Source organism: Mucilaginibacter lappiensis (genome assembly GCF_900155965.1).
GTDB classification, from domain to species: Bacteria; Bacteroidota; Bacteroidia; order Sphingobacteriales; family Sphingobacteriaceae; genus Mucilaginibacter; species Mucilaginibacter lappiensis.
The window spans coordinates 237,423-320,897 of the sequence record NZ_FTMG01000008.1; the positions used below are offsets into that span (position 1 = coordinate 237,423).

Genomic DNA, 83,475 nt, shown 5'->3' on the forward strand with positions numbered 1-83,475 from the left:
CGGAATGTAAAAGTTGAGAAGTGTTTTATTTATAATAATCTTTCACATTAAGGGAATATTAACTTTTTTTTAATTGTCAGCATGTTATTTGCTCGTGAATTGGTGGGGCGGCCTGATACAATTAATTGAATCAGAAACAAGCTTGATAAGTTAAACTCTAGTAATATTCTATATAATATGAAAATGAACAAACAGACATTTGCGGGGCTATTCCTGGTTATTCATTTCTTTTTTCCATTAGCAGGTAGGGGACAAAACCCCATTATACGAAACATTTATACAGCCGATCCATCTGCACATGTTTGGAGCGATGGAAGATTGTATGTTTATCCATCTCATGATGTTGACCCTCCGCGGGGATGTGACCTGATGGATAAATACCATGTGTTTTCTACAGATGATATGGTACATTGGAAAGATCACGGCGAGATACTTAACGCAAATGATGTATCCTGGGGCCGGAAAGAAGGTGGTTTTATGTGGGCGCCAGATTGTGCCTATAAAAACGGCAAATATTATTTTTATTTTCCGCATCCTAGTGGAACAGATTGGAATAAAACCTGGAAGGTTGGTATTGCCGTTAGCACCCAACCTGCTAGTGGGTTCGTATCACAAGGATATCTTGATCTGGGTGATGACAGTCGCTCCATGATTGACCCTTGTGTGTTTGTAGATGACGATGGACAAGCTTACTTTTATTATGGGGGCGGGGGTAGATGTGTTGGCACAAAATTAAAAAGTAACATGACGGAAATAGCAGAACCACTTAAAACAATGGAAGGATTAAAGGACTTTCATGAGGCAACCTGGATATTTAAGAGAAACAATGTTTATTATCTGACTTATGCAGATAACAATACTGTAAATGGCAAAGGAGCGAATAGGTTAAATTATGCAACAAGCAAAAGTCCGCTGGGACCCTGGACTTATGGGGGCGTCTATCTGGACCCAACAAGTTGCGATACCAGCCACGGCTCCGTAGTTGAATATAAAGGTCAGTGGTATGCCTTTTATCACAACAGTGTACTTTCCGGCCGGGGGAATCTAAGGTCAGTTTGTGTCGATAAGTTATATTTCAATAAAGACGGATCTATACAAAAAGTAGTTCAAACAGGTATGCTAAGCCAATAGCGACATTATATATACCCATAGATTAGGCTTCTATGTTTTATCTGGTGTCCGGATCAGGTTATTCTGCATTTTCATAATGGTGCCCCTTTTACGTTTTGATAAAAGGGGCATTTTTTTACGAGCATACAAACAACGCCTGTATGTGATCCTCTCAATCCCAAGGGTTATATTCAACCCTGCAAATAATATGATTTATAGGTGTTTCTCCCAAATTTGAGTTAATAATCTCGCGCCTTTTTATAGCAGAGCCTGAATTTATTACTGATGTAAGCATTTGAATTTAAGTGTGTTGTATTTGGTGTTTTTCTGTTATCGCTATATTAATCTGTTATTAAGATTTTATTAATGCCCGAGAGGTTATTTACTCCCAGTTAAATAAACCAATTTTTTATAACCCAAATTTTCAATAGAGCATGAAAAGATTTTTATGTATGCTGTTGGTATGCTGTATTACTTGGAGCAGCTATGCCGCGGCCACACACCTAAAGGATAATAAAGATGCCCTGACCGCCGCGCCTATAAGCGGTATAGTCAAGGATAGCAAAGGCGTGCCGCTGCCCGGCGTATCGGTAAAAATACAGGGAAGCAGCACCGTGGCCTTAACAGATGTAAGTGGTGTATTTAAAATAGATGCACCTGCAGGAGCTACTTTATTGTTTACCTATGTGGGTTTTGAAGACCAAAAAGTTGTTTTGAACGGCCAGGCCACATTAGATATCACCCTAGCCGAAAAAACTATAGGCTTAAATGAGGTGGTTGCCGTAGGTTATGGTATTCAACAAAAAAGAGATGTAACCGGTGCTACCAGCACGGTTACCGCCAAAGAGATAGCCAAACGGCCTTTGATTAGAGTAGAACAGGCTTTACAAGGTACCACCGCCGGTGTAACCGTATCCAGTAACAGTGGCCAGCCTGGTGTTGGTTTAAGTGTAAAAATACGTGGAGCTAACTCCATCACCGGTTCCACAGAACCTTTATATGTTATAGATGGCTATATCGGAGGTAGTATTGAATCGATAAGTCCGAGTGATATTCAGTCACTAGAGATATTAAAAGATGCCTCTGCAACGGCTATCTATGGCTCACGCGGCGCCAATGGGGTGGTACTCATCACTACCAGAAGCGGTAAATCAGGCAAGCCTGTCATCAACATCAATACCTGGTTTAGCAAGGCAAGCGTCCCCAAAGAGCTTAGTCTGATGAATGCTTATGATTTTGCCCGCACCTTAAATGCACAGTATGCCACAACCGGCAATCCACCCGCGTTTTCGGATGCCGATTTGGCCAATTTTAAAAATAATCCAGGAACCGATTGGCAAAAAGCAGTACAGCAAAAACCCTGGATCAGGAGCTATCAGGGTGATATATCGGGCGGTAGTGATAACGTGAATTACCTGGTGTCATTCAATCATCTTGATCAGCCTGGTTTAATCCTCAACCAGTATTACAAAAGAACTACGCTGCGTGCCAACCTGGGCATTAAGCTGAATGACCGGATGGATTTGAAAGTGAACCTGACCGCTTTACTCCCGCAAAGTCGCAATACAGGCTATCAGGGGGATATCACCGATCCGTTTGCACAAGCCAGTCAATGGGACCCGACTTCACCCGTGCGTGATGCCAGCGGTAACTATGTATTAAGATCTCCGTACGCCTCAAATCAGATAAATCCGGTGGCGCAGGCCAATAATCAACAGGTTGATGTAAGCACTACTGATATAACCGGTACTGGTGTATTTACTTATCGTATTACCGATGATCTGACCCTTACATCTAATAACACCTATGAAAATCAGTCGCAATTAACCCAAACATTGTATGGTTTACAAACCAGTTTAGGTTTGGTGGGTGGCGACTACGCAGCTGCAGCTACCGGCAGATACCGTGCTTACCAAACGAGTGATTTCTTAACCTATAAGAAAAAATTGGGTAATCATTCGTTAACAGTCACAGCGTTATATGAGTTCCAAAACCATCAGAATACCAACATTAACGCACAATCAAAAAATCTGTCAACTTACGCTTTGGGCTACTATAACTTAGGCCTGGGTACAACTCAGCTCACTACATCAGGTTATTACCAGGATGCCTTGCAGTCATTCATGGGTAGGGTTAACTATACCTATAAAGATAAATACCTGTTAACAGTCAGTTTACGTTCTGATGGATCATCGCATCTCGTTCAAAAATACAGCACATTCCCTTCCGTGGCTTTAGGCTGGAATGCCGGCCGTGAAAGTTTTATTGAAAAATGGAACGTTTTCTCTGACTTCAAATTACGTGCAAGCTGGGGTAAAACCGGTAACCAGGCCGTAGCTCCTTACGCTACCATACCGCAGTACGTAACTGGCGGTCCGGCTTATTATTTTGATGGCACAACATCATCCATTAGTACCCCATTGGGTACACCTGTGTCAAACACATTGAAGTGGGAAACCACTACCACTACAGATGCCGGTTTAGATATGTCTTTTTTTAAAGGACGTTTAACATTTACGGTTGACGCTTATCATAAAAAGATCAGCAATTTATTATACGCCAGGCAAGTACCTTCCTATGATGGTGGTGGCACCTATCTGGCTAATATCGGTAGCCTGGACAATAAAGGTATTGAGTTTGCTTTGGGCGGAACGCCATTAGCCGGTAAACTACATTGGTCCACCAATTTTAACATATCCTTTAATAAAAACAGGATAACCAGTTTAGGTGGCGACGACAATATTGTCGTAAACAATATTGGCTCGGCACAAAACGGTGTATCTATATTAAAAGTAGGTATGCCATTGGGTGAGTTTTACGGTTATCAATTCTTAGGAACCTGGAAAACTAGCGAAGCCGCTCAGGCAGCACAATTTGGTATGAAACCCGGTGACGCTAAATACACCGATGTGAACGGCGACCATAAATATACCGGTGCTGACTTAATGCCTATTGGTAACGGTACACCTAAATACAGCTTCGGCTTTATTAATGATGTAAGCTATGGTAATTTTACTTTAAGCTTTATGTTCCAGGGAACACATGGCAACCAGATATACAGCGGTACCATCCCTTATACCTTAGGTGGTTTGGGTGACGCCCGCAATGCCACATCAACAACAGCGCTAAATATCTGGACACCGACAAATCAAACCAACAACCCAACATTCAGCAGCACAAGTCAGAACTTTATCAACAGCAGCCGTTTTGTTTATAATGCAAGCTATATTAAACTCAAAAACCTGTCCTTGGGTTATACCATACCTGGCCATGTTTTAAGCCGCGCAGGGTTTAAAAATGTTGAAGTTTATGTGAGCGGACAAAATATCTGGACGATCACTAAATACCCTGGTTATGATCCCGAGGTTTCTAACTCTACCAATGCTATTACGCAAGGTTTGGAAACGGGCGTTATACCTAACCCTAAAACCTACACTCTGGGCTTAAGAGCCACTTTGTAATACATTAATCAATTGCTTTCTATATAAATTATAAAAAGATGAAAACAAGATATTCAATAACGGTAGCATTATTCTTGGCAGCAACCGTATTCAGCTGCAAAAAACAGCTTGTCGAAAATCCAAAAGGTAACCTCACACCGGTTAATTACCTCAAAACCCAGGCCGATCTGGATGCCGCGGTAGCATCTATTTATGCTAAGTACGCTGTTGACGGTGCTTATGCATTTACCAATAAAAGCACTTCATACTTTGGTGCCGACGATTTAACCACTGATCCCGGGCTTAATAAAGGTGATATGCGGGCCTTCGATCAGCTAAACGGAAGTAGTACCAATACCAGTATGCTGGCTCAATGGAACGGCCCCTGGACTGCCATTTACCAGGCCAATAATGTTATTACCAATTACGCACAGGTAAATTCAACCGATGACTTAAAACGCAAGGCAGCAGGGCAGGCTTACTTTTTACGTGCCTGGGGGTATTACAACCTGGTGCGCACCTTTGGAGGCGTTCCGCTGGTTGATAAGTTGATCTCTGTGAACGACAGACCACCACGCGCCAGCGTAAACGATATCTATAATTTGATTGTCAGCGATCTGAAGATTGCTAAAAGCTGGCTGCCGGTTAACTACGGCGATACTAAACAGATAGGCAGGGCCAATCAAATGGCGGCAAGGGCTATGTTGGCCGATGTTTATTTAACCATGGCGGGCTGGCCACTTAAGCAAACGGCTAATTATGCCCTGGCCGCCTCAGAAGCTGATACCGTTATACGCAACGGAAGCTACAATCTAGTGAGCAGTTATGCATCCGTGTTTACAACTAACAATAATTCTGAATCTATATTCGGTTTGCAGTTTAATGTGGGTGGTGGATCACCAAACCGTACTTATGGAGCATCAAGTGTACCACTGGATGAAGTGGCTGCCGATGGGTCAAGCGGTTGGGATGATTATTATCCGGAAATAAACTTCTTCCTGAATGCGCCTAAATGCGACCGTACAGACGCTACTTTTTATACTACACTTAAATTAAGGCAAGGGTCTGGTAGTAACATTACTTTTAAACTGGTTCCCTGGAATTCGTCCGAAACACATGCTGGCCATCCGTATTATAAAAAATTCAGGGCTGCGTTGGGCGATGGAGTTGTTGAAACGGCAACTACGCTGCAATCCATCAACCCAAGTACCAATAAAACAACAGACATTATCAGATACCCTTTGGTATTGCTGGATTATGCAGAAGCGCAGGCTATGTCTTCCGGCGGTCCATCTGCTGCAGCTTACTCGGCCATTAACCAGGTAAGAACAAGAGCTGGTTTGCCCAATTTACAGCCAGGTTTATCTGCTACAGATTTTCAAAAAGCTGTAGTGAACGAACGTGCATATGAATTTGCAGGCGAGTTTGGCATACGCTGGTTTGATATAGTACGATTGCAGCTGCTGCCTGAGGTTATTGCGGCACGCGCCAGCAATGAAAATCCTATCAATTTTACAGGTGATATAACCCAGCGCTATTTAGCTCCAATACCGCAAAATGATATGTACATCAATTCAAGCTGGACCCAAAACCCGGGCTATTGATCAGCGCCTGAATTTTGTAATAACAAAAAAATGCCCGTCTGTGTGAGAAATCACGGATGGGCATTTTGAATACAAACAAATAACCTAAATAAAACCTCATACAATTATGAAAAAGAGACACTTCGCGGTGATATGTTTTTTAATGTTAAGTGTAGTTGCCTATGCACAAAACAAGCACTCGAAAATAACCCATTATCCCACTTACCACGGTTTGGTAATGGCTGGCTATCAGGGCTGGTTCAGGGCCGAGGGCGACGGTACTAGATCTGCCTTTAGTCATTATTTTGCCTCGGAGAGCCATTGTGGAATTGGTGCCTGGCCCGATGTAAGTGAATACACCAATAGCTATAGCACTCCATTTAAACTGGCGGATGGGAGCCACGCCAAGCTATTTAGTTCTCATGATAAAAGTACTATTGACCTTCATTTTAAATGGATGCAGCAGTACGGTGTTGATGGTGTTTTTATGCAGCGTTTTATGGACTATACCAAAAACGTAAGTGGACGCCACGAAACCGGTGTAGTGATTAAGAACGCGCTGGAAGCTGCTTCAAAATATAACAGGGCCATTGCCATCATGTATGATCTTTCGGGCCTTAATGCCACAGGTGAAGATTGTTCGGCTATTATAGCTGATTGGAAATATCTGGTTGATTCATTAAAGGTGACTAATCAGCCTGGCAATAAAACGTATCTTAATAACAACGGTAAACCAATAGTAGCCATTTGGGGCCTGGGCTTTCCGGATAGGCCTTATAACATCCGTAATATTGGTATCATGAAGCTGATAGACTTTTTAAAGAACGATCCTGTTTATGGCGGTTGTGCAGTGATGCTGGGTGTGCCCACTTTTTGGCGCGATCTGAATGCCGATTGTTTGAATGATCCGTTTTTACATGAAGTAATTAAGCAGGCTGATATTGTTTTGCCATGGACGGTACAACGATTTTCGCCTTTGCTGCATAATGATATGGATCGCTATCGCGACTTGATGATCGGTGATATGCAATGGTGTAAAACCAACCACGTAGAATATGTGCCCTGTGTTTATCCTGGTTTTAGCTGGCATAACCTGAGCACTTATGAATTCCCGGACGATGTAAAACCTGTAGCATCTATACCACGGCAGGGCGGAAGTTTTTACTGGCAGCAGATATCAACCGCTTTGCAAGCCGGGGCATCTATGCTTTATGTGGCTATGTTTGATGAGGTAAACGAAGGTACTGCTATTTTTAAAGTGACTGATAAACCACCAGTAAGTAACACCGCCAAATTTATTGATATGGACGGCAAACCCAGTGATCATTATTTGTGGCTAACCGGTGAAGCCGCCAAAATGCTTCGTAACGAAAAACCGCTAAGTTATACTATGCCCGTACGTAGTAATTAATCATTGCCACAAAAGATTTCCTATTGTATAGTAGGAAGATATTAAATAGAGTTATTGACGTAATAATAAATGAAAATCCTTTTTAAACTCTTCACCATATAGGGCTAAGTATTCCTTATTAAAAGCCTGGAAGGTGGATTTGGCCAGCGAGTGTTTGCCCAGGAATGATAAAGCCTTGCACTTCATGGTCATTGCTTCCTCATTCACAGGATCGAAGTTAAATATGCAATTAGCCAGTTTGATCAGCATTTCCGGGTCGTGTTCCTGGCTGATCTGGCTTGCATATTGCAAGAGGATATCGATGACTTCGTTAGATAAATCAGATTTGATCTGATCAAGCCAGGGATAGTCGGTACTCGGTAAAAAGTCGCCGCGCTGTGTAATTTCTATCAGTGCTGCTACCTTTTCTTCATCTATCCGTTTGTGGCTTACCATTAACTGCAAGTAGTTATGATAGTCTACGTAAACCTCGCTAAAGTCAATTTCTATTTTCCAATTGCCGGTTTCTTTTGACAGGTGCACATATTCCATTTGATTTAGCAAGCTACGAAGTTTAGACAAGTTAGCCGATCGGTTATTTTTGGCACTAGTTTCGGATTTATCAAACCAAAGTAGCTCGATTAGTTTTTCGGGGCTTATACCACGGCCGGATCTTAAGCTATAAATCAAAATAGCTAAAAAGAGTTCTTTTATCAGAGAAGTGAATTGGCCGGTAATATCATCACCTTTAAGTGTATAAAGTTTGAGGTCACCAAAAAGCAGGATTGTTCTTTGCCGGGTTGCTGCAGTATTTACAGTTGCGGTAATTTCCTGCTGCTGCTTCGTAGGTGATAAGTGTCCTTCTGAATTAACGCTTCCGGTTGTTATCGAAGCGTTTGGTTGTAATACAGATTTGCGTCGTTTGTAATAAACAAAACCAGTCACAGCTACAAGGATCAATGACAATACGGTTATATAATATTTGATGCCTGATTGATTTGTTGGCAGGGCTACGGCCAACGGTTGTGCATCGGGTGGGCTTGAAAGCGTGAAAACGCTTACGGTTGATACATTATCGGCCGAACGGCACAGTGTAACGGCTATAAATTGCTGCGTTAAGTTACTATAGTATAAATTGGCAAACGCGTGTGTATCAAAAAAGTTAAATGGTATTTTACTACCGATAGTATGGTACGAGGGATGATTTAATGAACCGATCATCAATTGAAGATAGGCGTTATATTTATGATTTGAAAAAGACAATGCGGTAAAGGTTTGCGCTTTCTCGTCTATGATCATAGAATTGGCCAGGGCAAAGTCCTCATCAGGAGTTTTAAGGCTGTATATCTTTTTAAAGGTTCTGTTTTTCACATCGTATTTAATCAGGTCATAAATATTCTTTGGATTCAACATTTGCTGACCGCTTAAACTGCCATAACCACCTAAAAAGTAAGCATAACGGCCGCTGTCTGTAGTGCCGCAGGCAGCCAGGTAACGTGGGCAAAAGCTGTCGCCTCGGGTAGTTATCTCGGTCCATTTTCCGGTAGGTATATGGTAGCGCTGTACATTATTTTTATAGGTAAGCTGCCCGTAACCAGCAACCACATATAAAGATGTATCGGCTGCACAGAAAAAATTATTGGAGTGCCAGTAATCAATGATGGGAAAATAGGGTTCATCTCTGCTCCAGGTGTGGGCATTAAAATTATAAGTTGCCACAGTAGCATTTTTGTGGTCGATATAGTAATTATATAGCTTATGGTCATATATATTAAATAGTGACTCATTACTGGGTTTAAGATTAAATTTGCCGTTGCTGTAAGCCGCGGCTGTGTGTTTACCATTTTTAGCAGATATGCTCCACAAGGAGTCGCTGCCTATTACGTATACCTCGGCAGTTAAGGGGTTAAACGCCATGCTGGCCATGCCCTGTGCCTTTACAGTTTTTATCTGAGCCCAGTTATGGTGTAATGACCTTACCCAAAGCGGGTGATTTACAGTACTCTGCTGATTGCTTAATATATCACGTGCTACAGATCCTTGCGCCTCATTTAAGGGCCAGTAAAACCGGGGTTGGTTGCCAACATCAATCTTGATATTTCTGAGTTTGAACGGAGGGGCATCGTTAGTTTTAAAATTAGGATAGTTATTAATACCAAAGCATAATTTATAAATGCCGTTTTTACTTAGACGTGCATAAGGTTCAACATATTTGCGCTCGTTAACATAAAGCAGTAGCTGATCATGGTCAATGTCAAACTCCAGTATTATTTTATTCCATTGACTTAACAATTGTTTTTGTAGTATATCAAATCCAATTTTGGTAAAACGGTCGTCAATTACTAATTTAAAGTGATCGTGGTCTGTATCAGGGGCATCAGTTACCATATCCCTTTTGTTGTAAATGAGATCAATGTTACGGCTGCCATTTTCAATGATACGGAAGATGTAGCCGAAATAATCAACTTTATCAGGCAAAAAAGAAACCTCAAATGATAACCGGAAGTTTTGTGCGGGTGAGAATCCCTGCCCCGGAAAAAGATCAAGACTGGTACGTTGATCAGCCACTACGTCATGACTATAAAAGCCTAAACCATAGGATTGTTGCCCCCAACCTTTTAAGTTGAAAAGTATAATTATTAAGAAACAAAACAGGGTAAACTTATAGCAATAAGAGGGCAATTTCATTAATAACTATATTAACAATTTTAATTGATTTATTAAATTTTTCCTTAAAGTCCTGGTCAAATAAAATGACCTTACACCTGGTTTAGATATTACAGGATTTATAATTATTCAAAATTAAAAGTATAAACGAACAATCACAACGTAAGGAATATATTTAGGATAAACGTATTGCAACAGATTCGGTACACTAACCGGACCTTGTTAATTGTAAATTATTGCGTTTTATTAAGCTTTGAAATTCTATTTTTTGTATATAATTAATTGATTGTCTTTGATTTGTGTTGATTAAATATTGTTTTGTTTTTTCTGCTGGTTAAGGAATGTTTAAGGTTTCATTAAGGTTTAAGGTTTATTTAGCGATACCAATTAGTCCAATTTTAAACCAATTAAATCTTAAGCATGAAGAAACTTTTATGTATTCTATGTTTAACATGGATGGCGTTATGCAGTTTTGCGCAAAGCCATGTTATTAAAGGAAAGGTGATCGATGAAGTGGGGGCGCCCCTGCCCGGGGTTACGGTCACCCTGAAACAAACCCAGCGCCGTACCGTGTCTGATAAAGACGGTATTTATTCCCTTGACCTGGGAGGCTTTAGCAGCAATGTACTGGTGTTTTCATTTGTTGGTTACCAGACCCAGGACGTGAATGTTACTGGTAAAACGATAATTGACATCAAGCTGTTGCCTGATTCTAAAGATCTCAGCGAGGTTGTGATCAGCGCGCTCAACATTCCCAGGGCTAAAAAATCATTAGGCGTAGCACAACAAAGCGTAAATGTGAACGAGATGACAGAGGCTCGCGCGGGTAATATTACCGACTTGCTTGACGGTAAGGTTTCCGGTTTACAGATATCAACCAGCGGCCAGCCAACCGGTTCAACCAGGGTACAGATTCGCGGCGCTAACTCTATTACGGGTAATAACCAGCCATTGTGGGTGGTTGATGGCGTACCTATAGACAATAACGACTCTAACGGGCAGGTAGGTAATCTTGACTACGGTAATAATGCTGCCGACCTTAACCCCGATGATATTGAAAGTATCGAAGTGCTGAAAGGTCCCAATGCAGCGGCCCTGTATGGTTCAAAAGCGGCCAACGGCGCCATTTTGGTCACTACAAAAAAAGGTAAAAAAAATGCCGGCATGGGCATTTCTGTCAATAGTAATTACATGGCCTCAAGAGTATTACAGTTTCCCGAGTTTCAAAATGTTTATGGCGAAGGTGGAAATGGTAGACTGTCTGGTACGCTGGTGGGGCCGTTGGGTTCCGGTGTAATACAAGCTGGTACAGGCGGAGGACGTAACTGGGGCGTGCCCATGCTAGGTCAGCCCTATTTAACTTTTGACGGTAAACAAACTACCTACTCGCCCAATCCCGAAACGGTTACCGGGCTGTATAAGGTAGGAGGGGCATCGTCACAAAACGTAGCTTTCAGCAATGCTACTGATAATTCGGCTATCCGTTTTTCTTATACCCGATATGACGCTAACGATGTGGTACAAAAGCAAAATCAGGTAGCTAAGAATAATTTTCAATTAAGTGCCAGCAAGGATTTTACTCCATTTATAAAGATCGAGACGCGTTTACAATATATACAGGAGAGGGTAACCAATCGAACTTACCGCAATGAAGATCCTGCAAATCCGCTTAACTATTTGATCAACGCGGTTACCAGTATACCGCTTAGCAGCTTAATACCCTGGAAAGATGCCAATGGAAATGCCTTTAACGGGGGAGGCAACGGTAGTATCGAAAATCCTTATTGGGATATTAATGAAAATGGCAATCAAGACGTTCACAATACTATAATTGGTGGAGTAACAGCTACTGTTAGGATTTTTAAAGATCTGCAGTTTCGGGCGCAGGAATCAGGTAACTTATTGTGGGGTAACCGGTATACTTTTATTCAAAAAGGCTCCCTGTCAAACATTAACGGTTCTTATAACGAGTTTCAACAAAACAATAAGGTGTGGAATACGGAGGGGCTGCTCATGTATAATAAGCGTATCTCTGATTTCTCCATTGTAGCCAATGTGGGCGGCAACTTGCGCAAAACTGATTACTATAATACCAGCGCAGGCACATCATCACTGGCAGTTCATGATGTTCGTAGTTTGGCTAATACCACCAGTATTATTACGGCTAACGAATCTTTTTTGAAATCGCAGGTAAACTCAGTATATGGTACCGCTAATTTTGGATATAAGGATTTCCTTTATCTTGACCTTACCGGTAGAAACGATTGGTCGTCAACACTACCATCTGCAAATGCATCCTTCTTTTATCCATCTGCAAGCGCCAGTTTTGTATTTACAGAACTTTGGAAAACCATATCACCCAATTTTCTGAATTTTGGTAAAATCAGGGCTTCCATAGCCCGTGTGGGGAATGACACAAGTCCGTATAACCTGTATAACGCTTTTGTAAACTCAGGCAATTTTAATGGTATTAACTATATGACGTTTGAGTCGCAGTTGAAAAACCAGAATCTGAAGCCCGAGCTCACTACCTCAACCGAATTGGGTCTGGAACTGCATTTTATGAATAACCGACTAAGTATTGATGCGGATGTTTATAAATCAAAAACGGTGAATCAATTGCTTACCGGCAATACCCCGCCGGAGTTTGGTTTTTCTACTCAAATATTAAATGCCGGCGAAATTCAGAACAAAGGTTTAGAAGTTACGCTCACCGGTACCCCAATTCGTACCAAAAACTTTAGCTGGGATGCTACCTATAACTTTTCGCTCAATCGCAATCTGGTTAAATCCTTAACGCCGGGTATACCATCCGTGTACCTGGGCGGAGCCGTTACTGCCGGTGTTTACGCCGAGGTGGGTAAACCTATAGGTGTTATCAGAGCGCAGGATCAGGCCTACTCGTCTGATGGTAAAGCTATTATCAATCCCACCACCGGAATACCTTATTTTACTACAGTGAACCCCATTGTTGGTTATGCAAGTCCGCGTGCATTGATGTCATTTGGGTCAAACTTTAGATATAAGAATTTTTCATTCAACTTCCTGGTATCGAGCCGTATTGGTGGTTCGCTGTTTTCTGGAACAGGCTATCGTTACTTTATATCGGGTGTAGCCACACAAACGTTGGGCGGCAGGGATGCCTGGTTATTCAGCGATGGTGTACTGGGCGAAAATGCTAATGAGCAAGCTGGCATAACGAGCATATACAACTTGCCCTATCCGGCGGCCGGACGGGTTAAAGGTTCAATTTATCAAGGTTACTATCCCGTACTCGGCAGTAACGGACAGCCTATTGTAGATGCCAACGGCAATTATGTGGCTAATTTATCTGCACCAAATACCAAATACATTTCGCCACAAACGTATTGGCAACAAACCAACCACATATCGCATCTGTACACCTATAATGCCTCTTATGTGAAACTATCCCAGATAATTGTGAGCTATTCGTTACCCCCAAGATTACTCCGGGGTACGCCGTTTAGGTTGGCTTCGCTATCATTAGTTGGGCGTAATCTGTGGACAATCTTCCAGAAAACGCCGCGTGGTATCGATCCTGAATCTGCCGCCTATTCGGGCAACGCCCAGGGCCTTGAAGTGGGTGGATCGCTTCCTTATGCAACCTATGGTGTCGACTTAAAATTTTCGCTATAAATCATGAAAAAGATCATCATATATTCAACGGTATTGCTTATTGCCCTTACTGTATCCTGTTCCAAGGACTTTACCAAGATCAATACAAATCCGGCCAGCTTTACATCGGCAGCGCCAGAAGCTGTTTTAACAGGAGCCTTTGTAAATACCATTAACAAGTTTGAATCCAATAATGTGGTTTACCTTTGGGAATACTCCCATTTGATTGATCCGGTTGGCCGCTATATTGGTGGGGACGACGGTGGTGGCGCCACGTGGACTTTGTTTTATGCCAACGTATTAGGTTCCACACGTCAGCTTAAAAAACTATATCAGGGAAATCCGGCCTATACCAACCGGATGGCTATCACCGATATATGGGAATGTTATGTATATACCTACCTGGTTGGTTGTTACGGCCCGATACCTTATGATAATGCGGGCAAAACAGATAACACTGACGTGGAGTATAACGACGAGAATAGTATTTATACCTCGTTGCTTACCCGTCTTAAGGCCGATGCCGCGGCTATAAACACCTCGGGCGATAAGTTTAGTCCTGATGTGATATACAATGGCGATATGACCAAATGGATAAAATTTGCTAACACGCTGAGGCTGCGGATAGCTTTAACTGTGCAGAATAACCTCCCTGATGTGGCTGCCACCAATATACGGGAGCTGATGGGTAACGAAAGTACCCTGATCAGTTCAGATGCAGACGATCCTAAACTAAGCTATGGTACCGCTACGGGTAGCCAGTCGCCATATAATGTGATGCTGGTACAAGGCACATCTTATCAGGGGACGGCCACGCCGGTTATGAGCGATTATGTGTTCACTTATTTTCGTTCCTATCATGATCCGCGTTTGGATACCTACTTTAACAAAGCGGCTACGCCCTTTAATATCCAGGATACGTTGACAAGTAAAAATGATAACCTGCATTATATAGTTATTTATCCTATCCCGCATCTGGGGCAACCCAAATCGCCTGCGCTTTTAAGCCAATGGGGGCTTCAAAATCCACCTTTTGCTGGATCTACGGTACCGGTCAACTTCAGTACACTACCAGCGGCGCTGACGGCTGCCACCCGGCCGTTTTATATGATGACCTACGCCGAAGTTTGCTTTATGAAGGCCGAAGCAGCCCAGCGAGGTTACGGAGGTTCACAAACAGCCGACCAATATTATTATGCGGGCATTAATGCCAATTTCGCCTTTTGGGGATTAACACCGGCACAGGCTGCTGCATATCAGGCACAGGACGGCATTAAATGGGGCACCACTGGAAAAGGTTTCAATTATGACCTGGGTTTTATCAATACCAGTATCCCGGCTGATAACCTGACCAAAATATGGATACAGGAATGGATAAACTTTTTTGATGATGAAGCCTTCGAAGCATGGGTGTTACAGCGTCGTACGCGCAATCTTGTGCTGCCGCCGCATACTAACCCGGGCAGCGTTAACGTGCTCACTACTTACTCTAACCTCAACGATCGCTGGGCATATCCTATCAAAAACGAGGTGCAGAATAATCCCATAGGTTATGCCAATGGTATAAAATTGCTGGGCGGTACCGGTGATTATGTATTTACTCCCTTAAAGATAGAACCACAATATACCCCAACTGACTGGACAAAGGCACATGCTTTTATAGACATAAGCTTTGTGCAAAAGTGGTATGGCAACAACATAGAAGACCTTACCGCAGCAGGTATCAAGTATACTGTACTATCTACTTACTAATCAATAACAGCAACATGAAAAAGAAACATATATATCGCTACAGCCTGTTGGTATTGTTAATGTCGGCAGGGCTTTTATCCTGTAAAAAAAATGACCCAACTGTAAAAGATAATTTTCTGAATTATCAGATACCCGATGTTCCTGTAACTTCCAATTATACCGTAGGCGCATTTTATTACACCTTTACAACGCTTAATGCCAATGTTACGCAAATACCAACGGTGGGTAAATACGGTTATACCAATGGTTTGCCGCCTGCCGGGATAATGCAGCAACACATTGCCGATGCTGGTATCGCTAAAATTGATTACTTCATATTTTCGGTACGTTCACCTACGCTGGATAACAAAAACTACCTGGTTGATTCAACCACGGTGAACGCGTTTTTGAATGCGCCAAACAGTGCAGGCATAAACTTCGCGCTTTCCTATAACCTCAATACGGGTTTGTTGGGCATCACCAACTCGGGTGGAACTACAGGCAATGGCGTAACTGTTGAAACGGATCCGGTAAAACTGGCGGCATTTTATAACGATTTTAAAAGACTGGCTTTTTTCCTGGGTAAAGCCAATTATCAGAAGGTTAACGGCAAATACCTGCTGATCATTAACAACGCGCAGGATCTGAACTCCAAAGATAATGTGGCTCTGTATAAACAGTTGCGGGCTAATTTGTCTGCGATGGGTTTTGACTTGTATATAGTGGGGATGCAAAACCGATGGTCGCCGCCAGAGCGTTATTATTATCGTTTCCAAAACTGTACCGATGCCATGTACGAAGCCAACATGGGCGATGTGGCTGGAGATAACGACCGTTACTGGAATTTTCCGCAATATACCGATCAGAACTGGGCCTACTGGAAAAAGACCATCGAAGCCTGGAATATGGAGTTTGTACCCTGCGTAATGGCCGGTTACAATTACCAGATCAATAACCCAACAACCAACCAGCTTAGTGTTCAACGCACTGCCGATGGCAGCTGGTATAAGACGTTTACCAATGTGGCCAAACGAAACGCCTCCAAAAGCAGGCTCATCTTTGTCGACTCTTTCAATAATTTCTCGGTCGATTCGCAAATTGAGCCTACGCAGGCCTATGGCAACACCTATCTGGATATTACGCGGCAGGCTTTTAAATTGAATTAAATAAAACAGGAGTAGCGGGGGCTGCTCCTGTTATTTACCGCACCCGAAGTGGTGCAATAACATTGATATCTCTACCTAATGAATGTACTTACAAAAGCTTTAAGCACACTAATGCTGTTTGGTTTTACCGGCAGCAGTTTATATGCACAGGATAATACCCTAACTGAAAGTTTTGAAAACCCTGATCATCAATATCAAAAAACAGGTCGTGGTGAGAGCCGTATTGCGGATGGGGTATTAACTACCAAAGATGCGTACCTGAGTTTTGGCGATGCTAGTTGGAAGAATTATGAGATCAGTTTCAGGGCCAGGGTGCCTGATACCGCCAAACAAGTTCAGATATGTGCCGGTTTCAGGGCTGGCAATCGCGATGACCGCTATATACTGATGCTTAAAGGTGGCATTCAGCAGGATATTTACCTGGCCCGGCTGGGTTTTATGGGCAGTGATGATTTCCTGGCCCTGCGTCGATTGGATTTTCATCCTGAACCGGGCAAATGGTATAACTTTAGGGTACAAGTAAGCGGCAGCCGCATCAGGGTGTTTTTAAATAATGAAAATTTGCCGCATATCGATATTACGGATACGCTTGCCTACCTGTCGCCACAAGGCCGGATAACCTTAGGTGGCAGCTGGATCACTAACCAATTTGATGATCTGGTTATCAAACCACTGCAAGAAGATCAATTGCAAAATATCCGTATACAGGAATATGCTGTAGCCGTAAAAGATAAACAAGCTTTGCGCAAACAACAGCGAAGCACTTATAAGCCGGTTTCTGTTGCGCCGTTGGCAACCGGTCGTATCCTTATTTCCCTGAATGGCCAATGGCTGTTTTCGCCGGGATATGAAATTACCGGGCAGGCTAAAGCCATAATGCCAGAGGAAAGCGACAAGGATTGGCATGTATTAACCGTGCCCAATTTCTGGAACCCCATACGTGTTTGGCTGCATGGCGAAAAATATAATAATGGCAGCAAGGGTGTAGCCGATAACTACTATCAGAAAGAAACAGCGCGCTGTGAAGCCTATACTTTTGATTATAAAAAAACAAGCGTGGGCTGGTATCGTCAATGGATCAATCTGCCAAACAATATCGGCGCCAAAAACCTGCAGCTTTCATTTGACGCTGTATCCAAAGTGGCCGAAGTATATATTAATGGTCATAAGGCGGGAAATCATATCGGCATGTTCGGCAATTTTGAGGTAGATGGTACAGGATTGTTTAAACCTGGCAAAAACCTGTTGGCGGTAAAAGTAGTGCGGGATTATATAAAAGATATTAAAGATGCCGATAAGGTGATGGATGTTGCCGTTACCGTTCCCGTTACCCAGAAAATGATGAAGGACTTGGCGCATGGCTTTTTTGACGATGACCCGGCAGGCATCTGGCAGCCGGTATCACTCATTATTACCGACCCCGTACGTATACAGGATGTGTTTATTAAACCCAATCTCACTGGTGCCGATGTGGATATTACGGTGAAAAATTATACCGATAAGGAGGTGGCGTTTTCAATCTCCGCGGATATAGATGGCGTACGACCAAAAGATGCATTATATAACCATACGATACTTGACAAACAGCAGCTTAAACCCGGCGAAGAACGAACGTTCACAGCGGCAATAACAGGCTTGCAGCCCAGGATCTGGTCGCCGGAACATCCTGATCTTTATGATTTTAATTTTAAATTGACGACGACTGACGGCGGTGCAACTGATTCCAAAACTATCCGTTCGGGTTTCCGGACGTTTAAGGCCGAGGGGGATTATTTATACCTTAATGGCAAGTGTTATTGGCTGCGCGGCGCTAATCAAACCCCATTGGGGCTGGCACCTAATGATTCCCTGCTTGCAGATACTTTTACCAAATTGATGAACAAGGGTAATATGATGGTTACCCGTACGCACACCGTACCCGGTACCGAAACCTGGATGGATGCTTTTGATAAAAACGGCATCGGTGTAAGTTATGAAGGCACCTGGTCGTGGTTGTTTCTGAGCAGCAGTATGCCTTCACAAAATCTCATCGATCTTTGGAAACAGGAATTTTATGACCTGTTAAAAAAGTATCGCAACCATCCTTCATTGCTCATCTGGACCGTAAATAATGAGATGAAGTTTTATGATAATGATCCCGATACGGAGCGCGCAAAGGTTAAAATGAAGATCATCTCTGATGTGGTTAAACATATGCGGCAGATTGACCCTACACGTCCTATTGTGTTCGACTCAAACTATCGCCGCAATACCAAACGTTTTGGTGACGATTTTTATAAAGATATTGATGATGGCGATATCGACGATCAGCATGCCTACCTCAATTGGTACGACTACTCTATGTTTGACTACTTTAAAGGAGAGTGGCAGCAAAAGTATAAAAATAACGGCCGCCCGCTCATCAGCCAAGAAATGTCAACCGGTTATACCGATGAAACAGGCCATGCCACCCGTTTTTATAATTACGTTCATCAAAATCCCGAGTCACTGGCTGGTAAATTCACTTATGAATATAGTGATCCTGCTTATTTTATGAAGCCGCAGGCCTTTATCACCAAAGAACTGGCCGAAGCCTTGCGCCGCAGCGACGACCGCTCTGCCGGAATATTGCATTTTGCACTGATCACCTGGTTTACCAATGTTTATCAGCATGATCATATCAAGCCCTTCCCGGTATATTACGATATGCAAAAAGCCCTGCAGCCTGTACTGGTATCAGCTGAACTTTGGGGGCGTCACTTTTACGCGGGTACTAAGCTAGCTGTACGTTTCTGCGTTATCAATGATCAGGAAAACGGTGATGCACTACCTGCATCAATGCTGAAATGGAAGCTCACAGGTGATAAAGATGTTGTGCTGGCAAGTGGATATATAGCTGTACCACAGGTTGACCATTACGCCCGTCATTGGATAGAGCCACAGATCAATATCCCTGAAAATATACCGCAGCAAAAGCAGAATGCCCGGTTGCAGCTGCAATTGATAGTCAATGGGAAAGCTGTTTCTGCAAACAGTTATGAAGTGTTACTGGTAGCAACGCCCAGCTTACAAGTAGCTAAGCTGGCAAGCAAAAAAATAGCAGTATTTGATGCCGGTAATCAAATAACCACCGCGTTGAACTACCTGGGCATCCAATACACAAAATCGCCCACACTCGCTGAACTGCTAAAACAAAAAGCAGATGTTTATGTGCTCTCCGGGCTTGATTCACTAAACACAACAACTTCTGATTTTGAACAAATCAGAAATTTGATTCACAGCGCAGGGAAAGTTTTACTATCCGGCTCTGGCGATGTAGCGCATATTTTATATCCCAAGTATATCCGCAGTGTGCTTAAAGAAAAGGGAGAGATCGCCAATATGGATATTCCCGAGTCTCCTGTATTTGATGGTATTGAGCCTTTGGAAATACGTTACTTCAACAATAATCTGCGCGAAAGTCCATCGGTAATATCGGGAGCTTATCGCATTAATCGCGACGTGCATGTGGAGGCGCTGGCATCGTTCATCAAAATACACGGCTACCTCTCTGGTGAGGTTAATGAACGGATGAATACGCTTGATAAGATCAAAGGTTTCCCTATTGTTAAAATTAGCGATGCTCTGGGAGCGATGTTGCTATCGGAAATCAGACTCGATAAAGCCATTACCGACCCCATTGCCGGCAAGTTATTGGTCAATATGCTGCTTGATTTGACCCGGTAGATGGATAGTAGCTGTTTGAAATAACTTATATTAATATTATAATATTTATCAAAAAAATATGATCTGTTAATCTTTTTTTAAGTATTGATTAATGTTTTAAAAGAAATTAGTGTTTATAACCAATTATTATCGTGCTGTTTATTTAATATATCAATAGCATGTGCTAATCTTTATTTAATTAATCGTGTTTGTTCTACTCCCCGTCGTGAGGATGGTGGTTTGCTATGTGCTTGATCGGTAGTGGTTCTGCTATTTAGGCTGTGCTGTGTTTTCATTGCCAATTGATATTCTTTTGCATTTACTAACCTATAAATACAAACCAAATGAGAAAAATGAACATTTTATGCCTCGCGGTCATGATGGGAGTGTCCGTTAGTTGTACCAAAAAAAACATGCCTGCCGATACACTCAATGCCGCTGGGAAAGGTAAATTGAATACCCAGGGTTCGCCTCCGGGCGATGTTGTAGGTAAACTGGTGGTAGGCTACCAAGGCTGGTTTTCGACCACGGGAGATGGATCGCCTAATAACCATTGGGTACACTGGGCAGGTAATGCCGGCGGAGCGGCACCCTCGCCCGGGCACCAAACCTTTGAGCTTTGGCCCGATATGCGGGAGTATACCAACTCCTACCAAACCGGATATGCCAGTTTAGGCAACGGGCAACCGGCTAAGTTGTTTTCGCCCTGGGATGTGCAAACGGTAAATACACACTTTTCATGGATGCAGCAATATGGTATTGATTGTGCCGCCCTGCAGCGCTTTGGAAAGGGCAACGCACAATTGGATGGTATTGCCAGCCGGGTCATGAATGCCGCTCAAACTTACGGGCGCAAATTTTATGTGATGTATGATATTTCTGGCTGGACTAATTTTCAATCTGAAATAAAAACAGACTGGACTAATGACATTGTGGGGTCGCTGCATCTCACCTCATCATCGGCCTATGCCATGCAAAATGGTAAGCCCGTTATTTGTATATGGGGTTTTGGCGTATCCGGTCGCCCGGGCGATGTGAATTCTTATACCGACGTGATCAACTACTTTAAAAACCTGGGCTGTTATGTTATTATCGGCGGTCCGCGCAACTGGCGGTCACAAACTGCCAATCTACCCGCCTTTAACCTGGCCAATATGATCATGCCCTGGGTTACCGGCTCTTTTGGCGATGTTGCCGGAGCCGATTCCTATGTACCTACGCTTAGTGCAGATTTTGCCTATTGCAACTCGAACGGTATAGATTATCAAGCAGAAGTATTCCCGGGCTTTTCGTGGTCGAATTGGAACGGCGGTGCACAAAATCAGATCCCCCGCCAGCATGGCGATCTGATGTGGGAGCAGTTTGCCAATATTCGCAACCAGGGCATAGGCAATGTGTATGTAGGTATGTTTGATGAGTATGATGAGGCCACAGCTATAGCCAAAGCTGCCGAGGATGCCTCGATGATACCTACCAATCAATATTTTTTAACGCTTGATGCAGATGGTGTGCATGTATCATCAGACTATTATTTGCGGCTTACCAATGATGGCGGCAAGATGATCAAAGGGCAGATACCGCTTACTTTTACACATCCTACACCATTTGTAGTCGGCAGTACACCTGTCACCGTATTTCTTGATCATTGTGATACCACTACCGGTTGGACATCCAGTAACACGCTTTCGGTAAACACAACAGACAAACAGGAGGGAACCGGAGCTTTACAGTCAGTTGGCAGTGGCACAGATGAGTTTAAGAAGAATTTCACCGCAGTTAATACGGGAGCAACCGCGGCTAATGGTTCTATTCAATTCTGGTACTATGTGTCTGATGCCAGCCAGTTTGGTACCAATAACCAGATAGAGCTGGGCAGCGGTGGTGCGGCAGATGTAAATGAGTACAACTGGAACATCGGTACGCTGGTAAACGGCTGGAATTTGATCACCAAATCGTTCAATACAGCAACTGTAACAGGGGGGACACCTAATTTGAGCGCTATCAACTGGTTTCGTATTTATCATACCAAAACAGCCAGCATTACTACCCGGGTTGATGCCTTAACAGTTATACATTAATGGTTCAGCAATAAAATATAATTCAGGAAGAGCTGGGAACGGTTCTTCCTGCTTATGAAACCTATTCAAAAATGAAAAAAATAATACTTACCCTTCTTGTGGCAATAGGCTACTTGTGCATGAGCTGCGCAAAAAAAGACCTGGCTTTATCACAAGGTGTATCGGCAACAAAAGATTTATCTTTTAATGCAGTGCCCGCTAATGGCTCATTAGGTGATACTAATATTAAATATTTTGGTCGTTGGGATTTTAGCAATACCACGCAATATATAAGCTATTGGGGAGGCGCTTATATTAAAGTGAATTTTACAGGTACTACCGTGAAGGTTAAAGTAGGTAATACTACTAACTATTATGCACGGATTGACAATGGCCCCTGGGTTAGCTATATAGGCGCCAGTGGAACCATTAACTTAACGCCAACGCCATTGGCAACAGGTACACACACGCTAAGCATAGCGCAGGGTAAAGATTACAGCTATGTATTTAACTTTGAGGGGCTGATACTGGATGCCGGGGAGGTAACCAGTGCGCCATCAACCGGTACCGATTTAATAGAATATATCGGTGATTCTATTACTGCGGGTTATACCGATCCTCAGGCAAATGTATCTGATTACGCCTGGGTTTGTGCCGAAGCTTTGGGTGCAGAACATACACAAATAGCCTATCCTGGTATTGCGCTGGTGAATGGTTTTGGTCTCAATACAGATAAAACGGGCATGGACCTACAGTATTTTAAGGCACGTTCACTGGCCAATGCAAATTCACCCGCATGGGATTTTAGCGTGTACACGCCGAAGATAATTGTAATTAACCTCGGACAGAATGATAACAGTACCAGTGTGCCAGACGATACCTTTCAAACCGATTACATATCCTTTTTAGCTAATGTGCGCGCAAAGTTCCCCAACGCCGAAATATTTGTGATGCGTACCCTGATGGGAGTTAAGGCAGCACCAACGCTGGCTGCTGTAAACGCGCGGATAGTGGCGGGCGATGCCAAGCTGCATTATATTGATACTAATGGCTGGTTAACTCCCAATACTGCCGACTATACCGGAAACTCAGGTGTACATCCCAGTGTAGACGGCCATATTAAAGTGGCTAATTTGTTGAAGCCTCTTATAGCGCCATATTTAACCGGTGGCACACCACCCGCTCCCGTATATCTTGACCATTGCGATGCCATCAGTGGCTGGGTATCAGGCAATACTTTGAGTTTAAATATCTCGGATAAAAAAGAAGGCAGCGGTTCATTACAGGCAGCTGGGAATAGCACACTTGATTTTCAAAAAGTATTTACCCCGGTAAATACTGGTGCTACAGCAGTTAATGGTTCTATCAGGTTTTGGTATTATGCATCTGACGTAAGCCAGTTAGGTGCTAACAACCAGGTTGAGCTGGGCAGCGGAGGAACCAATGACGTTAACGAGTATAACTGGGATATCGGCCCACTCAATAACGGCTGGAATCTGATCACCAAAACATTCGCCAGTGCAGGTACAACGGGTGGAATGCCAGATTTGAATGCCATCAACTGGTTCCGTATTTATCACACCAAAACTGGTAGTATTACCACTAAGATAGGTGCGTTACAAATACTGCGCTAATTAATATTTGTATATTTTGTTTTTAAGTGTAAAAAAAGGAAACGCGTATCAATTGCGTGTTTCCTTAAGGTGAGTGTTCAACCGCAGTTTTGAACTTTTTTATGGAGGATTTGAAGAAATTAACTACTATAGATCGTCAATTATAAAAGATCTGATGCTGTCCTCCTGACTTATTATTAGTCATTAAAATATAACATTGTACTAGGACTTATTTCATAATGGGCCTTACCTTGTTCAAATATTCGGGAATCAAACAGGTCTTCTGTTGTTATAACATCGCCTTTTACCCTGATCCAGCTGCCTTCACGCAGACTCACCACAGCTCTAAATAATCAAATTTAACATAAAGTATCTGAATGTAATTGATCTGTTTTTTGTCTAAGAATCGTAGTTGTGATAGGGGAAAATTATAAGTTTTTTCACATATTTTTTTCGCTCATATTAAGATTGTTCGAAAGCAACGTTTAGCATTCCTTAAGTAACAAGAGCGGAAAAGTATTTGAACATATTTATGGCTTCCCGATGGTTGTAGAGCGGATTTTGGGGGAATATGTTGAGGGGGATTTGGGTGATAAAAGTAAATAATAAGTGTGTTTTTTCTTTTGAAAAGTGTTCAAATAAATTGACACGGCGGATTTTTTGAACACGTTATCATTGATGTTTTGAACAACATCAGGATACAGAGTGAGCGTTATATTTGTTTTTAGCTTAAATCTGCTCTTTACATTTTACCCGGCTTGTGCAGTTCGTTGTTCAAACGATAAATATGGTGTGTTTATACTTATTGGTAAAAAAGAATATTTCAAAGTGACCTAACCACCTTTAACTGTTTAATTTTGATGTACTCTCTCAAAATGATGGACTTTTAGAAATTCTATCTCTTCATCGGGTTCGTGATGTTTTATTGTAAATATCTGCATATTAACTATTTAAGATAGATAGTTGTTGCCCGCTTGTTTTTGGCTCTTGTTTTGGCTTTCTGGCACGAATCAGAAAATATCAAACATGCAAAAACAAATATACCACCCTGAGAAACAAACCACCGAAGGCCCTGCAGAAAAAGTCAAATTCAACTTTAAAGATATCGTGATCATCGTTTTCGCCTGGCTGGTGACCCTCTCCCTGGTCTATATCTGCTACCTGAAATTCAAATTTTTCCTGCACCACTAAATAAATAATAAAATAATGATACCCGTAATCTATGTGCTGCTTGGCCTGGCATTTTTCTGGCTGTTTTTCAAATCTATTAATTACTTCGAAAAAATCTAATCTCTATGACTGCATTATTCATCGTCGCCATAGCCGTGTTTGTCTACATGATCTATGTGCTACTTAAACCCGAAAAATTCTAATTACTAAAAACTATGAACACTGAACTTACAGGAGTAATATTTACTTACCTGCTTACTCTTGCCATAGCCATTCCGCTTGGAGTTTACATAGCCCGGATGTTCCGTGGCGATAAAACCTGGCTGGATTTCATGGCTCCCCTTGAACGTTTCATTTTTCGTTTCAGCGGTATTGATACTAAAAAAGAAATGAACTGGAAGCAGCATATGTTTGCTTTACTAACCATTAACAGCGTATGGCTATTCTATGCTTTTTTCTGCCTTTTGTTCCAGGCACATTTACCTTTAAACCCTGATGGAAATCCCAATCAAACGCCAGATCTAGCGTTTAATACCGCGATCAGCTTTTTAGTAAACTGTAACCTACAGGATTATTCGGGCGAAAGTGGGGCTACTTATTTTACGCAGCACTTTGTGATCATGTTCCTGCAATTCGTTTCTGCTGCTACAGGCATTGCTGCGCTGTTTGTTTTATTCAAGGCATTCCGGGATAAGGTAACCGACAAACTAGGTAATTTCTGGGACTTTTTTGTTAAATCTATCACCCGCATATTACTACCATTATCGGTTGTAACGGCCATCATACTGGCTTTTAACGGTACACCTACCAGTTACAAGGGTAAAGATTCCTTTATAACGCTTCAGGGTGATACTGCGCATGTATCAAGAGGTCCGGCAGCAGCCATGATCGCTATTAAACATATTGGCACCAATGGTGGTGGATGGTTCGGGGCAAACTCAGCTCATCCACTCGAAAACCCTAATTACCTAACCAACACAACTGAACTGGTTGCACAGGTTATTATTCCAATAGCCCTGGTATTTGCTTTAGGTTTCTATCTGAACAAGAAGAAATTCGCCTATGTAATGTTTGGGGTGATGACACTGGGTATGCTCATGTTGCTTATTCCTACAATGAATGCGGAGATTAGCGGCAGCCCGGCTATAGCTAAGATGGGGATAAGCCAGCCGACCGGGGCTATGGAAGGTAAGGAAGTGCGGTTCGGCCCTGCTAATACGGCCTACTGGAACATCGTAACCACGATTATATCTACCGGGTCAGTTAACTCGATGCATGATAGCGCCATGCCGGTATCCGGGTTTATGATGATGATGGCGATGATGACCAATTGTTTCTATGGAGGCTGCGGTGTGGGCATACTGAACTTTTACATCTTTATAGTTATTGCGGTATTCATATCCGGGTTGATGGTTGGGCGAACCCCTGAGTTTTTTGGGCGAAAGATTGAAGCCCGTGAAATGAAGATCGCATCTATCATCGCCTTGCTGCATCCTTTTATTATCCTGGTTGGTACAGCGGTATCATCCTATGTACTGGTGCACATGCCCAATGCCGATTGGGCGGTTAAACCATCTTCCTGGCTAAATAATCCTGGTTATCATGGCTTTTCAGAAATGCTTTATCAGTATACTTCTTCCGCCGCTAATAACGGTTCGGGTTTTGAGGGTTTAGGCGATAATAATGTATTCTGGAATGTCAGTGCAGGTTTTGTGCTTCTGCTTGGCCGTTTTTTACCGATCATCGGTCCGGTTGCTATTGCAGGTATCCTGGCCAATAAAAAGTTTATACCAGAATCTGCCGGAACGCTTAAAAGCGACACATCCACCTTTGGTATCATGGTATTTGCGGTGATCCTGATTGTAGCTGCATTATCATTTTTCCCGGCCTTGGCATTAGGCCCTATTGCTGAACATTTTTCTTTAAAATAAACAGACAGCCCCCTCTAAATCTCCCCCGGAAGGGGAGACTTTTAAAGCCCTCCCTTCCGGGGAGGGTTTGGGTGGGGCTGGCCTATAAAAATATAATCATGAGAACTCAAAATACATTATTCCAGGGCGACCAGATGACGGAGGCTTTAAAGCAATCATTTATCAAACTTGATCCCCGCCAATTGATCCGTAATCCGGTTATGTTTACTGTGGAGATTGGCACCTTTGTAATGCTTATCGTTAGCATCTATTCTTTTACCAATAAAGGCCAGGGTAGTTTTGGCTATAACTTCACTGTTTTTATTATCCTGTTGCTCACCGTGCTATTTGCCAATTTTGCCGAGGCCATTGCCGAGGCCCGAGGTAAGGCTCAGGCAGAAAGTTTGCGCAAAACCCGCGAGGAAACACCTGCACGTTTGTTGGTTAACGGGAAGGAGCAAAAAGTGATGTCGTCCCAATTAAAAAAAGGGGATGTATTTGTCTGTGAAACGGGTGATAATATCCCGACCGATGGCGAGATCATAGAAGGTATTGCCACCATCGATGAATCGGCTATTACAGGTGAATCAGCCCCGGTGATCCGTGAATCAGGTGGTGATAAATCATCAGTAACCGGCGGCACCAAAGTGTTATCTGACCGGATCAAGGTAATGGTAACCACCCAACCCGGCGAAAGCTTCTTAGATAAGATGATTGCGCTAGTTGAAGGGGCCTCACGTCAGAAAACACCCAACGAGATAGCCTTAACCATTTTGCTGGCAGGGTTTACATTGATCTTTGTGATCGTATGTGTTACGCTTAAACCTTTTGCAGACTATGCCAATACGCCAATCACCATTGCCGCATTTATCTCCCTGTTTGTTTGCCTAATCCCGACTACTATCGGTGGCCTTTTATCAGCCATTGGTATTGCCGGTATGGACAGGGCTTTGCGTGCCAACGTAATCACCAAATCGGGTAAGGCTGTTGAAACTGCTGGTGACCTTGATACCTTGTTATTGGATAAAACAGGTACCATCACCATCGGTAACCGTAAAGCAACCAACTTTTATCCCGCTACCGGAGTAACACGTGAAAATTTTATCGCTGCCTGTACTTTAAGTTCACTGGCTGATGAAACCCCCGAAGGTAAATCAATTGTTGAACTGGCAGGGGAGGACAAAAGTATGCCTAAAGTGGTTGCTCCCAATGGTGCCACATTTATCAAGTTCACTGCCGAAACCCGTTCAAGCGGTTTAGATACACCCGAAGGTTTACGGATCCGTAAAGGCGCATTTGATTCTATCCGTAACATGGCGCTTAAAGCTGGTCATCCGTTCCCTGCCGAGGTAGAGGATAACGTTAAAAAGATCTCTTCAAATGGTGGTACACCGCTGGTGGTATCGCAAAATGAAAAGATCATGGGCGTGATTGAACTACAGGATATTATTAAACCGGGTATAGCCGAACGCTTTGAACGCCTGCGCAAAATGGGTGTTAAAACCGTAATGGTTACTGGAGACAATCCACTCACCGCCAAATTTATAGCTGAAAAGGCCGGCGTCGATGATTTTATTGCCGAGGCTAAGCCCGAAGATAAAATGAACTACATCAAAGCAGAACAGCAAGGCGGTAAACTGGTTGCCATGATGGGCGACGGCACCAATGATGCTCCTGCACTGGCCCAGGCGGATGTAGGCGTGGCCATGAACAGCGGAACGCAGGCGGCCAAGGAGGCAGGCAATATGGTTGATTTGGATAATGACCCGACCAAACTGATCGAGATTGTGGAGATAGGTAAGCAATTATTGATGACCCGCGGTACGCTAACCACTTTTAGTATAGCTAATGATGTAGCTAAATACTTCGCTATTGTTCCGGCTTTATTCATGGTATCGATACCAGCTTTAAAAGCATTGAACATCATGGACCTGCACAGCCCGCAGTCGGCTATACTATCAGCTGTGATCTTTAACGCGATTATTATTCCGTTGCTGATCCCATTGGCTTTGCGTGGTGTGGAATACAAGCCTATTGGTGCCAGCGCCTTATTACGCCGCAATCTGCTGATTTATGGCCTGGGCGGTATTCTAATCCCGTTTATTGGTATTAAACTGATTGACCTGGCGGTAGGAATATTTTTATAAATGGAGGTGCGGGTGTGAGTGCGGGACAATTGACAAAAAACTGTCTCATAACCTGCTCCGGCACTCACACTCAAATCTCGATCTCAAACATTAATAATTAAAAAGATGAAAACATATTTATTGCCCTCATTAAAGCTGACCGTTATCCTGCTGGTTATTCTGGCAGGTATCTACCCACTGGCAATTGCAGCAGTAGGAAAACTAACCCCTGGGCATGGTGATGGCCAAACTATCCAATATAAAGGCCGTACGGTTGGTTATGCCAATATTGGCCAAAAATTCACCAAAGACGAATACTTCTGGTCGCGTCCTTCAGCCGTTGATTATCACGCCGACGGCTCAGGCGGTTCTAACAAAGGGCCATCAAATCCCGACTATTTAAAAGACGTGGAAAAACGCATCCAGGATTTTATGAAGCATAATCCCGGTGTTAGCCGTGCAGAAATCCCTGCCGAACTGGTTACCGCTTCGGGTAGCGGGCTTGATCCCGACTTGTCACCTGCCGGTGCGAAGGTACAGGTTGCCCGTATAGCCCATATACGCGGTATTTCGGCCGAGAGGATCAACAATATTGTTGATGCCGCTACCGAAAAGCCATTGCTGGGCCTGTTTGGCCCGGCCAAAGTGAATGTATTAAAATTAAACCTGGCATTAGACCAGTTGAAAGCAAAGAACTAAGACAAAAAAAACGAATGAAAAAACTTATAACAGGAATAATATTATTAATAGGTACAGGCGCAATGGCACAGGAAACAAAAACTTCTCCTATCTCCATAAGCGGTTACGTGGAAACGTATTACAATTATGACTTTAACAGGCCGCTCAATAATACCATGCCGCCATTTCTATACAATTTTACCAGGAACAACGAGGTTAATTTAAACCTGGGTTACATTAAGGCTGCTTACAGTTCGGATAAAGTGCGGGGGAATTTTACGTTTGCCACCGGTACGTATATGAATGCTAACTACTCAGCAGAGCCTGGTTTGCTTAAAAATATCTATGAGGCCAATATTGGTGTCAGGCTGTCTTCTAAAAATAATCTTTGGATAGACGCCGGTGTATTGCCCTCGCATATTGGATGGGAAAGCGCTAAAGGAATTGACAATCCTACGCTTAGTCGCAGTTTGGCTGCCGAGAACTCCCCATATTTTGAAACTGGGGCAAGATTGAGCTATACCTCTAAAAGCGAAAAATGGTATTTAAGCGCAATGATACTGAATGGCTGGCAGCGCATTCAAAGAGTTGATGGTAATACCACCCCAGCCTTTGGCACACAGGTTACTTTTAAACCATCATCAAAAATAACACTGAACAGCAGCACCTTTATTGGGAATGACAAACCGGACAGTGTAAGGAAAATGCGTTACTTCCATGATTTTTACGGCATTTTTCAATTAAGCGACAAATGGGCCGCTACATTGGGTTTTGATATAGGGGCTGAGCAAAAAACCAAAGGATCATCAAATTTTAATACCTGGTATACGTCTGCTTTGATCTTAAAATATGCGGCTACGTCCAAAACCAGTATAGGTGTGAGGGCCGAGTATTATGATGATAAAAATGGCGTCATCATCGCTACAAATACACCCAATGGTTTTAAAACGTGGGGATTCTCGGCAAATGTGGATTATAATATTTTAAGCAATTTAATGTGGCGTGCGGAAATCAGGAGCCTAAATAGAAAGGACGATATTTTTGTCAACAATGACAACAAAGCATTGGGGCATAATATCGCCTTAACTACTTCGCTGGCATTCAGCTTTTAATTGGCTGGGATACCGGTTTAAAATTACGAGAGAACAAAAATAATTGTATCCATGAAAATGCTTCATGGATACAATTCCTTTTTATAAGAAAAATGGAAGAAACCAAAGAACAATCTGTTGAGCATTTTCTGGATCTGATCAAGCGTTCCAGGCGCGGCAAGTTTAAGATATATATCGGCATGAGCGCCGGTGTTGGGAAAACTTTTCGGATGCTGCAGGAGGCGCATGCCTTGCTGCGTAATGGAATCGATGTGAAGATCGGTTATATTGAAACTCATATGCGGAAGGAAACCCAGGACCTGCTTGCAGGGCTCCCGGTTATACCGCGCCGAGATTTATTTTATAAAGGAAAACAATTACAGGAAATGGATCTGCAAGCTATTTTATCTTTGCGGCCTGAAATCGTTATTGTAGATGAGCTGGCGCATACCAATATTGAGGGGAGCAAAAATGAAAAACGCTGGCAGGATGTAGCAGAAATACTGGATGCCGGGATCAATGTGATAAGCGCCATGAACATCCAACATATGGAGAGTTTGTATGAAGATGTAAAAAGTATTACAGGTGTGGAGGTTAGCGAACGGGTACCGGATAATGTATTACTACAGGCAGACGAAGTGGTCAACATCGATCTGACTGCTGATGAACTGGTCACCCGTTTAAAGGAAGGTAAAATTTACACCAGCGACAAGATAGAATTTGCGCTTAAAAATTTTTTTCAGAGCGAAAAGATCCTGCAATTACGGGAGCTGGCGTTAAAAGAGGTGGCAACGCAAGTAGAAAGAAAGATTCAGACGGAAGTGCTTGGCTCGTTGCAGATCAGGCGTGAACGGTTGATGTGTAGTATTAGTACCAACAACAAAACGGCAAAATTGATCATACGGAAAACAGCCCGATTGGCTACTTATTACAATGCCAAATGGTTTGTTCTTTATATTCAGACTCCTAAAGAAAGTGCTGACCGGATAGGGTTGGCCGACCAACGGCATCTCATCAACAATTTCAAGTTGGCCACCCAAATGGGAGCCGAAGTTGTGCGCGTTAAAAGCAAAGTAGTTGCAACCGGGATGATCAAAGCTGTTGAAGATAAAAAAATCACTACCCTTTGTATGGGCAAGCCCCACTTATCTTTGTTCGGTATTATTTTAAAAACAACTACGTTTAACGGACTGTTGAAAACACTCAATAAATTAGATGTAGATTTAGTGATATTATCATGATGAGAATGAACATTAAAGCCAAACTGACGTTTGGCCTGCTTTTCCTGTTTGTTGTTATTATCTGCTTTGGCGTGTTGGGTATTTATTATGTGAACCGCCTGAGTAATGATGCCAGCAAGATTTTGAAAGATAATCAGATCAGCGTGGAGTATTGCAGTCAAATGCTCAAAGCTCTTGATGAAATACCGGGAGACCCATCTCAGATTGCTGTTTTCGAAAAGAACTTAAAACTTGAAGAAAATAACATTACAGAACCCGGTGAGTTTCAGGCCACCGCAGAGGTGCGTTATTTATTTGAGCAATTGAAAAAAGACCCAATAAGGTTTCCGGAGATCAGAAAAATGCACAAGGCCATTTTTAAAATTGCAGACGTTAATGAAATTGCCATTATTCATAAAAACACTAAAGCCTCTCATTATGCAGCCCAAGCTACACTTTGGCTCACGATTATCGTAACTATTTTAAGTCTTGCCGCTTTTACCTTTGTGATCAATTTTCCTTCCATCATTGCAAAGCCTATTCGCGAACTGACAGAGGGGATCAAAGAAATAGCCAATAAAAATTATAGCAAGCGCATACACCTGGATCAAAAGGATGAGTTTGGCACACTTGCAGACACTTTTAACGCGATGGCAGCAAAGCTTGACGAGTACGAGCATAGCAACCTGGCCGAGATCAAAGCGGAAAAAGGCAGAATCGAGGCCATTATTAACAAGATGAATGACGGGATCATCGGGCTTAACGACAAGAATGAGATCCTGTTTTTCAATTCTGCGGCGGAGGGATTGTTTGGGCTGAAAGAAAAGGACATCATAGGTAGTTATGCCGCCGATATTGCCATTCAAAATGATCTGCTCCGTACGGTTTTGCAAAACGAAACCAGTAAGCAACTGAAAATATTTTTAGATAATAAAGAAAGTTTTTTCGTGCAGGAGTCTATCCTCATCCAGGCTGATCATGTGGTGGGTGGCCGGGTGATCATACTACGAAATATCACACCGTTTAAAGAACTGGACGCTGCCAAAACCAATTTTATCGCAACCATATCACACGAACTTAAAATTCCTTTATTTGCTATTAATATGAGTACCCAATTACTTGAAGACAAGCGGATGGGTGAAATGAATAAGGATCAGACAGAAATACTGGGTACTATTAAAGCTAATGCGGAACGATTATTAAAAATTACTGGCGAGCTCCTAAACATGTCCCAGATAGAAACGGGTAGGATACAGCTAAAAAAAGAACCGGCAAAGCCGGAAGTAATTGTGCTAAGAGCAATGCAGGCGGTTCAGCAACAAGCTACTCAATTTGATGTAATGCTTAAAGAAAACGTAGAAAGTAATTTACCCCACATTAACATAGATGAAGAAAAGACGGTTTGGGTACTTATTAATTTTTTAAACAATGCTATCAAATATTCTTCAGAGGGAGGAACTGTAGAAGTACATGTGAAGAGAGAAAATGAAATTATTCAATTTTGGGTAGCCGATTACGGTAAAGGAATTGAAGAACAGTACGTGGATAGGGTATTTGATAAATACTTCCAGGTTCCCGGCACAACTGAAAGATCGGGCACTGGATTAGGCTTATCCATCTCCAAAGAATTTATTGAAGCACAGGGTGGAAAGATATGGGTGAATAGCAAATATGGAGAGGGTAGTACCTTTGGCTTTAATATTTTAATTAATGCCTGAACATTAAATGACGGATGAGTATGACAATTGCAAATGTGTTACTGGTTGAGGACGAGAACGATGTTCGCCTGCTTTTAAAGCGGGTACTCTCTTTAGAAGGTTTTGTGGTTTACGAAGCGGAAAATATCAAAACAGCATCAAAGTTGCTGGCAAATGAAAACATAGACCTGGTATTATGTGATGTTAAATTGCCTGATGGTAATGGCGTGGAATTTATAAGCAAGATAAAGGCGGCTTTCCCTTACGTAGAGATTATAGTACTTACTGCTTATGGAAACATTCCGGATAGCGTACAAGCTATTAAGAATGGCGCCTTTGATTACATAACCAAAGCCAATGACAATCAGCGCATCTTGCCCCTGCTTTACCGGGCTTTGGAAAAAGTAAAACTGGAGAAAAGAGTCGCCCAGTTAGAGAAGCAAGCTGCAGATCGCTATGCAAATTTTGATTCCATCATTGGTAAGTCGCTTTCCATTACACAAGCTAAAACGCTTGCACAAATGGCAGCGCCAACGGATGCACCGGTATTACTTTTAGGAGAAACCGGCGCCGGAAAAGAAGTTTTCGCGCAAGCGATCCATTCAGCCAGTAAAAGAAATATGAAAACCTTTTTGGGCTTGAATTGCAGCGCGTTTGGTAAGGATATTTTGGAAAGTGAACTTTTTGGCCATAAAGCAGGAGCTTTTACCGGGGCAAACAAGGACAAAAAGGGATTGATTGAGGAAGCCAATGAGGGTACTTTATTTTTGGATGAAATTGGTGAGATGCCCTTGGATTTACAGGCGAAGCTGTTGCGGGTATTGGAAACCAGTGAATTTATAAAAGTTGGAGATACCAAACAGCTTAAAGTCAATATCAGGGTTATCGCCGCAACTAACCGGGACATTCAGCAGGATATCAGCAATGGGAAATTTAGGGAAGACTTATTTTACCGGCTTAACCTAGTCACCATTAACTTGCCGTCATTAAGGGAAAGGCAGGATGATATTCCTCTGTTAGCCGAGTACTTCGTAAAGAAATTGACCAGGGACGCTTATCAGCAGGTGAAGGGCATGACAAATGCATTTGTTGATCGGTTGCAGAAAAATGAATGGCGGGGCAATATCAGGGAATTAAGAAATGTGATTGAAAGATCGCTGATAGTTTGCAGAGGAACTGAATTGAGTATAGATAACTTACCTGTTGAGTTACAGTACCATACTACATTGAAATCAAACACACTTTCTGCCTTTGACCTTTCAAGTGTTGAACGCTTACATATTCACCGTGTACTACAATATACTAAAGGGAATAAAACGCAGGCCGCTAAATTATTGAATATTAGTTCCGCTACTTTATACAGAAAAATTGACGAGTATAAAATTGAGGAATCCCAATCCTGATAACCAACCGTATTTTATCAAAATGAAAAGAAACAACTCAAAAAGATAGTTGCATTGTAGGGATTAAAGCTGGGATATAATCCTTAATTTGCTTTAAATAAGTTAATTATACTAAGTTAACAAGCGGGGTGCTATTTTGGTATAGATATAAATAGAAACACCATAAATTTATAAAATGCTTATTGATAGTTTCGGTTTTGGTTTAATTTTCATAGTGACACTCTGCCTGGCAGTGCCTTTGGGGGCATACATGAAACGTGTTTATCATAACGATAGTAGTTTTCTTGATTTTATACTTCCGCTTGAAAAGTGGATATTTAAAATATGTAGGATCGACCCTAAAAAGTCCATGAACTGGAAGCAATACCTGTTAGCCTTGTTATTCATTCAGGTAGTATGGGTAATTCCGGCGTTTATTGTCTTAATGCTCCAGGGTAAGCTTTTTCTCAATCCGGCCCATATAACGGGAATGGATTGGTCACTGGCTTTAAACTCCGCTATTAGCTTTTTAACAAGTACCAATCTACAGCATTACGTAGGCGAAACTGGGGCCAGCTATCTTTCACAAATAGGCGTATTTACCTATTTGCAATTTGTTAGTGCTGCCACCAGCCTTGCGGCGGGTGTCGCCATTGTAAGAGGTTTAACTGCCGATCCAGGTACTGGGGTCGGCAATTTTTTTTCTGACCTGTTAAGGTCCTGTACGCGTATACTATTACCATTGTCAATTATAGTAGCTTTTATTTTCATGATAGGTGGTATGCCTATGACCTTTAATGGCCCTCATCAAATAACCACCTTACAGGGCGATACGGTTCAGGTAGCCACAGGCCCTGTCGCTGCTATGGTCCCCATCAAGGAACTCGGTTCAAACGGCGGTGGTTTTTTCGGCGCAAATGATGCCCATCCTTTCGAAAACCCAACATTTATAACATTTATAGTTCATTTTATTATTGTGCTATTACTCCCCATGGCTTTCGTGTTTTTTATAGGTTATTACCTTAATCAGAAAAAATTTGCATGGATGCTTTTTGGCGTCATGACAGCCGGCTTGTTGTTGCTTATTATCCCCATAGTAAAAGGAGAAGCGGGTGGTAACCTAAAAATAACAGCCATGGGAATAGATCGGTCGGCAGGAAATATGGAAGGCAAAGAGGTTCGCTTTGGGGCCATTTATTCAGCGTACTATTGCGCAGAGAATATTGTTATACCTGCCGGTACTGCTGTATCAGTACATGATAGCTATATGCCATTGTCTGCAACGGCTATGCTTATCGGTATGCAAATCGATGCTTTTTTTGGCGGCCTGGGCACCGGCTGGATCAATATGTTCATGTACCTGGTTATTGCAGTTTTCATAGGGACATTAATGATCGGACGTTCACCGGAGTTGTTTGGGAAAAAAATAAGCACAAAAGAAATGCAGGTGGCTGTAATGGTTAATGTGTTCCAGATATTTGTTCCACTTGTTTTAGCCGCTATAGCCTGTTTCGTCTATGTAAATAAAAATGGTGGCGGCGATACGTTGTCCTGGCTTAGTAATAAAGGGCCGCATGGCTTTACTACCATGTTGTATGAGTATGTATCTTCTGTTGCTGGTAATGGATCTAATTTTGGTGGCTTGGGTAACAATACTCCATTCTGGAATCTTACTACAGCAGTTGCTATGCTATCGGGGCGCTTTGTCCCTATCATAGGAGGTTTGATGATCGTAGGGTTAATGAAAGCAAAGAAATTCATACCAGCGTCCTCAGGAACGTTACAAACCGATTCGGCAACATTCGGTGTCTTTCTTTTATCCATTATTCTTGTTCTGAGCGCATTATCGTTATTCGTGATCCTTATGGCCGGACCTATAACCGAGCATTTCTCCTTGTAATTTAATAAGTGATGAAAAGCATTCTTTATTAAACTATTATTTAATCCCATAAATAACTAGCAGGATACTTTAAATTAGAAATGCTTCTGATTATGATTAACCTTTTGTTTGTTTTAAGACCCGGATTGTTCCGGCAGGATAGCTCGCAACTTGTAGTGTATCAAGGTCTGTTTTTAAATTTGGCACCACAATTTCAAGGCTCTTTTGTTGAAAATATAACACATTGCCATCCTGATCGATTTTTAAAGGATTTTCGACATCCTTACTCTCCAGCATCATTTTTAGCAAATGGCTGTTTTTGCTTAATTCCAAAACAGATTGACCAATGACCGACTTTCCACTCAGGTTTAAGATTTTCTTAGCTTGATGATTAATAAATAGAACCTCCTGTTTTTCATTTACTCCCAGCACCGCGTCCTGCATTTCCTCAATCAGCATATTTATCCGTAATTCTGCTGCAAATATTTTAGTAAGATCAGCGTTTTCCTGCTCGCCAAGACTTACTGCCATGGTATTAAATGCCTCCGCTAATTGAGTAAACTCATCGCTTGTATTAAATTTAAGGCGGGTATCATAATATTTTTTACTAACCTGATCAAGACCGTCTGTCAATTCATGAAGCGGGTTCAGTATAAACCCGGGGAAATTGACAATTAAAATAAAAAGGATTAAAAAGGTAATAAAAACCATGGCCCCAAGATATAAGGTCGCCTTGCTTACCGTTGAATGGGTGTAACCATTTTTAAGCTCAATTGCATGCATGTTTAACTCCTCAATCTTTTTCAACTGTAAGCGCGCATTTCGCTCAGCTTGTTGCTTTTGATTTAAAATTGATGAGGGAGCAATAAGCAAAGTGAAAGCCTGTCGTAAGCTGTCGGTTGCTGCCTTTTCACCAGGTTCTGTAATATTATTTTCCTGTTTTTGAAGGGCCTGATCAAATGTTCTTGACGCACCTGACGTTAATGGCAAATCATTTTCATCTAAAACCGAGCGCATGTCACGTGTAAATGTTAATGTTTTATAATTGTTTTTTAGAGTAATATTTGAAGTCTCAGATATTACTTTGATATAGTAAACAGATATAGTACCAAAAATCAGCACGACGATAAACAAAAGGCCGAATCCGAAAAGAAGCTTTTTTTTGATTTTCATGACTGTACAATGAGTTGGTTAAAACGGTATCATAATTAAATTATGATAAGGATTGCATAGTAAAGATAATTAAAATATCTTCCTTTGTTCTGCCTTTGGAACTTATAGCCACATGGCTTTCCAGTCCTTTGCGGTGCTGTCCGGTCGTTTTGTAACCAGCCTTGGAAGTTTGATAATTGAGGACCTGATGAAAAGAAGAAATTTATACCTGCATTTGCGGGGGAGAGCAAACGAATTCAGCGATGTTTGGTGTTTTCCTTTTGGCCTTCTCATCGTACTGTTATCATTTGTAATCTTGGCTGGACCTGTGGCAGAATATTTTTCTTTAAAATGATATTTTGAGTTTCTCATTTTGAAATGGGCTGAATTGCTTTTACAGGATTTAATTTCTTTAAAAAGGTTGTTTTTGAGGTTTAAACCAGGCTTTTTCCATGGGCGAGGATGTTTGGCATCAGAATAGCTCATTGCTCAATACCCCGGGAGTGTAAAGCCTCCGTATGGTTGGTCATATCAGGTATTCATCTATATCTAGATGCCGATACTGTGAAATATTTATTATTCCAGGGGCTTAATAAAGTCATTTACCGCTGGTATTAATCTGTTATACAGAAAATAGCAGTCTTAATTTTATAGAACATGAATATGCAACCCATTGTTTTGCTTATAGACGATGAAAGAAGGTCTGGAGGTTGGTTAGGAAGGATTGTGCGCCTGGCAGGTTATATTTGTTATCAGGTTGAAAGCGGATTAGAAGCACTTAACCTATTAGAAAAAAAAGAGATTCATGTAGTAATGAGTGATGTTGATCTCCCGGATATGGACTTCGCTGATTTTGTCAGGGCGGTTAAAATTAAGAGAAACTATGTGGAGGTGATCATGCTGACTACGCACGCCAGCGTTCACGAAGCTATCAAAGCAATTAAAAGCGGTGCATTTGAATACCTGATCAAGGGTACAGATAATGACGTACTGTTGCCGCTTCTTGCCAAAGCCAATGAAAACGTTTGTTCACATTTTGAATCTTTTCAGTGCGACAGTCATGATGACGTGCTTTGGTCGGGTTTTAATAATAAGTGTGAGCATGAAGAATCCCGATTACCCCGAAAAAATTAACTATCATGGTAGTATTATTTATTACAGGCATAGCAGTTTTTATATACATGATATTTATATTACTCAAGCCCGAAAAAAAATAATATCTGCCTCAAACACAATAAAAGAAGAGTTTTCTGGATCACGCACCGTTTTGCTATAGCTTGGCAGGTAGTGATCCAAATTAATGCCGCGCATACCACATAGATAAGGTAATCCTATCAGGATCCATAATAGGATTACGCTGTTATTTAAGGCGACTGCGCCACTAAGCCTCGTCATTTACAGCCCGGGATTTTACTTTATGTTGAATTTTAAAAGACAAGTACAAATTGGAATTACTGGAAAAGCAAGTCGATCGGTTGGGTTTTATGGAGAAGGTAGTTCAAAATTGATAACGGTTCACTGTGTATCTGATAAACTCTTTTGTTCTGTGTTTCGTTATGAGAATTTTACTCTTTCAATTTGAGGCAAAATCATAACGCTCTTGTGATTGGTGTAATTTTAAGTTGTTTATTATCAGTTAATTGTTGGTAAATTATGAAAAAGGCATCTTTTTAGCCTGCAATAATAACAAAGGACATATAATACCATTATGCTAATTATATCATGAAAGTATACCGGTTTCAACAACAAAGTCGTACTGCTTTAAACCATCCACCCAGCTTACTCGTCGCTTTAAGACATGGGAAAATAATGATCAATACTTTGTTGCGATGGTGTAGCGCCGGTTTGATATCTTCCTATATCCTGACGGTTATAACGGGTATCCATTTTTATAACCAGCTTGTGTTAACATCCGGATGGATGTCCAACCTGATCCTTGTCCTATTCGTATTACTTTTTACCTGGTTGCTCTATATCCAGTATAAATATTCCGAAAAGAGGACAGAATGCCTTCCGCTTAGCAATAATGACATCAAATTGAATTCATTTTATATTAAGGATCACTATAAGACCAGTCAAAGACTAATCAGTATTTACGTGATCGCCACCTTTGTTGCATGGTTAATAATGACGGGGCTTTCTGTCTCCAATCAGCATTCGGTTATGGGGTTTCTCATGTTATCAGGTTTGACCCTTTACGGTTTTGGCCTATTCATGATCAGGGGGCTGTTAAAGGAGAAATGTGCCGTCAGGCAAATGATCAACAAGTTCGGGCTATTCCAAAATGAACTTTGATACCAGTATTAAACTCAACATGCTTACTGTAGAAAAAATTGGGGGCACTTCCATGAGTGCTCTTCGGGACGTTATTGACAATATTATTTTTCATCAAGTTCCTGCAAAAAATATTTATAACCGTGTTTTTGTTGTTTCTGCTTTTGCCGGGGTCACAGACATGTTATTAGAAAATAAAAAAACGGGTAGCCCGGGTGTATATCATCGCCTTGCCCGGTACCAGGATTTCAGTAAGCCGCTCAAATCTGTTATTATCAGGTTAAAAGCCATAAACAGAGATTATGCCGAATTAGGCCTTGATCTTGATGCAGCTGATCAGTTTATTGAAGAACATATCAGGAAGGCGCAAAAATTTCTTTCAAACCTGGCCAACATACTAGCTTCCGGTTATGTTAGTAAGGAAAGTATTTTGCAGGCTGCGCGTGAAATTCTAGCCTCTATTGGGGAAAGCCACTCCGCATTCATTTTGACAAATATATTGCTGAACCGGGGTGTTCATGTACGGCTTATAGATTTGAGTGGTTTCGATGATCATCGAGCATTTACCATAGACCAACGCATTAGGCATGCTTTCAAAGGAATTGCCCTAAAGGATAATATCTGCATCGTAACCGGTTATGCCAAAGGCACCGAAGGGATCATGCGCGAATTTGACAGAGGATATTCAGAAGTGACATTCAGTAAAATAGCTACACTGTTAAAGCCACATGAAGCTATAATTCATAAAGAATATCACCTTTCTACGGCCGATCCTGCTATTGTTGGTGTTGATAATTGCTCGCCGGTAGGATTCACCAATTATGACATCACTGATCAGTTGGCTGATGTGGGTATGGAGGCAATCCATCCCAAGGCCTCCAAGCCCCTGGAAATAAACGGGATAAATCTGCGCATAAAAAATACGTTTCAGCCTTCCCATCCGGGAACATTGATCACTCGGGAGTTTATTTGTGAGCACAAACGTGTTGAGGTTATTACCGGTACCGATAAATTACTGATGATCGATGTTTATGATCCCTTAATGGTTGGTGCGGTAGGAAGCGACTTGAAGATCATGCAGATACTTAGCCATCACCACATCAGTTACACCTTTAAAACAACCAGCGCCAACAGTATTTCTGTAGTGATATGGGAGCGGGACTTCAGCAGGAAACTAATTAATAACTTGGAAGATGATTTTGAAAAGGTTACCATTGACAAGGTGGCCCTGGTATGTTTGTTGGGCACCAATATGGATCAGCCAGGGTTACTGGCCAAAAGCGCGCTCGCGCTGACAGAGCATGGAATAAATATCAAAAGCGCTGGCTTTGGGATCAGAAAAGTTAATATCCAATTCATTGTGGCCCGGGAAGATTTTAAAATGGCTATCGTAGCACTGAACAGCAAGATGTCGTTGGATTTTCAGAATAGATGTGCATCAGGCATGAGTTAATCATCAGACCTATTTAAGGATCATCTGTAATATTCATATCGAAAAAAATACTTATCAAAACAATGCATTTATGGATTTATTGACCATTCTGTTATCCACGTTTTTTATACACCCTCATTGCAAAGATATAAGTTACAAACATAATTCCGAACCACCATGCAAGGGCAACCCATACTGTATTGCCTACCGGCTGGTTTGAAAGCAACGCGCGGATGGTTTCCACGATCGGGGGCACCGCCTGATTTTCGGCAAAGGCACGAACACCTGGCGGCATTGATCTGGTAGGCACAAATGCTGAGCTAATTAACGGCAGGAAGTGGATCGGGTAGGCAATCACACCTGCGCCATCTACCGAATTTGCAGACAATCCAGCAATCGCTGAGATCCGTGTCAGGGCCAGTGTAAACAGCGCGAGTAGACAAGCCAGGATAGTACGCCTGCAATTGATCGGAAGCCCATCATAGATAGAAAAGGACTGCTAAGCATAGTCATAAATAATGGGTTGAATATACGCGCCTCGCGTAAACCAGCAAAAAACAATTCGATGATTGCATCATGCTTATACTTACCAGCATTTGGCACGAAACAGTATTTTTTGTGATTTCTATATCAACCAGTTCTTCTACCAGGGCCTCCTTATTCCAAAGAACTTATAAATTGTTTTTTACTCATTCTTAAGCTGTGAGCAATGTCATCCATCGTAACGCCCCGAATACCATAGCGAAAGAAAAGATCATGCGCTTTCTCTGTGATTTTTTTAAGGTTTCCATACACTCAGAACCGGTCTCCATTGTTAATTAACTTAGCGAATCCGTTAATCCGGTGTTATTAATTGGTTGCCACTTTGTTTCAGCCAAAATTTCGAGTAGCTCTCTAATCAGAAATTTGCAAAAAACAACGTTTACGCAGTAGGCGGTTGTAACTTTATAATCGGGTATTACGCTGTAATAACACGTCCTGAATTTGTTTATCACAGATAGCCTATCGTCATAATACATGTTGAACCAGATTTTTATACCTTGCAGTAATTTATCCGTCAGGGTGTAATTATTACGCCATTCCCCGAGGATATACGTGCATAAAAGATCAATTTCTGTGTCATTATTAAGGCGAGTTAAATTAGTGCCAGCATAGTAACTAAAGCGATTTTGCGCATACACGCTGTCAATTTTCGATTCCAGCTCCTCCCGCAAGTGCTCAGAAAGAGCAATATAGAGGGGGTTTTGTAAAACCATTACTCTTGAATTTTTTTTCATGTTATTAGAGTCTTGAAGTTTATAAACAATGGCCCCCCATAGATTTAATGGATAACTCCCGGAGCGCTTTTATCGCTCCCGGGAATTTTAAACCTATTTCCATCCGCCCCCCAAGCTTTGATAAAGAGTTACTATGGCTGTTAACTGTTGTAACCTGTCATTTACGCTGCTTAACTGTGCCGATAAATAACCCTGCTCGGAGGTTAGCACATCTGTATAAGTTACGTACCCCCCTTTCAATAGTAAGCGGTTATAATCAACAGACCTTTTCCAGGCATCCATTTGCAGGGTGCGGGTTGTGATCTTATTTTTAGCAGATTGATAGCTGTAAAGTGCATTTGAAACTTCCTGCCCTGCACTTAATACGGTTTGCTGAAAGGTTAATACATATTCGTCATACTGCGCTTTTGCTACCCGAAGCCTTTGGTTATTAAGGCCATGGTTAAGAATAGGTTGTGTTAAACCAGCTACAACATTGCCAAATATAGAAGCCGTATTAAACAAGGTGCCAACCGTAGCCGACTGCCAGCCGCCTTGCGCAGTAATGGTAAGCGAAGGATAGAAATAAGCCCTTGCTACATTAATTTGTTCAAAATAGTAGCGTACATTATACTCCGCCTCCTGAACATCAGGCCGATTACTTAATAGTTGCGCCGGTAAACCTGTTTGCAATAACGTATCTACTTTTTGAACATCGAGTGAGTCGCGTTCAATTGTTCCCGGCTGCCGGCCAGTCAAAACGCATATGGCATTTTCTGTCTGATTTATAGTGTTCTGCAAATCGGGAATGGTTACCTCAACCGCGTATCTGTTGGCTTCACTTTGTGCTACTGAGGCTTCATTTACACGATTGGCCTTTTTTAGTGCCTGATTGGTTTCTACGTCATTTTTGTAGCTTTCAACTGTTTGCCTGGTTATGGCCAACTGTTTATCATAAGCCAGTAAATTATAGTAATCAGTAGCAATATTAGCGATCATCTGTGTTTGCACCGATCTTCTATAGGCATAACTTTGCAGGAGGGAAGCAAGTGCTGCCTTGTTTGCACCCTTTAACTTACCCCACAGATCAATCTCCCAACTGGCAGTTCCGGAGAGTTCATAAAGATTGTTGGGAAATATCCCTAATGAGCCACCCTGGGCACCGGATGTTTTTTGTTTTGTATATTGTGGTTCAACACTAACAGTTGGCAAAAAAGCAGCTTTACTTTGCCGCAAATTAGCTTCGGCCTGTTTAATACGGGTAACCGCTATTTTCAGGTCGTAATTGTTAGCTATGCCTTGCTGCAGCAAAGCTTGCAGTTTTTCATCCTTGAACATCTGCTTCCATGGAATATTGGCCATAGAAGTAGTATCAATATTGTTTACACCACGGTACAAGCTATCAGTTTTAACCACGGGTGGCACATAGGCCTGCCTCAATTTACAGGATGGCAGTATTATTATAACTGTTGCAGCTATAGCAACAAGTTTATTCAAAATTTTTAAGTTCATAAACACATTTATTTATCGTTTAATTAATGTGCGGTTGCAGCTCCGCCTTTTGATGCCTTAAGCTTTTTTTTACTGCTGAATTTCTCCTGTACCGTTTCAAAAATGATATACAAAACCGGGATGACGAATATGCCGAATACGGTTCCGACAAGCATCCCGCCAACAGCACCAGTACCTATTGAACGGTTACCCATAGCGCCAACGCCCGAAGCAAACATCAGCGGCATTAAACCGAAGATAAAGGCCAATGAGGTCATTAATATAGGGCGTAAACGGGCTGTAGCGGCTTCAATTGCGGCTTCCATTATCGGCATTCCTTTTTCTCGCCTTGCTACCGCATATTGTACAATCAAAATAGCATTTTTGGACAATAACCCGATAAGCATCACCACCGAGATCTGCATATAGATATTATTGTCTATCCCCATAATTTTGGCAAATAAATAAACACCTGATAAACCAACCGGCAATGAACAAAGTACGGCAAGTGGGATAATATAGCTTTCGTATAAGGCACTCAACAAGAAAAATACAAAAACAATACACAGCACATAAATGAAGACAGTTTGACTGCCGGCGCTTATTTCTTCCCTGGTTAAACCCGAATAATCAAAAGTATAGCCCGTTGGGAGGGTTTTAGCTGCGGTCTCCTGCACCGCTTTAAGTGCATCACCGCTGCTGAAACCCGGTTTGGGAGCCCCTATTACCGAGATATTGTTAAATAAATTAAAACGGGACAAACTTTGCGGTCCGTTGATAGCTGTTAACGTAACAAATTCCGAAACCGGTGCCATGGTACCGGCAACATTTCTCACATAAATATTGTCCAGACTTTTTGAATTGCTGCGGTATTGCGTATCTGCCTGTACCATAACCCGGTATTGTTTACCAAACTGGTTAAACGTAGACGCATAATAGCCACCATAATAACCCTGCATGGCATTGGTTATATCACTGATCAGTAAACCCGCCTGTTTTGCCCTGGGTACATTTATTGACATGAGGTATTGAGGATAATTAGGGTTAAAACCGGTTGCCCCGTATAATATTTCAGGACGTTGATTCAGGGCCCCCAAAAAGCCACCTGAAACTTTATAAAAATCGCCAATACTACCGCCAGTTTTATCCTGTAATTCAATGCTAAAGCCGGCGGAGTTACCAAAACCCGGAACCGTTGGCAGTCCAAAAAACAAGATCCTTGCATCTTTTATTCCCGCAACCATTCCAAATAGCTTTCCTGTTACTTCATCAATCTTTATTCCTTTTCTTTCGTCCCAGGGTTTCAGTTTAAGAAACAGGATCGCAAAGTTGCTGCCCACACCATTAATGATGCTTTGCCCTGTAACTTCGCCCCGGTTGATAATTGTTGGGATGCTGGCAGCCATTTTATCAACCCTGTTAGCTATTTCTGTTGTTTTTTCAAGTGACGTACCCGGTGGCAAGCTAATGTCACATAATATAAAGCCCTGGTCTTCGTCAGGTACAAAACCACTTGGGGTGGTTTTCATACAAAATACCAGCAAGGCGCTAAAGCAAACTATCATTACAGGTACTATCCATTTTCTGCGGGTTAAAAACATTATAGAACCCTGGTACTTATTTTTTAAAGCATCAAATGCTGTATTAAAGGCGCCATAAAAGCGTTGCAAAAGGTTTTTCTTTTTTGTTTCATCCTCTTCATGCGGCTGCAGAAATAAGGCACACAAAGCCGGGCTTAAAGTAAGTGCGTTTATAGCCGATATAATAATTGCTGAAGCTAATGTTAATCCGAATTGCTTAAAAAATACACCCGTACTGCCCCCTATAAATGATACCGGGATAAATACAGCTGCCATAACCAGAGTAATGGCTACAATGGTTCGGCCCAATTCATTCATGGCATCTACAGACGCGTCATGTGCTGATTTATAGCCTTCATCCAGCTTGGCATGCACAGCTTCAACCACCACTATGGCATCATCTACCACAATACCTATGGCCAGTACAAGTGCAAATAAAGTAAGCAGGTTAATTGAAAAGCCAAACAGGCTCAGGCAGGCAAAAGTACCGATCAGGGAAACAAGCACCGATATACCGGGAATAATGGTTGAACGAAAATCCTGTAGAAATATAAACACTACAATAAATACCAGGATGTAGGCTTCCAATAAAGTTTCAGCTACTTTATCAATAGAAGCACCTAAAAAATCGTTTGCACTATACAGCGAAACATATTTTATCCCTTTAGGAAATGAAGGAGCGTCTTTATCAAGCGTTTCTATGACTTGTTTAATAATTGTTTGTGCGTTTGAGCCTGCCACCTGGCTCACCGCAATAATCGTTGACGGTTTACCATCGGTATTTAATCCCGATGAGTAGGTAAGTGAACCTAATTCAAGCCTTGCTATATCCTTTAAAAGCAACTGTGAACCATCGGAATTTGAGTGCACAACAATATTCCCAAACTGCGTAGTATCAATTAATTTGCCAGTGTATTGTATGCTGTATTGAAAAACCTGGTTGCTGTTTTCACCAAACTTACCAGGGGCAACATCAATATTCTGTTCGGCCAGTGCATTGTTAACATCACTTGGTGTTAAGCCATAATTGGCCATTACATCCGGCTTCAGCCAAATCCGCATGGCGTAATCCTTTGCGCCAAATACAGTGGCGCTGCCAACACCGCTTACCCGCTTAATTTCGGGGATAAGGTTAATGTTGGCGTAATTATTTAAAAAAGTTTGGTCATAAGCAGGGTTATCACTTTGCAGCGAAAGAAACAGCAGGTTGCTGCTCTGTTGTTTTTGAACGGTTACACCGGCCTTCGTTACTTCGGCAGGCAGTACGTTGCTCGCAACAGATACCCGGTTCTGTACGTTTACCGCGTCAATATCGGGGTTGGTACCTAATTTGAAATATACGGTTATGGTAGCGCTCCCATCATTTGAAGCGGTTGAGGTCATATAGGTCATCCCTTCCACGCCGTTGATCTGCTCTTCAAGCGGAACGACAACGTTTCTCTGAACTACACCTGCACTCGCTCCTGTATAAGCAGCTGATACAACTACGGTAGGCGGCGCTATTTCTGGGTATTGCGAAACCGGCAGGCCAAGATAGGCTAAGGCTCCCAGTATCACGATCATAACCGATATCACTGTTGATAGAACCGGCCTTTCTATGAATATTTTAAGCATGATAATTTTTTTAAAGTTTCCAGGCAATCTGCCCTATTGCTTATTTATGTTTTAAACTTTTAACACTGTCGGCGGCTGGCGTTTTGGCGGCGGCGTATAAACTGTCGGCATTAACCGGCATTGGTTTTATGGCCATTCCGGGCTTTAAGTTGGCAATACCTTCAATTACCAGTTTATCCCCCTGTTTTAAGCCGCTTCGTACTACATATAAATTCCCTATCGGGTTATCAGATAACTGTACTCCAGTATTCAATGTGCTATCTTTATCGCTTAATGTATACACAAACTTTTTACCCTGCATATCATAAGTAGCGTTTTGAGGAATCAAAATAGCGTTGTCTATATTAACCGGAATTTTGATGGTTGCGCTGCTTCCGCTCCTGATTAGGCCTTGTGGGTTGGGAAAATTGGCCCTCAGGCTAACCGAGCCTGTTGCTGTGGCAATTAAACCGCTTGCCATTACTATCCGTCCTTTTAGTGGATACGTTGTACCATCAGCCAACAAAAGTGATACATCAGCCATAGTGGCCAACTTATCCTTTAGTGTTTTACCTTTTGTGTCTCGTAAAAATTCAAGTAATTGCTTTTCATTCAATGAAAAGTACACGTAAATATTTTTGGTGTTGTAAACAGTGGTAAGCGGATTAGTGGATGTGCTGGTAATCAGGCTGCCTACCTTATAAGGGATGGTACTTATCACACCATCTGCAGGGCTTGTGAGATAGGTATAACCTACATTCACACGGGCATTCACCAGGTCTGCCTGGGCAGAAGCTAAGGAAGCTTTTTTTGACTGTAATGTAAATTCATCTGATTTTAACTCGTAATCACTGATAATATTCTTGTCTACCAGTGGCCTTACTTTCTCTACATTCATTTCAGCTGTATTTACGTCTGCTTCTGCTATTTTAACAGAAGCCATAGCGCTTCTTACGGCCGCATCATACTGGGGGTTTCTTAGCTGAAATAATGGCTGACCCTTATGTACAACAGCGCCCTCTTCAACAAAAATCTTTTCTATAAAGCCATCCACCTTAGGTCGGATATCTATATCCTGCTCACCCTGGATAGTTGCAGGATAGCTATAATACATAGTTGCCGGGCCAGCGTAAACAATTGCCGTTCTATAAGGCGCGGGTCCGGTTGGACCACCTGGGCCTCCGGCACCTGGTTTTGCTCCGCTATGGCAGGCGGTGAATAATATGGGTAGTAGTAACAGCATAGTAAATGCTGTATTCTTTTTGAGCATTGCGATGTTTTCCATGGTTATTTAAACTATTTTATTATACTCTATTGTTTTGTTAATTTGTTTGGCGTTATTATTAAATTGAGATTAAAAGAATGTTGTTTCAAGCATCTAAAAAGAGTAATTGCATGATGACACCCTTGCGTTCTGCAATCAATTTTTGATATTCCTCTTCATTAATTGAAAAAGCATTTTTAATAATATCTCTGCCCAAAAATGGAAAGGAACATAATGACATTAAGGTAAGAATAAAATTGTGAGATGTAATAGGTTTCATACGACCTTCTGCAACTTCGTTCTCAATATCAATTTCCAATTGCTTTAGTTTCTCTTTCTCATTATCAGGCCTTAACGTATGTAATTGAATTTTTGGATTGGTATTAAATTCCGTTACAATAAACATTTCCAGGTAAGGGTGCTTTAAAGACTTTTCAATAAAAACTTCGATGAATTTTCCAATTCTGTCTTTAAAAGATAATGCCTCTTCAAAAACAGAGTGCACTTTGTTTCTCATTTCTGTGCTTGCCTCGATAAAAACGGTGTCAAACAATTTTTGCCTGCTGCGGAAATAATAGTGGATAGAAGCACGATTTACTCCTGCAGCATCAGCTATCTCTTGAGTAGTAGCATGTAACCTTCCTTCTGCAAAAAAAACTTTTTTAGCTGTATCTTTTATTAGTTGTTCTGTATCTGTTGCTAAAACTTCCATTATTAAATAGTTGATAAATTTATCAACAAATATGTTTAACATTTTTGTTTAATACAAATTGATTTTGTTTAACAATTGTAAAATTGAATAACCCGGGCGCCTTGCCCTTCATTGTAGATATTGGTTCTAAATATTTCAACCTGTTTCATTGGGTATCTGTTAATAAGTGACTTTATCTGTTAATAATGGTCTTTAAAAAAGGAAGGAACGAAATCGAAAAATTGACATAAGGAACTGTACCACCACTGCCCTTTATAAAATAATCAGATTGTTTGTCACCTTGTTTAAATACCCTGGAGGACAATGTTGAAGACATCCCCCCGTTTATCCCCAGAAGAATCTTTTTGGATACCAGGTATTCAAAGCCTGCTCTTGTTTTAATTTCCATTGTTGAACTGACCGCATTATGTGGAAAAGGCTGATTTAAGGCTAAAAAACTCTGGCTTCCACCCAGTTCGCTTCCGAACGATACCCAGCTTTTAGGAGATAACTGCTTTTTTAATATAACACGAGATGGGAAATCAGCAAACAACTGAATGTTCCCGGTTTCAAATTGATGCCAGTATGCAATAACGGGAATGACGTGAGTAGGGGCCGTTGGATTATTGATATAATACAACCCCACTGAAAATGAAGTAGTCGCTGTCCGCGTGAACGGAACACTTATCCCGAGCATTTCACTAGCAATTCTGACCCTGGATAACTCATCGGTTAACCCGGTGAAACTGGCAGAATAGAAGACTTGGTGATTAAACAATGTATCTATCCTCATATAACTGGCCGTAAATCCTATTGTTGTGGTATTAATAACTGAATTGCGTACCGGTATTTGCGGGTTATAACTTTCCACCTGGCTCAGATCAGTACGCTCATGCAAGTAGCTGATACTTGCGGTGACGCTGTTTTTACCCCATTGTGCAATAGGCAAATTAAAGTTTGCCCCGATACGGGTAAGCTGGGTCTTTGCTTTAAATAAAGGGTTGCCATTGAACTTAGCAGTGATATTTCTCCCACTCATGATATCCGTGGAAATAGCGGCCTGCCTCAACATCGGGTAATTGATTGCGGCAGCGCTGAGATTGGCCATTTTACTGGAATCGGTCATTGTTCCGTTGACCGTTTGTGCAAATGATCCACCAATGGTCAATAAAAACAGTAGGGGTGTTATGAATACTGTTTTGAAGTAGTTTGATCCGGAAATTACCGGAAATTTTGATGAGGATATCAGCATGTTCTGTTTTTAACTGACCGAAATTACTTCTGTAATAAGGGGTTAATCAGAATTTTAGAGTGAACGTGACAAAAGGGGAATCGAAACTGACGGAAACGGCAATGAATGGCCACGCCGGTCTGCTGGAAATTAAAGGATTGGTAAATGTGTTATCAGGAGAGGAAATAATAAAGCTAATTCAATCTTCCATCCATTGCAGGAAATCATTTGCTTTTATCTTACTGACGATGATCTTCTCAGGAGTTTCACAATTCAGTTTAACAAATAACCTGCGATTAAAATAATGCTCTACATTTTGTATGTTGTCCCTATTGATAATAAATTGCCGGTTAGCTTTAAAAAATAGCTGTGGATTTAGCATTGCCTCCAGCTGTTCTACTGTATGCTGGGTAATGAACCGATCAAAGTTGCTATGAATATAAACTAAACCATGTTCGGCATAGATAAAGCGGATCTCACTGGTTTTTATTGGAATTATCTTCTCTTTAAAATATACAAGGATAGATTGTTTATATTTAGTATCCATCTGGCCAACCAGCTTTATTAACTTTTGCTGGTATAGATCCTGGCGGTTATTAAACAGATTTTTAAAGTGCTGGTATTTCCTCAGGCTTTGTTCAAGCATTCCCTCATCTATGGGTTTTAGCAGATAGTCAATACCGTTGGCCTCAAAAGCCCGAATAGCATATTCATCAAATGCGGTGCAGAAAATTACAGGAGTATTTACCTGTACATTGCGGTAGATATCAAAACTAAGCCCGTCACCAAGCTGTATGTCAGAGAAAATCAAATCAGGTGATGGATGTTCCTTAAACCATTGGATAGCCGAATTAACAGAATGTAAAATATCAACAATTTTGATATCACTATCAATTGCTTCGATAAGGCCTTTTAGCTCTTTGGCCGTTTTAATCTCATCTTCAATGATTAATACATTCATGACAGCAGCAATGGCAAGGTTACTGTGAATAGATCGTCATCATTATAAACTTCAATCTGTTTACCAGACAGTAGCTGATAACGATCCTTTATATTCTGCAGACCCTTTCCGGTACTTTCTTCCACCGATATTTTGGGCTGATAGCTATTTTCAATAGTTAGTGCAGGTGTTTGATCGGTATAAATACGAATATGTAGTGGTTGTTCAGGGGATATGATGTTATGCTTAATAGCATTTTCAATAAGCAATTGCAATGAAAGCGGAGGAATATAATAGCTTAAAAACTCATCCGGAACATTAATAGAAATTTGTAACGCATGTTCAAACCGCTCCTGTAATATATAAAGATAAGATTTCATAAAAGCGATTTCATCTTTTACACTGGCCAGGTGATGTTCATTAAAATTCAACAGATAGCGGTAAACATTAGCCAATTGTATAACATAAGTTTTAGTCTCATGGTCTGGTGCAATGGTTTTTAATGTACTTAATGAATTAAATAAAAAGTGCGGACTTACCTGTTGTTGTAACGATAAAAGCTGTGCCCTTAACTGCGCTTGCTTTAATAAACCATTTTCCAGTCTTGATTTTTGCAAAGTAATATTAATCTGGATGTTGTGAATGATAATGTAGATAAATACACTGATAAAAGCAGAACCAGTAAGGTTAAAGAATACATCCCGGGTTCTGTCATTACTCAGTGATGGCATTGTATTAAACAGGTTTAGGAGATAATCAAAGAATGATACAGTACAAATAGCAATTATATTACTGATTACACCCTTTGTTACGTTACCGAAATTTTTAAAAGAATGAAGAATAAAGTAATGATGAATAAACCAACAGGTGAATACATTGATAAAGGAAAAAAAAAGGAAATTTCCTATGAGCTCAAGCTGATTAAATCCGGGATGGCCTAACCTTGGTAAAATACCAATTACGGCAAAAACAAGGGATAAGAAGATACCCAACTTAATCTGATAAGCTTTAAACATGCCTAAATTTCGTTTTAATTCTTAAATAATCTGTCAATAATATAATCAAATGGACAATTAAGGGTTTGAAAGGGACAATATTCAATATAGATGATACTCAATTTAGAATAGTCAGTACCTGTCACTATTTGTATAAGTCTTACAAAATGTGAACATGCCAGACCTTTAGCACAAGCCATTTTCTGACCCTATCGGTCTCATAGAAATTTTTAGCAAGTTGTTGAAATGCACGTTTCATTATATCTGAATCAGACTGTTTAAGTGCTTAGAAACTCAGGCGCGCTGTAAACCTTAACGAGAAATCGAACTACAAAAAATAGGTTAATTGCACTCCTGATACACTTTTTTAACCGTTCAGGAATTTCTCTGCTAAAATCGAACTAAGAAAACCTCATTGTAATTATTTGATTAACAGATTTTTACTAGCGTAAACACCTATATGTTGTCTCCTTAAGTCCGACCGCAGTTTTCGAACACATTTATAGAAGCTTTGAAGAAATTGACGTCAATAAATGTTCAATTATAAATGGATAATCTACCACTCTTTTATAATTGAATATTAATAGATTGTTAAGCAGTTTATTTCAGAATATTGCCCAAGTAGATCAAAAGTTAAAGGACATAGCTGGTATAAAATTCAGTATACACCGGCCAGAAACAAAGTCATAATCAACACGGAAGAAACGACTGATAATTTAGGGTATGAAATCCGAAGGTACTTTAATGCCTGAGTTATCTGGTTCTCAACCGTGCGTTTAGAAATATTGAGCCTATCCGCTATCTCGTCATTGCTTAAATTTTGCACGCGACTTAACCAGAATATTTCCTGGCAACGGCGGGGTAGTTCTTTTAGTATTTGGGCCAGCTCTGTCTCAAATGATTCATAGCTCAGTTTGCTGTCGGCAGTGTTGTACACCATCATGTCTTCAGTTTCGGCAAACTGTTCTATATATTCCACCCCATTAATGCGCGCTGCTTTCAGGTGCTTAAATACATGGTAACGGGCGGTTACGTGTATATAGTTTTGAAAGCTATTTATTTTAAGATGTTTACGCCGTGTCCATAACACCACAAAAACATCATGAGTGATTTCCTCTGCAGCTGATTCATCTTTAAGGTAATAGCAGACAGTTTTGTATAGTTTTTTCCAATACCGATTATACAGGACTACAAAAGCCCTGGAACTATCGGCGACAACGGCGTCCCATAATTCGCTATCGGTAAGTAGGGGAGTCATAAATTGGTTGGCTAAAATTAGCAAATAGTTTATCAAATGCAATTGTCATATGCAGGGATAAAGCAGGTAAAAAAAATATTTTTAAAAGTATGTGTGTTCGTAAAGCTTTTGAATCTCTTTATGGCATACCACAAAAAAAACAATTTTATGACCCCGGAGTACTACATGCAGCTTTATGAAAAATATCTGTTGGGTTCATGTACGCCCGAAGAGGAGGAATTGCTGATGCGCTATCAGGATAATTTCAAGCTGCGAAATAATAATGATGAACTGTTATCAGCAGCTGATAAAAAGTTGAGGGCAGACATATATAGTCGCATTCATACTTCAGCCGAGGAAAATAATAAACCACGTAGTATCAAATTCTGGTGGTGGTTGGCTGCCGCGGCCATACTTTGCGGTGGATTAATATTTGGAGGTTTGCTCATTAAAAAACAAAGGGAAGCAATTGCCGACCAGACTAACATAGCCCTTATTAAGAAGAATCCTATTAAGCCGGGTGCCAACACGGCTATACTTACCTTGGCCAACGGCATCAGCATAGCTTTAGATAAAGTAGGCAATGGCGTGGTAGCCAAAGCTGGTAACACAGCCATCAGGAAAATGAAAAATGGCTTGCTAGCCTATACCACTACCACAGGTGACAATAAAGGGGCTATTGTCACCGATGCGTTGAATACTATTACCATACCACGTGGCGGGCAATATACCATTACGCTGCCCGATGGCACCAGTGTATGGCTTAACTCGCAGTCGTCCTTAACTTTTCCGGTGGCGTTTAAAGGCTCTGAGCGACGGGTGAGCCTAACCGGCGAAGCCTATTTTGAAGTAGCCAAGAACAGGCAGATGCCTTTTATTGTGCATACAGGCAATGCCGATGTTAAGGTTTTAGGAACACATTTTAATGTAAAAGCTTACCAGGAAGATAACGCTGTAAAAACAACCTTGCTTGAAGGATCGGTAAGCTTGTCCAACAGTTCATCCTCAGCCTTGCTGGTTCCTGGCGAGCAGGGTATTGCTGAAGCTGCAGGTGGAAAGATCACACAGAAAAAGGTTAATATAAACCAGGTAATGGCCTGGAAATCTGGTTACTTTATTTTCAGAGAAGACGATATTCATGATATTATGAAGCAAATAAGCCGTTGGTATGATGTGGATGTGGAATACAGGAGCAACGTATCAAACATTAAATTTGGTGGCACCTACTCTAAAAACAAGGATATTAATGAACTGCTCAAGGGACTTGAACTAACTGGGCTGGTTCATTTTAAAATTGAAGGAAGGAGGATAATTGTTATGACTTGAGAAACGAGTTTAATGATTATCTGACAAAAACAGATCAGGAGCGTTAGAGCGCTCCCGATCTTCAGTAATAAATACTGAGTTAGATAACCTTACCAATTGCGCAAACAATCAATTATAAATTAAACCTAACATTCAAATGTATAAAATATTTACTGAATCAAAGTTCAGGTGGCACAACCATGCCCAGCTTAAATTTATTCGCATTATGAAATTAACCTGTCTCCTTATTACTATAACCATTTTACAGGTTAGTGCCAGGTCATATGCGCAAAAGATAAACCTGGATGTACAAAAAGCTCCACTGGAAGATGTGTTGTTTACCCTGCAGCAACAAAGCGGATATGATTTTCTGTACAGCGCCCAGCTAATGAAAACGGCTTCTCCCGTGTCATTGTCTTTAAAAGGGGCAAGCCTAACACAGGCGCTTGAAAAGATCTTCAATAACCAGCCTTTTATTTATCTTATTAATAAAAAAACCATCACTATAAAACCAAGACCACAGCCCGATGCAGAAACTATTGTCCTGCAAACTATTAGGGGTAAGGTAACTGACAATAAAGGTGTGCCCTTGCCCGGGGTAAGCATACAGTTAAAAGGTACGCAAACTGGTACGGTAACCGATGCCAATGGCGCTTTCTCTCTTAACGTTCCGGATGGTAATGGTACTTTGATATTTAGTTTTATCGGCTTTGTAAAACAAGAAGTACCTATTGGCGGTAAAAGCATGATCAATATAAGTCTGGCTGAAGATAAACAAGGCCTTAGTGAGGTTGTGGTTACCGGTTATAGTACACAGAGCCGGCATACACTTACCAGTGCCATAGTATCTGTTAAAGGGGAGGACATGACCAAACGGGTGGCCACAGATGCAACCTCTTTATTGCAAGGGCAACTGCCGGGCTTATCGGTTGTCCAAAACTCTGCCGAGCCAGGCAACGAGAGTATACAGCTGCGCATACGTGGTTTGGGTACTTTTAGTAGCGCCGGTAATAATCCGCTGGTTATAGTTGATGGTATTCCGGGAAGCCTTTCGGTAATTAACCCCAATGATATTGAGTCGGTAACGGTTTTAAAAGATGCTTCTGCAGCAGCCATTTACGGTTCGCAGGGTGCCAATGGCGTAGTGGTAGTGAAAACCAAAAAGGGTAAAGCCGGTGGTTTTACTTTAACCTATAATTACAACGTTGGCTTTGCCACAGCAACCCGTTTGCCTAAGCTAATTACTAACTCTGCCCAGTATATGCAGTTATTGAATGAAGCTGAAGTAAACTCCGGCAATGCCCCGATATACACTCAGGATCAGATAAATCAGTATGCCACAGCTACCGATCATGTAAAATACCCCAATCATGATTGGATCAAGGATATGTTTTCAACTGCCGTTGTACAAAACCATTATCTTAACTTGAGCGGTGGTAATGAAGGCACCACTTATAGTGTTGGTTTAGGTTATACTGATCAGCCGGGTACGATGCGCGGTTTCGACTATAAAAAATATACGCTTAACCTGGGGCTTACCTCCAAAGTAAACAAGCGTGTAACACTGGGTACTAATTTCCAGTTTCGTTACGGCGATCGTAATTATCCTTATGATAATGCCGCCGATTTGTATATATCTACACTGTCGCAATCTCCGTTATATCCGGCTCAAACAGCCGATGGTTTATGGATAACCAAAGCTTATGATAAAGAATTGGGCAACAAAAATCCGGTGTTGGCTTCAGAGATATTAACACATAACCCCAATTACTATGGCCAGGGTAATATATCTTTAGATGTGGATGTACTTGATGGCTTACGTTGGGAAAACCGCGCCGGCCTAAGCTTTAATTATGATAAAAGCAAAACATTCAGACCAATCGTACCAGAATATCTGTACAGCGATCTGTCCTTTAATCGTAATGCCGATGTGGGCACGCCCGGTTTATCCGTTAATAATCAGGACGAAACACATTCTACCATTTATAGCCAGTTGAACTTTCATAAACTACTGGGTAAGCATGACCTGACCATTTTAGGTGGTGTACAACAGGAGGTAGACAACCAGAGTTATGTAGATGCTTACCGTGTAGGTTACCCCACCAATGAGCTGGAAGAGTTACATGTGGGTTCAGTAAATAACCAAACCAATGATGGTATTTCAACCCAGTGGATCATCCATTCCTTGTATGGTAACATAAACTACAACTTTGAAGATAGGTATTTATTGGGCGCCAATGTGCGTTACGATGGTACTTCAAGGCTGCCAAGTAACAGCCGCTGGGGTTTGTATGAATCGTTTTCGGGTGGATGGCGCATCTCAAAAGAGAATTTCCTGAAGGATGTAAGCTGGATAGATGACCTGAAAATACGTGGGTCATGGGGCCGTTTAGGTAACCAAAATATTACCCTGCCGGTGGGAGATATCCATACACCATATCCGTATCCATACCAAGCTACCTATAATCAAAACAGCTACGCTTTTGCCGGTCAGGTTGTTTCGGGCTTTATACCCGGCGCACTGGTTGACCCTAATCTTACCTGGGAAACAACCCGTATGACTGACATTGGGTTTGATCTTACCGCGTTTAAAAATAAGCTAACCTTTACTTTTGACTGGTTTAATAAGTATACTTATAATATCCTTCGACAGTCACAAATACCCCAGGCTATCGGTGTTGCAGCACCTATCGTTAACGATGGTGCTGTAAGCAATAAGGGCCTGGAGTTTAGTTTGCGTTATCAGGATCGCACATCAGCTAAATTCAGTTATTATGCCCAGGCCAACTTCCAGTTGTACCGCAACAAGCTGGTGTCATTTGGTGCTGATCAGATCATGGGGCCTGATGGTCAAACCATTATGCGTAACGGCTATCCGATAGGCTCGTTCTACCTGCAAACTATGGATGGTATCTTCCAAAGCCAGCAGGAGATCAATAACTCGCCAGATCAGTCATCATTAGGTGGTCCGCCAACCCCCGGCGATATTAAATACAAAGATGTTAATGGCGATGGTAAAGTAGATGCTAACGATCGCAGTATCATCCCTGGTCAATATCCAAAATTCGAATATTCCTATAGTATGGGAGCCACCTGGGGTAATTTTGATGCCAGTTTACAACTATATGGTTCGTATGGTAACAAGCTGTATTTGTACAAATGGGGTGTTGACCCGTTTGCCCAGGGCGCCATGCCAACAACCGATTGGCTAAACCGCTGGACCCCGCAAAATCCATCCACCACCATGCCTAAAATATATATGGGCTTTTACGGATACCCGAAGATCACCAATGTACAGTCGACCTACCATTTGTATAATGCCAGCTTTATGCGTATTAAAAATGTGCAGGTAGGTTATACCTTCCCGGCAAATATGATTAGAGGGGTTAAGTCATTAAGAATTTATGGTGCGGTAGATAACCTGGCTTTGTTTACGCCACTTAAGCAAGCTACCGACCCCGAAAGGCAGGATATCAATAATAAGCCTGATGCCTGGTACGGCTTTGCCAATTATCCGCAAAACCGCACTTATACATTTGGTGCATCAGTTCAATTCTAACCTCAATATTAAAGTAAATGAAAACACGTATCATTATAATATTCATAGCAATGGTTGCGGGATTGGCCTCTTGTAAAAAGCTGGATGTTAATCCACCCGATAAGTTATCAACAAATGTATTTTGGAAATCGCCAACTGATGCCGATCTGGCGCTCAACGGCCTTTATGGAACCCTATATGCTCAAAGCGGTCAAATAAGCGAATATGCCCCTATGTGGTGGGAAAACTTCAGCGATAATTCTTACAGTCAAAATAACCAGGGAGGTGCGCAGCAATCGTTAATTGCGGGGCTTACACCAAATATAGGCGGCTTTGTAACCGATCCTGGCAATAGCCTGTATGTAAATGCTTATATCAGCATAGCGGCTACCAATAGCTTTCTGGCTAATGTGGGTAAGGTATTATCGGGCGATAAACTTAACCAATATAAAGGCGAGGCGTATTTTATCAGGGCCTTTAACTACTTTTTGCTGGCCGAAACCTATGGTAATGTACCCATAGTAACCGCTGATCCGGTAACGGTTGATATTAAGGCCCAGGTAAGCAAATCATCACGTGCAGATGTTCTGAAAATGATTGAAAGCGATCTTGACCAAGCTATAACCTCCCTGCCCGATGCCAAATATGCTGGCCATGCAGTTAAAGCATCGGCCCAAGGTATTAAGGTAAGGGTGTTGTTATTTGAGAAAAAATATGCTGATGCTGCTGCATTGGCAAAAAACATTATTGATGGTGGCAAATTCTCGTTAAACAGCAACTACGCCTCCAACTTTTATAAGCCCGATCAAAGCAGCAGTCCCGAAATCATGTTCTCGGTACAGTTTCAGGCACCCGCGGTTGCGCACCCTTTTGCTATTACAATAGCCATTATTGGTTCTGGTTATAAGGATTTGCAGGGTACACAGGATATGATCAATGAGTATGAACCAAATGACCCGCGTAAAACTATGACCTTTTTTTTTCCCGGCGATACGCCTGCGCAAGGTTGGCCATATCCCAATACCGTGGGTACACCAGGCGTGAACAACTGGACGGTAGGTTTTTACCCTGGAAAAAAATGGCTCGATCCTAAGAATGTTAATCCGCAGCCGGGTATGTTGGATGATCAGGATTATGTTTGGCTACGATATGCCGACATCAAACTAATGTATGCCGAAGCACAAAATGAAGTTGCTGGTCCCGATGCCAGTGTCTATCAACAGGTAAATGAAGTGCGTGCCCGGCCGGGCGTTAATATGCCGGCTTTACCAACCAATCTGAGTCAGGCAGATATGCGCACTCGCATACAACATGAAAGAAGGATAGAGCTTGCATTGGAGGGCTTCCGTTATTTTGATTTGCGCCGCTGGGGTATTGCCAAACAAAAATTAAATGGTTTTATTCAGAATCCATTAACACCAAACGTGAAAACTGTTTACAAAGACAATTATGACTTTTGGCCACTACCCCAAACCGAGATCGATCGTAATAAACCAGCTTTGGTACAAAATGATGGTTATTAATCATAACACCTAAACTTATATATTGCTAATGCGCCCCCAATTGAGGGCGCATTAGCTTTTTACCCGGAAAGGGAATTATCAACATTATTTTTAATTTACTTACCTGTCCAACAACAAGCTTTCATATCCCATAAATTTTGCCCCACTGTTTTAATATGGAAAGCAAGAAAACTATTTATCATTGGTAAGATACAATTTGATGATTTTAGCAATGTAAAAAAGAAGTATCAAGCAATATCGGATGGTTTGAAAAATGAATTAGAAAAGGATTAAAAAATTGGGAATGATTATTTAGCTGATAAAGCACGATAAACTGTCTCTTTTAACTGTAAAAATTCTGTTCAATAACCAGAATCCATTATGAAAAATAATTTAATCGTATAAAAAACGGAGAGACAACTTCTAAAAGTAATTGTTTCGGTTTAGTGTTTACAATTGCTAAAATGTCGAACCAATTTTTCTGAAGGGATTATCTTAACTCTACTATAGATCTCATATGACTGAAAGTCTGGAAACTATATTGTCCGTGATACTTACCCATTCCCGAAGTCCCTACACCACCAAAGGGTAAAAAATGGATTCCTACATGTATCAATGTACTGTTGATTTCGGCATCACCACTCGTCGTCTTGCTTAAAACATCTTCTGCAAAATCTTTATCCTCAGAGAATACATATAATGCTAAGGGCTTAGGCCGGGAATTGATCTCATCAAGAACCGTATCAACGTCAGAGTAGGTCAGAATTGGAAGAATTGGCCCAAATATCTCCTGTTGCATTACTGCGTCCTGCCAAACAATATTATCCATTATTGTCGCCTCAAAATAACGGGTTTCCAGATCATACCTGCCACCATAAACTACTTTTTCTTTCACTGCATCCAAATAACCCGCCAGATTCATCACCTGTTGCTGTGAAACAATCTTGCCAATCTTGCCCAATGAATTACCATCGTAGGTCTTCTGGAGATGAATCTTAAACCTCTGAATCAACTCCTCTTTTACCGATTCGTGTACATAAAGGTAATCAGGGGCTACACAGGTTTGGCCACAGTTCATCCATTTACCCCTTGCGATCCTTTCAACTGCCTTGTCAAGGTTGGCATCCTTATGCACAATGGTCGGCGATTTTCCACCCAGTTCCAGTGTCAGTGGAATTAACTGCTCGGCGGCAGCCCTCATAACGATCTTTCCCACGTTAGGGCTTCCTGTAAAGAAGATATAGTCAAATTTAAAGCTCAACAAAAGCGTATTTTCCTCGATTGAGCCCTGTATAACCGATACATAGTTAGGAGGAAATGCATCCTTCACTATCTTTTCGATAACGGCAGCGACGCTTGGCGTATTCTCCGATGGCTTAATGATGGCGGTATTTCCACCCATTATAGCGCCCAATAAAGGACTAAATGTCAATTGAATAGGATAGTTGAAGGGACCTACAATATAGCTAACTCCATACGGCTGAAAGGTTACCTTACTTACAATTTCAGCACCTGTGGCATGTTGCTTTGAAGGCATTTCAATGGGTTTAGCCCAGCTTTCAAGGTTTTCAAGACAATAATCCAGTTCATCCAAAACTAATTTTATTTCAGCATACTCAGTCTCTGGTCTGCTTTTTCCCAAATCTGTAAACATGGCATCGCAAATCGCATCATTATGCGCTATAAACGATTTTTTTAAATTCGCCAGCTGCTGAATTCTGAAATCAACTGATTGGGTCTTCCGTGTTGCAAAGAACTTTTTTTGGCTTTGGAATACGTCTGTTATATACTCTTTTTGATTTGTATCCATTTCTGTTTTCTGGCTTAAACTATTTGATATTTGAGAATACTCAGATAACTCTAAGGTGATAATGAACAAGGTCAACAATTAATTACTGCTTTTGTTGCTTGTTAGCATTTTATTTAGTTAAAAGTTTTATCAATTTGTACAGGTCGCCGAATGACTGATCATGAACTAATTACTTATTTCGAGAATAAAGAATTACCTGAAACCTACGCCCTGACCGTGCCTGTACACACCCTGTATTAAGAAATATCAAAAGCATTATTGTCAATTCGGCACGGGCAAATTTAGGAGCTTCGCTGTTGTGATAATTGTTCCGGGAAGGGGTGCTGTTTAACCGGTGATTTTTTCTTAATCTGAAAGATTTCAGGACGCAAGTATTGAAAGTAACTTGATTGATGGCGATATACCTATTGGCGAGATCATGATTGGAAGTTCCGATGGCATCGATCACCTGGTGCCGGAAATGCAGGATAAACAATTCTGTTACACTTTGATCATGTTAAACAGTTGAGTAATCAGGCGTGCTTTTGTTGAAAATTATAATTATAATAACTTATTTTTAGTAATTCTCGAACTCTTTTTTTTCTCGAAATTCAATATAATAGCTTGTTAATACGAATGTTATAGGGAAAAATAGAGAAGACGTTCTTTGTAGAACGCCTTCTTAAGTGACCTTGCGACCGCAATTTTCGAATACCCTTATGGAGGATTTGAAAAAAATGGCTTCTATAAATGATGTATTGGTGAATTAGCGATTACATTTTCATATCAGCCATATTGTCTCCACCGTTCTTAAATATCGCCTCACTATTTAACAAATAAGCCCCGTTGGTGACCACTATGTCTCCAGCGTTTAAACCAGAAAGAACAGGTACATAGCTCTGATTGCTATTACCTGGTTTTATCATCCTGGATGAAAAGCTGCCGTCGGGATTTTTGACCCATACCTGGCTACCTTTTCCATCGATTAAAATAGCAGAAACAGGTACAGCTAAAGCACGGCTGCTACCATTGCCAATAGAAATATATGCCAGCATCCCGGGTCTAATCAGGCCTTGTGGATTAGTGATACTAATCCTGATTAAATTAACTTTGGAGGCATTCGACAATTCGGGATTGATAAATTCAACTTTGCCATTAATGATTTGTCCGCCTAAATCAGGAAAGGATACGCTTACCCGGTCATTTTCTTTATAACTGTTTGTTTCACTGGCATACAGCTGGGCTTCTACCCATAAGCTGTTTAGAGCTTGTGTTTTTAATACAGACATCCCTTCGGTGACGTAATCTCCTTCATGTACCAGTATTTCACTAACGGTTCCAGCGACTTTACTCAATATTGTTGTCGTTGCAGATACTTTTCCGGATGCTGCGATATTCCTGATCTGTGCCGGAAATAAGCCCCAAAGTTGTAGTTTGTTTTCGGCAGCACTGATAAGCTGCTGGTAATCCACATCCGGGTTATGCAGTATTTTTTCCTGCTGCCTGGCCAGCAAATATTCTTTTTCAGCTTCCTGCAGATCTTCACTGTAAATGGAATAAACGGGCTGTCCCATGGCTATTTTTTCACCCGTAGTTCTGACAAACAATTGCTGCACCCGACCTGGTATCCTTGCGCTCAGCTCTTCCGATTTATTATCGTCGGTGGTTACTGTTCCGGTCAACGTTTTTTCGCTGCCTACATTTTCTTCCTTAACCGTATCCGTTCGTATGCCTGCCAATTGAATCTGTGTGGCTGTCAGCCTGATCTTATTTTCGGACATATCCATACCATTCCCGCTCATTTCCACTTTGATCAGTTTCATGCCACAGATCGGGCAGTTACCCGGATGATCTTCATGGATCTGGGGATGCATGGAACAGGTATAATAAGCTTTGCTTATTGCCTTAGCAGCGGTAGCTTTCGGTTTTTGCGTACATGCTGTAAAAAGTACAGCTGTTAATATCATAAAGGATAGGAGCGCAGCTGCGCTCAATACCCAGAAACGTTTCTTTATATTAATCATGACCTTGCGTTTTAATAAAGCTTTCACTATCTGTTAAATATTGGGCATTGGATGCCAGGCTGTCCGTCACGGATAAACCTTTTGTAATTTGTATTTCGTTATTATAAATAATGCCGGTACTTACCTGATGAGCCTCGTAGGACGCACCGTTTTTTAACCAGGCAATTTTGGTCTGCCCCAAATCAACCAGCGCAGATCGGGGGACCCATAAACCGCTTGCGCCGCCGGTTTGTATAGTCGCTTTGACAATACTGTTCACTTTTAGTTCATGATTCATATTATCGATATAAACCCTGATGCTGGTTGTTTTATCGCCTTCCTGTAAAGTCGGCTCTATAAAATTAACCTTACCCGTAATGGTCTTACCTGGCAGATCCGGCAGCGTGATCGCAACTGTCTGGTTTAATTTTAATCCAAAAATAGCTGAGCGATCAATTTTAATGATAGCCCAAAGCCTATGCGGGTCTACCACATTAAACAAATTCTGTCCTTTTTCAACATACATGCCTTCTTTGATGGATAGCGGCAGGTTAGTTGCAAAATCGGACTGCGCTGATGTTTGGGCTGCGCTTGCCATCTGGCTATGCGGCATATCATGTACATGCCCATCATAAGCGCTATATACAGACAGTCTATAAAAAGCTCTCCCAGTTTTAACAACCTGGTTAACCTGTTCAGATGTCATGCCCAGTAGTAATAATTTCTGTCTTGCTGCATTAATTAACCCGACCTCTTGTACAGAGTTTTTTGTCAGGTAGATCAAGTCTTGCTGAGCGGTAACCATATCAGGGCTATAGATATCGAAGATACGCTGACCCCGATGGATTTCCTGGAAGGTATATTTGATATACAGTTTTTCGATACGACCGGAAAAACGCGAAGCGATATTGTTAAACGTGCGTGTATCAAAGTCAAGGTAACCCTGGGCTGAGACCGCTGTTGGTACTTCCTTTTCTTTGGGTACAATAGTTTTGATTGTTGATAGCACCGAAGAATTAACCGATTGCAAAACGGTATTCAAGTTGATACCTGAGCCCTCACTGACCTGACCTGATTTCTTTACCAGCGTCATACCGCAAATGGGGCAACTGCCGGGATGGTCTTCCAATATCTGCGGGTGCATCGGGCAGGTATATTTAACATTAGTTTTGACCTGCACTTTAGCTGCTTTCTGTTTTTGATCAGAACAGGAGGCAAACAGTAACAAGCCCGACAGTAAACTGATCATTATGATTTTAATATTTTTCATTTGTTGTGATTGTTTAATGTCAGTGCAGTGGTTTCATTTTCACGTTCATAAGCCACCTGTAAGGTTAAAAGCTCCTGCAAACGGTCTAAAGCGCTCATTCTTGACATTTGCAGGTCTTTAATTACAATTAATACGGATGGCAGGTCGCCTGTATTCTGATCATAGGCCAATAATGCTGTTTTATAACCATTTTGTAAGGCAGGAATGATGTTTTGCTGATAGTTGCTGATCTGCTTTTTCTTGCTGCCCATATCCGTTCTTATACTGGCCAGTTGCCCCTGGGCCTGGTTAAGCGCATCCATTTTCCGCTGTTGTAATTCTTCTACTTCGTAGCGAATACCTTTAAGATTAGCCTTATATTCTTTAGATGCCCATGGAACGATAGGTATCGTGACAGATGCCATTAAGATATATTGATTGGCATAACCGCCATAGCTGATCATATGTGCAGCTTGAATCCCAAAATCGGGCTTGCGTTTGCTGTATTCAACCTTTGCGTTTAAAGTTTGTAATTCAATGTTCCTGTTAATGCTTTTAATATCGCTCCGGGTATTTGCTAATGTCGCGGTATTGGTTAGGGTACTTTCATATTCTCTTAACGTAATCGCAGTATCCACTGTAAAAGTAGTTTGCTTATCCCTGTTCATCAGCGTATTGAGCATGATGTTCTTTTGGGTGATCTCGGTGTTCAATTGATCACGGATATTGTCCAGCTCGTATAGATCCGCTTTAGCTTTATAAATATTACTTAGCTTTTCTTTGCCATAGGTCAACCGGATGTTGGCGTCTTTGAGCATATACTCCAACAGGCTTTGCGAATGCTGCAATAGAGCCAACTTTTTCTCCAGTACTACTCGCTCATAATAATATTGCTTAGCCTGCGCTACCAGTTGATTTTTTAGATAGTTCTTATCTTCTGCGGTTACTTTGGATATTCCTTTCATGTAATCTTCTTTGGCCTTTAACTTTGCTGGATTAATAAACATTTGTTCGGCCTGGATCATAAATGAACCTCCGTTGGGGCTAAATTGGTAGGGAACCTGGTACTGGCCCGCACTGATCTTCGGTGCATTCAGGTTTTTTGCCCCGGTTGCGTAAGCGTCCTGTGCGCTGGCTTTTGCAACTAAAGCCTGCAATGCCGGGTTGTCGGCCACACGCGCAACAACACTATCTAAGGGCAGGCGCTGTATTTGCGCTTTTGCTGACAGGTATGTAAAACAGGCAAACAGCGTGACTATAAATTGATATTTCGTTTTCATGATTTTACTCCTTTACTTCTAATACTTCCAGCTTGCCATATTTTTTCAACTCATACTCCTTTACCATCAAAAAGATAAGTGGAGTAACCAGTAAAATATGCGTGGAAGAGGTTAAAACGCCACCGATCATAGGCAATACTATAGGCAGCATCACATCACTGCCTGTCCCGTTTGCCCAAAGTACCGGCACTAACCCAAATAGGGCTACGCAAACCGTCATGAGTTTTGGACGTAAGCGTTTCACCGCGCCATTCATGACGTAAACCTGCAGGTCTTCTTTGGTGATGTTTTCCTTTGAATTACCTTTTAAGGCTATCAATTGCTGCATGGCATCATTCAAATAGATCACCATCACGATGCCTGTTTCTACCGCTATCCCAAACAGGGCGATAAACCCTACGGCTACAGCAACAGATAAATGAACGCCAAAGAAATACACCATATAAGCGCCGCCAATCAATGCGAAAGGGATGGAGATGAGGCTAAAAAATGCTTCGCGGATAGAATGAAAGGCAAAATACAAACAGGCAAAAATGATGAGCAGTACGATAGGTAATACCAGCTTTAAGGTATGCTCGGCACGGATGAGGTTTTCATACTGCCCGCTCCATTCAATAAAATAACCTTTGGGCAACGATTTGACCATGGTGTTTAATCTTTCCTGGGCTTCTTTAACTGTACTGCCCAGGTCCCGGTCACGTACATTGAACAATACCGTCCCCCTTAATAATGCATTTTCCGATTGTACCATTGCAGGGCCATCACTAATTTTTATATCAGCAACAGATGATAAAGGGATTGGGCCATTGTTAGGGGTTTGCACCAGGGTCCTTTTGATCGCGTCGAGGTTATTACGGTAATCCTGTGCCAACCGCGCGTTTACACTAAATCGCTGCCTACCTTCAACGGTAGTGGTCAAATTCATACCGCCTAATGCGCTTTCCACCACCTCATTCACATCATCTACGTTCAGGCCGTATCTGCCAATAGCATCTTTATTGACCTGTATATCCAGGTATTTGCCACCGGTGATAGGGTCAACATACAGATCCTTTACCCCGTTAATGCCTTGCAGTGCCTGTTTCATCTGGCCGGATAAAGCATAGATCGTATCCAGGTTCTGTCCGTAAACTTTTAAACCTACATCGGTACGGATACCTGTCGAAAGCATGTTAATCCGGTTGATGATCGGTTGGGTCCAGCCGTTCACCACACCGGGTATCTGTAGTTTGGCGTTCAGTTCATTGATAATATCTTCTTTTTTTATGTCTTTCCGCCACTCGCTTTTGGGCTTTAACAGGATAATCGTTTCGGTCATGCTGATCGGCGAATTATCGGTAGCGGTATTGGCCCGCCCTGCTTTACCCAAAACATTTTTTACTTCGGGTACACTTTTAATGATCTTATCCTGTACCTGTAAAAGCTGTTTGGCCTGTGAGTTGGATACATCGGGTTGTGTTACCGGCATAAACAGGATCGTTCCTTCATCCAAAGGCGGCATAAATTCACTACCTAAACTTAGCAGCAGGGGTATGCTGATCAATAAAGCAACCAGGTTGATACCGATAGTTGTTTTACGCCAGGTAACGCACCAGTTAAGGATCGGCCGGTATAGTTTTTCTAATGTATTGGTTAGCGGGTTTCGATCGTCTGTTCTCAATTTTCCTTTCAGGAAAAAAGAGATCAGCACCGGGGCCAGTGTTACCGCAAGGATAGCATCGATAGCCAGTATAAATGTTTTTGTCCAGGCCAGCGGGCCAAACAATTTACCTTCCTGGCCTTCTAGTAAAAATACGGGCAGAAATGAGGCAACAATAATAAGGGTGGAAAAGAATACACCACGGCCCACCTGCTTGCAGGAAGCTTCTATAATTTTTATTCGTTCTGCTGTGCTCATGATCTTTCTTTTTGTTGTGCAAGAGATAAGTTCCGGTGCGAGTTTTCAACCATGACAATGCCATTATCTACAATCACCCCGATTGCCAGCGCAATTCCTGTTAAGGACATAATATTAGAACTGATGCCAAATGCATTGAGTAGGATAAAGCTTGTTGCTATGGTGATGGGGATCTGTATGATAATGCTTAAAGCGCTTTTAAAACTCAATAAGAAGAGGATCACAATAATAGATACCGTGATCATTTCTTCGATAAGCGTATGTTTCACAGAACCTACCGCGCTTTCGATGAGTTCGCTTCGGTCATAGGCGATCTTGAATTTTATACCTGCCGGAAATCCTTTTTGAATGTCGGCCATTTTATCTTTCACTGCATGAATAACTTTATCTGCATTCTCGCCGTAGCGCATTACCACAATACCGCCAACCGCTTCACCGTTTCCATTCTGGTCAAAAATACCCAGGCGCTCATCACCGCCCATTTGTACCGTAGCGATGTCTTTGACTTTTACCGGTATGGTATTGATTACGCCAACAGAGATGTTTTCTACATCTGATAAGGTCTTGATATAACCGAGGCCACGAACGATATAGCCGGTGCCGTTCATTTCAAACTTGCGGCCACCTACATCATTGTTATTGCTTTTTACCGCTTTCAAAATCTGTGATAGCGGTATATTATAGTAATTGAGTTTATGCGGGTCGATAGTGATCTGGTATTGTTTTTCGAAGCCGCCAAACGAGGCCACTTCGCTAACGCCCGGCACGGTCTGCAGCCCTAGTTTTACATACCAGTCCTGCAAGGCCCTTTGTTCGCCTAGGTCCATCCCCTTAGCGTCCAGCGTATACCATAAAATATGGCCAACCCCTGTGCCGTCCGGCCCTAAAGTCGGTGTGATCCCTTGCGGTAATAACCGCTGTGCGTAGTTCAGTCTTTCGAGTACCCGGCTCCGTGCCCAATATACATCGGTTTTATCGTCAAAAACGATATAGACAAAACTCATCCCGAACATGGAAGTAGCACGAATGGCTTTTACTTTAGGGATCCCCTGCAAATTGCTCACCAGAGGATAAGTTACCTGATCTTCCATGATCTGCGGGCTGCGGCCCTGCCATTCGGTAAATACGATCACCTGGTTCTCTGAGAGATCTGGTATGGCATCGATAGGGTTTTCCCTGACCGCGTAAATGCCCCATGCGAAAAGAGCAGCAGCGATCAGTAAAACAATATACCTGTTTTTTAAAGACAGGGAAATGAGTTGATTAATCATCGTAATAGGTTTAATAAGCCCATTCACCGTCTGGCGGACAGGCTCAATCATTTACATTTTCATTTTGTCAGCTTTCTTTTTTGCCGGTTCCTTTTTTACCAGTGTCATGCCACATTTGGGGCATTTGCCAGGTTTGTCGCTCAGCACATCCGGATGCATAGTACAGGTGTATTGCACTTTTGCAGGCTTCACTTTATTCGTTTTAGTAGTATCGGGTACCATGGTGGTGGAATGTGCGGCAAACACGGTTGCGGCAGAGAACAAGATGGCAACAGCCATTAACATTACTTTTTTCATGAGTTTTAACTGAATTATGGTTTGATGATTAATTGCACGTTATTATAATTAAGCGGGATCTACTTTTGACAGGTAATAATTGATCCTGTACTGTTGATGAATAGCATCGTAAACCAATAGGTCGCTGTCTATTCTAAATCGGGTGTCCAGAACATCAAAATACCGCCCGTCCCTGTAGATCTTTTTTAAGTTTTCTAAGGTAAATAGATACACCTGATCAGATCCCTTTACGCTGAAGTAATGGGTAACAATGGGTTTAAAAAGATTGAGCTTGTCGCCAGGACGCTGGCGTTCGTAGATAATAATTGCGCCACGCCCTAGGATTTTGAAATCAGACAGTTTCGGATTCTTAATAGCAATAAGTGAATCTTGAATTGAAGTAGTATTTGGAGTATTAAAGCTACCTGCTTGCGCCAATGACTTTGAAAAAAGTAGGGCAAGCAAAATGATTGAAAATTTGAAATTTTTCATTTTTTAAAATATAAGTATGCAGATGCTGAAATCGTTCAGCAATAAATTGATTGATAGAAATATTGATTAATATATGGAATAGTCTAATTTGCCTGGATGGCAATTAAACAATAGGGGAAGAGGTCCCGGAGGTATTAAATTCTGTAGTTGGAGTAAAGGATATAAAGCGGATCGCGCTGGACAGGAGGGGCCTGGCTATTGTAGCCGTTTACCTCCTTTAAAGTTATTCTCTCTGCTAAAGCAGGAATAGAAAATACTGGAATAACTACAGCAAACGAGTTTTTTAGAGTCAGATCGGTTTTGGCCGAAACATGGTTGTCTTTTACTTTGAAGTTTGCTTTAACAGTTTTGCAGCAATCGGAACCGCTCGTTGCCTTGCAGTCACTTTTTGATGCCGAACTAGCAGACAGAGATACACTGGCTAATTTACCACAGCAATAAAACTTGTCTATGGTAATTCCATAAACCGATGCCGTGTAGATCAGGAGAAGTAATATGACTGCTATTCTTTTCACGATGCTAAATTAAGGCAATTCTTTGATCCATTTTTATATAATTATGGTAAAAGTTTATATTTTATCGATATTTTAATGTGGGCATGTTAGTCGATCATATAAGTGATGATTAAAAGCAGATCGTTAGTTTGATTTTGCCAACCTGCACAGATTTAAAAAACACACGAGATTTCTATAGAAATAGATAATGTGTGTTATGATAAGAGGATATCCGTTAAGCGAGCAATCAAGCTTTTGGCAAAATAGGGCATTCAGGTTGATGATGATGAAGCTGCAATTATATTGAACTTTCTTTATTTGGTCGAAAAGACCCATCAATATGATGGCAATTCAGGCGTTGTAAACCTTAACGAGAAATCGAACTGTAAAAAAAATAGGTTGATCGCATTTCTGGTAAACTTTTTAAACCGTTAACCTTTAACGGTTCAGGAATTTCTTTGCTAAAATTGAACTACAAAAGCAATTGTTGTAACAATCTGCCTAACAGGTTTTTATTAGTATGAAAAAAAGATGCAACACGTATGTGTTGTCTCCGTTAGTGACCTTGCGACCGCAGTTCTCGAACTCTTTTATGGAAGATTTAAGGAAACTGGCTTCGATAAATAATAATATAGCATAAAACATCCGAATGTGATTGGCCAGTTTTTATTTAATATCATAGGTGTAATAATATAAAGCACGACATTATTGAATACTTATAATTTGATAATAATCCAATAAGCAAAACGTTTGCCGCGGAGGGATATATTCATAATTTGCCCATAACATAAGTTTTAACACTTATTAATGGTTGTAAAAAGCATGCAGTAACTCTTGCCTATTGTTTCACCAATTTAATCATTGATACATCAGATGTATCAATATCAACCGAGATTATTTGGTTAATGGCGGAGATTTGAACACAAAACCTTGACCTGCCATTTTTTCTGTATACAATCCCGGTGAGTCCGTCAAATATGCCTCCCTGGATAAGTACCTTGTCACCAACTATCAAACGTTCTTCCACGCTTAAGTTTGAAGTACCCATCATTTTTTTTATTGTTTGTATCACCTCATCCCCGACAACAACGGGGTTGCCATTAAACGCGATAAAGTGCGAAATGCCATGAAAATCGAGTACTCTAAAACATTTGTTTGTTGTTGTTTGAACAAAGATATAATTGGGGAATAACGGAACTTCCGTTTTTTTCTTTCTGTCGCTCCACTGTTTAACAATTGTATGTACCGGGAGAAATGAGTTAAAATTGTTTCGTAATAAATGATTGTGGACTTTTCTTTCATACCTGGGATATGTATAAAGTATGTGCCAGTTAAGGTTAGGTGCTGAGTCTGGATTAGTCATAAGTACAGTTCGCTGTCAATTAGGTCAGTAATATGTTTTTACTTTCTGGTAACGTGTTTAGTAATTAGATTTTAATAATGTAAATTCAATTATATGAAAAAAAAATAATTCATATAACTGGTAATTAGTAATAGTATGAATTTTCGCATAAACGCAATTAAATACATACATGACGTAACAGTAAATTTACAAAGAAATGCTTCAAATTACCAATACCATGTATGGCTTGTGTATTTTAGCGATGTTTTTATATATGGAAAAATATGTTTGTTAAAAAACGATAGAAATGTATTTTATATTTGTTTTATAAATCTTAACTATTATTTTTAGGAGCTGATAATTAAGAGGAATTAATGTACGAATTACTACGCTTCTGAATTCCCTGCTTCAAGACGGTGAGCGTTGATTGTGATTATCTTACAAACTTTTTATAAAAGAGCGATTATTGTGAATGCTCTCAGCGGAGCTATTTATTAACCCTGTTTTACAAAGCTCTCATATATTTAAGGTTTCCGTTGATAATTTGTACGTTGCAACTCTATGTTAATTCGACTGGCAGCGCTTTTTTTTTAAAAGAACCTGGCAGGAGTAATCACACTCCGGTGTATTGAATGGCCTTGGTGCTAAAGGCCTATAAAGCAGATGAAAATATGCATCATTGATCCGATAAATCTTTTATCAAAAGATTTAGTTAGGAGGGTGATGACTAAATCTTCAGCTAAAATAGGCGACGTAAATAAACAAATAAAGGTCTGGCCTGTCGTCTCAGCTCCAAAAGAGCACTCCTTCCATATATTCTGGGAGTTGTGATTTGTACTTAAGCTAAACTTTAAATAAGATGTTAAAATTAAAATTATTCTGTTTTCCATATGCAGGGGGATCTGCGGCGATATACGCCCGATGGAAGTCATACTTGAATATGGATAGCTGTATAGAGTTAATTCCGATAGAATTGGCGGGCCGGGGAAAGCGCATATCAGAACCGTTAAATCATGACCTAGAAGAGGTTGTTGAAGATTTGTATCAAAAAATTAAAAGTGGGATAACCAATGGCCCGTATGCTTTTTTTGGACACAGTTTAGGTGGATTATTAATCTATGAGTTGGCTCAGAAAATAAAAGGGCTTAACATAAGGCAACCGGTTCATCTGTTTTTTTCTGGTAAATCAGCACCGGATATTGCAGGGCCTGTGAGAAATAAATATCATTTAATGGATGATAATGAGTTTAAACAGGAAGTAATAAAACTTGGAGGAACGCCCCCGGAGTTTTTTGAGCACCCCGAACTCACAGATCTTTTCCTGCCCATGTTAAGAAATGATTTCAGGTTAGCCGACACTGGTTTTGCCCAAAGAAGAGTAATTCCTTTTGATTGCGATATCTCGATATTTTCAGGAAAGGAGGACTACAGGATTTCGAAGGAACAAGTTGAAGCTTGGAAAACACATACACGTGGTCTATGTGCATTTCACTATTTTAATGGCGGACATTTTTTCCTTCACGATGAAGCGGTCGATATTATCAGAATTATTGATAATACCTTGAAATTTACTCTGCAACAGAAATGGAGTACTGCTTGAGTCTGCGAATTTGCTCATACAGGTAGAAAATACATATTAATATATTTTAATCAAGATTAATTACAAGTGTGATTGTTTGCAAATAGAGGTAGTATTTACTCGCTATAAATAGGAAAATACTATATAAATTGTAATTTAAAATCCAAAATACTTAATAAAAATTTCCTAAAGTAACTTTTATTTACATGATAGGAAATATTAAATAAAAAAAATATTTCTTGGTTTTTATAGAAAAATTCTCATAGATTTATAAGCAAATAATACCCGGTTTCTGATAGTTTATAATATAATTAGGGTTAACGATTAAACGCGCCAAAAGATAGCATTAACTGAAGACTGGCTGTAAGATTTAAACGGGTTATTGTTGCCGGAAAAAAGTGCAGTAATAACAAAGCAGGGCTGGTAAACTTTAAAACAGATAAGCTTGTTGCTAAATAAAAAAAGTTATATCATTTTCTTGATCTTTTAAAAGATGAGATGTGATACAGCTTAAGCGAAGCTATGTACTTTTTGTTGACGTATTCGTTTTTTAGCCCCCAGTTTATAGTTTTTGATCGAATAGAGCTAGTTTAATACGATAACATTTATTTTATGATCTATTGATTTTATTTAAATTAGTGGTTTAGGATGTTGTTATCTAACCGCTTCGCTGTTTCCATTTTTTATCCACCTGTCTGATTATGATGTTGTGCGTTTACTTTAAAATTGCTTTCTGCAATCTGCTTAAATATAAGCCCTAATCTTTAATTAACATCTCAGGATTGACTGTACAAAGAACTTGGGGTTAATAAATATCACGCCCGCGTTGGTCATATCATATTTACCGGTAACTAACCGTTTCTTATAACCCGTTTTCGATGTGCCGAAGATTGATAAATGGCTATCATGCCAATTTGTTAAAGCTATCATGCTTGAGTAAAATCAAGTTTTATTACCCTTGCTCACCGATTTTGATCTGACCAGCTTCTGCTGAAATTTTAGAAATAATTTAATTTTAATAAGTACTTCAAGATGATCGATAATAACATCGAAAATAGACTACTTTCTGACTATTGGATCAACAAGATAAAAGACAGAAAAACTATTCGTAAAGAGCACACATTTTTGTCCCACACATCCACCATCAGCAGTAAAAAGCTGGCCTATTTTAATAGGGTTACCGGAGAACGCGTAATAACAGAGTATACTGTGTTGCTGGCTATTTATGCATTGTTGCTCAAAAGATATTTTACTGAATTTGACGGAATGGTTTTTTCTGTAGATCACTATCCTGTCTTATTTTCTGTATATCCAGAGAAAGACATTACAATAAAGGAATTTCTGTCAGAGATAAAAAGTGAAGTGGAGGACGTATACTTTCATGCTAAATATGATATAGATTCTTTACAACAGAGAAATATTTCGCTCGCGGAGCTTACTCAGTTTGGATTGTTATACAATGCAGATACGTCAACTCCGCTACCATTTTTGTTGAACGTGTGGAAGGAAAATGGGGATTTGCATTTGCAGCTGGACTATGCTGAGCGCTTTGTAAATAGTGAACTGGCTAAACATTTTCTGCACAACTATAATTTATGGGTACAGCAACTGGAAGAATATATAGATATAATTGACATCCCGATTCTACAGGAAGAAGAGAGGCATGTTTTACTCTATGATTTTAATAATACGGTAAGGGTTTATCCCGAGGATAAAACAATTGTAGATTTGTTTGAGGCACAGGTACTAAAATCTCCTGATGCAATAGCCGTGAGTTTTGAGGGCAAAGAACTTACTTATGCCGGGTTAAATGCAAAGGCAAATCAACTTGCACACTATTTGGTCGATCATTATACTATTTCAGCTGACGATGTGATAGGAGTACTGTTGCCAAAATCAGATAATGCACTAATTGCCATACTTGCAATATTGAAAACCGGTGCGGCCTATCTGCCAATTGATGTTAATTATCCTGAGGAGAGAATAAACTATATTATAGCCGATAGTGGTGTTAAAATCTTAATCAATGATGAGATAGATGTTCAGAAGTACGATATCTCAAATCTATTGAGAGATATATCCCCCGCAGATCTCGCCTATGTAATTTATACATCTGGTTCTACGGGCCGACCTAAAGGTGTGATGGTTGAGCACAAAGGCAATGTGAATATGTCGCTGGATCAGATACGGTTATTTGATGTTACCCAAAAGGATAAGATCGTATGGTTTGCTTCCATGGCATTTGACGCGTCTATTTCCGAGATTATGATGGCGTTATATAGTGGTGCTACATTGATTATTCCGGGGGAAGATGTTGTGAAGGAACATACTACATTTGGATCGTTTCTTAAGCAGACTGCTGCAACAGTGGTCACTTTTCCTCCGAGCTATCTTGATTTGTTGTCTAATGAGGATATCAGCGGATTAAGGTGTGTTATTTCGGCAGGAGAGGCCGCGCATGTGCAGCGGGCCATTACTATTGCAAAAACTATTAATTATTATAACGCTTACGGGCCTACAGAGTGTGCTGTTTGTGTTTCAGTGTATAAAGTAAATGCGAACGATAAGGTTATTCCTATAGGGAAGCCAATCGCTAATTTGCGTGTATACATTCTGGATGATTATTTCCAACCGGTGCCTATTGGGGTTAGCGGTAAGATGTATGTGGCGGGAGTAGGTGTGGCGCGGGGATACCTGAATAAAGATGCACTTACATCTGAAAAATTTGTAGCAGACCTTCTGGGCGATGGTAGAATGTACGACACAGGTGACACTGCACGATGGTTACCTGACGGAAATATTGAATTCCTGGGTAGAGTTGATGAGCAGGTGAAGTTACACGGCTTCAGGATCGAACCTGGAGAGATTGAGCACGCGTTATTCCGTGCTGTTGATGAATTGCAGCAGGTAGCGGTAGTAGTGAAGCAGGATGTGCTGGTTGCTTATTATGTATCGGCTTATACTATTGATAAAGGATTATTACGCGAGGGTTTGTTGAATATACTACCCGAGTATATGGTGCCATCCTTTTTTGTACAGTTAAAAGCTTTGCCGGTGACCCCAAATGGTAAAACCGACAGAAAATCTTTACCGGATGTACAACAGGATGATGTGATCCATAAGTTATATGTGACGCCGGAGAATGATATAGAGAAAAAAGTTGCTGATATCTGGAAGAGAGTATTAGGTATTGAAAGAGTTGGCGCTATGGATAACCTTTTTGAGTTAGGTGGAAACTCTCTGCTGATTACAAAAGTAGCGGCCTCCGTCAGAAAAGAATTACAGGTAGATGTACCACTGAAGCAAATGTTTTTGCATCCTACTGTGCGGTCTTTGAGTAATTACGTGAGCAGGCAGGATAAGCATGTTTCATTACCAGTAATTGAGCGGCATGAAAGGCCCGCTCAGATACCTTTGTCATTTTCACAGGAACGCTTATGGCTGGTGCATCAGATAGAAGGCAGTAGCCATTATCATATTCCTGTTGTGTTACAATTACAAGGAGATATTGATAGAGATATACTGGAATATGCATTTTGTGCGCTGGTGAACAGGCATGAAGTATTAAGGAGTGTTATTGTAGGTTCATTTCAGGTGATATTGCCGGAAGGACAATGGAGAATGAGCGACCATAATGGGACTCTTGAAGAATTTATATCGATGCCTTTTGATCTTTCAAAAGACCATCTGTTTCGTGCGAGTCTTTTTAATGGAAATCTGCTGGCGATTGTGTTTCATCATATTGCGGTTGATGGTTGGTCTATGCCAATAATGGCAGCAGAGCTTACTGAGCTATATTTATCAGCAAAAGAAAAGAGGGAAGCCGTATTGGCTCCTCTTGAACTTCAATATGCGGATTATGCTATCTGGCAGCGCAGTCATTTAAAAGATGAATATTGGGAAAACAGAATTAAAGACATGTCGCTACTTGAGTTACCACTTGACTTTGCTAAACCGACACTAAAGAGTATTAAAGGGGCAACATTATTTTTTACTGTTAACAAGGAGCTGACACTGCTTTTGAGGGATTTGTCTGAGAAGGAGAATGTAACCTTGTTTATGACCTTGTTAACCGTATTTAAAACTCTTTTATACCGTTATACAGGTCAGGAAGATTTGAGTGTAGGATCGCCGGTAGCCAACAGGGGGCAGGACGAAATTGGGCCTTTAATTGGTTTTTTTGTGAATATCCTGCTATTACGTAATGATTTTAGCGGTAACCCTGCATTTAAGGAACTGCTTGCCCGTGTAAAGGAAAGTACCCTCGAAGCTTTATCGCATCAGGATATCCCTTGTAATGCACCTTTACTGAATGTGCTGTTTGTTTTGCAGAATAATGAACAAGTGAAAGATTATCGTATCGGAGATGTAGGTTTCAATATATTGCCTGTTGAACAGCGGGTTTCTAAGCTTGATCTGACTTTTAACATTACCGAAACCTCGGAAGGACTGGATGTAAGTATCCAGTATAATACGGATTTGTTCTTGCCTGGGACAATTATGCGGATGATGGAACATTTTAAAATGTTGTTATCTGCTGTAGTAGATAATCCGGAAACACGGATAGGACATCTAAACATGTTGCTTGCAACTGATGAATTCGCGGGAAACCGGATATCTTATAATAAAGCACTTACACTTGTTGATATATTTGAAAAACAGGCTTTTACAACGCCTGATGCTATAGCCATTGTTTACGCGGAAAAAAGGATTACCTACAGAGAAATAGATGAGCGGTCTAACCAACTTGCACACTATTTGATAAAACATGACGTAGGTAAAAATTCAATTGTGCTGTTATGTCTGGATGGGGCTTTAGAAATGGTGCTGACTGGGATTTTAGGTATTTTGAAATCAGGCGCGGCTTACGTTCCACTTGACCCCGATTATCCACAAGAGAGAGTTGAGTTTATTATTAGGGATACGAATGCACGTTTTGCTGTTAGTGACAGTTCATGCGGAGCTTTACTGCATACTGATACAGTCCATATCATATTCCTGGATGAAGAACTGGATGAGCCAAATGTTAAGATTGTAACAGATTTAACTGCCGACGATCTGTTATATGTAATTTATACTTCGGGTTCAACAGGGCAGCCTAAAGGTGTAATGATTACACACGGTAATATAACAGATTATCTGTATGGATTGTTTTATACTGTTGATATGTCATCGAACCTCAGTTTCGGTTTAATGTCTTCTATTTCTACTGATTTAGGGAATACGGTATTATTTGGTGCCATATTTTCTGGGGGTACTTTGCATTTGTTTTCGAAAGACACATTGAGGACGCCTGCTGCTTTGCACGCTTATTTTGGGCAACATGTAATTGATTGCATCAAGATAGTTCCCTCTTACTGGAAATCGCTGCAGCATGGTGAGAACTATTTGCTGCCTGAGCAAATGATCATATTTGGAGGAGAGGAATTGCCCGGCATTTTATTACAAAATATCCCGTCGCTTAAAGTAGTGAACCATTATGGACCTACGGAAACCACTATAGGGAAGCTGTTATTCCAGACAGACCCTTTAAGTGATTGCAGGGTAGTCCCCATCGGGCGGCCTTTCTCCAATACCGATATTTATATTGTTGATAAAAATTTTTCTTTGTGCCCCGTAGGGGTAGCAGGAGAGTTATTGATAGGTGGCGATGGTGTTGCGAAAGGATATTTAAATCAGCCTTCGCTTACAGATGAAAAATTTATCATTAATCCATTTGATGAAGGCAGGCTTTACAGAACAGGGGATTTGGTAAGCAGGCTTGCAGATGGAAATATAGTATTTAAAGGGAGAATTGATGAGCAGGTAAAAATCCGTGGTTATCGTATAGAACCGGGAGAGATTACATCGGTGCTGAATCAATTTGTACATCAGAGTGTGATAGTGGTAAAGGAGGATACAGGAGGTAATAAACGCCTGATTGCATATGTTGTTCCTGATGGTAAATTTGATAGGGAGTCAATATATAGGTACCTGAGCAATAAGTTGCCTGCTTATATGGTGCCTTCCCAAATAGTGGAATTGGAAGTATTACCCCTAACGTCAAATGGAAAGATAGATAAGAAGGCGTTACCAGATGTATCTTTTGTCGCGAACAATTATGTCGCCGCGCGTAATGGATCTGAAGAGATATTGGTGAACATCTGGAAAGAATTATTACATCTTGAACGGGTGGGTATTCATGATAATTTTTTTGAACTGGGAGGAGACTCCATTATCAGTATACAGGTGATGAGTAGGGCTAATCGTCATGGGCTTGCGCTACATCCACGACATATATTTGAATACCAGACTATCGCCGGACTGGCTTTACATTTGCAGGAAATCAGCATTGAAACAATAGCAGAGCAAGGACTTTTGACAGGAGAAGCAGGTTTGTTACCTATACAACGCTGGTTTTTAGAAACTGATTTTCCTGATAAGTCTCATTATAATCAATCACAGTTATTAAAGATAGATAAAAAAATAAGCGCCACACGTGTCAAACTTGCTATAGAGGCCTTGATAGTACAACATGATGCTTTGCGTTTCAGATATATTGAGGATAATGGTATATGGAGGCAATTTTATGGCGATGTAAAAGACGTTGTAGATGTACATGAAGGAGGGGATATTACAGAGTTGTGTAATGTAGCTCAAAGAAGTCTTGACATTAGTACCGGCAGATTACTGAAAGTATTGCTGATACAAACTCCTGCAGATGATACTTATAACAGGTTATTTATGGTGATCCACCATTTGGCTGTGGATGGTGTTTCCTGGAGAATACTGCTTGAGCAGTTTCAGGAATTGGTGATAGTGGATAATATTGTGCCGGCTTTAAAAACAAGCTCTTACCGGGAATGGGCTGCTGTTTTGAAGAACTATGAAGCAGGTAATTATTGGAAAGGAATTATAAATAAGTATGTGACTTTGCCTGTTGATAAAACGACGGATGTGGTGATAAGAGCTGCAGACAGGGAAACATATAAAGTGGTGTTGGGCAAAGAGTTTACGCGTGCACTACTGGCAGATGTGAACAAAGCATATAATACCGAGATCAATGATATTTTATTGAGTGCATTGGCGAAGGTATTGTTTGAGTGGACTGGTGCGTCAAGTAGTTTAATAGGCCTGGAAGGACACGGCAGGGAGCATATTGCCGGAGATGTCGATATCAGCAGAACGGTTGGTTGGTTTACTACTGTATATCCGTTGCTACTGGAAATAGAGGGTGGGTTATCATCTGGAGAACTAATCAGTTGTGTAAAAGAACAATTGCGCGGCGTTCCTCAAAAGGGGTTGGGATATGGCTTGACAGGATTGAAAGGCCAATGGGATATTGTTTTTAATTACCTGGGACAGACCGATAATATAGCAAAACTGATAATGCCGGCGGATGAAAATAGAGGCGATGATATTAGTCCGGCATTTCCTTTTAACAGGAAGCTGGATGTGCGTGGTATTATTAAAGATGGTGTACTGGTTTTGGACTGGAGTTATTCTCAACTACAGTATTATCCAAAAACGATAGCTGCACTGGCAGCTTCTTTTATTGATCATTTAAAGCAATTAATTGTTCATTGTAAAGAGCATGACCGAAGAGAATTTACACCTTCTGATTTTGGACTTGCACCAGAAGTGGGATATAAAGAATTATATGCGTTTTGGGCAACTAAGAATATCAGTGAGGTATATCGCCTGAGCCCATTGCAAAAGGGAATGTTGTTCCATCATTTGTATGATGCGGATGCTAAGTCTTACCGGCAGCAGCTACAGGTTGATTTTAGCGGGAATATCGATGTGGCTGCATTTGAGGCCTCATGGAATTATATTATTTCAAAGCATAGTGTTTTAAGAAGCAGCTTCGTGGCGGATGAATTGAGTATTCCAGTCCAATGCGTGTATGAAAATGTGTCTGTGCCGTTTGAAGTGCTGGATATGAAAGGTTCTGAAGTGGACGCCTTTATACAGTCAGATTTACAACGTGGTTTTGATTTTAAAGTAGCACCCTTAATGCGGATTACTTTGATCCGGTTAGGAGCTTCATCTTATAAAATGGTTTGGACACATCATCATATCATATTGGATGGGTGGTCGAATTCGGTGTTGTTAGCAGCATTTAAAGAGACTTATGCAATTTTTGTCAGTGGAAATTTTCCAGCTGCGAAAGGAGAAGACAGATATGCAGATTATATAAAATACATAGCGAAAACTGACAGTACAATAGCCGAGGGGGCCTGGAAAGATTATTTATCGGGTTTCAATGAGAAGACATTATTGCCTTTTGCGGGAAAGGTTGCTGATCATGAACGTAGCAAGAATGAGGGTAGGGTTGAGCATAGGCAACTGGTAATAAATGCGCAGGAGATAAAGGAGTATTGCCAACGAAATCAGTTAACGGTAAATACTTTCGTGCAAGGTGTATGGTCTTTGTTATTGAGCAGATATACGGCATCTCCGGATATAGCATTTGGAGTAGTGGTGTCTGGCCGCCCGTTTGATATGCATAATGCCGAACAACGTATAGGACTATATATAAATAATCTTCCTTTGAGGGTGATGATGGATGAGAAGAAAGACACTGTGTTGTGGCTAAAGGAATTGCAAAGGTCTCATACTAATATCAGACAATATCAATATACTTCTTTGAACGAAATCCAGCATTGGATAGGGATGAGCGGGGACCTGTTTGATACCATCCTGGTATTTGAGAACTATCCTGATATGGATGCCGGAGAGAACCTGTTATCTATAGATAAAGTGTCTATTAACGAGCAGACGAATTACCTTTTGACTATTACAGCAGTAGAACAGCATAATACGCTGAAATTTAACTTTAGTTATAATGCTGATTTACTCTCTGCTGGTGATATAGAGATGATAGTGGAGCATTTTCAGCATGTGATACCGCAGTTATTGCATAAAGAGAATCCTGCTGCTGTGAAGCTTATAACACCCGCGGAGGTTAAAAAGTTATTGGTTGATTTTAACTCAACTGAAATAAGTTATCCTTCTGATAAGACGATAGTAGATTTGTTTGAGGAACAGGTAGCAAAAACACCTGAAAATATTGCGCTCATTTTCCGTGGGGAGGAATTGACGTATAAAGA

General features: G+C 41.1%; 49 protein-coding genes. 27 read left to right on the plus strand and 22 right to left on the minus strand.

Translation table 11 applies throughout. The features are described from left to right. Window positions 1-183: 183 nt before the first annotated feature. The 4 genes from BW976_RS16625 (at window position 184) to BW976_RS16640 (ending at window position 7,544) form a co-directional block, all read left to right on the plus strand. Window positions 184-1,131, plus strand: a complete 948-nt coding sequence (locus tag BW976_RS16625) for a family 43 glycosylhydrolase (RefSeq protein WP_084192237.1) — start codon at window positions 184-186, stop codon at window positions 1,129-1,131. Between the two features lie 413 nt (window positions 1,132-1,544). After that, entirely contained in the window at window positions 1,545-4,571 is a 3,027-nt protein-coding gene (locus BW976_RS16630) for a SusC/RagA family TonB-linked outer membrane protein (protein WP_076374441.1), read from the plus strand. A gap of 38 nt (window positions 4,572-4,609) precedes the next feature. Beyond that, on the plus strand, window positions 4,610-6,154 hold the full coding sequence (locus tag BW976_RS16635) for a RagB/SusD family nutrient uptake outer membrane protein (protein ID WP_076374443.1): 1,545 nt from the start codon (window positions 4,610-4,612) through the stop codon (window positions 6,152-6,154). 106 nt (window positions 6,155-6,260) lie between these two features. After that, window positions 6,261-7,544, plus strand: coding sequence for a glycoside hydrolase family 99 protein (locus BW976_RS16640; protein WP_076374445.1), 1,284 nt, complete (start codon window positions 6,261-6,263; stop codon window positions 7,542-7,544). A 51-nt stretch (window positions 7,545-7,595) separates the two neighbouring features. On the opposite strand, the gene BW976_RS16645 is transcribed toward BW976_RS16640, so the two are convergent. Then, window positions 7,596-10,211 carry a hypothetical protein gene (locus BW976_RS16645; protein ID WP_076374447.1) on the minus strand — a complete coding sequence of 872 codons (2,616 nt, stop codon included), beginning with the start codon at window positions 10,209-10,211 and terminating at the stop codon, window positions 7,596-7,598. 399 nt (window positions 10,212-10,610) lie between these two features. On the opposite strand from BW976_RS16645, the gene BW976_RS16650 reads away from it, so the two are divergent. The 16 genes from BW976_RS16650 to kdpA (BW976_RS16720) all read left to right on the plus strand — a co-directional run bounded on the left by BW976_RS16650 (window position 10,611) and on the right by kdpA (BW976_RS16720) (window position 37,251). Further along, a complete protein-coding gene (locus BW976_RS16650) occupies window positions 10,611-13,847 on the plus strand; it encodes a SusC/RagA family TonB-linked outer membrane protein (protein ID WP_084192228.1) in 3,237 nt (1,078 codons plus the stop codon). A 3-nt stretch (window positions 13,848-13,850) separates the two neighbouring features. Continuing rightward, window positions 13,851-15,578 (plus strand): SusD/RagB family nutrient-binding outer membrane lipoprotein, encoded by a 1,728-nt coding sequence (locus BW976_RS16655; RefSeq protein WP_076374451.1) that lies wholly within the window; start codon window positions 13,851-13,853, stop codon window positions 15,576-15,578. A gap of 14 nt (window positions 15,579-15,592) precedes the next feature. Continuing rightward, a complete protein-coding gene (locus tag BW976_RS16660) occupies window positions 15,593-16,723 on the plus strand; it encodes a glycoside hydrolase family 99-like domain-containing protein (protein WP_076374453.1) in 1,131 nt (376 codons plus the stop codon). Window positions 16,724-16,801: 78 nt separating this feature from the next. After that, window positions 16,802-20,428 carry a glycoside hydrolase family 2 protein gene (locus BW976_RS16665; RefSeq protein ID WP_076374455.1) on the plus strand — a complete coding sequence of 1,209 codons (3,627 nt, stop codon included), beginning with the start codon at window positions 16,802-16,804 and terminating at the stop codon, window positions 20,426-20,428. A 323-nt stretch (window positions 20,429-20,751) separates the two neighbouring features. Further along, window positions 20,752-22,485 (plus strand): glycoside hydrolase family 99 protein, encoded by a 1,734-nt coding sequence (locus BW976_RS30130; RefSeq protein ID WP_175614123.1) that lies wholly within the window; start codon window positions 20,752-20,754, stop codon window positions 22,483-22,485. Between the two features lie 71 nt (window positions 22,486-22,556). Next, window positions 22,557-24,098 (plus strand): SGNH/GDSL hydrolase family protein, encoded by a 1,542-nt coding sequence (locus BW976_RS16675; RefSeq protein WP_084192229.1) that lies wholly within the window; start codon window positions 22,557-22,559, stop codon window positions 24,096-24,098. 1,005 nt (window positions 24,099-25,103) lie between these two features. Continuing rightward, window positions 25,104-25,268 carry a hypothetical protein gene (locus BW976_RS29440; protein ID WP_175614124.1) on the plus strand — a complete coding sequence of 55 codons (165 nt, stop codon included), beginning with the start codon at window positions 25,104-25,106 and terminating at the stop codon, window positions 25,266-25,268. Window positions 25,269-25,372: 104 nt separating this feature from the next. Further along, window positions 25,373-25,450 carry a potassium-transporting ATPase subunit F gene (locus BW976_RS30055; protein ID WP_076374547.1) on the plus strand — a complete coding sequence of 26 codons (78 nt, stop codon included), beginning with the start codon at window positions 25,373-25,375 and terminating at the stop codon, window positions 25,448-25,450. A 12-nt stretch (window positions 25,451-25,462) separates the two neighbouring features. Continuing rightward, entirely contained in the window at window positions 25,463-27,178 is a 1,716-nt protein-coding gene (gene kdpA / locus BW976_RS16685) for a potassium-transporting ATPase subunit KdpA (RefSeq protein WP_076374461.1), read from the plus strand. A gap of 98 nt (window positions 27,179-27,276) precedes the next feature. After that, window positions 27,277-29,304, plus strand: a complete 2,028-nt coding sequence (kdpB, locus tag BW976_RS16690; RefSeq protein ID WP_076374549.1) for a potassium-transporting ATPase subunit KdpB — start codon at window positions 27,277-27,279, stop codon at window positions 29,302-29,304. 105 nt (window positions 29,305-29,409) lie between these two features. After that, a complete protein-coding gene (locus tag BW976_RS16695; RefSeq protein WP_076374463.1) occupies window positions 29,410-29,982 on the plus strand; it encodes a K(+)-transporting ATPase subunit C in 573 nt (190 codons plus the stop codon). Between the two features lie 14 nt (window positions 29,983-29,996). Continuing rightward, window positions 29,997-31,073: a porin gene (locus BW976_RS16700; RefSeq protein WP_076374465.1), complete on the plus strand. Its 1,077-nt coding sequence runs from the start codon at window positions 29,997-29,999 to the stop codon at window positions 31,071-31,073. Between the two features lie 92 nt (window positions 31,074-31,165). After that, the gene (locus tag BW976_RS16705; RefSeq protein WP_076374467.1) at window positions 31,166-32,293 is read left to right on the plus strand and encodes a sensor protein KdpD; all 1,128 of its coding nucleotides are present in this window, start codon (window positions 31,166-31,168) and stop codon (window positions 32,291-32,293) included. 5 nt (window positions 32,294-32,298) lie between these two features. Then, a complete protein-coding gene (locus tag BW976_RS16710) occupies window positions 32,299-33,990 on the plus strand; it encodes a sensor histidine kinase (protein ID WP_076374469.1) in 1,692 nt (563 codons plus the stop codon). A 20-nt stretch (window positions 33,991-34,010) separates the two neighbouring features. Continuing rightward, the gene (locus BW976_RS16715; RefSeq protein WP_076374471.1) at window positions 34,011-35,372 is read left to right on the plus strand and encodes a sigma-54-dependent transcriptional regulator; all 1,362 of its coding nucleotides are present in this window, start codon (window positions 34,011-34,013) and stop codon (window positions 35,370-35,372) included. A 175-nt stretch (window positions 35,373-35,547) separates the two neighbouring features. Beyond that, window positions 35,548-37,251, plus strand: a complete 1,704-nt coding sequence (kdpA, locus tag BW976_RS16720; protein ID WP_076374473.1) for a potassium-transporting ATPase subunit KdpA — start codon at window positions 35,548-35,550, stop codon at window positions 37,249-37,251. A gap of 96 nt (window positions 37,252-37,347) precedes the next feature. On the opposite strand, the gene BW976_RS16725 is transcribed toward kdpA (BW976_RS16720), so the two are convergent. Then, window positions 37,348-38,403 carry a HAMP domain-containing protein gene (locus BW976_RS16725; RefSeq protein ID WP_076374475.1) on the minus strand — a complete coding sequence of 352 codons (1,056 nt, stop codon included), beginning with the start codon at window positions 38,401-38,403 and terminating at the stop codon, window positions 37,348-37,350. Window positions 38,404-39,039: 636 nt separating this feature from the next. On the opposite strand from BW976_RS16725, the gene BW976_RS16735 reads away from it, so the two are divergent. Both BW976_RS16735 and BW976_RS16745 read left to right on the plus strand, forming a co-directional pair. Next, the gene (locus BW976_RS16735) at window positions 39,040-39,516 is read left to right on the plus strand and encodes a response regulator (RefSeq protein ID WP_076374479.1); all 477 of its coding nucleotides are present in this window, start codon (window positions 39,040-39,042) and stop codon (window positions 39,514-39,516) included. 1,150 nt (window positions 39,517-40,666) lie between these two features. Continuing rightward, window positions 40,667-42,109 carry an aspartate kinase gene (locus tag BW976_RS16745; RefSeq protein ID WP_245834721.1) on the plus strand — a complete coding sequence of 481 codons (1,443 nt, stop codon included), beginning with the start codon at window positions 40,667-40,669 and terminating at the stop codon, window positions 42,107-42,109. Between the two features lie 91 nt (window positions 42,110-42,200). Here the strand turns inward: BW976_RS16745 and BW976_RS16750 are convergent, their stop codons facing one another. From BW976_RS16750 to BW976_RS16795, 10 genes are all read right to left on the minus strand, one after another. Beyond that, window positions 42,201-42,476 (minus strand): hypothetical protein, encoded by a 276-nt coding sequence (locus BW976_RS16750; RefSeq protein WP_217696266.1) that lies wholly within the window; start codon window positions 42,474-42,476, stop codon window positions 42,201-42,203. Window positions 42,477-42,906: 430 nt separating this feature from the next. Continuing rightward, on the minus strand, window positions 42,907-43,365 hold the full coding sequence (locus BW976_RS16755) for a hypothetical protein (protein ID WP_076374483.1): 459 nt from the start codon (window positions 43,363-43,365) through the stop codon (window positions 42,907-42,909). 93 nt (window positions 43,366-43,458) lie between these two features. Next, window positions 43,459-44,856 carry an efflux transporter outer membrane subunit gene (locus BW976_RS16760; RefSeq protein WP_076374485.1) on the minus strand — a complete coding sequence of 466 codons (1,398 nt, stop codon included), beginning with the start codon at window positions 44,854-44,856 and terminating at the stop codon, window positions 43,459-43,461. Window positions 44,857-44,879: 23 nt separating this feature from the next. Further along, complete coding sequence (locus BW976_RS16765) at window positions 44,880-48,029, minus strand: efflux RND transporter permease subunit (RefSeq protein WP_076374553.1); 3,150 nt, start codon at window positions 48,027-48,029, stop codon at window positions 44,880-44,882. A gap of 40 nt (window positions 48,030-48,069) precedes the next feature. Beyond that, the gene (locus BW976_RS16770) at window positions 48,070-49,293 is read right to left on the minus strand and encodes an efflux RND transporter periplasmic adaptor subunit (protein ID WP_076374487.1); all 1,224 of its coding nucleotides are present in this window, start codon (window positions 49,291-49,293) and stop codon (window positions 48,070-48,072) included. A gap of 85 nt (window positions 49,294-49,378) precedes the next feature. Continuing rightward, entirely contained in the window at window positions 49,379-49,984 is a 606-nt protein-coding gene (locus BW976_RS16775) for a TetR/AcrR family transcriptional regulator (protein WP_076374555.1), read from the minus strand. Between the two features lie 172 nt (window positions 49,985-50,156). Further along, on the minus strand, window positions 50,157-51,215 hold the full coding sequence (locus tag BW976_RS16780) for a hypothetical protein (RefSeq protein ID WP_076374489.1): 1,059 nt from the start codon (window positions 51,213-51,215) through the stop codon (window positions 50,157-50,159). 178 nt (window positions 51,216-51,393) lie between these two features. Further along, on the minus strand, window positions 51,394-52,155 hold the full coding sequence (locus tag BW976_RS16785; protein ID WP_076374491.1) for a LytR/AlgR family response regulator transcription factor: 762 nt from the start codon (window positions 52,153-52,155) through the stop codon (window positions 51,394-51,396). After that, window positions 52,152-52,865 (minus strand): sensor histidine kinase, encoded by a 714-nt coding sequence (locus BW976_RS16790; protein WP_175614125.1) that lies wholly within the window; start codon window positions 52,863-52,865, stop codon window positions 52,152-52,154. Before BW976_RS16790 ends, BW976_RS16785 begins: the two co-directional genes overlap by 4 nt. 922 nt (window positions 52,866-53,787) lie before the next feature. Beyond that, a complete protein-coding gene (locus BW976_RS16795) occupies window positions 53,788-54,387 on the minus strand; it encodes an RNA polymerase sigma-70 factor (protein ID WP_076374495.1) in 600 nt (199 codons plus the stop codon). 147 nt (window positions 54,388-54,534) lie between these two features. On the opposite strand from BW976_RS16795, the gene BW976_RS16800 reads away from it, so the two are divergent. The 3 genes from BW976_RS16800 to BW976_RS16810 all read left to right on the plus strand — a co-directional run bounded on the left by BW976_RS16800 (window position 54,535) and on the right by BW976_RS16810 (window position 60,732). Continuing rightward, complete coding sequence (locus tag BW976_RS16800; protein WP_076374557.1) at window positions 54,535-55,692, plus strand: FecR family protein; 1,158 nt, start codon at window positions 54,535-54,537, stop codon at window positions 55,690-55,692. A gap of 205 nt (window positions 55,693-55,897) precedes the next feature. Beyond that, entirely contained in the window at window positions 55,898-59,230 is a 3,333-nt protein-coding gene (locus BW976_RS16805; protein WP_076374559.1) for a TonB-dependent receptor, read from the plus strand. Between the two features lie 17 nt (window positions 59,231-59,247). Continuing rightward, window positions 59,248-60,732, plus strand: a complete 1,485-nt coding sequence (locus BW976_RS16810; RefSeq protein ID WP_076374497.1) for a RagB/SusD family nutrient uptake outer membrane protein — start codon at window positions 59,248-59,250, stop codon at window positions 60,730-60,732. Window positions 60,733-61,201: 469 nt separating this feature from the next. Here the strand turns inward: BW976_RS16810 and mdlD are convergent, their stop codons facing one another. The 10 genes from mdlD to BW976_RS16855 form a co-directional block, all read right to left on the minus strand. Continuing rightward, window positions 61,202-62,521, minus strand: coding sequence for an NAD(P)-dependent benzaldehyde dehydrogenase MdlD (gene mdlD / locus BW976_RS16815; protein WP_076374499.1), 1,320 nt, complete (start codon window positions 62,519-62,521; stop codon window positions 61,202-61,204). A gap of 752 nt (window positions 62,522-63,273) precedes the next feature. After that, window positions 63,274-64,524, minus strand: coding sequence for an efflux RND transporter periplasmic adaptor subunit (locus tag BW976_RS16820; protein ID WP_084192234.1), 1,251 nt, complete (start codon window positions 64,522-64,524; stop codon window positions 63,274-63,276). After that, the gene (locus tag BW976_RS16825; protein WP_084192235.1) at window positions 64,517-65,773 is read right to left on the minus strand and encodes a heavy metal-binding domain-containing protein; all 1,257 of its coding nucleotides are present in this window, start codon (window positions 65,771-65,773) and stop codon (window positions 64,517-64,519) included. Before BW976_RS16825 ends, BW976_RS16820 begins: the two co-directional genes overlap by 8 nt. Beyond that, window positions 65,770-67,032, minus strand: a complete 1,263-nt coding sequence (locus tag BW976_RS16830) for a TolC family protein (RefSeq protein ID WP_076374501.1) — start codon at window positions 67,030-67,032, stop codon at window positions 65,770-65,772. Before BW976_RS16830 ends, BW976_RS16825 begins: the two co-directional genes overlap by 4 nt. Before the next feature lie 4 nt (window positions 67,033-67,036). After that, a complete protein-coding gene (locus BW976_RS16835) occupies window positions 67,037-68,929 on the minus strand; it encodes an efflux RND transporter permease subunit (RefSeq protein ID WP_076374503.1) in 1,893 nt (630 codons plus the stop codon). Beyond that, a complete protein-coding gene (locus BW976_RS16840; protein WP_076374505.1) occupies window positions 68,926-70,200 on the minus strand; it encodes an efflux RND transporter permease subunit in 1,275 nt (424 codons plus the stop codon). Before BW976_RS16840 ends, BW976_RS16835 begins: the two co-directional genes overlap by 4 nt. A gap of 51 nt (window positions 70,201-70,251) precedes the next feature. After that, a complete protein-coding gene (locus BW976_RS16845; RefSeq protein WP_076374507.1) occupies window positions 70,252-70,497 on the minus strand; it encodes a heavy metal-binding domain-containing protein in 246 nt (81 codons plus the stop codon). Between the two features lie 48 nt (window positions 70,498-70,545). Then, window positions 70,546-70,968 (minus strand): hypothetical protein, encoded by a 423-nt coding sequence (locus BW976_RS16850; RefSeq protein ID WP_076374509.1) that lies wholly within the window; start codon window positions 70,966-70,968, stop codon window positions 70,546-70,548. Between the two features lie 134 nt (window positions 70,969-71,102). Continuing rightward, the gene (locus BW976_RS29085) at window positions 71,103-71,483 is read right to left on the minus strand and encodes an HYC_CC_PP family protein (protein WP_139332322.1); all 381 of its coding nucleotides are present in this window, start codon (window positions 71,481-71,483) and stop codon (window positions 71,103-71,105) included. A gap of 817 nt (window positions 71,484-72,300) precedes the next feature. Further along, on the minus strand, window positions 72,301-72,825 hold the full coding sequence (locus tag BW976_RS16855; protein ID WP_076374511.1) for a UpxY family transcription antiterminator: 525 nt from the start codon (window positions 72,823-72,825) through the stop codon (window positions 72,301-72,303). An 838-nt stretch (window positions 72,826-73,663) separates the two neighbouring features. Here BW976_RS16855 and BW976_RS16860 point away from each other — a divergent pair. Further along, entirely contained in the window at window positions 73,664-74,404 is a 741-nt protein-coding gene (locus BW976_RS16860; protein ID WP_076374513.1) for a thioesterase II family protein, read from the plus strand. 1,011 nt (window positions 74,405-75,415) lie between these two features. Next, window positions 75,416-83,475 (plus strand): non-ribosomal peptide synthetase (locus BW976_RS16865; RefSeq protein ID WP_076374515.1); only part of this gene is annotated, 8,060 nt, incomplete at its 3' end.

Bases quoted from the DNA above. Each gene is read 5' to 3' on its own strand.
- BW976_RS16625 (WP_084192237.1), top strand. From the start codon at position 184: ATGAACAAACAGACATTTGCGGGGCTATTCCTGGTTATTCATTTCTTT.
- BW976_RS16630 (WP_076374441.1), top strand. From the start codon at position 1,545: ATGAAAAGATTTTTATGTATGCTGTTGGTATGCTGTATTACTTGGAGC.
- BW976_RS16635 (WP_076374443.1), top strand. From the start codon at position 4,610: ATGAAAACAAGATATTCAATAACGGTAGCATTATTCTTGGCAGCAACC.
- BW976_RS16640 (WP_076374445.1), top strand. From the start codon at position 6,261: ATGAAAAAGAGACACTTCGCGGTGATATGTTTTTTAATGTTAAGTGTA.
- BW976_RS16645 (WP_076374447.1), bottom strand. From the start codon at position 10,211: ATGAAATTGCCCTCTTATTGCTATAAGTTTACCCTGTTTTGTTTCTTA.
- BW976_RS16650 (WP_084192228.1), top strand. From the start codon at position 10,611: ATGAAGAAACTTTTATGTATTCTATGTTTAACATGGATGGCGTTATGC.
- BW976_RS16655 (WP_076374451.1), top strand. From the start codon at position 13,851: ATGAAAAAGATCATCATATATTCAACGGTATTGCTTATTGCCCTTACT.
- BW976_RS16660 (WP_076374453.1), top strand. From the start codon at position 15,593: ATGAAAAAGAAACATATATATCGCTACAGCCTGTTGGTATTGTTAATG.
- BW976_RS16665 (WP_076374455.1), top strand. From the start codon at position 16,802: ATGAATGTACTTACAAAAGCTTTAAGCACACTAATGCTGTTTGGTTTT.
- BW976_RS30130 (WP_175614123.1), top strand. From the start codon at position 20,752: ATGAGAAAAATGAACATTTTATGCCTCGCGGTCATGATGGGAGTGTCC.
- BW976_RS16675 (WP_084192229.1), top strand. From the start codon at position 22,557: ATGAAAAAAATAATACTTACCCTTCTTGTGGCAATAGGCTACTTGTGC.
- BW976_RS29440 (WP_175614124.1), top strand. From the start codon at position 25,104: ATGCAAAAACAAATATACCACCCTGAGAAACAAACCACCGAAGGCCCT.
- BW976_RS30055 (WP_076374547.1), top strand. From the start codon at position 25,373: ATGACTGCATTATTCATCGTCGCCATAGCCGTGTTTGTCTACATGATC.
- kdpA (WP_076374461.1), top strand. From the start codon at position 25,463: ATGAACACTGAACTTACAGGAGTAATATTTACTTACCTGCTTACTCTT.
- kdpB (WP_076374549.1), top strand. From the start codon at position 27,277: ATGAGAACTCAAAATACATTATTCCAGGGCGACCAGATGACGGAGGCT.
- BW976_RS16695 (WP_076374463.1), top strand. From the start codon at position 29,410: ATGAAAACATATTTATTGCCCTCATTAAAGCTGACCGTTATCCTGCTG.
- BW976_RS16700 (WP_076374465.1), top strand. From the start codon at position 29,997: ATGAAAAAACTTATAACAGGAATAATATTATTAATAGGTACAGGCGCA.
- BW976_RS16705 (WP_076374467.1), top strand. From the start codon at position 31,166: ATGGAAGAAACCAAAGAACAATCTGTTGAGCATTTTCTGGATCTGATC.
- BW976_RS16710 (WP_076374469.1), top strand. From the start codon at position 32,299: ATGAACATTAAAGCCAAACTGACGTTTGGCCTGCTTTTCCTGTTTGTT.
- BW976_RS16715 (WP_076374471.1), top strand. From the start codon at position 34,011: ATGACAATTGCAAATGTGTTACTGGTTGAGGACGAGAACGATGTTCGC.
- kdpA (WP_076374473.1), top strand. From the start codon at position 35,548: ATGCTTATTGATAGTTTCGGTTTTGGTTTAATTTTCATAGTGACACTC.
- BW976_RS16725 (WP_076374475.1), bottom strand. From the start codon at position 38,403: ATGAAAATCAAAAAAAAGCTTCTTTTCGGATTCGGCCTTTTGTTTATC.
- BW976_RS16735 (WP_076374479.1), top strand. From the start codon at position 39,040: ATGAATATGCAACCCATTGTTTTGCTTATAGACGATGAAAGAAGGTCT.
- BW976_RS16745 (WP_245834721.1), top strand. From the start codon at position 40,667: ATGAACTTTGATACCAGTATTAAACTCAACATGCTTACTGTAGAAAAA.
- BW976_RS16755 (WP_076374483.1), bottom strand. From the start codon at position 43,365: ATGAAAAAAAATTCAAGAGTAATGGTTTTACAAAACCCCCTCTATATT.
- BW976_RS16760 (WP_076374485.1), bottom strand. From the start codon at position 44,856: ATGAACTTAAAAATTTTGAATAAACTTGTTGCTATAGCTGCAACAGTT.
- BW976_RS16765 (WP_076374553.1), bottom strand. From the start codon at position 48,029: ATGCTTAAAATATTCATAGAAAGGCCGGTTCTATCAACAGTGATATCG.
- BW976_RS16770 (WP_076374487.1), bottom strand. From the start codon at position 49,293: ATGGAAAACATCGCAATGCTCAAAAAGAATACAGCATTTACTATGCTG.
- BW976_RS16775 (WP_076374555.1), bottom strand. From the start codon at position 49,984: ATGGAAGTTTTAGCAACAGATACAGAACAACTAATAAAAGATACAGCT.
- BW976_RS16780 (WP_076374489.1), bottom strand. From the start codon at position 51,215: ATGCTGATATCCTCATCAAAATTTCCGGTAATTTCCGGATCAAACTAC.
- BW976_RS16785 (WP_076374491.1), bottom strand. From the start codon at position 52,155: ATGAATGTATTAATCATTGAAGATGAGATTAAAACGGCCAAAGAGCTA.
- BW976_RS16790 (WP_175614125.1), bottom strand. From the start codon at position 52,865: ATGCCATCACTGAGTAATGACAGAACCCGGGATGTATTCTTTAACCTT.
- BW976_RS16795 (WP_076374495.1), bottom strand. From the start codon at position 54,387: ATGACTCCCCTACTTACCGATAGCGAATTATGGGACGCCGTTGTCGCC.
- BW976_RS16800 (WP_076374557.1), top strand. From the start codon at position 54,535: ATGACCCCGGAGTACTACATGCAGCTTTATGAAAAATATCTGTTGGGT.
- BW976_RS16805 (WP_076374559.1), top strand. From the start codon at position 55,898: ATGAAATTAACCTGTCTCCTTATTACTATAACCATTTTACAGGTTAGT.
- BW976_RS16810 (WP_076374497.1), top strand. From the start codon at position 59,248: ATGAAAACACGTATCATTATAATATTCATAGCAATGGTTGCGGGATTG.
- mdlD (WP_076374499.1), bottom strand. From the start codon at position 62,521: ATGGATACAAATCAAAAAGAGTATATAACAGACGTATTCCAAAGCCAA.
- BW976_RS16820 (WP_084192234.1), bottom strand. From the start codon at position 64,524: ATGATTAATATAAAGAAACGTTTCTGGGTATTGAGCGCAGCTGCGCTC.
- BW976_RS16825 (WP_084192235.1), bottom strand. From the start codon at position 65,773: ATGAAAAATATTAAAATCATAATGATCAGTTTACTGTCGGGCTTGTTA.
- BW976_RS16830 (WP_076374501.1), bottom strand. From the start codon at position 67,032: ATGAAAACGAAATATCAATTTATAGTCACGCTGTTTGCCTGTTTTACA.
- BW976_RS16835 (WP_076374503.1), bottom strand. From the start codon at position 68,929: ATGAGCACAGCAGAACGAATAAAAATTATAGAAGCTTCCTGCAAGCAG.
- BW976_RS16840 (WP_076374505.1), bottom strand. From the start codon at position 70,200: ATGATTAATCAACTCATTTCCCTGTCTTTAAAAAACAGGTATATTGTT.
- BW976_RS16845 (WP_076374507.1), bottom strand. From the start codon at position 70,497: ATGAAAAAAGTAATGTTAATGGCTGTTGCCATCTTGTTCTCTGCCGCA.
- BW976_RS16850 (WP_076374509.1), bottom strand. From the start codon at position 70,968: ATGAAAAATTTCAAATTTTCAATCATTTTGCTTGCCCTACTTTTTTCA.
- BW976_RS16855 (WP_076374511.1), bottom strand. From the start codon at position 72,825: ATGACTAATCCAGACTCAGCACCTAACCTTAACTGGCACATACTTTAT.
- BW976_RS16860 (WP_076374513.1), top strand. From the start codon at position 73,664: ATGTTAAAATTAAAATTATTCTGTTTTCCATATGCAGGGGGATCTGCG.